Source organism: Thiohalophilus sp., assembly GCF_034521165.1.
Taxonomy (GTDB): domain Bacteria; phylum Pseudomonadota; class Gammaproteobacteria; order UBA6429; family Thiohalophilaceae; genus Thiohalophilus.
The window spans coordinates 57,672-171,531 of the sequence record NZ_JAXHMV010000013.1 but is presented as its reverse complement, the minus strand read 5'-3'; the positions used below and the strand labels follow the sequence as shown (position 1 = coordinate 171,531).

The 113,860-nt window shown below is 57.5% G+C and carries 116 protein-coding genes, 1 tRNA gene and 3 pseudogenes (2 of these 120 only partly in view); 50 read left to right on the top strand and 70 right to left on the bottom strand.

Annotated features, from left to right (window positions below):
• From U5K34_RS12960 to pilG, 5 genes are all read right to left on the bottom strand, one after another.
• Window positions 1-774 carry the 5' portion of a protein-glutamate O-methyltransferase CheR gene (locus U5K34_RS12960; RefSeq protein WP_322568867.1) on the bottom strand. 108 nt of this gene lie to the left of the window's left edge, so 774 of the gene's 882 nt are visible here — the first part of the coding sequence; the start codon lies at window positions 772-774; its stop codon lies beyond the left edge, outside the window.
• A gap of 36 nt (window positions 775-810) precedes the next feature.
• Window positions 811-2,838: a methyl-accepting chemotaxis protein gene (locus tag U5K34_RS12955; protein ID WP_322568816.1), complete on the bottom strand. Its 2,028-nt coding sequence runs from the start codon at window positions 2,836-2,838 to the stop codon at window positions 811-813.
• A gap of 95 nt (window positions 2,839-2,933) precedes the next feature.
• Window positions 2,934-3,485: a chemotaxis protein CheW gene (locus tag U5K34_RS12950; protein ID WP_322568815.1), complete on the bottom strand. Its 552-nt coding sequence runs from the start codon at window positions 3,483-3,485 to the stop codon at window positions 2,934-2,936.
• A gap of 5 nt (window positions 3,486-3,490) precedes the next feature.
• Entirely contained in the window at window positions 3,491-3,856 is a 366-nt protein-coding gene (locus U5K34_RS12945) for a response regulator (RefSeq protein WP_322568814.1), read from the bottom strand.
• Window positions 3,857-3,915: 59 nt separating this feature from the next.
• Window positions 3,916-4,299 carry a twitching motility response regulator PilG gene (gene pilG / locus U5K34_RS12940; protein WP_322568813.1) on the bottom strand — a complete coding sequence of 128 codons (384 nt, stop codon included), beginning with the start codon at window positions 4,297-4,299 and terminating at the stop codon, window positions 3,916-3,918.
• 354 nt (window positions 4,300-4,653) lie between these two features.
• On the opposite strand from pilG, the gene gshA reads away from it, so the two are divergent.
• From gshA to U5K34_RS12880, 12 genes are all read left to right on the top strand, one after another.
• Window positions 4,654-5,949, top strand: a complete 1,296-nt coding sequence (gene gshA / locus U5K34_RS12935) for a glutamate--cysteine ligase (protein WP_322568812.1) — start codon at window positions 4,654-4,656, stop codon at window positions 5,947-5,949.
• Between the two features lie 4 nt (window positions 5,950-5,953).
• On the top strand, window positions 5,954-6,904 hold the full coding sequence (gene gshB / locus U5K34_RS12930; protein WP_322568811.1) for a glutathione synthase: 951 nt from the start codon (window positions 5,954-5,956) through the stop codon (window positions 6,902-6,904).
• A gap of 2 nt (window positions 6,905-6,906) precedes the next feature.
• Complete coding sequence (locus U5K34_RS12925; protein ID WP_322568810.1) at window positions 6,907-7,977, top strand: FAD:protein FMN transferase; 1,071 nt, start codon at window positions 6,907-6,909, stop codon at window positions 7,975-7,977.
• A complete protein-coding gene (locus U5K34_RS12920) occupies window positions 7,974-8,333 on the top strand; it encodes a NusG domain II-containing protein (RefSeq protein WP_322568809.1) in 360 nt (119 codons plus the stop codon). The genes U5K34_RS12925 and U5K34_RS12920 overlap by 4 nt, the downstream gene beginning before the upstream one ends.
• Window positions 8,334-8,545: 212 nt before the next feature.
• Window positions 8,546-9,055: a Gx transporter family protein gene (locus U5K34_RS12915; protein WP_322568808.1), complete on the top strand. Its 510-nt coding sequence runs from the start codon at window positions 8,546-8,548 to the stop codon at window positions 9,053-9,055.
• Window positions 9,048-9,950: an energy transducer TonB gene (locus tag U5K34_RS12910; RefSeq protein WP_322568807.1), complete on the top strand. Its 903-nt coding sequence runs from the start codon at window positions 9,048-9,050 to the stop codon at window positions 9,948-9,950. The genes U5K34_RS12915 and U5K34_RS12910 overlap by 8 nt, the downstream gene beginning before the upstream one ends.
• 42 nt (window positions 9,951-9,992) lie before the next feature.
• Window positions 9,993-10,556 (top strand): YqgE/AlgH family protein, encoded by a 564-nt coding sequence (locus tag U5K34_RS12905; RefSeq protein WP_322568806.1) that lies wholly within the window; start codon window positions 9,993-9,995, stop codon window positions 10,554-10,556.
• 8 nt (window positions 10,557-10,564) lie between these two features.
• Window positions 10,565-11,068: a Holliday junction resolvase RuvX gene (ruvX, locus tag U5K34_RS12900; RefSeq protein ID WP_416224101.1), complete on the top strand. Its 504-nt coding sequence runs from the start codon at window positions 10,565-10,567 to the stop codon at window positions 11,066-11,068.
• A 22-nt stretch (window positions 11,069-11,090) separates the two neighbouring features.
• Window positions 11,091-11,558: a bifunctional pyr operon transcriptional regulator/uracil phosphoribosyltransferase PyrR gene (gene pyrR / locus U5K34_RS12895; protein ID WP_416224100.1), complete on the top strand. Its 468-nt coding sequence runs from the start codon at window positions 11,091-11,093 to the stop codon at window positions 11,556-11,558.
• On the top strand, window positions 11,555-12,535 hold the full coding sequence (locus tag U5K34_RS12890; protein ID WP_322568803.1) for an aspartate carbamoyltransferase catalytic subunit: 981 nt from the start codon (window positions 11,555-11,557) through the stop codon (window positions 12,533-12,535). The genes pyrR and U5K34_RS12890 overlap by 4 nt, the downstream gene beginning before the upstream one ends.
• A complete protein-coding gene (locus U5K34_RS12885; RefSeq protein WP_322568802.1) occupies window positions 12,535-13,818 on the top strand; it encodes a dihydroorotase in 1,284 nt (427 codons plus the stop codon). The genes U5K34_RS12890 and U5K34_RS12885 overlap by 1 nt, the downstream gene beginning before the upstream one ends.
• Window positions 13,815-14,690 carry a dihydroorotate dehydrogenase electron transfer subunit gene (locus U5K34_RS12880; protein ID WP_322568801.1) on the top strand — a complete coding sequence of 292 codons (876 nt, stop codon included), beginning with the start codon at window positions 13,815-13,817 and terminating at the stop codon, window positions 14,688-14,690. The genes U5K34_RS12885 and U5K34_RS12880 overlap by 4 nt, the downstream gene beginning before the upstream one ends.
• A 327-nt stretch (window positions 14,691-15,017) precedes the next feature.
• Here U5K34_RS12880 and U5K34_RS12875 read toward each other — a convergent pair whose 3' ends face one another.
• From U5K34_RS12875 to U5K34_RS12860, 4 genes are read right to left on the bottom strand one after another with little or no spacing between them, the layout of a single operon-like run.
• On the bottom strand, window positions 15,018-15,425 hold the full coding sequence (locus U5K34_RS12875) for a DCC1-like thiol-disulfide oxidoreductase family protein (RefSeq protein WP_322568800.1): 408 nt from the start codon (window positions 15,423-15,425) through the stop codon (window positions 15,018-15,020).
• A gap of 35 nt (window positions 15,426-15,460) precedes the next feature.
• The gene (locus U5K34_RS12870) at window positions 15,461-15,958 is read right to left on the bottom strand and encodes a TspO/MBR family protein (RefSeq protein WP_322568799.1); all 498 of its coding nucleotides are present in this window, start codon (window positions 15,956-15,958) and stop codon (window positions 15,461-15,463) included.
• 3 nt (window positions 15,959-15,961) lie between these two features.
• Window positions 15,962-16,213 carry a GlsB/YeaQ/YmgE family stress response membrane protein gene (locus tag U5K34_RS12865; RefSeq protein ID WP_322568798.1) on the bottom strand — a complete coding sequence of 84 codons (252 nt, stop codon included), beginning with the start codon at window positions 16,211-16,213 and terminating at the stop codon, window positions 15,962-15,964.
• A 14-nt stretch (window positions 16,214-16,227) separates the two neighbouring features.
• Window positions 16,228-16,443: a DUF3185 family protein gene (locus U5K34_RS12860; RefSeq protein WP_322568797.1), complete on the bottom strand. Its 216-nt coding sequence runs from the start codon at window positions 16,441-16,443 to the stop codon at window positions 16,228-16,230.
• A gap of 610 nt (window positions 16,444-17,053) precedes the next feature.
• Here U5K34_RS12860 and U5K34_RS12855 point away from each other — a divergent pair.
• Window positions 17,054-17,725: an OmpA family protein gene (locus U5K34_RS12855; protein ID WP_322568796.1), complete on the top strand. Its 672-nt coding sequence runs from the start codon at window positions 17,054-17,056 to the stop codon at window positions 17,723-17,725.
• A gap of 373 nt (window positions 17,726-18,098) precedes the next feature.
• Here U5K34_RS12855 and U5K34_RS12850 read toward each other — a convergent pair whose 3' ends face one another.
• The 3 genes from U5K34_RS12850 to tsaD all read right to left on the bottom strand — a co-directional run bounded on the left by U5K34_RS12850 (window position 18,099) and on the right by tsaD (window position 21,229).
• Window positions 18,099-18,806, bottom strand: coding sequence for a DUF4197 domain-containing protein (locus U5K34_RS12850; RefSeq protein WP_322568795.1), 708 nt, complete (start codon window positions 18,804-18,806; stop codon window positions 18,099-18,101).
• A 402-nt stretch (window positions 18,807-19,208) separates the two neighbouring features.
• Entirely contained in the window at window positions 19,209-19,898 is a 690-nt protein-coding gene (gene trmB, locus U5K34_RS12845) for a tRNA (guanosine(46)-N7)-methyltransferase TrmB (RefSeq protein WP_322568794.1), read from the bottom strand.
• Between the two features lie 317 nt (window positions 19,899-20,215).
• On the bottom strand, window positions 20,216-21,229 hold the full coding sequence (tsaD, locus tag U5K34_RS12840) for a tRNA (adenosine(37)-N6)-threonylcarbamoyltransferase complex transferase subunit TsaD (protein WP_322568793.1): 1,014 nt from the start codon (window positions 21,227-21,229) through the stop codon (window positions 20,216-20,218).
• A 127-nt stretch (window positions 21,230-21,356) separates the two neighbouring features.
• Here tsaD and rpsU point away from each other — a divergent pair, with 127 nt between their 5' ends.
• From rpsU to U5K34_RS12805, 7 genes are all read left to right on the top strand, one after another.
• Window positions 21,357-21,572 (top strand): 30S ribosomal protein S21, encoded by a 216-nt coding sequence (gene rpsU, locus U5K34_RS12835; RefSeq protein WP_134080617.1) that lies wholly within the window; start codon window positions 21,357-21,359, stop codon window positions 21,570-21,572.
• A 49-nt stretch (window positions 21,573-21,621) separates the two neighbouring features.
• Window positions 21,622-22,074, top strand: a complete 453-nt coding sequence (locus U5K34_RS12830; protein ID WP_322568792.1) for a GatB/YqeY domain-containing protein — start codon at window positions 21,622-21,624, stop codon at window positions 22,072-22,074.
• Window positions 22,075-23,057: 983 nt separating this feature from the next.
• Window positions 23,058-24,875, top strand: a complete 1,818-nt coding sequence (gene dnaG / locus U5K34_RS12825; protein WP_322568791.1) for a DNA primase — start codon at window positions 23,058-23,060, stop codon at window positions 24,873-24,875.
• 151 nt (window positions 24,876-25,026) lie between these two features.
• Window positions 25,027-26,868: an RNA polymerase sigma factor RpoD gene (gene rpoD / locus U5K34_RS12820; protein WP_322568790.1), complete on the top strand. Its 1,842-nt coding sequence runs from the start codon at window positions 25,027-25,029 to the stop codon at window positions 26,866-26,868.
• Window positions 26,869-27,226: 358 nt separating this feature from the next.
• Window positions 27,227-27,303, top strand: a tRNA-Ile gene (locus tag U5K34_RS12815).
• A 74-nt stretch (window positions 27,304-27,377) separates the two neighbouring features.
• Window positions 27,378-27,869 (top strand): TlpA disulfide reductase family protein, encoded by a 492-nt coding sequence (locus tag U5K34_RS12810; RefSeq protein WP_322568789.1) that lies wholly within the window; start codon window positions 27,378-27,380, stop codon window positions 27,867-27,869.
• Window positions 27,870-28,039: 170 nt separating this feature from the next.
• Entirely contained in the window at window positions 28,040-28,645 is a 606-nt protein-coding gene (locus tag U5K34_RS12805) for a DUF4202 domain-containing protein (RefSeq protein ID WP_322568788.1), read from the top strand.
• Window positions 28,646-28,907: 262 nt separating this feature from the next.
• Here U5K34_RS12805 and gorA read toward each other — a convergent pair whose 3' ends face one another.
• The 4 genes from gorA to U5K34_RS12785 all read right to left on the bottom strand — a co-directional run bounded on the left by gorA (window position 28,908) and on the right by U5K34_RS12785 (window position 33,191).
• The gene (gene gorA / locus U5K34_RS12800; RefSeq protein WP_322568787.1) at window positions 28,908-30,326 is read right to left on the bottom strand and encodes a glutathione-disulfide reductase; all 1,419 of its coding nucleotides are present in this window, start codon (window positions 30,324-30,326) and stop codon (window positions 28,908-28,910) included.
• A gap of 146 nt (window positions 30,327-30,472) precedes the next feature.
• Window positions 30,473-31,207, bottom strand: coding sequence for a glutathione peroxidase (locus U5K34_RS12795; protein ID WP_322568786.1), 735 nt, complete (start codon window positions 31,205-31,207; stop codon window positions 30,473-30,475).
• A gap of 49 nt (window positions 31,208-31,256) precedes the next feature.
• A complete protein-coding gene (locus U5K34_RS12790) occupies window positions 31,257-31,466 on the bottom strand; it encodes a DUF2061 domain-containing protein (protein WP_322568785.1) in 210 nt (69 codons plus the stop codon).
• A gap of 402 nt (window positions 31,467-31,868) precedes the next feature.
• Window positions 31,869-33,191, bottom strand: a complete 1,323-nt coding sequence (locus U5K34_RS12785; protein WP_322568784.1) for an MFS transporter — start codon at window positions 33,189-33,191, stop codon at window positions 31,869-31,871.
• 368 nt (window positions 33,192-33,559) lie between these two features.
• Here U5K34_RS12785 and U5K34_RS12780 point away from each other — a divergent pair, with 368 nt between their 5' ends.
• Window positions 33,560-33,955 (top strand): ribulose bisphosphate carboxylase small subunit, encoded by a 396-nt coding sequence (locus U5K34_RS12780; RefSeq protein ID WP_322568783.1) that lies wholly within the window; start codon window positions 33,560-33,562, stop codon window positions 33,953-33,955.
• A 212-nt stretch (window positions 33,956-34,167) separates the two neighbouring features.
• Here the strand turns inward: U5K34_RS12780 and U5K34_RS12775 are convergent, their stop codons facing one another.
• From U5K34_RS12775 to U5K34_RS12610, 35 genes and pseudogenes are all read right to left on the bottom strand, one after another.
• Window positions 34,168-35,226, bottom strand: coding sequence for a LysR family transcriptional regulator (locus tag U5K34_RS12775; RefSeq protein WP_322568782.1), 1,059 nt, complete (start codon window positions 35,224-35,226; stop codon window positions 34,168-34,170).
• Between the two features lie 59 nt (window positions 35,227-35,285).
• A complete protein-coding gene (locus tag U5K34_RS12770; RefSeq protein WP_322568781.1) occupies window positions 35,286-37,433 on the bottom strand; it encodes a SulP family inorganic anion transporter in 2,148 nt (715 codons plus the stop codon).
• Window positions 37,434-37,440: 7 nt separating this feature from the next.
• Window positions 37,441-37,761 carry a P-II family nitrogen regulator gene (locus tag U5K34_RS12765; RefSeq protein WP_322568780.1) on the bottom strand — a complete coding sequence of 107 codons (321 nt, stop codon included), beginning with the start codon at window positions 37,759-37,761 and terminating at the stop codon, window positions 37,441-37,443.
• 17 nt (window positions 37,762-37,778) lie between these two features.
• Window positions 37,779-38,792 carry a sodium-dependent bicarbonate transport family permease gene (locus tag U5K34_RS12760; RefSeq protein ID WP_322568779.1) on the bottom strand — a complete coding sequence of 338 codons (1,014 nt, stop codon included), beginning with the start codon at window positions 38,790-38,792 and terminating at the stop codon, window positions 37,779-37,781.
• A 113-nt stretch (window positions 38,793-38,905) separates the two neighbouring features.
• Entirely contained in the window at window positions 38,906-39,148 is a 243-nt protein-coding gene (locus U5K34_RS12755) for a hypothetical protein (protein WP_322568778.1), read from the bottom strand.
• Window positions 39,145-39,765 carry a ParA family partition ATPase gene (parA, locus tag U5K34_RS12750; protein ID WP_322568777.1) on the bottom strand — a complete coding sequence of 207 codons (621 nt, stop codon included), beginning with the start codon at window positions 39,763-39,765 and terminating at the stop codon, window positions 39,145-39,147. The genes U5K34_RS12755 and parA overlap by 4 nt, the downstream gene beginning before the upstream one ends.
• 11 nt (window positions 39,766-39,776) lie before the next feature.
• Window positions 39,777-40,043 (bottom strand): 4a-hydroxytetrahydrobiopterin dehydratase, encoded by a 267-nt coding sequence (locus tag U5K34_RS12745; RefSeq protein ID WP_322568776.1) that lies wholly within the window; start codon window positions 40,041-40,043, stop codon window positions 39,777-39,779.
• 12 nt (window positions 40,044-40,055) lie between these two features.
• Entirely contained in the window at window positions 40,056-40,532 is a 477-nt protein-coding gene (locus U5K34_RS12740; RefSeq protein ID WP_322568775.1) for a ferritin-like domain-containing protein, read from the bottom strand.
• A 31-nt stretch (window positions 40,533-40,563) separates the two neighbouring features.
• Complete coding sequence (locus U5K34_RS12735; protein ID WP_322564510.1) at window positions 40,564-40,875, bottom strand: BMC domain-containing protein; 312 nt, start codon at window positions 40,873-40,875, stop codon at window positions 40,564-40,566.
• Between the two features lie 41 nt (window positions 40,876-40,916).
• Window positions 40,917-41,228, bottom strand: a complete 312-nt coding sequence (locus U5K34_RS12730) for a BMC domain-containing protein (RefSeq protein ID WP_322568774.1) — start codon at window positions 41,226-41,228, stop codon at window positions 40,917-40,919.
• Between the two features lie 48 nt (window positions 41,229-41,276).
• Window positions 41,277-41,570: a carboxysome peptide B gene (locus tag U5K34_RS12725; protein ID WP_322568773.1), complete on the bottom strand. Its 294-nt coding sequence runs from the start codon at window positions 41,568-41,570 to the stop codon at window positions 41,277-41,279.
• Entirely contained in the window at window positions 41,570-41,827 is a 258-nt protein-coding gene (locus U5K34_RS12720) for a carboxysome peptide A (RefSeq protein WP_322568772.1), read from the bottom strand. The genes U5K34_RS12725 and U5K34_RS12720 overlap by 1 nt, the downstream gene beginning before the upstream one ends.
• Entirely contained in the window at window positions 41,827-43,248 is a 1,422-nt protein-coding gene (locus tag U5K34_RS12715; protein ID WP_322568771.1) for a carboxysome shell carbonic anhydrase, read from the bottom strand. The genes U5K34_RS12720 and U5K34_RS12715 overlap by 1 nt, the downstream gene beginning before the upstream one ends.
• 163 nt (window positions 43,249-43,411) lie before the next feature.
• Window positions 43,412-45,391: a CsoS2 family carboxysome shell protein gene (locus tag U5K34_RS12710; protein ID WP_322568770.1), complete on the bottom strand. Its 1,980-nt coding sequence runs from the start codon at window positions 45,389-45,391 to the stop codon at window positions 43,412-43,414.
• Window positions 45,392-45,499: 108 nt separating this feature from the next.
• Window positions 45,500-45,838: a ribulose bisphosphate carboxylase small subunit gene (locus U5K34_RS12705; protein ID WP_322568769.1), complete on the bottom strand. Its 339-nt coding sequence runs from the start codon at window positions 45,836-45,838 to the stop codon at window positions 45,500-45,502.
• A 56-nt stretch (window positions 45,839-45,894) separates the two neighbouring features.
• Window positions 45,895-47,307: a form I ribulose bisphosphate carboxylase large subunit gene (locus U5K34_RS12700; RefSeq protein WP_322568768.1), complete on the bottom strand. Its 1,413-nt coding sequence runs from the start codon at window positions 47,305-47,307 to the stop codon at window positions 45,895-45,897.
• A 289-nt stretch (window positions 47,308-47,596) separates the two neighbouring features.
• Window positions 47,597-48,163, bottom strand: coding sequence for an NUDIX hydrolase (locus tag U5K34_RS12695; protein WP_416224099.1), 567 nt, complete (start codon window positions 48,161-48,163; stop codon window positions 47,597-47,599).
• Entirely contained in the window at window positions 48,163-48,789 is a 627-nt protein-coding gene (locus tag U5K34_RS12690) for a BMC domain-containing protein (RefSeq protein ID WP_322568766.1), read from the bottom strand. The genes U5K34_RS12695 and U5K34_RS12690 overlap by 1 nt, the downstream gene beginning before the upstream one ends.
• A 400-nt stretch (window positions 48,790-49,189) precedes the next feature.
• A complete protein-coding gene (locus U5K34_RS12685; protein ID WP_322568765.1) occupies window positions 49,190-49,534 on the bottom strand; it encodes a 5-carboxymethyl-2-hydroxymuconate Delta-isomerase in 345 nt (114 codons plus the stop codon).
• Window positions 49,535-49,719: 185 nt separating this feature from the next.
• The gene (gene msrA / locus U5K34_RS12680) at window positions 49,720-50,301 is read right to left on the bottom strand and encodes a peptide-methionine (S)-S-oxide reductase MsrA (protein ID WP_322568764.1); all 582 of its coding nucleotides are present in this window, start codon (window positions 50,299-50,301) and stop codon (window positions 49,720-49,722) included.
• A gap of 202 nt (window positions 50,302-50,503) precedes the next feature.
• On the bottom strand, window positions 50,504-51,958 hold the full coding sequence (gene sbcB / locus U5K34_RS12675) for an exodeoxyribonuclease I (protein ID WP_322568763.1): 1,455 nt from the start codon (window positions 51,956-51,958) through the stop codon (window positions 50,504-50,506).
• A 292-nt stretch (window positions 51,959-52,250) separates the two neighbouring features.
• Window positions 52,251-53,072: a phosphate/phosphite/phosphonate ABC transporter substrate-binding protein gene (locus tag U5K34_RS12670; protein WP_322568762.1), complete on the bottom strand. Its 822-nt coding sequence runs from the start codon at window positions 53,070-53,072 to the stop codon at window positions 52,251-52,253.
• Window positions 53,073-53,626: 554 nt separating this feature from the next.
• Window positions 53,627-54,076, bottom strand: coding sequence for an RDD family protein (locus U5K34_RS12665; RefSeq protein ID WP_322568761.1), 450 nt, complete (start codon window positions 54,074-54,076; stop codon window positions 53,627-53,629).
• Window positions 54,077-54,207: 131 nt separating this feature from the next.
• Window positions 54,208-56,799, bottom strand: coding sequence for an EAL domain-containing protein (locus tag U5K34_RS12660; protein ID WP_322568760.1), 2,592 nt, complete (start codon window positions 56,797-56,799; stop codon window positions 54,208-54,210).
• Entirely contained in the window at window positions 56,796-57,986 is a 1,191-nt protein-coding gene (locus U5K34_RS12655; RefSeq protein WP_322568759.1) for a diguanylate cyclase, read from the bottom strand. The genes U5K34_RS12660 and U5K34_RS12655 overlap by 4 nt, the downstream gene beginning before the upstream one ends.
• Window positions 57,986-58,267 (bottom strand): circadian clock KaiB family protein, encoded by a 282-nt coding sequence (locus tag U5K34_RS12650; RefSeq protein ID WP_322568758.1) that lies wholly within the window; start codon window positions 58,265-58,267, stop codon window positions 57,986-57,988. Before U5K34_RS12650 ends, U5K34_RS12655 begins: the two co-directional genes overlap by 1 nt.
• Window positions 58,264-59,772 carry a circadian clock protein KaiC gene (gene kaiC, locus U5K34_RS12645; RefSeq protein ID WP_322568757.1) on the bottom strand — a complete coding sequence of 503 codons (1,509 nt, stop codon included), beginning with the start codon at window positions 59,770-59,772 and terminating at the stop codon, window positions 58,264-58,266. The genes U5K34_RS12650 and kaiC overlap by 4 nt, the downstream gene beginning before the upstream one ends.
• Window positions 59,773-59,839: 67 nt before the next feature.
• Window positions 59,840-60,124: pseudogene (locus U5K34_RS12640) on the bottom strand (transposase domain-containing protein); the annotation flags it as partial.
• 77 nt (window positions 60,125-60,201) lie between these two features.
• Window positions 60,202-60,417 carry a BrnA antitoxin family protein gene (locus U5K34_RS12635; protein ID WP_322568756.1) on the bottom strand — a complete coding sequence of 72 codons (216 nt, stop codon included), beginning with the start codon at window positions 60,415-60,417 and terminating at the stop codon, window positions 60,202-60,204.
• Window positions 60,407-60,706 (bottom strand): BrnT family toxin, encoded by a 300-nt coding sequence (locus tag U5K34_RS12630; RefSeq protein ID WP_322568755.1) that lies wholly within the window; start codon window positions 60,704-60,706, stop codon window positions 60,407-60,409. Before U5K34_RS12630 ends, U5K34_RS12635 begins: the two co-directional genes overlap by 11 nt.
• 117 nt (window positions 60,707-60,823) lie before the next feature.
• Complete coding sequence (locus tag U5K34_RS12625; protein ID WP_322568754.1) at window positions 60,824-61,021, bottom strand: DUF2283 domain-containing protein; 198 nt, start codon at window positions 61,019-61,021, stop codon at window positions 60,824-60,826.
• Window positions 61,022-61,024: 3 nt separating this feature from the next.
• Window positions 61,025-61,258, bottom strand: coding sequence for a hypothetical protein (locus U5K34_RS16210; RefSeq protein ID WP_416224098.1), 234 nt, complete (start codon window positions 61,256-61,258; stop codon window positions 61,025-61,027).
• Between the two features lie 275 nt (window positions 61,259-61,533).
• Window positions 61,534-62,553: an IS110 family transposase gene (locus U5K34_RS12620; RefSeq protein ID WP_322568504.1), complete on the bottom strand. Its 1,020-nt coding sequence runs from the start codon at window positions 62,551-62,553 to the stop codon at window positions 61,534-61,536.
• A 537-nt stretch (window positions 62,554-63,090) separates the two neighbouring features.
• The gene (locus tag U5K34_RS12615) at window positions 63,091-64,215 is read right to left on the bottom strand and encodes a PilT/PilU family type 4a pilus ATPase (protein ID WP_322568753.1); all 1,125 of its coding nucleotides are present in this window, start codon (window positions 64,213-64,215) and stop codon (window positions 63,091-63,093) included.
• 160 nt (window positions 64,216-64,375) lie between these two features.
• Entirely contained in the window at window positions 64,376-65,413 is a 1,038-nt protein-coding gene (locus U5K34_RS12610) for a type IV pilus twitching motility protein PilT (protein WP_322568752.1), read from the bottom strand.
• A gap of 155 nt (window positions 65,414-65,568) precedes the next feature.
• Here U5K34_RS12610 and U5K34_RS12605 point away from each other — a divergent pair, with 155 nt between their 5' ends.
• The 8 genes from U5K34_RS12605 (at window position 65,569) to U5K34_RS12570 (ending at window position 72,837) form a co-directional block, all read left to right on the top strand.
• Entirely contained in the window at window positions 65,569-66,282 is a 714-nt protein-coding gene (locus U5K34_RS12605) for a YggS family pyridoxal phosphate-dependent enzyme (protein WP_322568751.1), read from the top strand.
• A 266-nt stretch (window positions 66,283-66,548) separates the two neighbouring features.
• Window positions 66,549-67,370, top strand: coding sequence for a pyrroline-5-carboxylate reductase (proC, locus tag U5K34_RS12600; protein WP_322568750.1), 822 nt, complete (start codon window positions 66,549-66,551; stop codon window positions 67,368-67,370).
• Window positions 67,371-67,372: 2 nt separating this feature from the next.
• A complete protein-coding gene (locus U5K34_RS12595; protein WP_322568749.1) occupies window positions 67,373-67,981 on the top strand; it encodes a YggT family protein in 609 nt (202 codons plus the stop codon).
• Window positions 67,965-68,255 carry a DUF167 family protein gene (locus U5K34_RS12590; protein WP_322568748.1) on the top strand — a complete coding sequence of 97 codons (291 nt, stop codon included), beginning with the start codon at window positions 67,965-67,967 and terminating at the stop codon, window positions 68,253-68,255. The genes U5K34_RS12595 and U5K34_RS12590 overlap by 17 nt, the downstream gene beginning before the upstream one ends.
• A 220-nt stretch (window positions 68,256-68,475) precedes the next feature.
• A complete protein-coding gene (locus U5K34_RS12585) occupies window positions 68,476-70,422 on the top strand; it encodes a dynamin family protein (RefSeq protein WP_322568747.1) in 1,947 nt (648 codons plus the stop codon).
• Between the two features lie 92 nt (window positions 70,423-70,514).
• Window positions 70,515-71,663 (top strand): homoserine O-succinyltransferase MetX, encoded by a 1,149-nt coding sequence (metX, locus tag U5K34_RS12580; protein WP_322568746.1) that lies wholly within the window; start codon window positions 70,515-70,517, stop codon window positions 71,661-71,663.
• Window positions 71,660-72,259 (top strand): methionine biosynthesis protein MetW, encoded by a 600-nt coding sequence (gene metW, locus U5K34_RS12575; protein ID WP_322568745.1) that lies wholly within the window; start codon window positions 71,660-71,662, stop codon window positions 72,257-72,259. Before metX ends, metW begins: the two co-directional genes overlap by 4 nt.
• A 134-nt stretch (window positions 72,260-72,393) precedes the next feature.
• The gene (locus tag U5K34_RS12570; RefSeq protein ID WP_322568744.1) at window positions 72,394-72,837 is read left to right on the top strand and encodes a DUF4426 domain-containing protein; all 444 of its coding nucleotides are present in this window, start codon (window positions 72,394-72,396) and stop codon (window positions 72,835-72,837) included.
• A gap of 41 nt (window positions 72,838-72,878) precedes the next feature.
• On the opposite strand, the gene U5K34_RS12565 is transcribed toward U5K34_RS12570, so the two are convergent.
• The 3 genes from U5K34_RS12565 to U5K34_RS12555 are packed head-to-tail and all read right to left on the bottom strand — an operon-like array spanning window position 72,879 to window position 75,364.
• The gene (locus U5K34_RS12565; RefSeq protein ID WP_322568743.1) at window positions 72,879-73,568 is read right to left on the bottom strand and encodes a sulfite exporter TauE/SafE family protein; all 690 of its coding nucleotides are present in this window, start codon (window positions 73,566-73,568) and stop codon (window positions 72,879-72,881) included.
• Between the two features lie 3 nt (window positions 73,569-73,571).
• Window positions 73,572-75,116, bottom strand: a complete 1,545-nt coding sequence (locus tag U5K34_RS12560; protein WP_322568742.1) for an AmpG family muropeptide MFS transporter — start codon at window positions 75,114-75,116, stop codon at window positions 73,572-73,574.
• A gap of 38 nt (window positions 75,117-75,154) precedes the next feature.
• Window positions 75,155-75,364, bottom strand: a complete 210-nt coding sequence (locus U5K34_RS12555) for a hypothetical protein (RefSeq protein ID WP_322568741.1) — start codon at window positions 75,362-75,364, stop codon at window positions 75,155-75,157.
• Here U5K34_RS12555 and U5K34_RS12550 point away from each other — a divergent pair.
• Window positions 75,363-76,043 (top strand): DUF2057 family protein, encoded by a 681-nt coding sequence (locus U5K34_RS12550; RefSeq protein WP_322568740.1) that lies wholly within the window; start codon window positions 75,363-75,365, stop codon window positions 76,041-76,043. The two genes, U5K34_RS12555 and U5K34_RS12550, sit on opposite strands and share 2 nt — an antisense overlap.
• A gap of 115 nt (window positions 76,044-76,158) precedes the next feature.
• On the opposite strand, the gene pyrE is transcribed toward U5K34_RS12550, so the two are convergent.
• Window positions 76,159-76,803: an orotate phosphoribosyltransferase gene (gene pyrE / locus U5K34_RS12545; protein WP_322568739.1), complete on the bottom strand. Its 645-nt coding sequence runs from the start codon at window positions 76,801-76,803 to the stop codon at window positions 76,159-76,161.
• Window positions 76,804-76,888: 85 nt separating this feature from the next.
• On the opposite strand from pyrE, the gene U5K34_RS12540 reads away from it, so the two are divergent.
• From U5K34_RS12540 to U5K34_RS12525, 4 genes are all read left to right on the top strand, one after another.
• On the top strand, window positions 76,889-77,665 hold the full coding sequence (locus tag U5K34_RS12540; RefSeq protein WP_322568738.1) for an exodeoxyribonuclease III: 777 nt from the start codon (window positions 76,889-76,891) through the stop codon (window positions 77,663-77,665).
• Between the two features lie 302 nt (window positions 77,666-77,967).
• Entirely contained in the window at window positions 77,968-79,284 is a 1,317-nt protein-coding gene (gene aceA, locus U5K34_RS12535) for an isocitrate lyase (protein ID WP_322568737.1), read from the top strand.
• 19 nt (window positions 79,285-79,303) lie between these two features.
• Entirely contained in the window at window positions 79,304-81,046 is a 1,743-nt protein-coding gene (aceK, locus tag U5K34_RS12530; protein WP_322568736.1) for a bifunctional isocitrate dehydrogenase kinase/phosphatase, read from the top strand.
• Window positions 81,047-81,156: 110 nt separating this feature from the next.
• A complete protein-coding gene (locus tag U5K34_RS12525) occupies window positions 81,157-81,429 on the top strand; it encodes a hypothetical protein (RefSeq protein ID WP_322568735.1) in 273 nt (90 codons plus the stop codon).
• Between the two features lie 27 nt (window positions 81,430-81,456).
• Here U5K34_RS12525 and U5K34_RS12520 read toward each other — a convergent pair whose 3' ends face one another.
• Window positions 81,457-82,203: a sulfite exporter TauE/SafE family protein gene (locus U5K34_RS12520; RefSeq protein WP_322568734.1), complete on the bottom strand. Its 747-nt coding sequence runs from the start codon at window positions 82,201-82,203 to the stop codon at window positions 81,457-81,459.
• A gap of 48 nt (window positions 82,204-82,251) precedes the next feature.
• Between U5K34_RS12520 and U5K34_RS12515 the strand changes: the two genes are divergently transcribed.
• Entirely contained in the window at window positions 82,252-82,890 is a 639-nt protein-coding gene (locus U5K34_RS12515; RefSeq protein WP_322568733.1) for a hypothetical protein, read from the top strand.
• A 153-nt stretch (window positions 82,891-83,043) separates the two neighbouring features.
• Here the strand turns inward: U5K34_RS12515 and slmA are convergent, their stop codons facing one another.
• From slmA to coaBC, 5 genes and pseudogenes are all read right to left on the bottom strand, one after another.
• Entirely contained in the window at window positions 83,044-83,646 is a 603-nt protein-coding gene (gene slmA, locus U5K34_RS12510; RefSeq protein WP_322568732.1) for a nucleoid occlusion factor SlmA, read from the bottom strand.
• A 70-nt stretch (window positions 83,647-83,716) separates the two neighbouring features.
• Window positions 83,717-84,613: an acetylglutamate kinase gene (gene argB / locus U5K34_RS12505; RefSeq protein ID WP_322568731.1), complete on the bottom strand. Its 897-nt coding sequence runs from the start codon at window positions 84,611-84,613 to the stop codon at window positions 83,717-83,719.
• A 44-nt stretch (window positions 84,614-84,657) separates the two neighbouring features.
• Entirely contained in the window at window positions 84,658-87,258 is a 2,601-nt protein-coding gene (locus U5K34_RS12500; RefSeq protein ID WP_322568730.1) for a phosphomannomutase/phosphoglucomutase, read from the bottom strand.
• 34 nt (window positions 87,259-87,292) lie between these two features.
• Window positions 87,293-87,748 (bottom strand): dUTP diphosphatase, encoded by a 456-nt coding sequence (gene dut / locus U5K34_RS12495; protein WP_322568729.1) that lies wholly within the window; start codon window positions 87,746-87,748, stop codon window positions 87,293-87,295.
• 78 nt (window positions 87,749-87,826) lie between these two features.
• A pseudogene (gene coaBC / locus U5K34_RS12490) lies at window positions 87,827-89,087 on the bottom strand (bifunctional phosphopantothenoylcysteine decarboxylase/phosphopantothenate--cysteine ligase CoaBC).
• A gap of 551 nt (window positions 89,088-89,638) precedes the next feature.
• Between coaBC and radC the strand changes: the two are divergent.
• From radC to U5K34_RS12430, 12 genes are all read left to right on the top strand, one after another.
• Window positions 89,639-90,313, top strand: coding sequence for a RadC family protein (gene radC / locus U5K34_RS12485; protein WP_322568727.1), 675 nt, complete (start codon window positions 89,639-89,641; stop codon window positions 90,311-90,313).
• 169 nt (window positions 90,314-90,482) lie between these two features.
• On the top strand, window positions 90,483-90,719 hold the full coding sequence (gene rpmB / locus U5K34_RS12480; protein ID WP_322568726.1) for a 50S ribosomal protein L28: 237 nt from the start codon (window positions 90,483-90,485) through the stop codon (window positions 90,717-90,719).
• 11 nt (window positions 90,720-90,730) lie between these two features.
• Window positions 90,731-90,886 carry a 50S ribosomal protein L33 gene (gene rpmG, locus U5K34_RS12475; protein WP_134080758.1) on the top strand — a complete coding sequence of 52 codons (156 nt, stop codon included), beginning with the start codon at window positions 90,731-90,733 and terminating at the stop codon, window positions 90,884-90,886.
• A 111-nt stretch (window positions 90,887-90,997) separates the two neighbouring features.
• Window positions 90,998-92,221, top strand: coding sequence for a multifunctional CCA addition/repair protein (locus U5K34_RS12470; RefSeq protein WP_322568725.1), 1,224 nt, complete (start codon window positions 90,998-91,000; stop codon window positions 92,219-92,221).
• Between the two features lie 2 nt (window positions 92,222-92,223).
• Window positions 92,224-92,994 carry a class I SAM-dependent methyltransferase gene (locus tag U5K34_RS12465; protein WP_322568724.1) on the top strand — a complete coding sequence of 257 codons (771 nt, stop codon included), beginning with the start codon at window positions 92,224-92,226 and terminating at the stop codon, window positions 92,992-92,994.
• Between the two features lie 314 nt (window positions 92,995-93,308).
• The gene (rimO, locus tag U5K34_RS12460; RefSeq protein ID WP_322568723.1) at window positions 93,309-94,661 is read left to right on the top strand and encodes a 30S ribosomal protein S12 methylthiotransferase RimO; all 1,353 of its coding nucleotides are present in this window, start codon (window positions 93,309-93,311) and stop codon (window positions 94,659-94,661) included.
• A 280-nt stretch (window positions 94,662-94,941) separates the two neighbouring features.
• Window positions 94,942-95,154 carry a type II toxin-antitoxin system HicB family antitoxin gene (locus U5K34_RS12455; RefSeq protein WP_322568722.1) on the top strand — a complete coding sequence of 71 codons (213 nt, stop codon included), beginning with the start codon at window positions 94,942-94,944 and terminating at the stop codon, window positions 95,152-95,154.
• A gap of 71 nt (window positions 95,155-95,225) precedes the next feature.
• A complete protein-coding gene (locus tag U5K34_RS12450; RefSeq protein WP_322568721.1) occupies window positions 95,226-95,423 on the top strand; it encodes a DUF2283 domain-containing protein in 198 nt (65 codons plus the stop codon).
• 392 nt (window positions 95,424-95,815) lie between these two features.
• Window positions 95,816-97,141 (top strand): serine hydrolase, encoded by a 1,326-nt coding sequence (locus U5K34_RS12445; protein ID WP_322568720.1) that lies wholly within the window; start codon window positions 95,816-95,818, stop codon window positions 97,139-97,141.
• Window positions 97,142-97,253: 112 nt separating this feature from the next.
• Window positions 97,254-97,661 carry a hypothetical protein gene (locus tag U5K34_RS12440; RefSeq protein WP_322568719.1) on the top strand — a complete coding sequence of 136 codons (408 nt, stop codon included), beginning with the start codon at window positions 97,254-97,256 and terminating at the stop codon, window positions 97,659-97,661.
• Window positions 97,662-97,876: 215 nt separating this feature from the next.
• Window positions 97,877-98,617: a hypothetical protein gene (locus tag U5K34_RS12435; RefSeq protein ID WP_322568718.1), complete on the top strand. Its 741-nt coding sequence runs from the start codon at window positions 97,877-97,879 to the stop codon at window positions 98,615-98,617.
• Between the two features lie 421 nt (window positions 98,618-99,038).
• Window positions 99,039-100,004 (top strand): MBL fold metallo-hydrolase, encoded by a 966-nt coding sequence (locus U5K34_RS12430; RefSeq protein ID WP_322568717.1) that lies wholly within the window; start codon window positions 99,039-99,041, stop codon window positions 100,002-100,004.
• Between the two features lie 30 nt (window positions 100,005-100,034).
• Here U5K34_RS12430 and U5K34_RS12425 read toward each other — a convergent pair whose 3' ends face one another.
• Both U5K34_RS12425 and U5K34_RS12420 read right to left on the bottom strand, forming a co-directional pair.
• Entirely contained in the window at window positions 100,035-103,781 is a 3,747-nt protein-coding gene (locus U5K34_RS12425) for a translocation/assembly module TamB domain-containing protein (protein ID WP_322568716.1), read from the bottom strand.
• A complete protein-coding gene (locus U5K34_RS12420) occupies window positions 103,781-105,520 on the bottom strand; it encodes an autotransporter assembly complex family protein (protein ID WP_322568715.1) in 1,740 nt (579 codons plus the stop codon). The genes U5K34_RS12425 and U5K34_RS12420 overlap by 1 nt, the downstream gene beginning before the upstream one ends.
• A 163-nt stretch (window positions 105,521-105,683) precedes the next feature.
• On the opposite strand from U5K34_RS12420, the gene U5K34_RS12415 reads away from it, so the two are divergent.
• Window positions 105,684-106,613, top strand: coding sequence for an MBL fold metallo-hydrolase (locus U5K34_RS12415; protein WP_322568714.1), 930 nt, complete (start codon window positions 105,684-105,686; stop codon window positions 106,611-106,613).
• A 72-nt stretch (window positions 106,614-106,685) separates the two neighbouring features.
• Here U5K34_RS12415 and U5K34_RS12410 read toward each other — a convergent pair whose 3' ends face one another.
• Window positions 106,686-107,423 carry an OmpA/MotB family protein gene (locus U5K34_RS12410; RefSeq protein WP_322568713.1) on the bottom strand — a complete coding sequence of 246 codons (738 nt, stop codon included), beginning with the start codon at window positions 107,421-107,423 and terminating at the stop codon, window positions 106,686-106,688.
• A complete protein-coding gene (locus tag U5K34_RS12405; protein ID WP_322568712.1) occupies window positions 107,420-108,271 on the bottom strand; it encodes a motility protein A in 852 nt (283 codons plus the stop codon). Before U5K34_RS12405 ends, U5K34_RS12410 begins: the two co-directional genes overlap by 4 nt.
• Here U5K34_RS12405 and U5K34_RS12400 point away from each other — a divergent pair.
• A pseudogene (locus U5K34_RS12400) lies at window positions 108,246-108,809 on the top strand (EAL domain-containing protein). The gene U5K34_RS12405 and the pseudogene U5K34_RS12400 sit on opposite strands and share 26 nt — an antisense overlap.
• Before the next feature lie 4 nt (window positions 108,810-108,813).
• On the opposite strand, the gene U5K34_RS12395 reads toward U5K34_RS12400, so the two are convergent.
• The 5 genes from U5K34_RS12395 to U5K34_RS12375 all read right to left on the bottom strand — a co-directional run bounded on the left by U5K34_RS12395 (window position 108,814) and on the right by U5K34_RS12375 (window position 113,541).
• Complete coding sequence (locus U5K34_RS12395) at window positions 108,814-109,404, bottom strand: cell wall hydrolase (protein WP_322568711.1); 591 nt, start codon at window positions 109,402-109,404, stop codon at window positions 108,814-108,816.
• 373 nt (window positions 109,405-109,777) lie between these two features.
• Complete coding sequence (gene cmoB / locus U5K34_RS12390; RefSeq protein WP_322568710.1) at window positions 109,778-110,752, bottom strand: tRNA 5-methoxyuridine(34)/uridine 5-oxyacetic acid(34) synthase CmoB; 975 nt, start codon at window positions 110,750-110,752, stop codon at window positions 109,778-109,780.
• Window positions 110,749-111,483 carry a carboxy-S-adenosyl-L-methionine synthase CmoA gene (gene cmoA / locus U5K34_RS12385; protein ID WP_322568709.1) on the bottom strand — a complete coding sequence of 245 codons (735 nt, stop codon included), beginning with the start codon at window positions 111,481-111,483 and terminating at the stop codon, window positions 110,749-110,751. The genes cmoB and cmoA overlap by 4 nt, the downstream gene beginning before the upstream one ends.
• A gap of 6 nt (window positions 111,484-111,489) precedes the next feature.
• Window positions 111,490-112,284: an undecaprenyl-diphosphate phosphatase gene (locus tag U5K34_RS12380; RefSeq protein ID WP_322568708.1), complete on the bottom strand. Its 795-nt coding sequence runs from the start codon at window positions 112,282-112,284 to the stop codon at window positions 111,490-111,492.
• Window positions 112,285-112,296: 12 nt separating this feature from the next.
• Entirely contained in the window at window positions 112,297-113,541 is a 1,245-nt protein-coding gene (locus U5K34_RS12375) for a class I SAM-dependent methyltransferase (RefSeq protein WP_322568707.1), read from the bottom strand.
• Window positions 113,542-113,595: 54 nt separating this feature from the next.
• Between U5K34_RS12375 and U5K34_RS12370 the strand changes: the two genes are divergently transcribed.
• Window positions 113,596-113,860 carry the 5' end (the start) of a pteridine reductase gene (locus tag U5K34_RS12370; protein WP_322568706.1) on the top strand. It continues 470 nt past the right edge of the window, so 265 of the gene's 735 nt are visible here — the first part of the coding sequence; the start codon lies at window positions 113,596-113,598; its stop codon lies beyond the right edge, outside the window.

The window sequence follows — 113,860 nt, the reverse complement described above, 5'->3', positions numbered from 1 at the left end:
CAGCAGACCACCCGGTTTGAGATGTTCTACCAGGTAATCGAGAATCTGTAGGCGCCGTTCGCGCGGGAAATAGATCAGCACATTCTGACAAAAAATAATATCCATTTGCCCCATGCGCGCCTGTTCCAGCTCCAACAGATTCTGGCGCATAAAACAGACCCGCTGCTGAAGCGCGGGGATAACCTGTACGTGTTGCTCATCGACACTTTCAAAATAGTGCGACTGTAATGCCTCGGGCAGATTCTTGATCCGGTTGCGATGATAGAGGCCCTTGCGCCCCGCGCTCAAAGACGCCGTGCTGACGTCGGTCGCCGTAATGCCCAGATACGCCTGGCTGCCACTGCGGGTGAACAGATCATCGAGCAAAATTGCCAGTGAATAGGCCTCTTCACCGGTGGCACAGCCGACACTCCACAGTTCAAAACGCTCGCGTTCGCCGGCATGTTGTTCCAGCCATTCACGGGCATGGCGACGCACCACGCTGAGCGCCTGATCATCGCGATAGAAACGGGTTTCGTGCACGGTCAGGCGATCGACCAGAATCTCCCATTCCACTGCACCGCGAGTGCCGGTCGTCAGATACTGGAAATAAGCTTCGTAATCATCCAGCCCCAGCTCGCGCATACGAATGTTCAGGCTGGAAATCAGGAAGGAGCGGCGCCGCTCGGACAGATGTATCCCGGTACGCTCTTCCAGCAGGGCAGCCCAGCGGCCGAACTGATCCTCATCCATTTGCATGGATGGGGGCATGTCCGGCAACGGTTTGTTCTGCACAGCCGTCAATCGATCTTCCTCCCGTACGGCGCGCGCTTATTGCTGCGGCAGGCGGAAGCCGGCAACGGAATGGCGCAGTTCGTTCGCCAGTTCGGCCAGGTTCCCGATGGAAGCCGCGGTCTCGTTGGTCCCGGCCGAGGTCTGGGTGGTGATCTCCTGAATGACGTTCATGGTGTCGGAAATGTTGGTGGCCGCTGTCGCCTGCTGTTTCGCCGCATTGGAGATGTGCTCGATCAGTTCCGCCAGATTGCTGGAGACCGATTCGATTTCTTCCAGGGCGGTACCGGCGTCCTGGGCCAGCTTGGCCCCGTGAACTACCCCGGCGGTACTTTCTTCCATCGACGCCACCGCTTCGTTGGTGTCCGACTGGATCGCTTTTACCAGGGCATCGATCTGCCGGGTCGCGTCACCGGAGCGTTCCGCCAGTCGCTGTACCTCGTCCGCAACCACCGCAAAACCGCGGCCCGCTTCACCGGCCATGGCCGCCTGGATGGCGGCGTTCAGAGCCAGGATGTTGGTCTGCTCGGCGATGTCGTTGATCAGTTCCACGATGTCACCGATTTCCTGCGAGGATTCACCCAGACGCTTGATACGTTTGGAGGTTTCCTGAATCTGCTCGCGGATGGTGTCCATCCCGTGGATGGTGCGTTGCACCGCGTCGGAACCCTTGCCCGCAATCTGTACCGCGCGCTGGGCTTCGTCAGCCAGTTCGGTCGCGTTATTGGATACGCCTTCGATGGAGACCGCCATTTCGTTAATCGCGGTACTGGCGCCGGTGATCTGCTGGGCCTGATGGTCCGAGGCCTCGGCCAGATGCATGGCGGTCGCCTGGGTCTGCTGCGCCGCCGAGGAAACCTGCTGGGTGGTATCGTTGATCGCCGATACCAGGCCGCGCAGGGCGTCGATGGCGTAGTTGATGGAGTCGGCAATGGCGCCGGTAATGTCCTCGGTGACCGTTGCGTTCACGGTCAGGTCACCGTCGGCCAGGTCACCCATTTCATCCAGCAGTCGCAGGATCGCTTCCTGGTTCTGCGCGTTGGTCTGGGCGATCTCCGAACGCTGTTGCTCGATCTCCTGCAATCGTTTACGCGAATCGCGCCAGTAGAGAATCCCCATCAGAATCAACAGCACCAGGGTCAACGCCGCGAAGGCATAAACCAGCAGGGTCTCGTAGCGCAGCTTGATTGCACTGGTGTAGGCATCACCCAGTTGCTCGATGTTGGCCAGCACCATATCGGACTGGTTGAGCACCCCTTCGGCCGCATTGGAGACGTCGAACATTTCCGGTGAACGCTCCAGAATCCCGCCGACCTGGCTGCGCAGTGAACGGAACTGTTCCCGCACCTGCTCCAGCTTCTCGCGCGAGGCGGGGTCGGTGATGCGTCGAATGCCCATGTTGCGATTACCGCGCAACATGTCCTCGATAACCCGACCGAACAATGCGGCATCCCGACCGAAACGGTCCGCGGCGGTCACCGCTTCCTCGCCCCCGGCCAGGACCCGGTTAACGTTACTGTGAATACGCTGGGTCAACATCAACTGGCGGGTGGCGATATAGACCTGATCCGCCGGGGCCTGCTGTTCGGTCATGGTCGCGACCACCTCGTCGGACAGCGCCAGCAGGTTCGGAATCTGTTCGTTGATGTTCTGGATATGTTCGCGCATGGTGGTCACCACGTCGCGGTTTTTCAAAATAACATCCACGTTATTGCGATACTGCTGCCAGGACTTGTTCAGCTCGTTCAGCTCGGCACGGGCTTCCGGCGGGGTCCGTTGTGATTGCCAGCGGACAATATCCTCGAACTGGTTACGCACCCGGGAGAGTTTCGGGAAGGCATCCAGTTCACCGCGCGCCGCCTGGCTGGCGAACTTGGCAATCTCCTGCGAGAGAACCCGCTGACCACCGGTACGGTTGATGTATTCCACGTCTTGCGCTTCTTTCTGGGCGTTAAGGAAGAAGCTCCCGCCCATGAGCAATACCGACGCCAGCAGCGCAAATCCCAATAGCGCGATCAGACGGCCTGTCGGTATTTCTCCTTTAAGAGTGAGACCTTTGAATTTCATTGCTTTACTCCTGCCATCGCATTCGTGCCTGCCGGCATTGTTTTCGTTGTCCAGCCCCGTCTCGCCTTGCCGGAACAGGCTGTTGCATGACACCTCTAACCGCGTGAGGCGACTTCCATAAACCGGGGGCTTTTCGCCAGGTTACGCATATCGAAAATACCCCAGAGCTGATTCCCCTGTTTGAACGCCCCGCCGAGATACGGCGCCAGATTCTCGGAAACCCCCGGCAGCTGTTGACTGCGTTCTTCTTCAAAAAAATGACGCATCCCCAGCACTTCTTCCACCAGCAGGCCACTGGTAAAGCCGCCCTGCTGGATCACCAGGACCCGCGACTCGCGGGCCAGTTTGATCGGCTCATCACCGAGAAACGCCTTGAGGTCCATCACCGGTACCAGACTCCCGCGGACATTGGCGATCCCCTTGACCCAGGACAGCGCGCTGGGCACCCGGGTCAACGGCGGATATTTGAGGATTTCCAGTACCTCATCGGTGGGCGAAACCAGATACTGCTCGCCGATACGAAACCCGATGCCCGACCAGGTCCGGCGGACCTCGAGCTTCTGCGGCAGCCCCAGCGCTTTTTGCTGACTGCGGGTTTCGATCTCCTGCAGCAGTGCAAACGACGCCTGGCTCTGAACCGCCGCCATCGCGCTCAACCGCCCAGAACGGCGTTGATCTTGTTATTGAGTTCCGTCTCGTCCACCGGCTTGGTGATGTAATCCCGGGCGCCCTGGCGCATCCCCCAGACGCGATCGGTTTCCTGATCCTTGGTGGTCACGATAATGATCGGAATATTCTGGGTGTCGGGATCCTTGCTCAGCGCGCGGGTCGCCTGAAAACCGTTCATCCCCGGCATCACCACATCCATCAGCACCAGATCAGGGCGCGTCTCCCTGGTGTGGGCGATACCCGCCTCGGCATTATCCACCGCATCGACCTGGTGGCCATTTTTCTCCAACACTCCCTTGAGCACATGGGTCTCGGTCGGGGAGTCATCGACAATCAATATCCGCGCCATCTCGCTTAACCTCCTGAAAAACTTGACTTTATCTTGCTCAACATCCCGTTGCCACCAGCTTATTCCAGGACCAGGGACTTGATCGCCCCGAGCAGCTCTTCCTTGGTAAAAGGCTTGGTCAGGTATTGTTCCGAGCCGACGATGCGCCCGCGCGCCCGATCGAACAGACCGTCCTTGCTGGACAGCATGACCACCGGGGTCTGCCGAAAAACCTTGTTGTTCTTGATCAGGGCCGTGGTCTGATAACCGTCGAGTCGGGGCATCATAATATCGACAAATATAATGTCCGGATGGGTATCCGCTATCTTGGACAGGGCTTCAAAGCCGTCCTCGGCGGTGATGACCTCACACCCCACTTTTTTTAACAGTGTCTCGGCGGTCCGGCGGATTGTCTTGCTGTCATCGATGACCAGGACCTTGAGACCTTCATAACTGTCTGTCATTGCTTGCTCTGCCAACACCTGTATCCACCTGCGTTGTATGGCTGGACGAATTTGGAAATTGTTCTCATTCTCATAAACCCAGTATAGTCCAGCGTTGCAGATATTTAACACAGATTTGAGAAACAATCCATAAGTCCGTATATTTTCTCAATAATTTCATCTGCGCCTAACGGTTACCCGGACTCCGGATCAGGAGAATGCAGTCCTCAGGGACATGTTCCAGCTTATAACGGCAGGTTCTGTCGATACTTTATTTTGTTATTGATTCACCGGGGACGGATGGGCCTGCGCCCGGCGCCAAGTTGGGGTAGTATTTCACTATATTGAGGTTGTGAAAAGCCAGTGAGAAAATCCATGAGTGTTGAACATCTGCATGCCGTTCCCCATCTGACCACCGCCCTGTCGGGTCCACTACACGACATCGAGTCCCATCTGCTGACTCACCAGGCCCATATCGAAGCCTGGTTTCGCAGCGAGTGGCTCAAGACCCCGGCGCCGTTTTACGCCTCGGTGGATCTGCGCAACGCCGGTTTCAAGCTGGCGCCGGTCGACACCAACCTGTTCCCGGCCGGCTTCAACAATCTCAACGAGGCCTTCATGCCGCTCTGTATTCAGGCGGCCCAGGCGGCCGTGGAACGGGTCTGCCCCGATGCCGCCAAGGTCCTGTTGATTCCCGAAAGCCACACCCGCAACACTTATTATATGGAAAGTGTCGCGACGCTGACGGATATCCTGCGCAAGGGCGGTTTCGAGGTCCGTGTTGCCAGTCTCACTGAGGATATGGATCTGCCACAGACCATCAAGCTGCCTTCCGGACGCGAGGTGCTGCTGGAAAAACCCGAGCGCGACGGCGACCGATTGAAGATCGGGGATTTCGATCCCTGTGTCGCCCTGCTCAATAACGATCTGTCCGGCGGCCGGCCGGATCTGCTCGAAGAACTGGAACAGAAAGTGATCCCGCCGCTCAACCTGGGCTGGGCCGATCGCCTCAAGTCCGAACACTTTGCCCATTATCGCAGGGTCGCCAGCGAATTTGCCGCCATGGCCGAGATCGATCCCTGGCTGATCGACCCCCTGTTTCGCAACTGCGGCGAGATCAACTTCATGAAACGCGAGGGCGAAGAGTGCCTGCACAAAAACGTCACGCGCCTGCTGGCCGACATTCAGGCCAAGTACGATGAATACAACATCGACAAACCGCCCTATGTCATCATCAAGGCCGACGCCGGCACCTACGGCATGGGCATTATGGCGGTGCAGTCAGCCGAAGAGGCCCTGGAGCTCAATCGCAAGCAGCGCACCCGCATGTCCAAGAGCAAGGGCGGTCAGGCCGTGACCCAGGTGATCATGCAGGAGGGGGTCTACACCTTCGAAACCTGGGGCGATCAGCAGGCGGTGGCCGAACCGGTGGTCTATATGCTGGATCACTTCGTGGTCGGCGGCTTCTATCGCGTGCACAAGGAACGCGGCGCCAACGAGAACCTCAACGCCCCGGGCATGCATTTCGAACCGCTCGCCTTTGCCGAAACCTGTAACGTCCCGGACGAGAGCAAGGCACCGGACGCCGATCCCAATCGCTTCTATGCCTACGGGGTGATCGCCCGCCTGGCCCTGCTGGCCGCCGCCCGCGAATACGCCGAGCACGCCTGATCCCATGACTATCAAGCTCGGCGTGGTCATGGACCCCATCGGGGCCATTAACTACAAAAAGGATTCCACTCTGGCCATGCTGCTGGCCGCCAGCCGGCTGGGCTGGCAGCTGCATTACATGGAGCAGCCCGATCTCTATCTCGATGGCAATCGCCCCGGTGCCCGCAGCCGGCCTTTGACCGTGCAGGCCGATCCCGATAACTGGTACGAACTGGGCAGCGAACAGGCACTGGCGCTGGACGAGCTGGATGTCATCCTGATGCGCAAGGACCCGCCGTTCGATCTCGATTTTCTGTATGCCACGCACCTGCTCGAACTGGCCGAGGCGCGCGGTGTGCTGGTGGTCAACAAACCGCAGAGCCTGCGCGACGCCAATGAAAAACTGTTCACCGCCTGGTTTGCCGACTGCATGCCGCCGACCCTGGTCAGCAGCCAGCCGGCGCAACTGCGCGAGTTTTTGAACAAGCACGGGGACATTATTGTCAAACCGCTCGACAGCATGGGTGGCAGTTCGGTGTTTCGTCTGCAACAGGCCGGTCTTAATACCGGCGTTATTCTGGAGACCATGACCCGCCACGGACAGCGGTTGATCATGGCGCAGCGCTTTATTCCCGAAATCACCGAGGGTGACAAGCGCATCCTGTTGATCGACGGCGAACCGATCCCCTATGCCCTGGCGCGCATCCCGGCCGCCGGCGAGACCCGCGCCAACCTGGCCGTGGGCGGACGCGGTGCGGGCGTAGCTTTAAGTGACAACGATTACCGTATCTGCCAACAGGTGGCCCCGGTATTACGCGACAAGGGCCTGATCTTCGTCGGACTGGATGTAATCGGCGATTATCTGACCGAGATCAACGTCACCTCGCCGACCTGTATTCGCGAACTGGATGAACTATACGATCTGAATATCGCCGATCAGTTAATGCAAAGTATCGAACAACATTTAAACCGATAGTCATGAGCATGCCACGTCGTACCGTTTTATTGATCACGCTTTTCTTTTCCGTTCTGCTGGCCGGTTGCCAGAGCGAACCGCAGGAACACAAGACCACCATGATGGTGTTCGGCACCCTGGTGACCATCACCCTGTGGGATGTCGAGGAAGAAAAAGCCAATCAGGCCATCGATGCCGTGGCCGAGGATCTGAGTTTCATGCACGAAGCCTGGCATCCCTGGCGTGCCGGACCCATGGGTCGTATGAACCAGTTGCTGGGCATGACCGGCGAATTCACCGGCAACATCTCGGTCATGCCGTTGATCGAAAAATCCCGCAAGCTGGCCGAACAAAGCCAGGGACTGTTCAATCCGGCACTGGGTAAATTGATCGCCTTGTGGGGTTTTCATCAGGAAGATCTGTTCGCCAACTTTCCACCCAGCCAGGACGAGATCGACGAGTTGCTGGCCCAGAATCCGCAGCTGAGCGACATTCAGGTAGATAACGTGCGCATCAGCAACGACAATCCCGCCGTGCGGCTGGACATGGGCGCCATCGCCAAGGGCGAGGCCGTGCAACGTTCCATCGATTATCTGCAATCAAAAGGTATCGACAACGCCATGGTCAACGCCGGCGGCGATCTCATGGCGATCGGCCGCCATGGCGATCGCCCCTGGCGCATCGGCGTTCGTCATCCGCGCAAAGAGTGCGACGACAAAAACCCGGCCGAATGTGTCATCGCCCGGCTGGATGTGCGGCACAACGAGGCCGTGTTCACCTCGGGGGACTATGAACGCTATTTTGAATATGGCGGCAAGCGTTACCATCATATTCTGGATCCGCGCACCGGCTACCCGGCCGATCAGACCACCTCGGTGACCGTGATACATCACGACGGCGCCACAGCCGATGCCGCTTCCACCGCCCTGTTCATCGCCGGGCCGGAAGAATGGCCGCAAATTGCCCGCAACATGGGCGTCGAACAGGTGATGCTGATCGACAAACAGGGCGTGGTGCATCTGTCACCGGCCATGGCCGAGCGGATTGAGCTGTCCGATCTGCAAACCGATCCCGTCATTCAGAAACTGCCATGACCCTCGCCGACAAACTGCTGCTGGGCATGGTTCTGCTCCTCGTCGCCGGCAGCTATTACTTTGCCTGGCAACCGTCCATGGCCGGCACCCACGTGGAAGTTTATCAGGGCAACACGCTGTATAAACAATACGATCTGCACCAGCACACCACCGTGCAGGTACCCGGCAACCTCGGCGACAGCGTGATCGAAATCGACCACGGCCGCGCCCGCTTCAAGTCCTCGCCCTGCAACAGCCAGTTCTGCATACATGCCGGCTGGCAACAACAATCCGGCGATGTCATGGCCTGCCTGCCCAACGGCATCCACATCCAGATCCACGGCGGCGAAAGCCGCTTCGACGCGCTGGCTTTTTGAAAGATAAAGTTTCTCTCGCAGAGACACGAAAAGCAATTTTGAATGTTGAATTTTAAGTTTTGAATTTTTTATGCCAGAAAATGCGGGAACATCAAGCAAATTTATCAAGCCACTGGCGTGGTTAAGAGTTAATTCAAAATTCAGCATTTAAAATTCAACATTACACCTGTCTGCGTTAAGCTCTTTTTTTCAATTACCGCATAATCCCAACATTGAAACTTGAGTTAGAGCCCACTGTCGAAGATCAACGCATCGCCTGGCTGGCGGCGGCGGCGGTGTCGATCCATATTCTGGAGGCGCTGCTGCCCAGTCCGATGCCGGGGCTGAAGCCGGGCTTTGCCAACATTATTACGATCTGCGTGCTGTGCCTGTACGGCTGGTCGACGGCCGCCTGGGTGAGTCTGCTGCGAGTGCTGGTGGGCAGTCTGCTGCTGGGCACGTTTTTATCGCCCACCTTCATGCTGTCCCTGTCCGGAGCGCTGGCCAGTCTGCTCATCCTCTGGCCCATGACCCGTCTGCCCGGGCGCGGCTTCGGCCCGGTCGGTTACAGCGTGGCGGCGGCGCTGGCGCACATCAGCGGCCAGTTCGTGCTGGCCTGGGCGTGGTTCGTCCCGCACGCGGGGATCTGGAAACTGTTTCCGGTTTTGTTGAGCTTTGCCGTGTTGCTGGGCCTGCTCAACGGTATAATCACGCACAAAGTGGTAAAACATCTGCATGGCTGACGTAACTGGCAACAATTCCCTGACGGCAGGCGCCGCCGATCGGCTTGGCATGACGCTGTTCATCGCGCTGGCGGTGCACGCTATCGTGATCCTCGGTGTCGGCTTCAATCTCAGCGATCTGGCTAACAATGACGCCATTACCACCATGGAAATCACCCTGGTGCATAACGAATCCGAGGACGAGCCGGAGGATGCCGAGTACCTGGCCCAGGCCAGTCAGGAAGGCGGCGGCAATGTGCAGGAGAAAGTGCGCGACAGCAGCCCCTTTTCCAACCCCGTCCCCACCGAGGAATCCGGCCTGGCCCCCGACAGCCGCCAGGCCCTGGCCCCGCCGCCGCGCGAACAACAGGACACGCCCCAGGAAGTGATGAGCGCCAACCGGGCGCCGGAAAAGACCGCCAGCGAACGCCAGCCGCAAAAAGAGCCGCCGATCCCCGAAGAGGTCACTGCCGCCCAGCTCTACGAGCGCAGCCAGCAGATCGCCCGGCTCAGCGCCGAGATCGACGACATGAAAAAGGCCTATCAGATTACCCCGCGCGAGACCTATGTGCGCGGCGCCAAGGCTCGCGAACACCGCTTTGCCGCCTATCTCGATGCCTGGCGCGCCAAGGTCGAGCGCATCGGCAATCTCAACTATCCTGAAGAGGCGGTACGCAATAATGTCACCGGCGATCTGCTACTGGATGTGGCGATCAACCCGGACGGCTCGCTCAAATCGGTGCGGGTGCTGCGCTCCTCCGGTCACGAGGTGCTGGATGAGGCAGCGCAAAACATCGTCCGGCTGTCGGCACCGTTCCCGCCGTTGACCGAGGAGATTCTGGAAGATACCGACGTACTGCACATTCCCCGCGTCTGGCAGTTTAAAAGCGGATCAAATCTGGGGCTAAGTCGTTAACCATCACTTGCCTGATCATCGACACTGACTGATACTTATTTTATGAGTTACATCGCCCAACTGAGTAACCACTTTCTCATTGCCATGCCGACCCTGGCGGACCCCAACTTCGAGCACACGGTCACCTATCTGTGCGAGCACAACCCGCAGGGTGCGCTGGGTATCATCATCAACCGGCCCACCGATCTGACGCTCAGCGATCTGGCCGAGCAGCTCGATATCGAGGTGACCGAGCCGGAACTGGCCGACACGCCCATCTATCAGGGCGGCCCGGTCCAGCTGGAGCGCGGCTTTGTCCTGCACACGCCACTGGGCGAATGGGACAGCACCCTGGAGATCACCGACGAGGTAGGACTGACCATGTCCCAGGACATCATCGATGCCATCGCCGGCGGCGTGGGACCCGAGCAGTTTCTGATCGCCCTGGGCTATGCCGGCTGGGGCGAGGGCCAGCTGGAAGAGGAGCTGGCCGCCAACAGCTGGCTCAACGGGCCGGCCGACAGCCGGATCATTTTCGAGTATCCGGTGGAAAAACGCTGGAGCGCCGCCGCGGCGGGACTCGGCGTGGACATCGCCACCCTGTCGACGGACGTGGGCCACGCGTGAGCCGATCCGTGAACCGGCCCCTTAACCGCCCCCCTGATCGATCCCCTGATCGCCCCCCTGATCGACCAAGAACCCTGCTGGGGTTCGATTACGGCCTGCGGCGCATTGGCGTGGCGGTTGGCCAGGAAGTCACCCGCAGCGTGGCCCCGCTGACCACCCTCAGCCGCAAGACCGACAAACCCGACTGGGAGGCCATTACCCGGCTGATCGACGAATGGCAGCCCGATTTGCTCATTGTCGGCCTGCCCCTGACCCTGGAAGGGGAAGACCAGGAGATGACCCGGCGCGCAAGACGCTTTGGTAATCAGCTCAAAGGGCGTTACAATCTGCCCGTCGAGATGGTCGACGAGCGCCTGACCTCCTACGAGGCCGAACAACTGCTCGAAGAACGCTCGCACAACGGAGCCGGCCGCAATGAACCCGAAGATATCGATCAGGTGGCCGCGCAACTGATACTGCAAAGCTGGTTCGACCAGCAACTGACCCCGGAACAACATGAGCGAACGCCGTGACGTCCAGACCCTGCTGAGCCAGATGGCCAGCGATCTGCAATCCCTGCTTAACTCACGGCATATCACCGATCCTGCCATTATCGGCATCCACACCGGGGGCGCCTGGATCGCCGAGCAGATTCATCGGCAACTGCGGCCCGAACAGCCGCTGGGCACGCTCAACATCACCTTCTATCGCGACGATTTCACCCGCATCGGCCTGCATCCGCAGGTAGAACCGTCCAACCTGCCGTTTTCGGTCGATGACCGGCACATCGTCCTGATCGACGATGTCCTGCACACCGGGCGCACCATCCGCGCCGCCATGAACGAAATCTTCGACTACGGCCGGCCCGCCTCGATCATCCTGGCCACCCTGGTGGAACGCAGCGGCCGTGAGCTGCCCATCTGCGCCGACGTGGCCGGCGAGCGCCTGAGCCTCGAGGCCCATCAGCATGTCAAACTGACCGGGCCGGATCCGCTGGAGTTGTTAATACAGGAGAGCAAATGAAGCGGCAGGATATTCAATGCGACAGTCAGGGCCAGTTGCGCCATTTTCTGACCATTGAAGGGCACAAACGCGAGACCCTCACCCAGATCCTCGATACCGCCGAAAACTTTGTCACCGTCGGCAACCAGCCGGTCAAGAAAGTCCCGCTGTTGCGCGGCAAGACCATCGTCAACCTGTTCTTCGAATCCAGCACCCGCACCCGCACCACCTTCGAACTGGCCGCCAAGCGCCTCTCCGCCGACGTGCTCAATATCAACATCAACACTTCCTCCACCAGCAAGGGCGAGAGCCTGCTGGATATGTTGCATAACCTGGAGGCGATGCACTGTGACATGTTCGTAGTGCGCCACGAACAAAGCGGCGCGGCGCACTTCATCGCCCAGCACGTGGCGCCGCATATCAGTATTATCAACGCCGGCGACGGACGCCATGCCCACCCAACCCAGGCAATGCTGGATGTATTCACGATTCGCAAGCACAAGCCCGACTTCACCGCGCTGCGGGTGGCCATCGTCGGCGATCTGATGCACTCGCGGGTGGCCCGCTCGCAAATCCACGCGCTCAACACCCTGGGCGTACCGGAGATCCGCGCCATCGGCCCGTGCACCCTGATTCCGCCCTATCTGCAACAGATGGGCGTGCACATCTATAACGATGTGCGCGAGGGACTGAAGGACGTGGACGTGGTGATCATGCTGCGCCTGCAACGCGAGCGCATGGACGGCGCGCTGCTGCCCAGTGAACTCGAATATTTCCAGACCTACGGCCTGACCCAGGAGAAGCTGGCGCTGGCCAAACCCGATGCCATCGTCATGCACCCCGGTCCCATCAACCGCGGCGTGGAGATCGAATCCAGTGTCGCCGACGGGCCGCAATCGGTGATCCTCGAACAGGTCAGCAACGGCATCGCGGTACGCATGGCCATCATGTCGATGGTCCTGGGACGCAAACCGTCCGGTGAGGAGGGCGAAGCCTGATGCGCATTCATATCAAGGGCGGTCGCCTCATTGACCCGGCCAACGGCATCGACGCACAGCATGATCTGTATATCGCCGACGGCGAAGTGGTAGCCATCGACCAGACGCCCGACGGCTTCGGGGCCGATCAGGTGATCGATGCCAGCGATCAGATCGTCATCCCCGGACTGGTGGATCTCAATGCCCGCCTGCGCGAACCGGGCCAGGAACACAAGGCCACCATTGCCAGCGAGACCCGCGCCGCGGCCGCCGGCGGCATCACCACCTTGTGCGTGCAACCGGACACCGATCCCATTATCGACACCCCCGCGGTTTCCGAGCTGATCCATCACCGCGCCCGCCAGGCCGGCTATGCCCGGGTGGTCACCCTGGGCGCACTGACGCTGCAACTGCAGGGCGAGCACCTGAGCGAGATGGAAGAGCTCATGCGCGAAGGCGGCTGCATCGCGGTCAGCAATGCCCTGAACCCGCTGAACAACACCCTGGTCTATCGCCGTGCGCTGGAGTACGCGGCCAATTTTGATCTGACCGTGTTCATCTACGCCAACGATCCCTGGCTGAGCAACAAAGGCTGCGCCCACGAAGGAGCGATCAGCACCCGCCTCGGCCTGCCCGGTATTCCCGAGTCGGCCGAGACCGTGGCCGTGGCCCGCGATCTGATGCTGATCGAGCAGACCGGCGTGCGCGCCCACTTCATGCATTTGAGCTGCGCCCAGTCAATCCAGAAGATCACCCGCGCCCGGCACGACAACCTGCCGGTCTCCATCGACGTGGCCGCCCACCAGCTCTATCTCACCGAGATGGATCTCGGCGATTTCAACAGCGCCTGTCACGTCATCCCGCCGCTGCGCACCCAGCGGGACAAGGACGGCCTGCGCGCCGGGTTGGGCAGCGGCACGATCAACGCCATCAGCTCCTGCCATCAGCCGCACGACGCCGACGCCAAGCTGGCGCCGTTTTGTGAAACCGATCCGGGCATCTCGGCGCTGGAGACCCTGCTGCCGCTGACCCTGCGCCTGGCCGAGGAAAAGGTCCTGTCCCTGTCCGAGGCCATCGCCCGCATCACCAGTGAGCCGGCCCGGATTCTCGGTATCGACGGCGGACGCCTGGGCGTCGGCGATCGCGCCGATGTCTGCATCTTCGATCCGCAGGAGCGCTGGACCGTGGATTACAACACCCTCGCCAGCTGCGGAAAAAACACGCCGTTTCTCGGCTGGGAAATGCAGGGCCGGGTCAGCCAAACCCTGCTGGCCGGCCAGTCCGTTTATCAGGTGAATCAGTGACCGCTGCCAAAGCCCATCGCGATACCATTTTTGTCGAAGAAGCCGAAATCCTCGCGCACGACAACCACGCCGGCGATCAATACACCCTGCGCCTGCAGGCGCCACAGATTGCCGCCCACGCCCTGCCCGGCAGCTTCGTGCACCTGAGCGTCAACGCCCAGCGCCCCATGCGCCGGCCCATTTCCATCATGCGGGTCGATGCCCAGAAGGGCTATGTCGATCTGCTGTATAAAGTCTTCGGCGAAGGCACCGCGCTGCTGGCACAGAACCCGATCGGCGAGACGCTGAACCTGATGGGCCCGATCGGAAAACCGTTCGAGTTTCATCAAAACAGACCCCGGCCGCTTTTGATCGGCGGCGGGGTCGGCATGCCGCCGATGATCTTCTGCGCCGATGCCCTGCGCAACGATAAAACCTATCAACCGTTCATGATCCTGGGTTCGGAAGTCCCGTTCCCGTTCGAAAGCCGGCCGTCGGAATTTATCGTCCCCGGTATGCCCGAGGGGGTCATCGCGGCCATGCCGCTGATCGAGCAGTGGAACATCCCCTCGCGATTGACCAGCACAAAGGGGTATCCCGGTTGCCATGACGGCTACGTCACCGATCTCGCCCGCCACTGGCTCGATGCCCTGTCAGAGGAAGAACGCCGTGAAGTGGAAATCTTCAGCTGCGGCCCCCATCCCATGCTCGAAGCGGTCGCCAGACTGGCTAAGGAATACGACCTGCCCTGCCAGGTCTCGCTGGAAGAGTTCATGGCCTGTGCCGTCGGCGGCTGCGCCGGCTGCGTGGTACAGGTCAACACCGACACCGGCCCGGCGATGAAACGGGTCTGCGTGGATGGGCCGGTCTTCGACGCCTACACCGTCTTTTAAAACCGTCGTCCTCATAGAAGGGGCCACTTTCTTCTGGTCACTGGAAATAAACGCAAAGAACGCAAAGGCGCGGAGAACGCAGAGTTGAATAATTCTGTACAGGCAGTTGATTATGTGGCGCAGCCTTTCTTTGACAGGGTAACGCCCCATACCGCTACCCTATACCGGGCCTGCAGAGCGCAGCTGGAGTCTGGATTCCGGCATTCGCTGGAATGACGAAATAATTTTTACTTTGCGCCTTTGCGTTAATTCCCAGAGCGCGGAACAAAACCACCCATCAAGGATTTTCGCTTTCCTGCACAGATGTTGCGTTTGTGATACCGCCGCTCAGAACTTCTCGTTACCCGGGATGTCGAGATTGTTAATCTTTGTTTTGCCCAGTATTTTCAGCAGCAGATTACGAAAAAACCGAAACACCGGGTATAACCACGCGGAGACCCGCCGGGATTTGAACAGCCAGTAATTAAACCGGTTGAAGAAACCGGAACGCGAACTGATCAGCGCCAGCGCGTGTATGGCATCAGAGCCGTAGTAAAGCCGGTCCCCCATTTTCAGCACCATGCCCTGATCGATATCGAGTCGGTTGTCAGTGATTTCGCGCAGGATCTCGCTGTTCTCGCGCGCATCGACAATCGTCAGCCGGCCCACATCCCGGCGGATTCTGACCAGACGACAATAGGCATCACACAGTGGACACTGTTTATCATACACCAGCAGAATTTCCGCCTCTGGCATAAGACTACTCCGTCATCATCTGCCGGAAGATCATGTTAACCCAACAGTCGCGGATTAAGCTGCCAGACCGAGTAATTCAGCGCGATGGCAAAACCAACCCAGAGCAGGTAAGGCACCAGTAACAGGCTGGCCAGGCGACGGATGTGCCAGAACGCGATCAGCGTGGCCAGGATCAGGCCCCATAAGAACATCACATCAACAAACGCCCAGCCACCCCGATGCCAGCCAAAGAACAGCCAGCTCCACAACACGTTAAAGACCAGCTGAACAAGATACAACAGCAGCGCGATGCGCGCGCCGGCAAAGCCCCTGACGCGCCATACCAACCAGGCGGCAATGGCCATCAGCAAAAACAGGGTTGTCCAGACGGGAGAGAACACCGACCCGGGCGGCGCCCAGGACGGGCGTTGCAGCTGCAGATAAAATGGCCCGGCCTCAATCGAAGCCATGGCACCCAGCCCGGCGGCCAGCAACGTGACCAGCAGCCAGGCTACCAGGCCGACAATCTGCCGAGGTGCCGAGCCCACCGGCATGGTTCAGGCTCGTTTGACAAGTATGACGATATACAGCAGCACAATTGCGCCAACGATGGCGGTAATGATCTCGCCGATCAACCCGGTTGATGCCAGCCCGATCAACCTGAACAGCAAGCCACCCAATACCGCCCCGATAACACCCACGATAATATTCCCGAGGAAGCCAAACCCACTGCCTTTCATGATCACGCCCGCAATCCAGCCGGCCAGCGCCCCAATCAGCAAAAAAATGATCAAACTTGTTATATCCATAAAGCCCCCGGCAATCAGCCTTTAATCAGAAGGTACGCACCGACAACAAAACTGACCGCCCCGCCAATATAGAACATCATCACTTTGTCGCGTTCCGCGCCGGTCACAGCCTCGGTAATCTGCGAGCCAACCGACTCGGACAACTGAAAGCCCCAGATCGCCAGACCCACACCGATCACCACTAGCGCGATACCCAGTACCTTGCTCGCGGCCATTGAACCCTGTGCCATATTTATCTCCTGATAGATGGTAAGTAGGTATCAGTTAGAATAGCAGCCTGACGGGGAATACAACATAAAAGGACGACAACCCTTTGCCGCCACATTCTGATCACCATGCCAAATCAAAGGGTTTTACCCCCGTTGAACCTGGCGCCTCCCCCTCACCTACCCAGTAATCAGGCCCATAGATAGCATTTAGTATTGGCACGATGATAATCATCACCAGTATCGAATCAATCAGCGCCGTCCCAATCTTTATCCGGAAACCGGATACTCGATCTCACCCATATCCTGTCCTTCACGATGCCAGCATCGTGATTAATTGAAAAGTCAGATACCACTGCAGACCAAATGACCCATTTAACCAACAGTCTAAAAATAAGTCTGTCACCTTTCGCTCTTGTCTCTATTATTAATGCACGGTACCGAACTGACTATGTTGATGCTTTCTGCTAACATATCAACTAACACCCTTCACAGGGGTAAATACGCGAATATTTCAAGGTTTTTCCCGGGCGAACTTTAATTTTGGCGGCAGTAATGCTCCTCCCCTTACGTGGTTTTTGGATGAACAGGACCTTTATGCCCCTTGTATACACAACAAGCAGGAGTTTGAGATATGAATAACCTGATTTTATCTATAGGCCTGTCGGCAACGCTGGCAGTGACTGGATGTACAACCTTTGACCCCTATACCGGCGAAGAGAAAACCAGCAATACCGCCAAGGGCGCGGGCATCGGCGCAGGCACGGCGCTGGTTATCTCTTATCTTGCCAACAAGGACAAATCGAGCAGTGAACGCAAAAAACGCATGCTGCGCGATGCCGGTATTGGCGCCATTGTCGGCGGCGGCGTTGGCTATTATATGGACGCCCAGGAAGCCAAATTGCGCAAGCAACTACGTGGCACCGGAGTCAGTGTTCAGCGTGATGGAGACAACATCAACCTGATCATGCCCGGCAACATCACCTTCCCGACAGACGGCAGCGACCTGCGGGCTGATTTTTATTCGGTCCTTGATTCGGTGGCATTGGTACTCGAAGAATATGAAAAGACAATTATCGTCGTCGCCGGTTATACCGACTCGCGAGGCTCAGAGTCCTATAACCAGACCCTGTCAGAAAAACGCGCCGGATCTGTGGCAGCCTACCTGCAATCGCGAGAAATAAATCCGGCTCGATTTGAAATCGTCGGTTTTGGAGAACGTAGTCCTATCGCCGACAACTCAACTCCGGAAGGTCGCAGCCTGAACCGTCGAGTCGAGCTTTCACTGATCCCGATTACTGAATAACTTCTCTCTGAAATTATTCTTATCAATCAAGGATCGAGCACTTGAAACCATCATAATTAGCAGATCTCAAGTGCTCATCCCTTTGATCGACCAACTCATAACAGACAACCAGCACGACTGAACATCTTTTGCACCGAACTTGTTCGTCGAGCACTAGGGCATCATGAACGCAAAAAGCAAGACCTGATCCTGATTTCTTCGTAAATAATAAAGTTAGTACTCGTCAGATGGCAGTGTTTAAAAACTTGACCACGAAGACACGAAGTCTCGAAACGAATCGATTTTTCTTTTATGTTTTCGTAGTCAAGCTTTTATAAAAACTCTGCCATCTGACGACTGCCAACTTTCTTTTTCGTGTCTTCGTGGTGATATTTCAATTTCTGCCGAAAACACGTTGCAAAATTTCGGTGGTCCGTTTGGCCGGGTCCTGGCGGATGGCGGCTTCTTCTTTGGCCAGGTAATAGAACATCCCGTCGATCCCGTGCTGCATGACATAGCTGCTCAGATCAAAATTCAGTTCTGGCGCCAATGGAATGGCGCGGTATCGGTCCATGACCTTGTCATAGGTTTGCACCACCCCCACCTGTGACAGGGTGTCATCGATCACCGGCCGCATCATGCGTTTGAGCTGTGGTGTCATCCTGTTCTGGAAATAGCGTGTGGCGGCGTCGTTCGGGCCATTGTAGATCTGCTTGACGTCTTGCCAGCTCATTTGCCGGATGGCGTCAATAAACAGGGCCTTCGCTTTCGGAGCGGCCACCTCCGCGGCGCGGTTCATGCGCTGTTCCAGCTCCGCCAGATAATGACCCAGGCCAACTTTCATCAACGTCTCCTGCACCGGCTGCAGTTTGGCCGGCAGGGGAATATGGATCGCCCGGTCCTGGTAATACCCGCCCTGTTGCCCGACCTGATCGACGACCCGTTCGGTGCCGACTTTCAGGGCCTCTTTCAACCCGGCGGCGATCTCCTGCTCGGTCAAAGGCCGGTATTGATTCAGCAGATCCTCGCTCTGTTTGAGCAGGTCGCCACTGCAGGAGACCAGCAAGCCGCTGAATATCAATACGCTTAATAATTTGCCCATCGTTTTCATTTCCTCTCCCCCCAATGATTTTTTACCACGAAGACACGAAGACTCGAAGCAATGAATGGATTTTCCTTCGTGTCTTCGTGCCTTCGTGGTTCAGCTTTTATAATAAAAGCCCGTAGGCCCGATAAAGCAAAGCGGTATCGGGCATTCCTCGTATTACCATCTGTGCCGGACACCACTATCGCTTTGTCCGGCCTACCACTCACCCGGCGTCGGCTTCTATCTGCCTTGCTATTAGACAGATGTCACGCAGGCTATCACCAGCGTAACCTACACCTTGTTACCACGAACTCTCTAAATACATTGGTTGTTTTACTTCGTGTCTTCGTGTCTTCGTGCCTTCGTGGTTCAGCTTTTATAAAAACTGCCATCTGCCATCTGCCATCTGACGACTGCCTACTTTTTTCGATAAATCAGATCCCACACGCCATGCCCCAACCGCTGGCCACGCTGCTCGAATTTAGTCAGCGGCCGGTAGTCGGGGCGCGGACTGAAATTGCCCGCGCCAGCGGTATTTTCAAAGCCCTCGGCCTGTTCCATCGCCGCATGTGCGTGCTCGGCATAATCTTCCCAATCGGTGGCCATATGAAAAATGCCACCATCCTTCAAACGTGCATGCACCATCTCGACAAAGGCCGGTTGCACGATACGCCGCTTGTGATGTTTTTTCTTGTGCCAGGGATCGGGAAAGAACAGATAGACCGCATCCAGACTGTTGTCGGGGATCTGCTGCTCCAGTACCTCCACCGCGTCGTGCTGGCTGACCCGCACGTTGCTCAAGTGGTGTTGTTCGATGTGCAGCAACAGGTTCCCCACACCGGGGCGGTGCACCTCGATACCGAAGTAATCGTTTTCGGGATGACCCTGCGCCAGTTGCGCCAGCGCCCCGCCGTTACCGAAACCGATCTCCAGGATGCGCGGCGCCCGGCGGCCGAACAGCTCGTCCAGATCGAGTAACTGTGGTGTAAACGGCACGCCGTAACGGGGAAACAGTTCGTCCAGTGCCCGTTGCTGGCCTTTGGTCAGGCGACCCTCGCGGCGCACGAAGCTGCGGATGCGGCGGTAAAACGGTTTTTGTTCAGACATCGTTGCTCACTTTGTTCGAGTACCGAGGGACGAGTTACGAGTGGCGAGGTGGGTTTGCCGGTAGCCGGTTTGTTATCCCCTCCCCCTAACCCCCTCCCTGTGGGAGGGGGAACCGACCTTTGCTATTAGTAAGAATTATTCCCTCCCCTTCCAGGGACAAATCCGCCGGGAGCGGATTTGAACAGCCGAAGGCTGGCCCGCAGGGTGGAGGGCAGAACGCCCGGAATAACGGCCAGGGAGGGGTGATATAAAATCAGATCATACAAACTCACCTCGTACCTCGTCACTCGGACCTCGTCCCTGCCGTTTAACTTTGGTTAAACGGCTTCAAGCTCCGCCAGCGGCCAGCGGGCGCGGCCGGTGAATTCGAGACTTTCGTGCTGGCCGGCGGCCAGGCGCTGGCAGCCGGCGAAGGCGATCATGGCGCCGTTGTCGGTGCAAAATTCCAGCCGCGGGTAATAGACCTGGGCACTTTCCTTGTCGGCCAGTTGATCGAGTTTTTCGCGCAGCTTGCGGTTGGCACTCACCCCGCCGGCGATGACCAGCCGGGTGAGACCGCTCGCCTGCAGGGCCCGGCGGCATTTGATGGCCAGAGTGTCGACCACCGCCTCTTCGAAGGCGCGGGCGATGTCGGCTTTAGCCTGCGCGTCGCCCTCATACTTTTTATAAGTTTTGAGGGTAAAGGTCTTGAGGCCGCTGAAGCTGAAATCGAGCCCGGGACGATCGGTCATCGGTCGCGGGAAACGAAAGCGGCTTGGGTCACCCTGCTCGGCCAGTTTGGCCACCGCCGGGCCGCCGGGATAGCCCAGACCCAGCAGCTTGGCGGTCTTGTCGAAGGCCTCGCCGGCGGCGTCGTCCAGCGACTCGCCGAGCAGTTCGTAGCGGCCGATCCCCTCGACCCGCACCAGCATGGTGTGGCCGCCGGAGACCAGCAGGGCGACGAAGGGGAATTCGGGCGGATCGGGCTCCAGCATCGGCGCCAGCAGGTGGCCCTCCATGTGGTGCACCCCGATGGCCGGCACGCCCCAGCCGTAGGCCAGGCTGCGGGCGATGCCCGCCCCGACCAGCAGCGCCCCCATCAGCCCCGGGCCGGCGGTGTAGGCGATCCCGTCGATCTCAGCCGACGTCGTTTTGGAGTGAGTCATCACTTCGCGGATCAGAGGCAGGGTTTTGCGAATATGGTCCCGCGAGGCCAGCTCGGGCACCACGCCGCCGAACTCGGCGTGCAGCGCCACCTGGCTGTACAGAGCGTGGCCCAGCAGCCCGGCGTCGCTGTCGTAGATGGCGATCCCGGTCTCGTCGCAGGAGGTTTCGATGCCCAGTACCCGCATGCCGGTTATTCCTTATTTGCCTTGAAATTCACTGATTTGCCTTACATTTAGACTTTGCAATTGAATGGGGCAGGTATTACACTTGCGCGCCTTAACTTTTTCAACAATTTTATCGAGGTGATCCTTAATGCCTTCTGTACGTGTGAAGGAAAACGAACCCTTTGACGTCGCACTGCGTCGTTTCAAGCGTTCCTGCGAGAAAGCCGGTGTCCTGTCTGAAGTTCGCCGTCGCGAATACTACGAGAAGCCGACCGCCGTGCGTAAGCGCAAGCTGGCCGCCGCGGTCAAGCGCCACCAGAAGAAACTGTCTCGCGAACGCTCCCGTCTGAAACGCCTGTATTGATCCCTCACTTACCATCCGGTTTTCCGGGCGGGTTACCTGACAAACCGGTATGAGCGACACATCTCTCAAGCAGCGCATCAACGATGACGTCAAGACGGCGATGCGCAACAAGGACAGGGAGCGCCTCGGCACCCTGCGCCTGATCACGGCGGCCATCAAGCAAAAAGAAGTCGACGAGCGCATCGAGCTCAATGACGATCAGGTCCTGAGCGTGCTGGAGAAGATGATCAAGCAGCACAAGGACTCCATCGAGCAGTACGAAAACGCCGGTCGCAGCGAACTGGCGGACAAGGAGAAGGCCGAACTGGTCGTCATCCAGGAATACATGCCCGCCCAGCTCTCCGAGGCCGAAATCACCGCCCTGATCGACGACGCCATCACCGAAACTGGCGCCAGCGAAATGAAAGAGATGGGCAAGGTCATGGGCCTGCTCAAACCCAAGCTGGCCGGCCGCGCCGACATGGGCCAGGTTTCCGCGCTGATCAAAGCCAAACTTTCCTGAACGACCGCCTTCCCCTGTAGGAGCGGCTGCGCCGCGATAAGCCGACCCTGGCATATCCGGCCATCGCGCTGGAAGCGCTCCTACAACAAAACCGCCACCCCTTTTTCCCAGTACCCAGGCATTGGTTAGGTTGCGCGCAACGCTACCTGACATTCTCCGTATCGTCAGGGTGTCACGCAGGCTAACGCCAGCGTGAGTGACCTACAGGACTGTACGACCGCTTTCCCTGTAGGAGCGGCTACGCCGCGATAAGCCGACCCGGGCATATCTCGCCATCGCGCTGGAAGGGCTCCTACAACAAAACCGCCACCCCTTTTTCCCGGTACCTGGGTGTAGGTTGCGCGCAACGCTACCTGACATCCTCCGTATCGGCAGGGTGTCACGCAGGCTAACGCGCCAGCGTGACCTACAGGACTGAACGACCGCTTTCCCTGTAGGAGCGGCTACGCCGCGATAAGCCGACCCGGGCATCTCCGGCCATCGCGCTGGAAGGGCTCCTACAACAAAACCGCCACCCCTTTTTCCCGGTACCTGGGTGTAGGTTGCGCGCAGCCCTACCTGACATTCTCCGTATCGGCAGGGTGTCACGCAGGCTAACGCCAGCGTGAGTGACCTACAGGACTGTACGACCGCTTTCCCTGTAGGAGCGGCTGCGCCGCGATAAGCCGACCCGGGCATCTCCGGCCATCGCGCTGGAAGCGCTCCTACAACAAAACCACCACTCCTTTTTCCCGGCACCCGGGCGTAGGTTGCGCGCAGCCCTACCTGACATTCTCCGTATCGGCAGGAGTGTCACGCAGGCTAACGCCAGCGTGACCTACAGGATTGTGGGAGCGCCCCACGGGCGCGATTTTTCGGCCGGGAGGTCGCGGTCGTGGCCCGCTCCCACCTCACGCTTTCCAGCCTGTTCCCGTGATTCCCCGTATTCCTCGTCCCTCGTAACTCGTCCCTCGGCCCTGCGTCTGTGCTGTACAATCAGCAGCATGGCCTTGATCCCCCAATCCTTTATTGATGAGCTGATGAGCCGCATCGACATTGTCGATGTGATCGATGCGCGTGTGCCGCTGAAAAAGGCCGGCCACGAGTACAAGGCGTGCTGTCCGTTTCATAACGAGAAGACCCCCTCATTCACTGTCAGCCAGAACAAGCAGTTCTATCACTGCTTCGGCTGCGGCGCCCACGGCACCGCTATCGGTTTTCTGATGGAATACGAGCATCTGACCTTCCCCGAATCGGTCGAGGAGCTGGCCCGTCAGGCCGGGATGACGGTGCCTTACGAAGGCGGACGGGGCGGTGACACACCGCGCCAGGCCAGCCGCGAGACGGACGATCTTTATGCCCTGATGCAGCAGGCGGATGACTATTACCGCCAGCAGTTGCGCGACCACCCGCAGCGCCAGGCGGCGGTGGACTATCTCAAGGGCCGGGGCCTGAGCGGGCGGATCGCCGCCGAATTCGGCATCGGCTATGCCCCGCCGGGCTGGGACAATCTGCACAAAAAGCTCGGCACCTCCGCCGAACGCCAGAAACAGCTGGTGACCACCGGGATGCTGATCGAAAAAGACGAGGGCAAGCGCTACGACCGCTTTCGCCACCGGATCATGTTCCCCATCCGCGATCGGCGCGGGCGTACCATCGCCTTCGGGGGGCGGGTACTCTCCGATGAGGATTCACCCAAATACCTGAACTCCCCGGAAACCCCGCTGTTTCACAAGGGCCGCGAGCTCTACGGGCTGTACGAGGCGCGCCAGGCGCTGCGCCAGATTCCCCGCCTGCTGGTGGTGGAAGGCTATATGGACGTGGTGTCGCTGGCCCAGTTCGATATCCGCTACGCGGTCGCCACCCTGGGCACCGCCACCACCGCCGATCACCTGCAACAGCTGTTCAAGGTCACGTCCGAGGTGGTGTTCTGCTTCGACGGGGATCGGGCCGGGCGCGAGGCGGCCTGGCGAGCCATGGAAAACGCCCTGCCGGTGATGCGCGAGGGACGCCAGATCCGCTTTTTGTTCCTGCCCGAGGGCGAGGATCCCGACACCCTGGTGCGCCAGGTAGGCCAGGCCGAATTCGAGCAGCAGGTGAGCCGCGCGGCGCCCTTTTCCGATTATCTGTTCAACCGCCTCAGCGCGCAGAACGATACCGCCTCCATCGACGGGCGGGCCAACCTGGTGGAACAGGCCCGGCCGCTGCTGGCCAGACTGCCGCCGGGGGTCTACCGGCAGATGATGATCAGCCAGCTGGCGCAACTGGCGCGGATTGACGAGCATCGGATCGAGACGGCACTCAGCCAGACCAGGCCCCCGCGCCAGCGGGGGGAGGCCGGCGATACGCCCCCGGACATGCCCGGAGGGCCCTCCCGAGCGCCACAGCGCGCCCGTGGCGGGCAGGAACGGCAACCCTTTTCCCCGGTGCGCCGGGCGCTGGCGCGGCTGCTGCACAACCCGGCCCTGGCGCCAGAGGCGGGGGATCCGCAGCGCCTTGCCCAGCTGGAGATTCCGGGGATCGATTTATTGGTCGCCGTGCTTGAAACTTTGCGTCACCACCCCAATCTAACCACCAGTGCTCTGATCGAGCGCTGGCGCGATACAGAGCACGCCCGGCACCTGGAAAAACTGGCCGCCTGGCAACCGGAAATCGATGATGAAGCGAGTCTGAAGCACGAATTTACGGCCGCCATCGAGTCCCTGGACCGGCACCGGCTGGAAGCCCGCTACGATATGCTGATGGCCAAGTCTAACCATGGCAACCTCACGCTGGAGGAGAAGGTCGAAATCCGGCAACTGTCCAGCCAGCTGTTCCACTGACGAAATTTTCAGGAAAAATTAAATAAATCGGGGGTTCGTGCCGTCATATAGAGGGCACCTGCCCCCGCGAGACGCCCCGGTTACCTGGATAATCGGGAAAATTAGTGTAAAATTGGATGGTTTTACGCCGCTATTTTGGAATCTGACTAGAATGAAGCCTGCAAAAGCCGAAGTGATAGATTTAAGCCAACAGCAATCTCAGCTCAAGTCGTTGATTGCCAAGGGTAAAGAACAGGGGTTTTTGACCTATGCCGAGGTCAACGACCACCTGCCCGATGATATTGTCGACCCCGAGCAGATCGAAGATATCGTTGCGATGATCAACGATATGGGCATCGTTGTCTATGAAGCGGCCCCCGACGGCGACACCATCCTGGAAACCACCACCGAGGTGGACGAAGACGCCGCCGAGGAAGCCGCCGCCGCGCTGGCCTCCGTCGACAGCGAGTTTGGCCGCACCACCGATCCCGTGCGCATGTACATGCGTGAAATGGGCGCCGTGGAGCTGCTGACCCGCGCCGGCGAAATCGAGATCGCCAAGCGCATCGAAGACGGCCTCAACCAGATGCTCTCCGCGCTGACCATGTATCCCGAAACCGTCAGCCAGATTCTGCTTCTGTGGGATCAGATCGAGGCCGGTGAGATGAAACTGACCGATCTGCTCACCGACTTTATCGATCCCAATGCGCCGGACGAGATCCCGACCCATACGCCGGTCGACGCCAATGCGGCCGCGACTGAAAGCGACGATGATGACGACGCCGAAGAAGTCGACACCGGTCCTGATCCGGAAGAAGCCCGGCAGCGTTTTGACAACATTCGCAAGACCCACAAGAAACTGGTCACCTCAACCCGCAAGCACGGTCATCGCGACAAGAAAACCGCCAAGCTGCGCGATGAACTGGTCGAACAGGTGATGCAGCTCAAGCTGACCCAGAAGGTCGTGGATAATCTGGTCATGGCCATGCGTGAACTGATCGAACGCATTCGCAGCCATGAAAAAACCATCATGGATATCTGCGTGGATCGCGCCCACATGCCGCGCAAGGAATTCATTACCTCGTTCCCCGAGAATGAAGCCAAGCCCGAATGGCTGGAAGAACAGATCAAGGCGGACACCAGGTACTCGCCGATCCTGCTGGACCACAAGGACGATATCCTGCGTGCCCAGCAGAAGCTGGCGTCCATCGAGGAGATCTGCGGACTGACGATTTCCGAAATCAAGGACATCAATCGCAAGATGTCCATCGGCGAAGCCAAGGCCCGCCGTGCCAAGAAAGAAATGGTCGAGGCCAACCTGCGCCTGGTCATCTCCATCGCCAAGAAGTATACCAACCGTGGACTGCAGTTCCTGGATCTGATTCAGGAAGGCAACATCGGTCTGATGAAGGCGGTCGACAAGTTCGAATACCGTCGCGGTTACAAGTTCTCGACCTATGCCACCTGGTGGATTCGTCAGGCCATCACCCGCTCCATCGCGGACCAGGCCCGCACCATCCGTATTCCGGTGCACATGATCGAAACCATCAACAAGCTCAACCGTATTTCACGGCAGATGCTGCAGGAGATGGGTCGCGAACCGACACCCGAAGAGCTGGCCGAACGCATGGAAATGCCCGAGGACAAGGTCCGCAAGGTGCTGAAGATCGCCAAGGAACCGATCTCCATGGAAACCCCGATCGGCGACGACGAGGATTCCCATCTGGGCGACTTCATCGAGGACCTCAACGTGCTGTCGCCGATGGACCACGCCACCTCTAGCGGCCTGCAGGAAACCGTGCAGGGTGTGCTGGAAGGGCTGACCGCGCGCGAAGCCAAGGTCCTGCGCATGCGCTTCGGGATCGACATGAATACCGACCACACCCTGGAAGAGGTCGGCAAACAGTTCGATGTCACCCGCGAACGGATTCGCCAGATCGAAGCCAAGGCGCTGCGCAAACTGCGTCATCCGACCCGCTCGGATCACCTGCGCAGCTTCCTCGACTACGAATAAACCCGGCGAATGCCGTCACCAGAAAGGCCGCCCGGATACCCCGGGCGGCCTTTTTTCGTTATACTTCCAGTCTTATTGGGCCTGTAGCTCCACCACTCTCGCCCATCCATGGGCTTCGTGGCATAAGTCCATCCATGGACAAGCGCCACTCTCGCCCGTCCATGGGCTTCGTGGCATAAGTCCATCCATGGACAAGCGCCACTCTCGCCCGTCCATGGGCTTCGTGGCATAAGTCCATCCATGGACAAGCGCCACTCTCGCCCGTCCATGGGCTTCGTGGCATAAGTCCATCCATGGACAAAAGTTGGTTTGGGAGAGGTTGAGCCTCATAGCAGGCTTGGTAAGACGTTTTAAATTTGGGCCTGTAGCTCAGTTGGTTAGAGCAGGGGACTCATAATCCCTTGGTCGTAGGTTCAAGTCCTACCAGGCCCACCATAAATACAGTGACGAGGTACGAGGGGCGAGTTACGAGGAAAACAACTTGCCCCCGGATATTCCGGAGTACAAATATGACTTTGTTACCTCGCTCTCTTCTTGCCATTTTTCTTCTTTTTATATCCTGTACTTGGTCATATGCCGAAACGGGGCACCGGGTTGGGCAGACGGCGCCGGGGTTTGAGCTCACCAGTCTGGAAGGTGACAAGGTCTCGCTGGATTCCCTGACACAGCAGGGGCATGTGCTGCTGGTGTTCTGGGCGACCGAATGTGTCTACTGCTATGCGCATATTTCCGACTTCAACGCGCTGCACGATCACTATCACGATCGGGGCCTGACGGTGGCGGCGATCAATATCGCCGGCGAGTATGCGCAGGAAGTGCGTGAATATGCGCGGAGCAACGATCTCAAATATCTCGTGCTGGCCGATCGTCTCGATAACCTCGATGTCGCCGAGGACTATCATGTCGTCGGCACCCCCACCCTGGTCCTGGTCAACCCTGAAAACAGGATACTTTTCTACGGGCATAACCTGCCCGATGTCGGCAAATGGCTGAAAGAGTGATCCGGAAACTGGTATAGTATTCCTTCCAGATTCGCCTAAAGAAGTACTCAGGACTCCACTTTAATAGTGAAGCGCCTGTTTGCAGGACATTGCCTCAAACCCACGGTAACCCTGCTAAACACAATCAGTCCGGATAACCGCTAAATTGATTGACTCAATGGAGCCAACGTATGTCGCAAGCACTGTTTGAACAAGCCGTCGAACTTTTTGATGCCGCCAACCGCGAAGATCCCAACATGGATCATGACGGCGAGAAGGAGTGGCCAAAGGAATTGCTCTACTCGTATCGCATGGGCGACATGATCGATCGCTATGCCCCCGATGCCGATGACGCGGTCAAACTGGCCGTGCGCGCCCAGCATATTCAGCGCTGGAAATCCCCCCGCGACGCCTATCCCATGGATCGCAAGGGCTATCTCAAATGGCGCAGTGACCTGTACAAGTTCCACGCCGAAACCGCGGGCGAACTGTTGGCCCAGGCCGGCTATGATGAGGAATTCATCGAACGGGTCAAAAAAGCCGTCGCCAAACGCGGCCTGAAGAGCAACCCGGATACCCAGTTACTGGAAGATGTCACCGATCTGGTGTTTATCGAGCATTACATGCTGGCGTTTGCCAACAAGCACCCGGAGTACTCCGAAGAGAAGTGGATCGACATCATCCGCAAGACCTGGAACAAGATGTCACCCGAGGCGCAACAGTTTGCTCTGGCCGGGAATATCCAACTGCCCGAGCCGCTGGTGCCCTTGATCCAGAAGGCCGTGGCTGGCGAATAAATAAAGAATAACCACCAAGACGCGAAGACACCAAGATATAGATTTTTTACGCTTCGTGTCCTAGTGACTCACATTTAGGGATAGGGTGCGTTCTACGCACCATTATCCGGCTATCCAGGATGCGGTGCGCAGGACGCACCCTGCCCAACTAAATAACCATTTCACAATCGTGCGCGACGATGCAGGTCAGGTTGCGCATCGCGCTACCTGACATTGGGTTAAAAGAACCAGGGGTGATGTACACCCCTGTAAGACAGGTCAATTAGCTTACGGCCTTCCACTCGTTGCCGGCATCCACGTCATGCGTTTTATCTTCTACGTCATGACTTGACTCCGGCTGCCTGAGCGTCACCAGCTCCTCGCTGCTGGTCGGGTGAATAGCGATGGTGCTGTCGAAGTCGACCTTGGTGGCCTGCATCTTAACCGCCACCGCGAAACCCTGCAGCATCTCGTCCACCCCGTCACCGATCAGGTGGATCCCGACCACCTGTTCGTCCTTGCCGGCGCAGACCAGTTTCATGGCCGTGGCTGTGCCGTGATCATTCAGCGCGTAACGCATTGGCGTGAATTCAGTTTTATACACCGTCACCTCACGACCATAACGCTCGCGCGCCTGGGCCTCGGTGAGCCCGACCGTGCCGATCGGTGGATGGGCAAACACCACGCTGGGGATGTTCGTATAGTCCACCTTGCTGAACGGTTTGTGATTGAACAGCCGTTCTGCCAGCCGCCGCCCGGCGGCGATCGCTACCGGCGTCAGTGGTGTTTTGCCGGTAATGTCGCCGATGGCATAGATCCCCGGCACGCTGGTGTTCTGAAAATTATCCACCGGCACGATGCCGTTGCGCTCCATGTTCACCCCGGCGGCTTCCAGGTTCAGTTCACGGGTATTGGGCGTGCGGCCCACGGCCCAGATCACCGTATCGAACGCCGCCAGGCTGCGGCCGTCCTTGCCGCCGATCACGACCCCTTCGGCACTGTCGGACAGGGCCGAAACCTGAAAGCCGGTCTGCACATCAATACCCTGCTTGTGCATCTCGTTTTCCAGTACCTCGCCGATCATCGGATCGAACAATTCCAGCAAACGATTCTCCATGGCGATCACCGTGACCTCGGAACCGAGCGCGCGCAACACACCACTCAACTCCACGCCGATATAACCGCCACCGATGACCGCAACGTTCTGCGGCTGCTCGGTCAGTTCAAAGAACCCGTCCGAGGTAATCCCCAGCTCGGCACCCGGCACCGGCGGGACGATCGGTTGGCCGCCGGTGGCGATCACTATATGCTCGGCGCGGTACTGTTCCCCGTTGACTTCGACGGTATGGGCATCGACAAACCTGGCGGTCCCGCCAATATGGTCGATACCCAGCTCATCGACGTAGCCGTTCCAGTAGTCATTGATATTGCGAATGTACTGATCGCGTCCGGCCACCAGTTTTTGCCAGTCGGTCCGGCCCCGCTCGGCCGGGATACCGAAACCGCTCGCATCATCCACGGCATGCGCCAGATTGGCCGCATACCACATCACCTTCTTGGGCACGCACCCGTTATTCACACAGGTCCCGCCCATTTTCTTTGATTCGATGACGGCCGCTTTCCTGCCAAACCCGGCAGCCTTCTCGGCCACGGCCAGGCCGCCACTGCCGCCGCCGATTGCAATCAAATCATAATGCTGCATGGTACATCCTTTAAATGTTGTCTTTGAATTAAACGTCGTTCCACGTAGCATGTCTCTGCGAACCGATACTGGGCCGAGGTACAAGTGACGAGGGCCGGAGGGTTTTACCTCGTCACTCGTCCCTCGTAACTCGGCCCTGCGCAGCGTTACGCTGCGCGTAGATACGCTTCCAGCGCTTCCGAGCCGCCGATGCGTTCACCGTTGATGAACACCTGTGGCACGGTCGCTTCACCGGAAACAGCGCGGATGGTGCCTTCGCTGAAGTCGCGGTTGAGGACCAGTTCCTCGAAGTCGATCCCGGCATCGTGCAGCATGCCCTTGGCGCGGACACAGTAGGGACAACCTTCACGGCTGAACACGGTCACATCCAGCGGCTTGCTCGCATTCGGCGCGATGTATTCGAGCATGGTGTCCGCGTCGGAGACTTCAAACGGATCACCCGGCACATCCGGCTCGATGAACATCTTGTCGATTACGCCGTCCTTGACCAGCATGGAATAACGCCAGGAGCGTTCACCGAAACCCAGGTCGCTCTTGGGTACCAGCATGCCCATGCCACGGGTGAAGTCGCCGTTACCGTCGGGCAGGAATGTCACATTGTCGGCATTCTGCTCCTTCTTCCATTCATTCATGACGAAGGCATCGTTAACCGACACGCAGATCACATCGTCCACGCCCTGTTCTTTCAGTGCGGGGGTCAACTGGTTGTAACGCGGCACATGGGTGGAGGAACAGGTCGGGGTAAAGGCGCCCGGCAGTGCGAAAACCACCACGGTCTTGCCCTTGAAGATATCGTCACTGCTGACATCGACCCACTCATGATCCCGACGGGTACGGAAAGTCACCTGCGGAATGGTCTGACCTTCTTTGTTCTCTAACATAGGTATTGCTCCTTCTGTTTCAGTTAATAAAGTGGATTAAAAAATTTGTTTACACTTGTGGCAGCGCATCACGGGGACTGTCAGGCTTTACCGATTTAAACCGCGCCCATACCTGTTCGTGAATGTGATAGGCGACGGTATTGATAGCCGGCTCGACCAGCGCCAGAGCCCCGCCCACCAGCACGCTGCCGGTCATGGCATAACCGACTGTGAACGCCACCGTGACATGCACTGCTGCGAAACTCATTGTCTTGCTCATCGCCTTGTCCTCCTTGGAACAGGGTGTTTGCTGTCTACGGGAACCATTATCGGGGCCGCTCGTTGATATATAAAATCGTTTGTTTGTATTGCATCGATAGTCACCACCTATCATTATTTTCTATTTTTCCAGGTTATTGAAATATCAGGATTTTCTGGCGGGGGAATTTAACAGGGGGCAGGTCAGTCAGAGAAAAACCCGCCTCAATCTGATTCGCGCCCGTGGGGCGCTCCCACATGGGGTTCCCCCGAGGGGAGTTCTGTGGATAAATCAAAAGCGGGTATGTAGGAGCGGGCTTCGACCGCGACAACCCCAATCCAATCCGGGCACCCGGCACTCAGAACTCAGAACTCAGAACTCAGAACTCAGAACTCAGAACTCAGAACTCAGAACTCACAGAGTCTAGTCCCGGGTTACCTCCGGTAACCACCAGGCCCAGAATGCCGCCAGCAGGCTGAGCAGGGCCAGCACCAGGATCACCGCCTGTACGCTGATGATGTCGGCCAGGACGCCAATCGCCCCGCCCGCCAGCATGGCAATACCGATCAGCGTATTGCTGAGAGCCACGTAGATCGCCCGGGTATCGGCCGTGGCCATGTCCACCAGGTAAACCTTGCGCCCCAGTCGCACCCCGCCGTGGAACACGCTCAGGGTCAAAAACAGGCCGGCATACAGCCAGGCGCTGCCGATCCAGGGCGAATCGGTCGCCGCCACCAGTGCATATAACAGGATGCCCTGTATCCCGGCTGCCAGCGCGGCCAGCACCATTACCAGGCGGCTGGAATAGTCGCTCAATCTGCCCCACACCGGCGAGCTGAGGCTGCCGGCGATACCGCTGGCGATAATCAGCATGCCCAGCCCGACCAGTCCTTCGGCGGTATTCTGTTGTGCCAGCAGAACGTAAAACGGGGGTGCCAGGGCCACGCTCAGCAACAGGGCCCGGCAAATCACAAAACGCCTGAACAGAACATCGGTTTTGAGCATGCCGAAACTCTGCAGTGCCACGGACAGGGCATCCCCACCGCCTTCGGTGGCGCCTGGCTGCTCGCGAATCGCCGCAAAAAAGCCCATCGCGATAAACCACAACACGGCCCCGCCCGCCAGCAGCCAGGCCAGCACCGCCAGCGGCGCATCACCGGCGAACCATTCCACATAGACCCCAATCGCCAGTACTGCCAGACCGGAAATCCCGGCACTCCAGCCCATCAGGGTGCCGCGCTTGCCTTTGGAAACCGTCTTGCCCAGCACATCCTTGGCCGAGACCGAACACAGGCCGCGCGCCAGCGAGAAGACAATCAACAGGCCCAGTATCGCCCAGCCGGCCACGGTCCCGGACAAGCCGCCCGTTGCCACCGCCATCAGCGCCAGGGCGACACCGGATAACCCCGCACCCAGCAGCCAGACTGTCTTGCGAATCGCCATGCGCCGGATGATAGCCGCTACCACCAGTTGCGGCAGCAGCACCCCCGCCTCGCGAATCGGCACCAGAAACCCGGTAAATGCCGCCGGCGCACCGACACTGGCCAGTAACCAGGGCAAAATGAGTCTTGCACTGGCAATTTCATCCGCAATTTTCCCCAGCAGATTGGCGATGAGATATGAGAAAAAATTACGCGGCTGATCGTTGCACGCCGACTCGGGAATATCCTTGCAGACGCGGGCATCTTCATCACCGGTAATCAAATCGTGCAGGCTGGTGGTGAGGTCTTTGTTACGTTGAGACATAAGATGGCTTTTGAGTGTTGTTGAATGGTGTTGTTGTTCTGTTTGTCATTTATCAGCGCATGTTTAATGAATCAAGTCAGAAACGAAATCAAAGGCCCGAGTCTGCTCGCTCCGTCAGTCAAGATAATTAACAGGTTATTCAAAGGGGCTTGAGCAACGCAACTATACATAGATATTGATCGATAATTTTATAGAAATTAACAATCCAAAAGACCCTTCCTAATCCCCCGCCACCACGGTACTCTCACTTTACCCAAGTATAACACTCGGGATTAACCCGACTGAATACCGACCAATAGAAGAGTGAATGTCACGCCGAGAGGCAGGTAACCCCGTAACACATACGGTAATTACATGAGGCACTGCTTATGCAACTGGATAGCTACTATATCAAACTGACCTGCCTGGCCCTGTTTAACAAGGTGGAGAATCTCGTACAGCAAAGCCTGCGGGGAGACTGGGTTGTCCGCATCCAGTATGGCGTGCCTTCCTCTGCTAACACGCTTAACTGGCAGCAATGGCAAAGCCCGTTCTTTGCTCTGCAGAACGCCAGATCACTCAACGAGGCGATTCTGGCCTGTCGACTGAATTATCCGTTACATCCGGTAAGATTGTATGCCGAAAAAGTTCGCCCCGAATCTCATTTTATCTACTGGATTCATACCCCCGACCATCAGGCACCGCCTCCCGCCGAATCTCTGCCGGAGCCCCGCTACACACAACCGGCACTGATCCCCGATTATCAACAGGCCAAAGCCTCCTGAACTCTGGGGATCAAGTTACTGATAACGCATTAATGGTTTGATCAATAGCAAGCCGGAGCAGGCGGTTTTTTTCCTGGGTGAGGTGTTTTTTTGGTTGAAGGCGTAGGTCAGGTTGCGCGCAGCGCTACCTGACATTCTGCGTATCGGCTACGTATATAGGCAGGAGTGTCACGCAGGCTAACGCCAGCGTGACCTACAGGATTAGCCAGTATTCAGATGCTTTTAGTCTTGCGTGAGGAGGCTTTTTCGGACATCGCGGTGTCTTGTTTGATCAAATACTGAGTCACCTCCGGCCACATAGTAATGATGCGTTCGCGCATCTGCGGCTCGAGTTCCCTGGCAAAGTCGACAAATGCCCTGGCAACCAGCGACAGCTCCTTGGCTTTGGGATAGACCAGATACCATTGACGCATGATGGGAAAGCCTTCCACATCCAGAATGGCAACCGGCCCGTCGATACCTTCGAGCGTCAAGGTATGTAGCGACAGTACCGACAGACCGAGTCCGCCCACGATGGCATGTTTGATCGCCTCGTTGCTCCCCAGTTCCATTTTTACCCGGGGCCGCAATTTATGTTCGTCGAACTTGCGTAACATGGCATCACGAATGCCCGAGCCGGGCTCACGCAGGATAAAAGGTTCCTCGGCAATCCGCTCCAGGGGAATGTTCTTTTCGCTGACCAGCGGATGATTCCGCGGCGCCATCACCACCAGGGGATTGGGGGCAATAGGGATGGCCACCATCTCCATCTCGTCGGACGGCGCCTGTCCCATTATATAAAGGTCATCCTCGTTGGCGCGCATGCGCTCGATGATCCGGTCCCGGTTGGTCACTTTCAGGGCAACATCAATACCGGGATACAGCACACTGAACTCGCCCAGCACTTCCGGGGCGAAATACTTGGCCGTGGTAATCGCCCCCAGGCGCAGGCGGCCGCGACGCATGCCCTTGAGGTCGGAAATCTTCATCTCCAGGTTTGACATGACCTGAAAAATACCCCGGCAAGCCTCGTACACTTCCATGCCGGCCTCGGTCGGCTCGACATTGCGCCCGACGTGCTCGAACAGCGGCAGGCCGATGACGTCGGTTAACTTCTTGATCTGCATGGAGACCGTGGGCTGGGTCAGAAACAACTCCTCGGCCGCACGGGTAAAACTGCCCAGCCGGACAATCGTTTCAAACACCTGTAACTGGCGCAGGGTCGCGTGACGGATCAGAAAATCCGGTATGGCGCCAGGCGGCGTATAGGTATGGTCGGAGGAATTGGCCATTTCTCCATTCTTATATCGCGCGCGCTTTGACTTGTCTACAGGTCGGGGCATATTTCACCTCATAAAAGATGGTTGGCAACACCACGGTATGGCGCCCTGCCGTCACGCTCCGGAAAATTCACCACACCCCGATTGAAGCGCTCCTCCAGCGTTTCCAGCGCGGTTTGCTTGTCGGCAAAAAACGCGTCCTCTCCCAGCTCATCAACCAGGCCGCTGCTTTGCATGACCTGCATGACCTGATGTTTGAGACTGCTGAACATGAGTTGCACGTCAGTCTCTTTCAGGCGCCGGGCGATCTCACGGACTTTTTCTTCCCCGGAGGCATCGATCTCGTTGATACTGCTGCCGATCACCAGAATGGCTCTCGCCCTGGGGAAATCGCTCAGTGCCTCGAGGATCATATCCTCGAAATAGGCCACATTGATAAAGGTCAGCGATCCATCGAAGCGAACCGGTACGAAGAATTCACTCATCGGTTCGAGATGGTGTGCATCGATCCCGCCCAGTGTTCCGTCGACCTTGCGACTGACGATCTCGGCCCGGGGCCGCATGATCCGGATCAGGTAATGTAAAACAGTCAGCACGACACCCAGTAATATCCCGTTGGCAATCGCCGGTGCCATTAGCAGGGTCGCCACAAAGGTAATCACACCAATGGAGGCACTGACACGATCCACACGCCAGGCCTGTAACAGAGGCCTGATCCGGATCAGACTGAATACCGCCATCATCACGATCACCGCCAGCACGGCCTGTGGCAGGTGATAGAGATACGTCGTGAAAAACAGCAGGACCAGTACCACCGCAATCGCACTGATAATGGCAAACATGCCGGTCCGCGCCCCGGTTCGGGCGGCCACCGCCGAGCGCGAAAACGATCCGCTCACCGTATAGGAACTGAAAAAACTGCCGGCAATATTGGCCAGACCCTGCCCGACCAGCTCCTTGCTGGTATCAACGCGCTCGCCGGTGGTACTGGCGATCGCCTTGGAGATGGAAGTCGCTTCCATAAACCCGATCAGCGCCATCACCAGTGCTGCCGGCAACAATGTAAGAATCAGGTCCCATTTGAGTGTCGGCACATCAAACTCGGGCAACCCTTCGGGGATCGTACCGACCACGGCGCCGCCGGAAGACAGCACTACCTGATTGTCCTCTATACCACTAAATCGCCAGCTTTCGTCGTCGCCACTCACGTTCTGCGGCAGAGACTCTTCTGGATAAAACAGACGCTGTCCATCATCGCGCTCAACCCCTTGCAGGGTCATCTTGTGCAGTTCAACACGCCGTAACGTATTCTCCTTTTTCAGGAGTTTCAGTTCATGATCGCGAACCGATACAGTTGCACGTAATGCTGCCGCCTTCTCGATATTCTCAAGCCCGCCCTGTTGCTCGAGCTTGTTGGCCTGTTGATTGAGCCCGGCTATCTCATCAGTCAGTGTTTCGATACGTCGTTCGGCCTGGCCATATGCCTTCATCGTGGTCACGGTTTCCGCGTCCTGGATCTGCTCCATCGTCGCCGTGGTCTTGTTTTCATACGAGACCAGCGCGCTGACAAGCGTGGTCACCACCACCGCGATGAGCACGCCCGGCAGGGCGGGAAGTTTCTTTTTCAGGGCGAAAATAAGCAAAAAGGCACCCAGGGCGAACAATAGCGTTGCCACGTGCAGGGACGGTAATTGCATAACTACCCGCCACAGATCGACCAGGTAGGACTCGGTGCGGGGAAACGGCACACCGATTACTTTGCTTAATTGTGACAGACCAATGATGAGCGCGGCGGCATTGGTGAAGCCGATGATCACCGGGCTGGAAAGCAGATTGACGATCGCCCCGAGGCGAAACAGTCCCAGCGCCAGGCGCAGGATACCCACCATTAACGCCAGCATCACCGACAGTTCGATAAAATCCGCACTGCCCGGACTGGCCAGAGGAATCAGTGCCGCCGCCGACATCAACGAGAGCATGGCTACCGGCCCGGTGTGCAGCTGACTGGAGGAGCCCCACAAAGAGGCCACAATCACCGGCACGAACGACGCATATAACCCATAAACCACCGGCAGACCGGCCAGCTGCGCATAGGCCATACTCTGCGGTACCAGCACCAGGGCAACCGTAATTCCCGCAATCAGATCCGCGCGGATTGTCTCGCGGTTCATCGGGAACCAGCGCAGGAACGGAAACAATGTAGTCAACCAGGCCTGCATATCGACTTTACTCCATCGCCTCTGAATACTTATCGGGCCCAAGCACTGATACCTCGGAGACGAAAACCGTCAGGTGATAACCCTTGTTAATCAATTGTTCGAGATCATCCAGTAACGCACTCAACCGCTCTGGAGGCATAATCACGTGAAACTTGATATTGGTGTCGATATCCAGCATGCCGGACTGTTCACCACTGGAGCCGGCACCCCGGGCCCGAACAATCGTGTACCCGCTGGCACCCCGGTTACGAACCCGTGCAACCAGGTGATCTTCCAGTACATCGCTGGTAATGACCGTCACCAGTTTTTCAGGAAAAAGCCTGTGCATCTTCAAGCCCTCCTCGATTAGCCCACGATCCGCTCGGCCAGAGCGTGGTAAAGGGGTATGCCAATAATCACGTTAAAAGGAAACGTGATACCCAGCGACAATGTCAGGTAGAACGAGGGGTTGGCCTCCGGCACCGCCAGACGCATTGCCGGCGGCACCGCGATGTACGAGGCACTGGCGCCCAGCACACCGACCAGCAACGTTCCGCCAACACTCATATCCAGCACCTGGCCACCAACAAGCAGCCCGATAACGCCACCGATCAGCGGCATGACGATACCAAACACCAGCAACACCGCGCCGACTTTGCGAAACTCACGAATTCGTCGCGCCGCTTCCATGCCCATTTCAAACAGGAACAGGCACAGCACTCCCATGAAGATGTCATCGATAAACGGCGACAATTTCTCCATGCTGGCAGGACCCGCAACAGCCCCGATGATCATCGAACCGATCAGCAGGATTACACTGCCGTTGGTAAAGGCTTCATGCAGCAAACTACCCAGCTGCCCGTTGCCCATCCCGCCCTGCTGCAGTACCGCGGCACCACCGCCATTTGCCGTTATACCCAGTCGTTGTCGAGACCAGGAAGCCAGCAACAGGCCTACAATAATCGCCGGCGACTCCATCACCGCCAGCATGATGACCGGGTAACTTTCATAACTAATACCCAGGTTATCCAGGTAGGCGATAGCTGTCAGAAAGGTACCGGCACTTACCGAACCATAATGCGCGGCGATTGCCGCCGCATTCATGCGATCGACCTTACGAGTCACGAGCAATAGACCGTAACCGATCAGCGGTAAAGCAAACCCGAGAATGATGGCCCATAAAACGGAATTGAATGCTGTGGCGAGATCAGCTTTGCCAAGGGCGTAACCTCCATGCAGCCCGATTGCCATCAACAGATAAATGGATAATACCTTGGCCAGATCAGGTGGGACGCGCAGATCGGATTTTATGGCCCTGGCAAAAAGACCAAGCGCAAAGAACAGCACAGCCGGGATGAGTAAATTACTGAGAGCTGACATTGCTTAGACCCTCTTTAACCGTCTTTCATACCAGTATGTGCTGCTTTTGGCGTATGAGACTAATCGATATTACCCGGCTGATTGATTGACTAACATCGATACATAAACTGACTTTAATCCGGCCAGACGCGTCTTTTCCTGGACTGATAGGCGTCGACATCAATGCTGTTATCCGTTTTCGGTTTTGACGGTTTCTTTGCCGCCCTGGCAGATTTATTGCCTGATGCGGCAGGCTGGGTTTTGTCCGGCTCAGTTTTTTCAGCTGTCGGTTTGGCCTGCTCTTTGTCCGCAGAACCTGACTTGGTTTTACGCATGGAATCCACCAGCTTTTCCCGCGTTTTGTCACTCTCGCTCATGAGGGCACTACCTCCCGAATCAGTTGATTGAGTTCGCTCACCGCATCGGCACCCCGACGCCCCATCTCATACACGCTTTTACCTTCCAGTACGCTGCTGCGATAAATAGCACGCCGACGAATCGGTGTTTCGGCAACCGGAATGTCGATTTCCGCTACCGCTTCACGAACCAGTCGCGATAAGGTGGTGCGGGGCTCGAGTTGATTGATGATCAGCCAGGCTGACAGCTGTGAGTTGACCTGTTTTGCCAGCTCAACCGCTTGCTCGATATGTACTGTTGCCCACAGATCGACCGGCGAGGGTTGCACCGGTATCAGGGCAACATCGCAAGCCCGCAGAGCTTCGTGCGTCTGTGGCGCCTGAACAGAAGGAGGACAATCCACGACCACATGATGATATTGCCGCGCCATGGTGGCGATCGCCTCGTCCAGTGACTCGCCGGCCACCACCACGGGCAAGCGATTATCACCGATCACCCGCCATTGCACCGAGGAGCCCTGCGGATCGGCATCCATCAATACGGTATCCGCCTGTTCGGCCAATGCCACGGCCAGATTGATGGACAATGTTGTCTTGCCGGCACCGCCTTTGTTTCCCACCAGAGCGATGACGGACATCCTGCCAGCTCCTAGTGTGTCCCTTGCTCTTTTTCAAGCAAGGCATCATATTCAGCGGCCAGGCGGCGTTGTTGTTCGCCCAGCTCATTGCTCTGTTCATCCGCATGGATGGTCACGTTGACGTAGTCGCGACCGAAACCCATGTCGGGATACAGACCTTCACGCTCGGAAACATCCGCAGCGCGATCGAGAAAATCTCGCAGGCTCTGGTAATCGGCAAAATCATAACGCCGTTCCAGGCGAGCGGGTCGGATACGTTCCTGCCATTGTTGACTCATGGTTCGCCTCCGTTAAAAAGTGGCGCGTGTCTTGTTGACGTTCACGCCGGGTTGTTCCAGTTCATTCAGCCATTTCACCAGGTCGGCGGCATGGCCTTGCTCCTCTGCGAGGAGTTGTTCAAAAAACAGCCGGTTATCATGATCACCGCTGCGCGCACAGTGCTGTGTCGCCTCGGTATACAACCGGATCAGTTCGTTTTCAAATGCATGATTGTGCTGCAACAGTTCCTGCAGACTGCGGCCAAGTTTAGGCGGGCGCAGTTGCGAGGCATTGGGTGCCACGCCGAGGGCGAGCATGCGGCCGATAATCCGGTCCGCATGCGCCATTTCCTCACTGGCCTCGTTGCTGAAACGTTTGGATACCTCGGTCAGCCCCCAGGTCGCGACAAGTCGTGCCTGAGTGGTGTACAGCTGGACCGCCGAGAGTTCGAGACTCAGGGCCCTGCCGAGATAACCCAATACGCGTTGATCAGCGTTGGCGTGCAGCATGACGACGGTTCAGTCAGCGTCAACCAATCATTCAACTGCGCGTTGTGCCGTTACCGGCATCGCCGAGAATAGGCTCGACTTCGCGATGCGGCCGGGCAATGATGTGAGCAGCCACCAGGCCATCGCCTACGCGCTCGCAGGCATCCGCACCCGCACGCACGGCTGCATTCACCGCGCCGGTTTCACCGCGCACGAGGACAGTGACATAACCGCCGCCGACAAATTCCCGCCCCAGCAGGCGAACCTCTGCCGCTTTGGTCATGGCATCCGCCGCCTCGATGGCGGGTACCAGTCCACGCGTTTCAATCATGCCCAGTGCTATGCCGTAGTGTTCGTTGGCCATGGTGTATTACTCCTCAAGTCAGTTGAATATAAAGCCTGTTATCAGGCTGCAGCCTTGCTGCTGCCACCTGTCGGCAGAACCGGCTCAACTTCACGGTGCGGACGGGCAATGATGTGTGCCGCTACCAGACCGTCACCTACACGTTCGCATGCATCGGCGCCAGCACGAACCGCTGCGTTAACCGCACCGGTTTCACCGCGAACCAGAACAGTGACATAACCGCCGCCAACGAATTCACGTCCGATCAGACGTACTTCTGCTGCCTTGGTCATAGCATCTGCTGCTTCGATGGCGGGAACCAGCCCGCGTGTCTCGATCATGCCGAGTGCAATGCCGTAGTTATCGTTTGCCATCTTTCTATCTCCTACTCTATTGACATGGTTGTTGAACTGTAAAAATCGCTACAACGCCTGTTCCGTTGTCTCGCCCTTCCCGGTTGACCGCGTCTCGTCAGCCCCCCAGAAATCGATGATCCCGCCAATGGTGAGATCAGTCAGGATCTCAAAGTCACCAGCGGCATAACGTGCGGCCGATCCACTCACCGTGAACACCCAGTTGCCCTCGCGCGCACCGACAGTATCTACCGCCACATGGCGTTGTCCCTGTTCGTCGCGCAAAATCCGCAAACTGCTCTGTTTGAGCCCGTCAACCCGACGGGTACAAACCAGCGGTGCTTCGACCTGCAAAATATCCACTACGCACTCTCTCCCTCGGGTGGCCAGTGGTCGATGATCCCGACAATCGTCAGGTCACTCGGATACTCCTTGCTACCCGCCGCGTCCCGTGCCGCGGAACTGCCGACACAAATCACCCAGTCACCAGGGATACAGCCCACAGCATCCACGGCAACCAGCATTGAACTGCCGTCCCGCACGACCTGCATGTGCTTGTGCTCCAGACCGGGGATACGGTTGGTGGCAACCAGCGGCCGTTCAACCTGGCAGATCTTCATCAGTGAGCCTCCTCAGTAACTTCATCCTTTACCGATGTCCCAATCACCTCGATCCGTTCACCGGCATGACAATCACGTATGACCTGCAGTGTGTGCAGCAAGCCGGTTCTGGCCAGATCCGCATATCGCGCACTCAGGGCCGCATCGACACGCCGACAATGATCAATCGCCCGCTCGCGTGCCCCGGGTACCTGGCCGTGGTAGTCAAAACGCACTACAACCGGTACCGGCAGGCTATGAGAGACATTCAGCTTGCTGAATATTTTGATCCCCACATCCAGATCGGCGGCCGCCTCTTCAACGGTTTGCATATACGCAAAATAGGTCAGGTTGCGTAACTGCACTTCCTCAAATCCGATACCGGCGCCGATAAACCGTTCGGCATGACCAATGTCCTGGTAACGGCCGTTGTGGTACTGGCGCACATACTCGATCTGCGAGAGGTTGTTGATCAGTAAATGGGCCATCAACTTCTGCATGCCCTCACTCATCTCGCCTCCGGCCTGCCGGACCTGACCATCAATATACTCGTCAGCCTGCGCGCGGCTCATCGACAGAGTCGCGTCAAACAATTCCGCCGCATCCAGATAACGCTTGAGATCGATCTCGCCATGGCGATCCGGCATGTGGATGCGAATTGCATCGCTGTCGGTATCCAACCCGATCAGCATCAGATCGATCGAGGCGCCACAGCAAAAACTGTTTTCCACCGCGGTCTGAAACGCTTTGAGCTGTTCCAGCCCGCCCTGCGCCGCGCGCCCCGCATCAGAGCCGTGTGCCGCGCAACCTTCATGCTCGGGATCGCCGGAGCTGAAGTGATAGACCACAGTTTTCAGATAACGCGTGGACATATCAGCGGTCGTCGGCTTGCCTTCCCGAAACCGTTGCAATTCGGTTTCGGTCCATTTCTCGATGCTGTCTTCAATATCAAACATGGCGCCCGCGTAGGACTTGCGACGCACTGCTTTATGCGGCAGACGCAATACATAACTGATTACGTGTGCCAGGCGACCATCCGCACACGGTGAGATGTCCAGTGTGTGAAAGCCGCACTCGATTAAAAAAGTCTGGAATTCCGTTTCCAGACGACTTAGGAAGTCGTTTGCAAAAAAATCATCGCAAAATCGCTGGTACGTCTGGAACACACACCAGGCAAACAGCCGGCGCATGTCCAGTTGGGTTACCCAGGCATCGGCCAGGATATCCCCGGGTAATTCAAAACCGAGTTGTTCCTTCGCCAGCGCCTGGGCGCGTCGTTCAAAATCGGCCTCGTGTTGCAGGCCGGAAATCTGTTTCAACGTCGGCACGACGGCATCAAAAGCCGCTTTGGTGCGCTGCTCGTAATCAAACAACTGCGCGTTCTCGCTGGCATTGGCCAGCGGGTGCTGGCCCGCTTTGACCGGTACCGGGGTCATCCGCATTGTATTGCGTGGTTTTGCCGGCTTCGCGCCATCGTCATTCTTTACGCGCGGGGCTGTTTCGGCCCCACGCGCACCCGGACGCCCCGGCGGTGCGGTCGGCACCCAGCGGTTCGAACGGTTTGACTGACGGCGTGAACTCAACATACTGATTCATCGCGCGGGATTAACCGCGGGCGCCTCCGGAATAGGTAATGAATGAGCCTTTTTCCGTGTTCCCACTGCCGCCGGTTACCGGACTTATCGGCTCGGGAATATCTTCATTGCGTTTCGGCTCCGGTTTCATCTGCATGGCACTGTTAGCACGCCCACCCTGACGGGTCGGATTACGCTTGGTCGCGGTCATGCCTTCGGTCCCGGTGACCCGGTCACCGCGATCCCAGTCGTCGCCGGTGATCTTCAAACCGGCCTCGATCCCTTCACCACTGATCCGCGATTTGACACGGCCCTGGACCTGCTGGGCTGTTTCCGGCATCGGCGCGGGCGCTGGTTCGGCGTTATGCCCCCTGCCGAAGCGGGCCTCCTCGGTGCCGGTCACCTTGCCGCCGGCCATGCCGAACGGGCCGGTGATCTTGCCCTGTTCATAACGGTTGCCGGTCACATCAAAATGCTCGTCGCCCTGACTGGCATGCACCGGGCTCTGCACACTGAACTTGCCCCACGGGGTTTCGCCCAGCTGTTGCGGAAAATCGGGGCTGCCCGGTTCAGCCGGCACCGACGGACAGGCCTCGGCGTACTGGTCCGCACCGACATACGGCGTACCACTCACGGATTCGCACAGCCCCTTGTCGGCGCCGGTCAAATGCCCGTTCAGGCCCGGCTGAATGCCGGTCATTACCGAACCGGGCGTGCTGCGCTGCTGACGATAGCGAGCCGACGCCAGGGTGGTCTCCTCCGGCTTGCAATAGTTGCTGAACTGTTCCAGTCCGGCATACGGGGTGCCGGTCACGGACTTGCAGGTGCCCGGTTCATCGCCGGTCATGCGCGTGGAACGGCCGGTCAGGGTGCCGGAGACGGACCTGCCATGGAATGTCTGGGTAAAACCGACTTTTTGATCCTGCGGTTTCGGCGCCTTGCCGCAAAAACCCTGGTACTGTTCCTTGCCGACATAGTCGTCACCGGTCACCAGCTTGCAGGTCCCCGGCTCATCACCGGTCACCCGTTCCGAACGCCCCACCTGGGTGCCGGTCATACTGCCGCCGCGCAGCGTCTGGCTGGTGCCGACTTTCATCGGTGACTTGCCGTTGCCTTTTTGCATGTACTGGCTGCCGGTCAGTTCCCGTCCGGCACCTCTTTCATCACCGGTGACATGCGAGGAACGCCCCACGTTGTTACCACTGACGGTCTGCCCCTGGCGAGTTTGCGAGCTGGTGATCTTGTTAGGAACACCGCCGCTCGAGGCACTGCAAAACGTCTCGGTCTGATCGGCACCGATGTATTCCACGCCGGTCACATTCTTGCAGGTGCCGGGCTCGTTACCGGTCACGCGGGAACTGCGGCCGACGATACTGCCGGTCAGGGTCTGGCCGTGGCCGGTCTGGCTCTGGCCCACTTTCCAGGGGGCATCGGTTGCCGCGCCGGTTTCGCTGCTGACGTAATCCTTACCCGGCCGCATACGACCGACCGGTTCGGCTTTTTTCCTGCCGGCATTGCCGTTTTTACACCGATCGGCACGCACTTTCTTGGCCAGCTCCCGGCCGCTCAGTTTCGGGTTGGCAGCGCGCGCGGTTTGCGCCTCGCTCATGCCATTGCCATTGAGCCCGGCCTTGCCCCGCGAGGCCATCGCCTGACGTCGCGCCAGCGCCACTGCGCGGCTGCTATTCATATTGATATTCGGCGCCTTGACCCGGGCGCGAATTTTCGCCGACGGCTTGTTTTCACTCCGGGGAGATTGTGTATCGGCGTGCGAGGACGATTCGGCACGGGCGCTATCACCCTTGCAGCTGCAATCGCCCTTGGCCCGCAACTCGGTCGACTGATCGCCTCCGGCCGGATTGGCCGGCGCGGCCTGCGTCGCCGTGGCGTTGGCCGGAGCGCTGCGGGTACGGTCGGTATCCTTGAGCGCGGCCTTGCCCCGGCTCGACATTGCCTCACGTCGTGCTTTGGAAGCTGCGCGTGCTGTGTTGTTCTGTGCAGTCTGTGCCATCGTAAACCCCGTCACATCGATACTGGTTTTTCGTAAGCCTGTTCGTAACCTTGTTCTTAAATGGGGGTCCGATCACATTACCGGATCCCCGTTTCTTGCTGTGTTTGCTCAGCGTCCTTCAAAGACCACAAAAGCGTGTCCCTGGGTCTGGCTGTAGCTGTCGTAACCGATTAGCTTGATGTGATGATCGGGATAGGTCCGGTGGCAGGCTTCCAGTTCATCCAGCACGCTTTGCAGGTTGGTTTCACCGAAGAACGGCAGTTTCCACATGGTCCAGTAATGGTTCATGGCACCGCTGGGATGCTCGTGTTCGATCGCCGGTGCCCAGCCATTGGCCAGAATGTACGCGATCTGTTCCTGGATCTCCTCGGCGGTCAGTTTGGGCAGAAAGCCGAAGGTTTCGAGTGTCTGGGCAGTCTGGAAGTCACCCGCTTCATACATACTCATAATTGTTTTCCTCGTATCGATTCGCTATCAGTTTGTTTCGTCCGGGCTGGACGGGCTTAGCCCACGTCCAGTTTGTCCACGGTTTCGAATTCGAACTTGATCTCTTTCCAGGTTTCCAGCGCAATCGCCAGTTCCGGGCTGGTTTTTGCGGCATCCATAAGAATGTCACGCGCTTCTTTTTCGACTTCACGACCCTGGTTACGCGCCTTGACACAGGCTTCCAGCGCGACACGGTTGGCCGCGGCGCCGGCCGCGTTGCCCCACGGATGCCCCTGGGTACCACCACCGAATTGCAATAATGAATCGTCACCGAAGATGGCGAGCAGTGCCGGCATGTGCCAGACATGGATACCGCCCGAGGCCACGGCGAAGACGCCGGGCAGGGAACCCCAGTCCTGATCGAAAAACACGCCGCGCGAGCGATCTTCGGGAACGAACGATTCACGCAACTGATCCACAAAGCCGAGCGTGGAGGCGCGATCGCCTTCCAGCTTGCCGACCACGGTACCGGTATGCAGCTGATCACCACCGGACAGACGCAGGCACTTGGCCAGCACGCGATAGTGAATACCGTGTTTCGGATGGCGGTCGATAACCGCGTGCATGGCACGATGGACGTGCAACAGCATGCCGTTCTTGCGACACCAGTTGGCCAGACCCGTGTGGGCGGTAAAGCCGCCGGTCAGAAAGTCGTGCATGAGGATCGGGCTGCCGACTTCCTTGGCGAATTCGGCACGCTCGTACATGTCTTCCGGGGTCGGCGCGGTCACGTTCAGGTAATGCCCCTTGCGCTCGCCGGTTTCCTGCTGGGCTTTCTGGATGGCTTCGCCGACAAATTCGTAGCGATCGCGCCAGCGCATGAACGGCTGGGAGTTGACGTTCTCGTCATCCTTGGTCATATCCAGACCGCCGCGCAGGCATTCATAAACCGCGCGACCGTAGTTCTTGGCGGACATCCCCAGTTTGGGCTTGATGGTTGCACCCAGCAACGGACGGCCGTACTTGTTCAGGCGATCACGTTCAACCTGAATGCCGGCCGGCGGACCGCCGCAGGTTTTGATGTAAGCGATCGGAAAACGCAGATCTTCCAGACGCAGATGCTTGAGGGCCTTGAAACCGAAGACGTTACCGACCAGCGAGGTCAGCACGTTGGTCATCGAGTTTTCCTCGAACAGATCGATCGGATAGGCGACAAACGCATAGAAGGATTCCGAGTCACCGGGCACGTCTTCAATCCGGTAAGCACGGCCCTTGTAGTATTCCAGATCGGTCAATAATTCGGACCAGACGGCACTCCAGGTCCCGGTGGAAGACTCGGCGGCCACGGCAGCGGCAACCTCTTCGCGAGGCACGCCGGGCTGGCCGGTGACCTTGAAACAGGCCAACAAGTCCGTATCCAGCGGGACATAATCCGGGGTCCAATAACTATCGCGGTATTCTTTTACACCCGCTTCATAGGCTTTTGACATGATCTACTCCTGCTTCGGTTGCTGATATTTCAGTTCGCTGCAAATTCTGTTTGGGTAGTCAAAGCTTAGGGAGCCGGTTTATTTGATACAAATCGATATTTTCTTCGTTATCGATAGATGATTTGCTATACCATCGACATCGACTTTCAAACCCATCGATCAATATCTATATATACCTGTATCCTGCCCTGACTTCTGATTTCCAACCGCAGTCTTTGCGTGTTTATCTCTCCCGGTATTCCCGGGCCTGTGTGATGATTGTTCACCTGTCATCTTCAGGTGTACTGCTTTACCGGTTGTCAAACCCGTGCCGCATTTGCCGGGTTTTTTCCAGCATGCGATAGGTGGAACGGTTATTGTTAAAGCGCGGCACATCATGCAGCACCACCCAGCCGATCTCATGGGACTCGTCATTGCCCGGAATCGACAGGCTGTCATCGACTTCCACCAGAAACCGGATATCGATATGTTCGTGGGCCGGTGCATCGGCCGTCGCGGGCGTCCAGTGGATATCCACGTCAAAGATCGCCTCGCTCAATAATCTGACCTGCGATGGATCGATACCGCTCTCCTCGGCCGTCTCACGCAACGCGACGCGCAGAATATCGGCATCGCCATCGGCATGGCCGCCGGGCTGGAACCATTGATCCAGCTTGCGATGGTGCAGCATCAGCACATGCGAACGATCCGGGCTGACCACCCAGGCCGACCCGGTCACGTGGGTCGGTAGCAGTTCGCGCTCGAAGCAGTCCGGATGCTGTTCAACGAAGGCGATCGCGCGCCGCACAAAACCCGACTCGTCCATGAAACGGGTCCGATGTTCATCAAGCAGACGCAGCAGTTCCTGGCGATGCATCAGCGCGATCCCCATGAAGTCCACGGATGTTGCACGGCATTGATGGCTGCCGCCGCGGCCTCGTCCACATCCGCCTCGCGCCCGGAGAGGGTCAGACGCCCGAAGGCACCCACCGCGCGCGCATCGATCAGGGTGATATTGGCGGCTTTCTCCGCCTGGTTGGCAGCATAGATGATGTAACCGGCCGGCTCGGCCTCGAGAATGAACATGCTCTGATCGGGCAGAATCATCGAGCCCTTGCGGTCCTGGCGGTTGATCACCACGGTGTGATCGGGTGTCATGCCGCGGATGGTTTCCTGCCAGGCAATCTTGCAGGGTTCGGGATTGGTAGCGGCCTTATCCAGATGGTTGAGTATCACCCGCCCCGATTCTTCCACATCGCTTTGATCGCGATGGTGAATCACCATCGAGCCATAGGCACGCTCCACCACCTGCTGGGCCAGATGCACGCGCGTCGCCTTGAGCGCCATGTCGGTGAGACGATGTACCGCCATCCCCGGTGAGACCTCCACCCACAGGCAGGCATTACCCGGCGAGGGTGGAAAGCCCTGCGACACAGTCGCCATGTATTCCGCCAGTTGTGGCTGCAGGGAGTCGATATAAACGTAGGTTCGTAGTGTAATCATGTACCGCGCGCTCGCCACTGCCCTGCAAAGCCAGAATGAGGCAGAAGCTTAAAAACCCCGGTACTTCAATACAAATCGATAATATCGACGTTTCTGATAGACGATGTTCTATGCATTAAACCCGCGTGATGAGTCTGGACAAATATCCGGAGCCGCTTAACTATATAAATAAGCATGCATTGGAAAATGTTCATTGCGTTGACCAGACGGATTGTTGCGCTTTGCGTGCAATGAGTGCCAACACGGACATGATTGCGAGGAACGGGCGACGAAGGAATCGCCACAAATCTCCGGAGAATATCGGTTCAGATGGAGTGCCGGATCCGCTTCGCTTTATCCGGCCTGCCGGTTTAACCTTGCAGGGTGGAACAGGCCACAGGCGGATCCACCTTACATCGGTTCAGTCGGCGTAATAGCGGGAATAGCTGGCCGGGTCCATGTCGATCACCTCGGCGGTGATAGCCGCCACACCCAACTCCAGCTCACGCAGCGTCGCAACCACGGCCTCGGACAGTTGCTTTTTCTGTGCACCCGTGCGCCCGGCGTGGATCCGGCAACGCACACAGACAAAACCCTTGCCTTCAACCCCCATCCGATATGCCGTGATCGGGATCGCACGGGATTTGATATTCGCCGTCTCGAACAGGCCGGAATCAAGCGCCGCCCCGAACACGGCATCGGCCATGGTCTGCGCCTGGCGTTCGTCCAGACAGTCTGCGCTGTATTCAATGATCAAGTGCGGCATGCGTCTCTCCCGAATAACTGTGACAACGTCATAATCAGACAGTTAAATCTGAATAAGTATTCCAAACCTCAAGGGGTTTGTTTAACAGATTGCCTGATTTACTCGCAATGACTTCCCTGTTTAGCGTCAATGCGAGAGAGAACGAGACAAAGCACTCTCAGTGGGCGAATATTCAAAATACGTACTTAGTTTTTCTTGCCCCAGATATCTTCCAGACGACTGTCACGCCCACAAGTCAGGCGGTAGAACTTGTAACGCAGGGGCGACTTCTTGTAGTAGTCCTGGTGGTGGCTCTCGCTGCCTTTAATGGGCCAGAACGTGCCAGCTTCAAGGATCGGTGTGACTACTTTTTTATCGGGAAACTGTTCGACCACTTTCTGGCGCGAGGCTTCGGCCAGGCGCCGCTGCCGATCATTGGCAACGAAGATGGCACTTAAATAGGAATGTCCCTTGTCGCAGAATTGCCCCTGATCATCGAATGGATCGATATTCACCCAGTAATGATCCAGCAGATCCTGGTAACTGACCACCTCGGGATCGTAGATCACCCGCACCGCTTCATAATGGCCTTCATGATTGCCCCTGTAAGTCGGGTTCTTGATTTCACCACCGGTAAAGCCCGAGATAACTTCGGAAACCCCGTCGAGCTTTTCAAAATCCGCTTCCATGCACCAGAAACAGCCCCCGGCGAAAACAGCTTCATCGGCCAGCGCCGAAGAGAACGGAAAAACTGTAATAAATAAAAATACCAGGATTTTATGATGCATGGTGTTCACCTCTGCATGGACAGGTTCCGGGTCAATAACTCCCGGGTTCTGTGGGAGGGCCTTTCAGGCGCGACTCTCGAACCGGGCAGGTCGCCGCTAAAAGCGCCTCCCACAGCCCTTCGGGCGGGAGCTATAAATCCTCGTACCTCGTACCTCGTAACTCGTCCCTGCCCGAAGGGCCGCGAAGGGCCGCGGAGGGCCATCACTGCTGTTTGATAAAGCTCTCCAGCTCGCGCCCGAAGGATTCCACTTCCTTTAATAGACCGGCTTTACCCGCATCCAGTTCCCCGTCATTTCGCAATGCCTCGATTTCGCTATAAAAATCCTTGAAACTCAGGAACCCGGCTTCCCCTTCGACCAGCCGGGCCCGGCAATGCTCCAGCCACTGGGCCTGCTCATCGGGACTCAGACTCTCGGGATAATTGCGCGCCCGGTAGCGAAACAGCATCTCCGGCAGACGCTTGTCGCCAAAACTCCAGGTCTGCTCGCCCAGTTCCTCGGGCGAGGTATCGTGAATCCGCTGCATCAACGCCTTGTCCTTGTCGTCGAAAAACCCGCCGGCATAAATCATCAGGTCGGGCTCCTCGACCGGTTCAAACTGGCGCGGCTCGAACATCTTGGCCAGTTTCTGCGCGATGCTCTTACGCTGATTAAGCAGGGTCTGGCGATGCTGTTTGCATTTCATGATATCGATATTGAGTCGCTTGGCGGCCGCCCCGTCCAGCGTCGAAGTCGGCGCAATCACCGGACACTTGTTGATCAACAACTGCTTTAATGCCGGACGCTCCACGCCCTCGGGCAGATCGTCATTGGCCGTATACAGTCGTTCGACCAGGGTCCTGGCGCTGTGATCCAGCAGCAGCGACGGATCCTGGCCCAGATCGAACACGATGATGCTGTTCTTGTTGGTGGGGTGCGCGGCGATCGGCACGACCATACGGGTATTGCCGTGGTCACTGCCATACATGCCGGAAGTATGCAGGATCGGCGTCATATCCTTGAGATCGATATACTTGAGTACTTCCTGCTTGCGCCGCAACTGATAGAAAAAATCAAACAGATTCGGCTGATGCTGTTTGAGCAGCCGCGCGATACCCAGCGTGGCATACACATCGGCCAGTGCGTCATGCGCCTGACCATGCTCGATGCCATTGGCCACGCTCAGCTCATCGAGTTTGTAGCTGGGTCGATCGGCATCTTGCCGCTGCGGCCAGTTGATCCCCTCCGGACGCAGGTCATGACAGGCACGCACCACGTCGATCAGATCCCAGCGGGAGTTGCTGTTCTGCCATTCCCGTCCGTAGGGATCGTACAGATTGCGATACAGGGTATTGCGGGTCACCTCATCGTCGAACCGGATCGAGTTATAACCCACACCACAGGTGCCCGGCTGCGACAGCTCCGCCAGGATACGGCTGATAAACTCGGTCTCGGGCAGCCCCTGTTCCAGCGCCTGCTGCGGGGTGATCCCGGTGATCAGGGTCGACATGGGATGCGGCAGACTGTCCGGGCTCGGCCGGGCCATGATATTCAGCGGCTCGCCGATGATATTCAGATCCTCGTCCGTGCGGATACCGGCAAACTGCACCGGGCGATCCCGCTGCGGATCCGTGCCAAAGGTTTCGTAATCGTGCCAGTAGAGGGTATTTTGTGCCATGAAACTACCTCAATAAATTCTGTGAGCACACTACCATATTTTATTGTCAGCGTAAGCAACTGATCCATATTGCTTTTTCTTGGCAGGTCCAAAACTGCAAATAAAGTAAAAGTAACACATACCCTGGAATCGCGATCGGGGAATCAATACCGGGACGAGACCCGATGTCGCCAGCACCGACAATCCGGCTGAGATGCCGCAGGAAATCTGGTGAGACAAAAGGGCAGCGCTTCGACAGACAGCAAAGTACTGCCACAAATCAGTGGTTATCCGGCTCTGTTCGACATTCAGGTCACCAGCCGAAAATCACACCCTCAAGGAGGCGATTATAACCTTTATATTGTGCATTACTGGCAGGCACAAACGCATTGGCATTATCCAGAAAACGCGTCAAGGTCGGCTGAATTGCCATCGTACCGATATCCGACAACAGGGCCTTCTGCAGTTTCTCTCGTTCAGCGCTGTTGATACGTTTACTGACAGAGATTACCTGGTTGGGTAACTCCTCAGTTTGGGAGACGATCTTCAGATCTTGCTGCTCATCTTCTTTAAGACGCTTGTTATAAAATATCCTGCGAACGACAAAGGCCGTACAGTCACCATTTTGAAAAGATTGATAGACATCAACCATACTACCAGTAATAGCCCGAATTACCGGCTGCTGTGCCGGATTTCGGAAATAGGCCAGGATACTCATAGTGGACAGATCGGGTGACGCGATGCCACAGACTTTTTTGCCGATCAGATCATCCGGCGAGTTGATCTTCTCGTTATCCGAAGCCGTCAACAAGTAATATTGCAGATTACCCGGCAGTCTCACCAACATATTGTGGCCAAGGTGCTCCATTCTCCAGGAAGCCAGATGCGGACCATCAAACACAATATCGTAATAATCGTTTCGAATATGTCTCTGGTAGCGCATCCAGTCTCCGGGATGCTCGTACATGACAGTCTTTCCGAGAACACTGCTGATATATTCAGCCGTAATTTTATATTGCTGTTTACCATGCGCCTCGGATTCCTCTGGAGGCGCGGTCATAATCAGAACATTATTCGCAAACAATGTTTGAGCAAAACAAAACCCAAAAACAAAAGTAAAAATACGACCTTTCATTATCATCCCTTTTATAATATATATTTTTCTATTCCGTGATTTTAATTATAACAGCCTGGTATTTAAGTCGATTGATACCCTACATTCTTATCCTCTATTGCCGACAGATTGATGGTTAATAAAATATTTTCGAGCAACTTTGTATTATTTAAACGCTTCACAGTTTCCAGCTAATACAATTCGGCGAAAAATAAAGTATAACGCATCCAACCCATTGTCGTATTACACTACTGTAAATCTCTATAAACTGGACGCCCAGATTGCGAGGCATATAGGCGAAGCCTATATGTTGGATTGGTTATTTGAATAATTGCCTGTTTTCCAACCTTAAACACCCAAATAAGACTCAACATATCTGCCTGGGCGCAACACTACCAAATCAGCACATTTGTTCACAATACAATCTATGCACTGGTATGTAACACTGTTTTTTTTGAATACAGCATCCGGTGTTGCACTGATTCGATAAACAGGCAACGGAAGAATATATACTTATCAATGTAATGCTGCTTTACAAATAAACCACACTATTGACTGCCCGTCGAACTCCGAATCTACCCCTCAAACCTGACCGGCTCCTTCCGGTTATCCCGGATCACCACCGTCCCGGCCAGCTTGTCGTGCCAACCCTGTTTTCTTCTGTCAATTCCCACCCAGATCAATCCGAGCAACAAGGGAATGGTCGAAACGTAATAGCCCAGATAACGCCCGATAAACTGCCCCATCGTCGGCTTCCCACCCGTCCTGGCATCAACAATCTTCAACCGCAAAGCCATCTTACCCGGCGTGGCGGACTTGTAGATCCAGAAAACAATCACGGCGACCGCCGGGAAGATATAATTCAGCAACACATCCCATCCACCATGCACCAGCTCCTCGCTCATCCAGTAACCCGGCCCATAAACAGCGTTTAAAATTGGCACGATGATAATCATCACCAGCACCGAATCAATCAACGCCGCGCCGACCCTGATCCAGAAACCGGCATACTCTATCTCATCCATGTCCTGTCCTTCACGATGCCATCATCGCGATCACGTAAAATTTACATTCCGATGCAGGTTAACCAACTCGCCTGATTATCAGCCGAAAATAAATCTGTCACCTTTTCTCCAATCAGCCGAAAATAAATCTGTCACCTTTTCTCCATGGCGGGAAGCTTTAACGCATAATTCTCCAGCGAGAAGGCTTCCACCCAGCGGCGCAGTTGCACCGCTTCAACCGGCCGGGAGAAATAGTAGCCCTGGATTTCCGTGCAACCCATCTCATGCAGCGCTTCGACCTGTTCACCGGCGTCGACGCCTTCGGCCACGGTTCTGAGGCCGAGGGAATGGGCCAGCAAAATGGTTGCCACCACCACGCTGCGCGTGCGCGGGGATTCCAGCATCCGGATGACGAAGGAGCGGTCGATCTTCAGCGAATGAATGGGCAGGCTCGCCACGTAACTCAGGGACGAATAGCCGGTGCCGAAGTCATCGATGGCGACCACGATGCCGCGTTCCTTGAGCCGGTTTATCAGCTCCTCGACCTTGGCCGGCTCCTTCATCAGAGTGGATTCGGTGATCTCCAGCTGCAATAACGCCGGGTTGACCTTCCAGGCGTCCAGCATCGCGTCGATCCGGTCCAGGAAATCGGGATCGTGGAGACTGTTCACGGAAATATTGACCGCCACCGGCATTTCGAAGCCCTGATCGCTCCACGAGCGGCACTGCTGCACAGCGTCCTCCAGAACCAGGTAGGTCAGCGGGTCGATGAGCCCGGTTTGTTCCGCGATGGCGATGAATTCGGCCGGGGGCATCAAGCCCTGTTCGGGATGCCGCCAGCGGACCAGGGCTTCGACACCGGCGATCCTGCCCGTACCGATATCCACCCGGGGTTGGTAATGCAGCACGAACTGGTTTTCCACGATGGCCGTGTGCAGTTCCGAAATAAGCGTCAGGTAACGCGGGGTCTCCGATTCCGTCGGCCCGCTGTACAGTTCAAATACTGTTCCGTTCGATTTTGCGTGCCGCATCGCCGTAGCGCTGCGCAGCATCAGGGCCTCGGGGTCCAGTCCATGATCGGGTGCCAGCGCCGCGCCGGCACGCATCTGGATGCTGATGGGGATACCCGCCTGCCGGAAGGGTTCGCCCAATAACCGCTCGATACGCCGTACACAATCCCGCGCATTATCGAGGCCACCTTCGCTCAGTAAAACCGCGAATTCGTCGCCGCCGATCCGCGCCAGCATCTCGCCTTCACGCAGGGCGTCACGGAGGCGACTCGCGATCTGCTGCAGCAGTTCGTTCGCCTGCCGCACCCCGATGCCGGCCTGGATTTCGCCGAAGCGGGTCACGTTCAGGGTCAGCAGGGCGCACTGTTGCCCGGCAGGCAATGCGTCGACGGTTCGCTTCAGTGTTTCCATCAGCCGGTTACTGTTGGGCAGATCGGTCAGTTCATCGAAATAGGCGAGATACTCGATGCGTTCCTCGGCGAGTCTGTGTTGTACCTGTGCGCGCAGGGTGACAATGCCGAAGGCAAGATCGTCGGCCAGTTCCGTCAATAAACGAAGTTCTTCGTCATCGAAGGCTTCCGGTTCGTTGGCATAAATCATCAACGCCCCGAATGCAATACCTGCCGAATCCTTGAGCGGCAGCGCGATTGAAGACTGGTAGTCGCGCCGGCACGCCTCGTCGCGCCACGGTGTCATGCTCGGATCAGTGGAAATGTTCTGGCTGATCTGAGGCTCACCGGTACGGATCGCCCGCCCGGTGGGTCCGAGGCCGCGCCCTTCTTCCGACCAGCTGATGCGGACACTTTCCAGATAGCCGGCTTCAAACCCGGCCTGCGCCACCGGCTGCACGCTCTTGGCCTCGTCTTCCTGTTTGAACCCGACCCAGGCCAGGCTGTAGCCGCCCAGGCCCACGCATAACCGGCAGACGACGTCGAGCAGGGCGGGTTCCTCTTTTGCATGGATGAGCTCCGAATCCCCGGCACTTTGCACGCGCAGCGCACGGTTGAGCCTGAGCAATGCCTCTTTTGCCCGTTTCCGTTCAATGGCCTCGCCGACCTTAAGGGCGACCTGCTTCAGGAGCTCCCGTTCTTCCTTGAGAAACGGGCCTTCATCCGCTTCGGGACGTTCATCGAGATAGCAGATTTCGACCGTGCCCGCGTTACGGTCACTCACGATGATATCTTCCCACTGTTGCCAGGCGGATTGGTGAAAGCCCTTGCTGGTATACGCGCGGCCATCAAAGACGATTCTTGCCGCCGCGATTTCCGGATACTGCCAGCTGGGAGGAAGAACATCGGCCACACTCTGCAGCATTTCCTCCAGCGGATCTTCGGCATTAAGCAGTATATCGGCAACATGACGGACGCAGGTCTGTTCCTTGATCCGTTCTCGCAATTTTTGCGACGTTTCCAGCAGAGCCAGTTCATTAAGCTTGCGCTCGGTGACGTCGCGCAGATAAACAATATCGTAGACTTGCTTCGACAAAGTGGTGCGGGAACTGCGGACATCGGCGGTGATCGTGCCCCGCCGGGGATGGATGATCTGGATTTCGGCGGGCTTGTCGGTCGTGATGACGTGTCCGAATGATTGCCCCGGCAATTCAGCAACAGGCCGTCCGAATAATAATTCAGTAGCGGGGTTGGCATAGACGATGATGCCGTCGGCGTCGAGCACGAGCACGGTATCGCTGGCATCTTCCACCAGATGCCGGAAGGTTGCGGCGCCCGGTTTCATCTGGAAGCTTCCCGGGGCCCGGGTTTCCGGGCCATTTCAGAGCGGTTGCGGGTTTCCTTGGCCTTGTAGAGGGCCTGGTCCACGCGCAGGATCATATCCTGCAGGGATTCGCCCGCAGGTATTTCGGCGATGCCCAGGCTGATGGTGATGTATCCCGCCTCCGCAAACGCGGTACGAGCTATTCGCTTTCGAATACGTTCGGCCAGGACCTGCGCCTGGTCACCGTCCGTCGCCGGCAGCAGGATCATGAACTCCTCGCCGCCCCAGCGCGCCGTGATGTCGATGTCGCGCACCTCGTCCAGGGTCAGTTCGGCCACCTGCTGCAGAACCCGGTCCCCCGCGTCATGTCCGTGGCGGTCGTTGATCGCCTTGAAGTGATCGAGATCGAACATGATGAGGGAAAACACGTCGCCGTAGCGCGCTGTGCGGCCCATTTCCTCATCCAGATGCTGTTGCAGGGCGGCACGATTGAAGAGACCGGTGAGATAGTCGTGATGAGCAAGCTGCCGCAACTCGTTGATGGCGGTCATGTCCGAGAAGATAGCGACGTAATAAATCAAATTGCCGTTATCGCGGTGGACGGGGCTGATGCTCAGCCACTCCTGGTATATCTCGCCGTTCTTGCGGCGTCGCCGCAGCGCGCCCGTCCAGTGCCCCTCGCGCTCCAGGATGCGCCTCATTTCCGAAAAGCTCTCTTCATCTTCCTGCCGTCCCGTCCGCTGCAGTTCCGGGGTATGCCCCAGGGCCTCCTCCTCCGTGTAGCCGGTAATCGTGGTGAAGGCCGGGTTGACGGCGACGATGGTGGTATCCGGCCGGGTGATCATCAGGCCCTGATCGATGGCGTCCAGGGCGACGGAAGATTGCCGCAGCCGTTCCTCCGCCTGGACGCGCTCGCTGATATCGCGCAGATAGACGGCGGTATAGGGAATATCATCCAGCCGTATAGTCGTGCTGCGGGCATTGGTCGCCACGTTTCCACGCTGGGGATGCGGGATATAGATATCGGATTGTTCCTCGGCCGTGGAGATACCGCCGAATTCCTCTCCAATCAGATTGGCCAGGGGACGGCCGAAAAGTTGCTCGGCGGCGGGGTTGGCGTAGGCAACAGTACCGGCGGGATCGAGCAGCAGAATCGTGTCGCTGGACTGTTCGACCAGAGACCGGAATGCCGCCTCGTCCGGAAACATCAGTGCTCCTTGAGATCGAGGCCAATGAGCACCTTGTCCAGCTCCGATAGGTCGCCGACAATGCGTCGTAACGGCTCCGGCAGCTTCTTGATGACCACGGGCGTGGCCAGGATGCGCTCGTCTTCGGCCAGTTGCGGCCGTTCCAGGATATCGATCACTTCGACGTCCACTCGTTGTCCGTGTTCCTCAAGATCGGCGGTGATTCTGCGTAAATTATTGATGGCGCGTTCGGCCGTGGCGGTCTTGCCGGCGATGTAGAGACGCAGAACGATGGTGGTCATGATTGTTCCGCTCCCTGCGTGCCGGGCCGGCCCCGGGTGACCACTCCCTGATCGCTCAGGGTGTATTCGTTGACGTAATCCGCGGTGGGCATGCCACGGGATTTGACGACTGTCAGCAGCCGGTGCAGCGTATAGTCGCGTTCCTCGCGGCGCAGTTTGATCCACATGTCGATGGCCGACGAGATGCCGAGCGTGCTCTCACCACCGCTGTTGTCCGTCAGCAGTTCCGTGGCCACCGTCGTCACGCCCTCGACCCTGAGCAGCGACAGCAGGCGCAGCACCATGGCCGTGCTGTTGGCGCCGACCAGCTTGTGGCTCAGGGCGCTGAGCGGGTCCAGAATCACGATGGCGGGCTGGTGCTGATGTACCGCTCGCAGTATCCGCAACAAATGCTCCTCCCAGCCCGTCTCCGCCGCCAGCATGGGTTCCAGCACCAGCCGCCCTCTGCCCCGGGGTGTGTCGAGATGGGCTCTCAGGTCAATGCCGACGCTGCGCTGGTTGCGCATGAGTTCATCGTCCCCTTCCTCGAAGCTCAGGTAGAGTACATCCTCGCCGCGCTCGCAGGCGGCGCGGGCGAAGCAAGCGGCGAATGTAGTCTTGCCGGTGCCGGACTGGCCGGAATACATGGCCGTCACGCCCCGGTAAATGCCTTCCCCGCCGAGCATGCCGTCAAGGCCGGGGATGCCGGTGGATAACCGCTCGCTGGTGGGACTGGCGTGCAGGCGCGTGGCGGTCAGCGGCATTACGAAGATGCCTTCATGGTCGATGAGATAGGGGAACTCATTGGTGCCGTGGCCGCCGCCGCGGCGCTTGACCACCCGCAGCAGGCGGATCATGACGCGTTCGGTGATCTCCTGCTTGAGCGCGATGACGCAGTCGGCGATGTAGTCCTCGATGCCGTAGCACCGGTTGAAGTCACCGTGTTCACTTATGTTAATCAACGTGGTGGTTTGCCGTTCGCGGATCCAGTCGAAGACGCGGCGCAATTCGAACTGCAGGCTTTTCTCGGCGCCGATGAAGGCGCCTTCCAGGCCGTCGATGGCATCGATCACCAGTCTTCGGGCGCCGGTCTCTTCAATGGCATGATCGATGCGGGCCAGGATGGCGCTTAATTCCAGTGTTTCCCCGCTCGTCATTTCATCGCGATCGGGACGCATGTCCAGAATGCGCGCCCGGCCGGCCTCGATATGCCTCCTCAGGTTCAGGCCCAAAGCATCGGTGTGCCGGATCAGGGCCTGCGGCGATTCATCGAAGGTGACCACTACGCCGGGTTCGCCGGTGTCCAGGCCATGACACAGAAAACTCAGGCTGATGACCGTCTTGCCGGTGCCGGGTCCGCCGCGCAGCAGGGTGGGGCGGGCAGCGGGCAGGCCGCCGCGCATGATGAAGTCGAAGCCTTCAATACCGGTCGCGGCGACCGGCGAGTCGATGCGGGGAGTCGCAGTGTGGTCACGGATATCCGGCAGGCCGGTCTTGCCCGATTCAGTGTCTTGCTTTGTTGCCATAGCCATCTCTGTGGGACGGAATACTTAGTTGCAGTGTATATGTAGAATGTTTTCGACGTAAGTGCCGTTAAATCGACGCACTTGCCTTAAGCGTAGCATTCCACGGCAGCAACGCTTCGAGCTTATCGACCGTATCGGCCTCGGCGAGGCGCGCCAACACGTAGTCGATGTAGGCTGCCGGTTCAAGACCGTTGGCCTTGGCCGTCTCGATCAGCGAGTAGCAGGTGGCGCAGGCCTGGGCACCCGCTCTGTTATCGGCGAACAGCCACGCCTTGCGCCCCAGGGCGAACGGGCGGATGGCGTTCTCGCTCAGGGCATTGCTTATCTGCAGGTCGCCGCGCTCGCAGTAACCAGGAGTGGGGTCGGTGACAAATGCTAATGCAAATGCTTCTCGTTTGTCACCACCCCATTTACAGGTGAATTTCCCTGTTATGTGCTATTCCACTTCACATTCGGTTTACAGTGCGTTTCTGCACAATCCCTTAGATAGAAATTTATCAGACTTTGATAAGGAATACCTTTTTCTTCGGCTAATTTTTTAAAGTACTGAATCGTATCTTCATCAATACGAATCGTGATCTGTTTTTTTAAACGTTTTGCATAGGGATTCTGCACTGAATTCGAAAAATCGTAATTATCTTTCATCGCGAAAACCTTCATACATTTTTTGCTCGGATTTGGTGGCCTTTCGGGCTGAAATAATTCGTATGAGTTGCTCTTCTTCCCTGTAGCAGTGGCAAACGACAAGCATTCGAATTTGGTTGCTAAAACCCAGGAGGATAAACCGATCTTGATCTTCCGAATGTTCGGGGTCATGGATTAAGCGGGCAAATTCGTCATAGAACACGGTTTGCGCTTCTCCAAAGGAAACCGAGTGCTTCTCCTGATTGCTGAGATTCTTCCTTTCATCCCATGCAAATTCCAACCCATCCATTGAACAAGTATAACTACAATGTATTTACAGTCAAGTTGGTGAAATTTTACTGATTTTTCATACACATAACGCTGCCCATCACCCGCGTCGTTTTTTTGCGTCGGCTGGATGGGCTGGTTATGCCGCAATACCTTCAACAATCAGATGGCTTACGTCAGTGCGCTGGCTTGCGTGCTCGAACGTGATTGCGCAGACATTGCCCTTGGCATCCACGTCAAGAATGGTGTTTTCATCCAGGTCTTTAGACTCCGCTATGCCACTGTCACGGAACTCAATGTAGAGCGTGTCAGTGTCTTCAAAGTAGCTGACTTTCATGGCTTATATCCATCCTCTATCAAAAAATGCGTTATGCACCGTTTCTCCATCCGACAACAGGATTACCCGCAGATACCGGTTTTTCATTTCTTCAATTCTAGCCCATCGCCTTATTCGACCGTCTGCCTGTATGTGCTCTATTTCAGGGTACTGGCTAACATGCTGAATCCATTCGTCCTTGATTATCTCTCGATCCGGTCTGACCCGGGTCGCTTGGAAGTATTTCGTTGTCTTCACTGCCGTTTTTCCTTTTCGGCATAACAGTGATTATATGGACTCCCCCTGTTTTGCCAGAAAAGAGCCTACAAAAAACATAGAGTAAGACTGCACAAATATATCCGGCCTATTCATTGGCTTAGTCATGCCATGGCCCTGATGGAAATTCGCACGCAAGCTCCTCATTATTAGAGCGGCCTTTGATGGCCAACACTGTTATCAGGTTCTGCTCACGTCGGTCTTACCTGTTCACCATCACTCTCTTTTCCGCGCAAACCTGTGATATTTTAATTTAACTACGCTGCTCGGCGATAGGGTTCATCACGTGACAACATCGCCCACATAATCCGTGCATTTTTTGCAGCAAGCGCCACCGCCGCCACATTCTGATTCCGCCGCTCTTTCAAAGACTCAACCCAACGGCTCTTCGCATCATCTCGCTTGGATGTCTGTAACATGGCAGAACGACTCCCGTGGATGATAAGGGTACGTAGATATGTATCACCCCGTTTACTGATTCGTCCTAAACGGCTCCGTCCGCCCGACGACTTTTGTCGTGGAGTCAGGCCTAACCAGGCCGCAAACTGCCTACCATTCGCAAAGGTTTTGGCTTCACCCACGCTCGCAACCACAGCCGTTGCCGTAATCGGTCCCACCCCTTCTATTTGCATGATCCGCTGTGCCAGGTGATTATCCTTGGCTATTTGTGCAATTCGACAGTCATACTCATTTATCCTCTGATCGAGCTGTCTCAGTCTTGTATAATTATCTGCAAATACTTCACGTGCTATATCCGGCAATCCATTCTCTGCATCTTCGAGCACCCGAGGCATCTCCTGCCGAACTTTCTTTGCTCCCTGCGGCAACACAATCCCAAATTCACCTAACAAGCCACGCAGATGGTTAATTAACGCGGTCCGTTCTCCAATCAATAGAGTGCGAGATCGGTGTACGCTCAATATGGCCTGTTGTTCAACTGTTTTCACTGGTACAAATCGCATCGTCGGGCGCGATACCGCTTCGCAGATCGCCTCGGCATCATTACGATCATTCTTGCCGCTCTTGCGATAGGGCGTGACAAATTGTGCCGCCATGAGGCGCACTTCGTGTCCTAATACCGTCAATTCACGTGCCCAGTGATGCGCGCTACCACAGGCTTCCATGCCAACCAGGCAGGGCTCACACTGCGCAAAAAATTCCAATAGCTTGGCACGTTTTAGGCTTTTGCTAACGATAACTTCACCTGTTGTTGTAACGGCATGAACCTGGAATACATTTTTTGCAAGATCCAATCCAATACGTGCTATCTTTTTCATGACTCCCCCTCTCTATGATTGGCTGACTATCATCTCCAATCTGGCACATGCGATGCCGTTGGAGAAGGGGGAGTCCATACCATTATTAGACAGAATCTGTATTTTTCGGGATTCAGGCGGATTCTGTCTATCAAATTTATTGTTAAATTCAATTCTCTTTAAATATTAGCAACTGATTCCGGGTTTTTCGAGGCAAGCAATGGGGCCGTGGCTGGATATCAGAGTAGTCGGTGCGTAGGACGCACCCTATCGCTGGCTAGTGTGTTTTTAAGTTTCGTGAGACGACGCCGAGCATCGCAGTGAAAGGAGGAACAGCCCGAAGGGTGCGCACAGGGTGCCCTGACCTATCGAAGATAGGTAGGGTTGCCCTGACGCTGGAAGCGTAGGGTACTCGCAATGAATCCGGAGGGTTCTGCGAGACAACATAATGAAACCCGAAGGGGTTCTATGAGACAAGTGCGCACTCGCCAGAGGGCCAGGATGGCCGGGAGTAGATTTGGAACGCCCTCTTCCAGAGGGGGAGGAAAAGGCCTGGTATCAGGTTTCCTGAATGGTAATCCCGTCCAGCGCCCCGGTCATGGAATCCACGTCTTCGCCCTTGGTTTCGCCCAGTTTGATCATCAGGCGCAGTTCGTTGGCGGAGTCGGCGTGGTTGATCGCATCCTCATAAGTGATGCTGCCTTCCTTGTAGAGATAATAGAGCGCCTGGTCGAAGGTCTGCATGCCGGCCTGGTTGGACTTGGTCATCAGTTCCTTCATCTTGGAAATTTCGCCCTTGCGGATATGATCCGACATCAACGGCGTGTTGATCAGGATCTCGGCGGCCAATACCCGTCCGTCACCGTCGGGTGTCGGGATCAATTGCTGGGCGATCATCGCCTTGAGGTTGAGCGACAGATCCAGGTGCAGCTGGTTGAAGCGATCCTCGGGGAAGAAGTTGACAATACGATCCAGTGCCTGGTTGGCATTGTTGGCGTGCAGGGTCGCCAGACACAGATGGCCGGTTTCGGCAAAGGCGATGGCGTGTTCCATGGTCTCGCGCGAACGGATCTCGCCGATCAGAATGACATCCGGTGCCTGACGCAGAGTGTTTTTCAGGGCGACTTCAAAACTTTCGGTATCCAGGCCCACCTCGCGTTGAGTGACGATGCAGCCCTGGTGGTGATGGATAAACTCGATCGGATCCTCGATGGTAATGATATGGCCGGTGCTGTTCTTGTTGCGATAACCGACCATGGCCGCGAGGGAACTGGATTTACCGGAACCGGTCCCGCCGACGAAAATAACCAGGCCGCGCTTGGTCATGGCGATATCGCGCAGAACCGGCGGCAGTTTCAGTTCCTCGAAAGTCGGGATGTTGACTTCGATTTTACGCAGCACCATGCCGGCATGGTTGCGCTGGCGAAAAGAGCTGACACGAAAGCGGCCGATGCCGGAGGCGGAGATAGCGAAGTTGCACTCATTGTGCTCTTTGAACTCCTTTTTCTGCGCCTCACTCATGATCCCCATGACCAGCTCCTCGGCCTGGCCGGGGGTCAGGGTCGCCTGGGTCACGGGCATGATCTTGCCATTGACCTTCATGCTCGGTGCCACGCCTGCGGTGATAAACAGGTCCGAGGCATTTTTGTGCACCATCAGTTTCAGTAACGATTCAAAATCCATGACGCCGACCTCGTGTCAGTCTTCCGGGACTACCGGATGATGTTCAGGGAAGCCCTGAAAAAGTCTCTTTTCGTCACCCCGGCAAAAGCCGGGGTCCAGCTCCATTAGCGAGTTACTGGATTCCGGCGGACGCCGGAATGACTTGCAGATACTCCCCAGTTTAATCGAAAGTGTCCTTGTTGGCCGCCTTGACGCGCGCTTCCTGCTTGCTGACTACGCCGCGCTGGACCAGGTCCTGCAGGTTCTGATCGAGCGTCTGCATGCCGTACTGCTGGCCGGTCTGGATGGCGGAGTACATCTGCGCCACCTTGTCCTCGCGAATCAGGTTGCGAATGGCAGAGGTGCCGACCATGATCTCGTGGGCCGCCACCCGGCCGCCGCCGATCTTCTTTAACAGGGTCTGGGCGATAACCGCGCGCAGCGACTCGGAGAGCATGGAGCGGACCATGCCTTTTTCCGCCGCCGGGAACACGTCGATGATACGATCGATGGTCTTGGCCGCGGAGCTGGTATGCAGGGTGCCGAAGACCAGGTGGCCGGTTTCGGCAGCGGTCAGGGCCAGGCGAATGGTTTCCAGATCGCGCAGCTCGCCCACCAGGATGATGTCGGGATCCTCACGCAGGGCGGAGCGCAGCGCCTCGCTGAAGCCAAGGGTGTCGCGATGCACCTCGCGCTGGTTGACCAGGCATTTTTTGGATTCATGCACGAATTCGATCGGATCCTCGATGGTCAGAATGTGACCATAGTCGTTCTCGTTCTTGTAATCGACCATCCCTGCCAGGGTGGTGGATTTACCGGAACCGGTCGGGCCGGTGACCAGCACGATGCCGCGCGCGTTATCGGAGACCTCCTTGAACACCGCCGGACAGTTGAGTTCCTCCAGAGTCATAATCTTGGAGGGGATGGTCCTGAACACCGCCGCCGCGCCGCGATTATGGTTGAAGGCGTTGACACGAAAACGGGCCAGGCCCTGGATTTCAAAGGAAAAGTCGGTTTCCAGAAATTCCTCGAAATCCTTGCGCTGCTTGTCGTTCATGATGTCGTACACCAGCGAGTGCACGGTCTTGTGTTCCATGGCCGGGATATTAATACGCCGCACGTCCCCGTCGACGCGAATCATGGGCGGCAGTCCGGCGGACAGGTGAAGATCCGAGGCGCCGTTTTTCACGCCAAAGGCCAGCAGTTCGGTTATGTCCATCAGGCAGTCACTCTTTAATAAATCGTTGTTATGATACAGGTCGAACTTTGATAGCAGACATTTCGGTTATCGGTAGTCCGCCCGAATTCTTGATCCTGAATACCCTGAATTCTGTACAGGCAACTAACCTACCGCCGCATCGCCCGCGAGGCAAGATGAACAGCATAGCGCAACGGCTCGAAACGGTTCGGGCACGAATCACACAAGCCGAACAGCAGGCGGGGCGGGCCCCCGGCTCGGTCCGGCTGCTGGCGGTGAGCAAAACCCGACCCATCGACGATCTGCGCGCCGCGCTGGTCGCGGGGCAGACCTGTTTCGGCGAGAATTACCTGCAGGACGCCCTGCCCAAGATCGCCGCCCTGGCCGACGAGCCCATCGAGTGGCACTACATCGGTCCCATCCAGTCCAACAAGACCCGTGAGATCGCCGAGCATTTCGCCTGGGTCCACAGCGTGGACCGGCTCAAGATCGCCCGGCGCCTGGGCGAACAACGCCCGGCCCACCTGCCGCCGCTCAACCTCTGCCTGCAGATCAACACCTCCGGCGAAGCCAGCAAATCCGGCATTGCCCCCGACGAGGCCCTCGAACTGGCCCGGGCCCTCGCCGATCTGCCCCACCTGCAGCTGCGCGGGCTGATGACGATCCCTGCCCCGGCGGAAGATTTTGAACAGCAACGGATGCCGTTTCGCCGCTTGCGCGAGCTGTACGACCAGCTCAACGGACAAGGCCTGGCCCTGGATACCCTGTCGATGGGCATGACCGGCGACATGGAAGCCGCCATCGCCGAAGGCAGCACCATGGTGCGGATCGGCACCGCGATATTTGGCGCTCGCGCGCCCAATAAGGGCCGAGGGACGAGGGACGAGTGACGAGGTTGTTTATATCCCCTCCCCCTCGCCCCCTCCCTGTGGGAGGGGGAACAAATCCTTGCAATTAGCAAACACTGTCCCCTCCCCTTCAAGGGGAGGGCCAGGGAGGGGTGATAAAATGTCAGCCCTGACAATCCCACCTCGTCACTCGTCCCTCGTCCCTCGTCCCTGGGAATCTTGATGTCCGCACGGCACAACGCGAAGGCACAAAACCGATAACAGCAAAACCTTGAGCAAACGGGCCCTTGCGGTTAACGTATGACGCCATGAAAAACGCAAAAATCGGTTTTATCGGTGGCGGCAACATGGCGCGCAGTCTTATCGGCGGGCTCTGCCAGAGCGGTCTGCCGCCGGCCTCTTTGCATGTCTCCGAACCGGATGAGAGCCGGCGTCAGGCGCTGCATGACGACTACGGCATCACGGTGCATGGTGATAATCAGGCCGTGGTCGATGCCTGCGAGGTGGTGGTGCTGGCGGTCAAGCCGCAGGCCCTCAAGCAGGTTATCAGCGAACTGCAGTCCGCCCCGGACGACGGCAAACTCTATCTGACCATCGCCGCCGGCATTCGCACCGACGCGATTGAACAATGGCTGGGTGGCGAGCGGGCCATCGTACGCGCCATGCCCAATACCCCGGCACTGGTTCAGTCCGGGGCTACCGGCCTGTTTGCCAACCGGCATGTCACTCGCCAGCAGAAGGATCTGGCCGAGTCGATTCTGCGCGCCGTCGGCCTGACAGTCTGGGTCGAGGAGGAGGCGCAGATGGATGCGGTCACCGCTGTCTCCGGCAGCGGCCCGGCCTATTTTTTCCTGGTCATGGAGGCCATGGAAAAAGCCGGGGTCAAACTGGGCCTGCCCGAGGAGACGGCCCGGCTGTTGACCCTGCAGACCGCCTTCGGCGCCGCCAAACTGGCACTGGAGATCGAGGAGGATCCGGCCCAATTGCGGCGCAATGTCACCTCCCCCGGGGGCACCACCGAACAGGCGATTCTGGCTCTGCAGGATCGCGAGCTTGAGGCAATCTTTGAACAGGCCCTGCAGGCCGCCCGGGATCGGGCCCGCGAACTGGCCGATGAACTGGGACAATAAGCATGAACTACGTCAGTAACGCCGGGGTTTTCCTGATCCAGACGATTTTCGGGCTGTACGCCATCGTGGTGCTGCTGCGCCTGCTGCTGCAGCTGACGCGGGCCGATTTTTACAATCCCATCTCCCAGTTTCTGGTCAAGGCCACCTCGGCGCCGCTGCGCCCCCTGCGCCGCTTCATCCCCGGTTACGGCGGCATCGACTTCGCCGCCGTGGTGTTGCTGCTGATCCTCAAGCTGGTCGAGATCACCCTGATCAGCCTGTTCCCTGAATTTCCGCCGCTGGACATCGGCGGCACCGTGGCGCTGGCCGTGGTCGAACTGCTCAAGCTGCTGGTGAATGTCTTTATCTTCGGCATCATCATCATGGCGGTGCTCAGCTGGATCTCGCCCGGCACCTATAACCCGGTGGCGGCCCTGTTGCACCAGCTCACCGAGCCGGTGCTGCGGCCCTTCCGCCGCCTGCTGCCGCCGATGGGCGGGCTGGACCTGACCCCGCTGATCGCTCTGGTGGCGCTATGGCTGGTGATGCTGCTGATCATCGCCCCGCTGCAGGACGGCATCTGCGGCCTGAGCCTGTTCAACAGCACCTACTGCCGTGCCCGGCTTCTATAGCTGGCAGGACGACGACCTGTTACTGCGCGTCTATCTGCAGCCACGCGCCAGTCGCGACGAAATCGTCGGCCTGCATGGCGAGGCGCTGAAGATCCGCGTCACCGCTCCGCCGGTGGAGGGCAAGGCCAACCGTAAGCTGCAGGCGTTTCTCGCCGACCAGTTCGGCGTGCCCCCGAGCGCCGTGAGCCTGCAACGCGGCCATGGCAGTCGTATCAAGCTGTGGCGCATACACCGACCGCAACGCCTCCCGGAGCCGATTCCACCGCCGGCCTGAACCGGACAAAGTTCGGCATTTTTCCCCGATTTCGCTATAGTTACAGGGAGTTGTTAAACTTATTCCTCGTCAGGCCGTTAAACCCTGATGCGAGGTTGCCCGACGAGGCAACGAAGTGAGGCACAGGTCACAGTTTATCCATTGTGGCCGCGAAATGTGTCCCGCTATATTGCACAGTAAATGACTTTTTTCTGACAGCAACCTGGTAACCGGACTCACGATGGCGACAGACCGTTTCACCGATCAGATGCAGGCCTACGGCCGCTGGCGCAGCGACCTCAATACCGCGATCGACAAATACCAGCAATGGCTGAACGCCAATAACATGAGTAATCCGGAGACTGAACTGCGGATCTTCGAACTGCTTGAGTCGCTCAAGTCCGACCGGCTGACGATCGCCTTTGTGGCCGAGTTCGCGCGCGGCAAGACCGAACTGATCAACGCGATCTTCTTCTCCGAATACGACCGGCGGCTGCTGCCCTCCGAGGCCGGACGCACCACTATGTGCCCCACCGAGCTGTTCTACGACTCGGATGCGGACATGAGCTATATCCGCCTGCTGCCCATCGAAACCCGCCTGGAAGAGATGAGCATCCAGGAACACAAGAAAAACCCCATCAACTGGACCACCATCGAGCTGGACACCAATTCCTCGGAAAAAATGGCCGAGGCCTTTCGCGAGGTCATCCGCACCAAGCGCGTACCGGCGCCGGTGGCCGAAAAACTGGGGCTGGTGGACCCGGACATGCACGCCGAGACCGACATGGTGGAAATCCCCATGTGGCGCCACGGCCTGATCAGTTTCCCGCATCCGCTGCTCAAGGAAGGCCTGACCATTCTCGATACGCCGGGGCTCAACGCCATCGGCAACGAGCCGGAACTGACCCTTAACATGCTGCCCAACTCCCAGGCGGTGGTCTTCGTGCTGGCCGCCGATACCGGCGTTACCAAGTCCGACATGCAGATGTGGAACCAGCACGTCAAACCGCTGGGCGGCGATGCCCGTCACGGGCGGATTATCGTACTGAACAAGGTCGACACCCTGTGGGATGAGCTCAAAAGCGGCGAGGAAATCGACAACAGCGTTGCCCAGCAGTGCAAAAGCGCCGCCAGAATGCTGGAGATCGAGGCCGCCAACGTCTTTCCGGTCTCGGCGCAAAAAGGCCTGCTGGCCAAGATCCGCACCGACGATGAATTGCTACAACGCAGCAATATCCTGGCCCTGGAATCGATTCTGGCCAAAGACATCCTGCCGCGTAAACAACACCTGGTGCGCGAGAGCATCGTCGGGGAAATCGGTGGCATGGCCCAGCAATCCCGCGATCTGATCGCCTCGCGCCTGGCCGATACCAACAAACAGCTGAACGAACTGAAAAGCCTCAGCGGCAAGAATGAAGATGTCATCATGCATCTGATGAAAAAGACCCGCGAGGAACAGTCCACCTATCACAAGAGCGTGGAAAGCTTTCAGGCCAATCGCAAAACCTTTAACGACAAGCACGCCGAGCTGCTCAACACCCTGAGCCTGACCCGGCTGGACAAGCTGATGTCCAAAACCCGCAAGGAGATGAGTGGCAGCAAGTTCACCATGACCCTTAAGGGATCGATGAAGGAATTTTTCGACCTCATTCAGGAGACCATGGACGCGGCCGGCAAGCAGACCGATCAGATCAACATGCTGCTGCAGACCATCTACCGCCAGTTCAACAAGGATCATGGCCTGACCGACGTCAAGCCGCGCCTGATGACCATGAGCAAGTACAAACGCGAGCTGGACCGGCTGTATCACGAAGCCGAAGCCTATCGCAACAGCGCGAAACTGACCGTCACCGAACAGGCCTTCGTGGTGAAAAAGTTCTTTATTTCCATGGTCAGTCACGCCCGCAATATCCTGTTCCAGGCGCACCAGGATGTGGAAGCCTGGGGCAAAAACGCCATGGCGCCGCTGGTCGTGCGCATCAAGGAACACAAAAACCAGATGGAAAAACGGCTGGAAAGCCTGCGCAAGATCAACGAATCCCGCGACACCCTGCAAAACCGGATTCAGGAGCTGGAAAAAACCGCCGAGGCGCTCAATGTCCAGCTGGCGGATATCAATTTGCTGATGGAGACCCTGAATCGCCCGCTGGAAGCCTTTATGGAGCAGGACACCGCCCAGGTCGCCTGACAGCGGCCCCTCCCGCCGCTTGCACCGATGGCGACCTGTCACTTAGACTTGCTGTCTTGTTGATCAATCAGGTCACGACGACAGTTTAGCCGATGCCCGAAACAATCCCCGCCGATTCCGTCGGTCTGGTCACCCCGCAAAAGCTGGTCTACGACGCCCCCATCGATCTCGATTGCGGTCGTTCGCTGCCCGGTTTTGAAATGGTGTATGAAACCTACGGGCAGCTCAACGCGCAGAAGAATAACGCCATTCTGATCTGTCATGCCCTGAGCGGCGATCACCATGCCGCCGGTTATCACAGCATGGAAGAGCGCAAACCGGGCTGGTGGGACACCTGCATCGGTCCGGGCAAACCCATCGATACCAATCGTTTCTTCGTGGTCGCGCCCAACAACCTGGGCGGCTGCAAGGGCACCACCGGCCCCATGAGCACCAACCCCGACACCGGCAAGGCCTACGGCCCCGACTTCCCGATTGTAACCGTCAGTGACTGGGTCCGCAGCCAGGCGCTGCTGGCCGATCATCTCGGTATCGAACAGTGGGCGGCGGTGGCCGGGGGCAGCCTGGGTGGCATGCAGGCCCTGCAATGGGCTATCGACTATCCCGATCGCCTGCGTCACAGTATTGTGATTGCCGGCGCACCCAAGCTCTCGGCCCAGAATATCGGCTTTAACGAAATTGCCCGCCAGGCCATCATGTCCGACCCCGATTTTCACGAAGGCCGTTATTACGATTACAACACCATACCGCGCCGCGGGCTGATGATTGCCCGGATGCTCGGCCATATTACCTATTTGTCGGATCTCTCCATGCGCGCCAAATTTGGCCGCGAGCTGCGCGAGGGGACCATCAACTTCGGTTTCGATGTCGAGTTCCAGGTGGAAAGCTACCTGCGTTACCAGGGTAAATCGTTCGTCGAGAAGTTCGACGCCAACACCTACCTGTTAATGACCAAGGTGCTCGATTATTTTGATCCGGCCAAGGACTACGACGATGACCTGGCCGCCGCCCTGGCCAACAGCAAGGCCGAGTTTTTTGTCGCCTCCTTTACCGGTGACTGGCGCTTCGCGCCGGAGCGCTCGCGGGAGATCGTCAAGGCACTGGTCAAGGAGCGCAAGAACGTCAGTTATTCAGAGATCAAGGCCCACCACGGTCACGATGCATTCCTGATGCCGATCGATGATTATATGGCTGCGCTGCGTACCTATATGAACCGGGTGGGACAGGAGAGCGATCAATGACGCCACTACGCTCCGAGCTGCGTATGATCGCCGACTGGATCCGCCCCGGTTCCCACGTCCTGGATCTCGGTTGTGGCGACGGAACCCTGTTGCATCACCTGCACGAACAGCGCCAGGCAACCGGTTACGGTCTGGAAATCGATCAGGACAAGATCGTCAAGGCCATCGCCAACAACATCAATGTCATTCAGACCGACCTGGACGCCGGCCTGTCGGAGATCGAATCCGATTCCTTCGATTATGTCATCATGAGCGAAACCCTGCAGGCGGTACGCTATCCGGACAAACTGATCGACGAGATGCTGCGCATCGGTTCCGAGGCCATTATCACGTTCCCCAACTTCGGCCACTGGCGTTGCCGGGTAGAACTGTTCTACGGTCGTATGCCGGTCACGCCCTCGCTGCCGGATACCTGGTACAACACGCCCAACATCCACATGTGTACCATTCACGACTTTGAACAGCTGTGCCAGGATATGAACCTGCGGGTGATGCAGCGCATCGTCGTCGACCGCGATCACAAACCCAGTATCACCGCCCGGATGTTGCCCAACCTCATGGGCGAAGTGGCGCTCTACCGGTTACAGAACCGCTAGTCACAACACTCTTGCCGGGACAACCGCCCCTGCCCCGGTTGTCCCTGCTGAAAATCCTTTGTCAAGACGGTGACAATCCGTTTTCTCGTCTATAGTTAGAGACACAGAACAACACAATAACGAGGAGGCGCAAGATGGGATCTCTGCTTAAATGGTCACTCACATCCCTGCTGCTGGTCTGCAGTTTTCACCCGGCAACGGCCAGTGCTGAACAGGCCAAGCGCTTCGGCGACTATGTCGTTCATTACAACACCCTGACCACCGACATGCTCAATCCCGATGTGGCAAGGGAATACGACATCCAGCGCAGCCGCAGCCGGGCGATGATCAATATTTCGGTCATCCGACAAAGTAATAACCAGGCGGTCCCCGCCGATCTGACGGTCACCAGCGGCATGCTGACCGGCCACAAGCAGGATCTGAAGATGCGCGAGATCCGCGAAGGTGATGCCATCTACTATGTCAGTGACTTTCCGGTCGCCCATCGCGACACGCTCAACTTTGCCGTCCGCGTCAAGCCCGCAGGCAGCCCGCAGAGCCACAGGTTTGAATTCGAAAAACAGTTTTTCACCGAATAGCCCGAACTGTCCGCCCGCTTATCACAGGGAAGTGACAGGCCTCAGGCCGGCAGCGGCTGCCAGGCCAGGTACAGGGTCACCAGGCCAAACGCCATGACCAGTGCGCCGGCCAGATAGCGTACCGGCGGGTAGCGCACAAAACGCTGCAGGCTCGCGGCGAACATGCCCATCAACAACAGGTTGGGCAGGGTACCGAGACCAAAACTCAGCATCAGCAGTCCCCCCTCGATGGCGCTGCCGGTCGAGATGGACCAGATCAGGACACTGTAGACCAGGCCGCAGGGCAACCAGCCCCATAACATCCCCAGCAGGAGGGCCTGGCCGGGCCGAGTCACCGGCATCAGGCGTCGGCCCAGCGGCTCGATATGGCGCCACAGCACCCGTCCGCCGCTTTCGACATAGCGCAGCCCGGTCCACCAGCCGGCGATATACAATCCCATCGCCAGCATGAACAGGCCGGCGATCACCTGCAGGATGGTCTGATACTGGTGAATCACCAGCAGGTTGTCGGCCAGCGCGCTGAGCCCGCCCAGCAGTGCGCCGCCCAGGGTGTAGCTGGCGATGCGCCCGAGGTTGTAACTCAGCTGAAAACCGAACAGCCGGCTACGCGACTGCGGCTGCGGCAGGCCAAAGGTCAGTGCGCCGACGATGCCCCCGCACATGCCGACGCAATGCACGCCGCCCATCAGCCCCACGATGAATGCCGCCAGCAGGGAAAATTCCGCGCTCATAGCCTAACCCTCCACCCGCGTTGCTTCCCGACGCATCAGATACAGAATTAACAGAATCACCGGCACCCCGAGCAAGGCGGTCAGCAGGAAAAACCCGGGATACCCCAGCTGTTCCACCATGCCCCCGGAATAACCGCCCAGCACCTTGGGGAACAGCGTCATCAGTGAGCTGAAGATCGCATACTGAACCGCGGTAAAGGAGATACTGGTCAGACTCGACAGATAAGCGACAAAGGCCGCGCTGGCCAGTCCGGCACACAGATTATCGCTCGAGATGACCAGCGCGAGCATCGGCACATTGGGCTCCATCATCGCCAGCAACATGAACAGCAGGTTGGTCCCGGCCGCCAGGATCGCGCCGGTCAGCAACATACGCATGATACCAAACCGGGTGGTGAGCAGTCCGCCGACAAAGCCGCCCAGCAGCGCCATCATCAAGCCCAGCACCTTGTTGATCGAGGCGATCTGTTCCTTGGAATACCCCATGTCGAAATAAAACACATTGGAGATCACCCCGAGCACAATATCCGAGATGCGATAAAAACCGACCAGCAGCAGAATCCACAACGCCAGTTTGGCGTAGCGTTGGAAAAAATCGATAACCGGTTCCACATAGGTCGTGCGCACCATATCGCGATTCACCGCGTGCACCAGTATCAGTCCCCGGGCCGTGGCGGTAGCCAGCAGCAGCGCCACGCCGATCTGGACCGTCTGGCCGATGAAGGCCGACACTACCCCGTTGAACCCGAGACCTTCGCGCAGCACAACTTTTACCGTTTCCGCAACGCCCAGTTGCAAAAACGCCAGAAGAAAAACGCCGGTGACCGTCACAAACAACACCACGAAACGGAAATAATCGAAACTACTGTGCAGATAGGCTTCCCGTTGCCGGTTCGGGGCCGGTTCCCGGATCAGCAACGTCGTCATCACACCGACCAGCATCAGCATGGACATGCACAGGTAGGTCAGGCGCCAGGCCTGATAATTGTAGGTTTCATCGCTGCCCAGCCAGCTCGCCAGGTACAGCGCACCGGCCCCGGAGGCGAGCATGCCCACCCGGTAACCGGCGATATACATAGCCGCCAGCGCCGCCTGCAGCCGCTCGCCGGCGGACTCGATGCGATAAGCGTCGATCACGATATCCTGGGTGGCCGCCGACAGACCGAGCAGCACCGTGGCCAGTGCCATCATCGGCAGGTTGTCCACAGGATCGGTCATACCCATCAAAATGATGGAGCCCATAATCAGCAGCTGCGCCACCAGCAGCCAGCTGCGTCGCCGGCCCAGCAGCGTATACAGGCCGGGTAGCGGCAACTTGTCGATCAACGGCGCCCAGACAAACTTGAACGAGTAGGCCAGTGCCGCCCAGCTGAAATAGGTGACCGCGCCGCGCTCCACCCCCGCCTCGCGCAGCCACAGCGAGAGTGACGAGAAAATCAGCAGCAGCGGCAAACCGGCGGAGAAGCCGAGAAACAGCATCGCAATCGCCTGAGGTTGGCGATACACCTCAAGCGCCTTGCGCCAGCTCGCCAGGGAAGGTAAAAACAAATCGTATTCCGTCTTGTGATGGCCAGAATCAGACGCGGTTACTCTAGCATGATCAGCGCCTGCAAGGTAAAAGCCGCCCGGGCAGGCGGCAACACTTTTGTGCCGGCGCGGCTGCGTTGGGTGACGAAATCGCCGGCCCGGCCTACCTGCAGTGTCGTAATTCTGTCAGAATTGGCCGTTAACGTATGCTGGGCTTGTGAGCCTATGCGCCACGACACCACCTGGCTCCAACCGATGAGGATATTCATGAACTGGCGAACGCTCTTGTCTCTGGGACTGGTCTCTGTACTACTGACGGCCTGCGCCCCCACCGGCCCGGTCAAATTTTATAACGGTCCCGACAAACCCTTGAGTGAAATTGCGCTGATCAGGGTCCCCGGTCCGATCACCACCCTGGCCATCGACGGACGCGACATCCGCTCCCCGTCCAAAGAAGAAGGCTTTTACGAACTCCACCTGTCACCCGGCCAGCATACACTCACCTTCAAATATGAACTCTACTGGGGCTCGGCCGACACCGGCATGCTGATCAAATCCAGTCCTACCAGGGTGCAGGCCCACTTCCAGGTCGGGCAGGTGTATGAACTGCGCTATGATGAACCGGAGTCGGAAGATGAGGCGTTTACCATGGCCAGTGATTTTCAGGCCACGCTGGTGGAACGGGGCAGCGGCCAGCGTATCGCCGCCACCCCCTCGGATGAATATCCCTCGGGTATCACCAATGCCGAACCGGTCGTCCCGCAGACGTCGACTCCCACAACGGCCCCGGCGCAAGCACAGGCCAATCGGTCGCTCCCCGACGCCGACCAGGCCGTCAACGAAGACGCCGTCAAGCGGCTCAAGTTCTGGTGGCTGATGGCGGATGAGGCCGAACGCGAAACATTCCGCAAGTGGATGCAGCAGGAGATGCCGAACTTCAAGGATTAAGTGCTGAACCACCAAGGCACCAAGACACCAAGAAAAACTCGTTGATTAAAAATAACTCCTTGGTGTCTTGCCGTCTTGGCGTCTTGGCGTCTTGGTGGTTTATCTTTTGACTGTTTTACTCGATGCCGTACTGGGTACGGTAGGCCTTAACCGCTTCGAGTTTGTCTTGCATGCCGGTTTGTTTTGACAGGTATTCGATTAAAAGCTCGAGCCGGATGATGCTGTGCACCGGGATGCTATAATTGTTCTCGACTTCCTGGATAGCGGACAGCTCGCCCTTGCCTTTTTCCTGACGGTCCAGCGCGATGACCACACCCGCCGGGGCGGCACCGTTGGCCTGGATAATTTCCATCGCCTCGCCGATAGCGGTACCGGCGGTGATCACGTCATCGATGATCAGCACCTTGCCCTGCAGTGGCGCGCCGACGATATTGCCGCCCTCGCCGTGGGCCTTGGCTTCCTTGCGGTTGAAGGCGTAGGGCACATCGCGGTCATGCTGCTCGGCCAGGGCCACGGCCGTCGCCGCCGCCAGCGGAATCCCCTTGTAGGCGGGGCCGAACAACACATCGAACTGCACACAGGCGTCAACGATGGTCTGCGCATAATAGCGCCCCAGTCGCGCCAGCGCCTTGCCGCTGTTAAACAGCCCGGCGTTGAAAAAATAGGGGCTGACGCGCCCCGACTTGAGCGTAAATTCACCAAAGCGCAGCACGTCGCGCTGCAGGGCGAACTCGATAAATTCCTGTTGATAATCACGCATGCGATAAATTCCGGATTGTGTGGCTGGGGATTTCGTTGTTCAGGTTGTGTATCATACACCTTTTGGTCGTAACCGGATAAGTGTGATGTTCAGAGTGATTACCGCCAACCTCAACGGCATTCGCGCCGCCCAGCGCAAGGGGTTCTTCGAATGGATGAAGCGTCAGAAGGCCGATGTGATTTGCATCCAGGAGACCAAGGCCCAGGAGCACCAGCTGGATAACGCGATTTTCTACCCGAAGGGTTATCACACCTATTATTTCGACGCGCAGAAAAAAGGCTACAGCGGGGTGGCGATCATGAGCCGCCACCGGCCGGACAAGGTTTCCATCGGGCTGGGCTGGGATCATGTCGACACCGAAGGCCGCTGGATCGAAATCGAGATTGGCAAACTCACCGTCGCCTCGCTCTATCTCCCTTCGGGCGCCTCCAGCGAGGAGCGTCACAACAACAAGCTGATTTTTATGGACCGCTTCGCCGAGGATCTCAAGGCCATGCGTCGCCGACGTCGCGATTACATCATCTGCGGCGACTTCAACACGGTACACAAGGAGATCGATATCAAAAACTGGAAGTCCAACCAGAAGACCTCCGGCGTCACCCCGGTGGAACGGGCCTGGCTGGATAACCTGTTCGATAACATCGGCTTCATCGACGCCTTTCGCGAGGTCAACCAGAAACCGGATCAATACACCTGGTGGTCCAACCGCGGCAATGCCCGCGAGAACAACGTCGGGTGGCGTATCGACTACCAGATCATCACTCCCGGTCTCAAGGGCACGGTCAAAAATGCCTCGGTATATAAAAACAAGTGGTTCTCCGACCACGCGCCCCTGACTATCGATTACGATATCGAGATCTGAGCCCTGCACGGGCAACCCTGGTCAAGATAAGACGAAACATTGATCTCTCGCCGAGGCGCGAAGCCCGCCAGGACAATCATATTAGTGATTTACTCCGCGCCTTGGCGTCTCTGCGAGAGATCGTGTTTTTACTTTTCTCTTTCGGTTGTGGCAGCCTCGCTGCTCATCATCTATCTTTAGTACAGCACAATAAAAACAGTGTCATCTTTGTAAAGGGTGAACATTATTGGGGGTATCGGCCACGCCACGGCCATCCCATCGTGAGCCATACCTGATGCGACAATCCGCAGGAGGAGAGCAGAATGAAGTCACGCGAGGAGCAGATTCGGGAACTCGAACAGGAATGGGCGCAGAACCCCCGCTGGCGCGATGTCAAGCGGGGCTATTCGGCGGCCGACGTGGTTCGCCTGCGAGGCTCGCTGCAGCCGGAGTACACCCTGGCCCGCCAGGGCGCCGAGAAGCTCTGGTCGCTGCTGCACGGCCAGGCCAGCAAGGGCTATATCAATGCCATGGGAGCCATCACCGGTGGCCAGGCCCTGCAACAGGCCAAGGCCGGGATTGAGGCAATCTACCTGTCCGGCTGGCAGGTGGCGGCTGATGGCAATACCTCGGAAACCATGTACCCCGATCAGTCCCTCTATGCCTATGACTCGGTCCCGGCGATGGTGCGGCGCATCAACAACGCCTTCAAGCGCGCCGACGAGATCCAGTGGGCGCGTGGCGACAATCCGGGCGACGAAGGCTATATCGATCACTTTCTGCCGATCGTGGCCGATGCCGAGGCCGGCTTTGGCGGCGTACTCAATGCCTTTGAACTGATGAAGAACATGATTGCCGCCGGCGCGGCCGGGGTACATTACGAGGATCAGCTGGCGGCGGTCAAAAAATGTGGCCACATGGGGGGCAAGGTTCTGGTGCCAACCCAGGAGGCGGTGCACAAACTGATCGCCGCACGTCTGGCCTCCGATGTCTGCAATGTCCCGACCCTGTTGCTGGCCCGTACCGATGCCGAAGCGGCCAACCTGTTGACCTCCGACTTCGATCCGAACGATAAACCGTTTATGACCGGTGAGCGCACGGATGAAGGTTTTTATCGGGTAAAAAATGGCCTGGAACAGGCCATCTCCCGGGGCGTCGCCTATGCCCCGTATGCCGATCTGGTGTGGTGCGAAACCGGCACACCGGATCTCGGCTTCGCTCGCGAATTCGCCGAGGCAGTGCTGGAAAACAACCCGAACAAGCTGCTGGCCTATAACTGCTCGCCATCATTTAACTGGAAGAAAAATCTGGATGACAAAACCATCGCCCGCTTCCAGGATGATCTGGCCGAACTGGGTTACAAATACCAGTTCATTACTCTCGCGGGAATTCACAGCATGTGGTTCAACATGTTCGACCTCTCCTATGATTATGCACGCGGCGAGGGCATGAAACATTATGTGGAAAAAGTGCAGCAACCCGAATTTGCCGCGCGGGAAAAAGGCTATACCTTCGTCTCCCATCAGCAGGAGGTCGGGGCCGGCTATTTTGATGATGTCACCTCCACCATACAGGGCGGTTTCTCATCGGTGACCGCCCTGACCGGTTCCACCGAGGAAGGCCAATTCGACGACACATAAACGACTCGAAGGTGACGGCATGAGTGTCGATCCCGATCACCCGCCATCCAGCCAGGCCACTATCTTACCGGCCCCGTCGAATCAGGGTGTCGTCGGCGAGCTGGCCGAGATGATCGTGGCCGGCTTCGGCCGGCACTTTACGCTGTTTCGCGAGATAACCCGTGAAGCGCATGACAATTTTATCCGGGGTGACTGGGTAGCCAGCCGCCAGGCGGCGATCCGGCGTATCAGCCTGTACGACGATCGGGTTCGCGAGACCATCCAGGAATTGCGCGAACGATTCGACCACGAAACACTGCACGCCGCGCCCTGGCAACAGGTCAAGTTTCAATACATGGGCCTGCTGTATCGCCACCGGCAGCCGGAACTGGCCGAAACCTTTTACAACTCGGTTTTTGTCGGCCTGTTTGAACGCCACTTCTATAACAATGATTTCATTTTCGTGCGACCCTCCATGTCCACCGAACGGCTGGACAGTGACGACCCCGTATATCGAAGCTTTTATCCCCTGCGCGAGGGCTGGCGTGCCACGCTGCAGCGAATTCTCGCCACCGCCAACATCGGGCTGGCTTTTGGCGATCTGCGCCATGATGTACGCTGTATTACACAGGCCATTCGCCGGCATACCAACCTGCCACGTCGACTTGCCCAGCATTTTCAGATCCAGATGCTGCGCCAGCCTTTTTATCGGAATCGCTCGGCCTATCTGGTAGGGCGGGTTATCAACGGCCCGGACCGCTATCCATTTATTCTGCGCATCCGCCGTAATGCGGACGGCAGTGCCTATGTCGATCGGCTGATCAGCGAACGTGACAATGTCGCCAGTCTGTTCACTTCGGCACGCGCCTATTTTCTGGTGGATACCGAGATTCCCTCGGCGGTCATCCGCTTCCTGCTTGATTTTCTGCCGGAGAAAACCGCGGCGGATCTGTATACCCAGATCGGTTTTCACAAGCAGGGCAAGGCGGAATTTTATCGCGATTTTCTCGATCACCTGCAGCGTTCCTCGGATGCCATCGAGACCGCGCCGGGCAGCAAGGGTATGGTCATGGTGGTTTTCACCCTGCCCTCCTATCCCTATGTCTTCAAATTGATCCGCGATCGATTTCCTCCCCCGAAGAACACCACCCGGCAGAAAGTTATCGACCGCTATCATATGGTCAAACAACATGATCGGGTCGGACGGCTATCCGACGCCTGGGAGTTTTCCTACACGGCTTTTCCCGTGGATCGGTTTACCGATGACCTGCTTGAGGAATTGAAAACCGAAGCTACCTCGCAAGTTTCGTTCGAGGGCCATCAGCTGATTATCAAACATTTGTTTATCGAGCGTCGTCTCGAACCGCTGAACCTGTATCTGGAGCGGGCCGATGAGGAGGGCATGCGCCACGCGCTGCAGGATTACGGGGATGCTATCCATGACATTGCCGCCGCCGGAATATTTCCCGGCGATCTGCTGACCAAGAACTTCGGCATCACCAGTTACGGGCGGGTCATTTTTTACGATTATGACGAGATTATGCCGATGGACGAATGTCATTTTCGGCATATTCCACCGCCACGTTATCCCGAGGACGAGCTGGCGGCCGAGCCCTGGTACTCCGTGGGGCCCAATGATATTTTTCCCGAAGAATTCGCCGTATTTCTGTTCACCGATCCCCACCAACGCGAACTTTTCACCCGCCTGCACCCGGAGTTGCTTGACGCGGATTACTGGCAGCAGTTGCAGGCACAGCTGGCCGAGGGGCAGTTGCCGGAGTAAATCTGTCTAATTTTTGCTGTAAAACCGTGAACTTGCCGCTTTGCTGCTCCACCTGCGGCTTTGATGTTACAATGGGATGGTAAAATATCGAGAACCAAAGCGAGTGCCCTGTGTCAGATCCGGATAAATTAACCAAACAGCATGACAAACTCGTGCACAGCGATAATGTCAAAGTCACCTCCCATGTACAGCGGGAGGAAGGTGAATGGTTTATCAACACTGTGATGATCGAGGGCGAGGATGTTCCGTTTCGCTACAAGCGCAAGAAAAAATACAAGGATCTCACCGGCGCCCGCGTCAACCTGACCTATTATCCCGACAAACTCAATGTCGGCGGCATGGAGATGGAAATCATGACGGTCGTCCGCATCCGTGTCGCCTGAAGCAGACTAAATACCGGCATACGCCAATCAGCCGATAATCAGTTTTATTCCCACCAGAATAGTCACGATCTCGAATGCCCGCTTGATGGCCCGGTTACCCTTGATGATCGAATAGTGGGCGCCGATATAGCCGCCCAGCAGGGAACCCAGCAACAATACCGGCAACCAGTCCCAGCGAATCGATCCCAGCAGGCCCAGCGTCAGGGCGCCACTGCCATTCCAGAACAATCCTACCATCACCAGTGTGTGGGCGACGGCACGTCTGTAATCGAGCCCGAACCAGCGAATCAGCCACAGGGTGACAAACAGGCCGGTCCCGGACGTCAGCGACCCGTTGAGAAAACCGATACCGAACAACACGACACCGCCGATGACCAGCCCACTGCGATCCCGGTGACTGCGGGTATCCACCTGGCCAAGATCGGGGTTTCTCCAGGAATAAATCCCCAGCCCCATGGTCAGGACCCCCAACGCCAGTTCAGCCCAGCGGTCAGGCACATTCAGGATGACACTGGCCCCCAGCACCACGCCGGGCACCCCGGCCAGGAGCATAATCAGGGCAAATTGCCCATCCAGGTTCTTTTCCCTAAAGTGGCGGGCGGAGGCGCCGATACCCAGGGCAACACTGGCCAGCTTGTGGGTTGCCAGCGCCACACCGAACGGCAAACCCAGGAAAATCAGGGCCGGCAACTGCAATAAACCGGCCCCGCCGCCGGCAAAAGCGGAAAAGGCGTTGGCCAGCAGGGAAATAATAAATAACAGGATGTATTCCATAGGTGAAAAATTTCCTACAATGGGGCTCCTGAAACCAAGGGCTCTGTAATGATAACCGGATTCCGTTTACCAGTTCGCCTCGGCCTCGCGGCGCTGATTCTCGCGCTTGCCAACCCCGCGCTGGCGGGCCGATACAAATGCTGGACCAATGATGAAGGCGTGCGTGAGTGCGGCCAGAGTGTTCCGCCCGAATACTCCCAACAGCGGATTGAAATACTGAACGACCAGGGTGTCGTCATTGATGTTGAGGAGCCGGCCAAGACCCCCGAACAGCTTGAGGCGGAAAAACGGGCCGCTGAGCAACGTCGCCTGAAAGAACAACAACAGGCGGAACAAAAACGCCGCGACCAGGTACTTTTAAATACATTTACGACCGAGCGCGACCTCAAGCTTTACTACGAGAACAAAACCGCGGCCACTCAAAGCCTGATCGACATTACCCGGGCCAGCAACGAAGCACTGCGGGATAAACTCGGTGATCTGCAGAAACAGGCCGCCAATCAGGAACGCCGTGGCAAGGAGCTTTCCGAAGACCTTCTCGATCGGATGGAGCAGGTCAAGCGCCGGATTGCGAACAACAAGATTTTTATGGCCGAAAAAGCACAGGAACTGGATAGTTTACAGAAGCAGTTTGAGGTGGAGCTGGCACGTTTTCGTAAACTGAAATCAGCCCAAACCCCCCGCTAAATAAAAGTTCTCAATACCCGAGCACCCCACGTCGGGTGGATCAACAAGCGAAGCGGATCCACCTGAACCCAGCAAAACCTGGATCCGTCGCGTTGCTCCTTGATCCAGGCTACTCAGTAAATGGACAAGTATTCGGAACCCGTATTTAGCCCCTCAATCGCGAGCCTGCAGCAAGGCCTCCAGCAGGCTCCACTGATCTTCCCACATCTCCTGCGGTGAATGTCGAAAACCGCTGCGCACGTACTGGTTAATGCGCCCCTCGATGATCGACAGCAACAGGTTCGCACTCGGTCCGACCGGCAACCCCGGTGACAACTCGCCGTTCATCTCGCCTTCACGCAATACCTGCTTGAGCTGGGTTTCCAGTCTGTCATAGAACTGATCGATTCGGCTGCGCAGCCGTTCTGTCTCACCGACCAGCACATCGCCGGCCAGCAGTCGGGTAATGCCGGCGTTTTTGGCCGCGAAACCGAGTACCAGCGTCATGATGTGTTCGCTGCGCCGAATGGCGGATTTCTGATCCTCCAGAATCCGGTTGATCAGACCAAAGATGGATTCCTCGATAAACTCGATCAGTCCCTCGAACATCCGTGCCTTGCTGGGGAAATGGCGATACAGTGCGGCCTCGGAAACTCCGACGGCGCGGGCCAGACCGGCGGTGGTAATCCGCTCGCCGGGACTGTTCTCCAGTTCACTGGCCAGTACCTCGAGTATCTGCTGGCGGCGTGACGGCTTGTCCGATTGCTTCTGGTTCATGGTGCCTGTCTTCAGTTATGGTCCTTCAATTTCGGATCCTTTAATTTCGAATCCCTCAATTACGAATCCCTCAATTACGAATCAAGGTACCGACACCTTCGTCGGTCAATACTTCCAGCAGGACGGCGTGCTCGACCCGTCCATCGATGATCTGCGCGGTACCGACGCCGGAGTGCACGGCATCCAGGGCGCAGCGAATCTTGGGCAACATCCCGCCGTGGATCGTGCCATCCTCGATCAAACCTTCCACTTGCTTTGCCTTGAGACCGGTCAACAGTCCGCCGTCATTATCCATTACACCCGGCGTGTTGGTCAGCAGGATCAGTTTTTCCGCACCCAGGGTGATGGCCAGCTTGCCGGCCACCAGATCGGCATTAATATTATAGGACTGACCATCCTCGCCAACACCGATAGGTGCAATGACCGGAATGAAATCCCCCTGTTTGATCAGCATATTGATTACGGAAGGGTCGATACTCTGTACATCCCCCACATGACCGATATCGATAATCTCGGGCGTATTCATTTGTGGATTCTGACGCTCGAAGAGCATCTTGCGCGCCCGGATCAGACCGCCATCCTTGCCGGTCAGTCCGACAGCATGGCCACCGGCCTGATTGATCAGATTGACGATATCCTTGTTTACCAGGCCCCCGAGAACCATCAATACCACATCCATGGTTTCGGAGTCGGTCACCCGCATACCCTCGATAAACTTGCTCTCCTTACCAATCTGTTCCAGCACGTTACCGATCTGCGGCCCGCCACCGTGCACGACGACCGGGTTCATGCCCACGAGCTTCATCAACACGATGTCACGCGCGAACCCCTGCTTGAGTTTCTCGTCGACCATGGCGTTGCCGCCATATTTGATCACCATCGTCTTGCCTTGAAAGCGCTGGATATAGGGCAGCGCTTCGGTCAGGACCTTGGCGATATTCAGTGCGGATGTGGCGTTAATGCTCATACAAATGTTTTGCTGTCCGGTTGATGCGCGATGAAGTGCCTTGCCTAGAAAGGCAGGCTGAGATCGGGTTTGACCGATTGCAGTAACTCGCGGAACTGTTGCTGAATGCGTTGCAGGGCTTCCTTATCTTTGGCTTCAAACCGCATGATCAGGCTTGGGGTCGTATTGGACGCCCGCACCAATCCCCAGCCATCCTCAAAATCGGCCCGTACGCCATCGATCATGATGACATTGGCATTGTCAAACTCGGCCCGGCTCATCAGCTCGTCCATAAACTGGTGCTGTTCGCCCTCGGCCAGATCGACGCGCAGTTCGGGCGTGTTGACCATATCCGGCAGACTGGCAAAGACTGCCTGCGGCTTGCGTTTGTCCTTGGCCAGGATTTCCAGCAAGCGCGCGGCAGCATACAGAGCGTCATCAAAGCCGAACCAGCGTTCCTGGAAAAAGATATGTCCACTCATCTCACCCGCCAGCAGGGCCCCGGACTGTTTCATCTTGGCTTTAATCAGCGAATGACCGGTCTTCCACATGATCGGCTCGCCGCCTTTCTCCCAGATCACTTTGGTGAGATTACTGGAGCATTTGATATCGTAAATAATCTGCGCGCCATGGTTACGCGTCAGGATATCGGCGGCATACAACATCATCAGCCGATCCGGCCAGATAATATTACCATCGGGACTGACCACGCCAATGCGATCGCCGTCACCATCGAAGGCAATCCCCAGATCGGCATTCTGGGCCCGCACCAGTTCGATCACATCACGCAGGTTCTCGGGCTGACTGGGATCGGGGTGATGATTGGGGAAGTTGCCATCCACTTCGCTGTAAATATCGATCAACTCGACACCCAGTCCGCGGAATAATGCCGGCGCCACCGCCCCGGCGACGCCGTTGCCGCAGTCAACCACCACCTTGAGCGGACGCGCCAGCTTGATATCGGAAACAATCTGTTGGATATAGTCATTGGTAATGCTGTGCGTGCCATAGCTGCCCTTGCCCTGGGCAAAATCCTTGTTCTCGACACGCTGGCGCAAACCCTGTATCGCGTCGCCCGAGAGCGTTTCACCCCCCAGCACCATCTTGAAGCCGTTATAGTCGGGCGGGTTGTGACTGCCGGTGAGCATCACGCCGGAACCGTCGGCCAGCTGGTGCGCCGCGTAGTACAGGACCGGGGTCGGCACCATGCCGACATCGATCACCTGCAGGCCGGCGGCCTGCAGCCCGCGCACCAGCGCACCGCCCAGTTCCGGACCGGATTTGCGTCCATCGCGCCCGAAGGCGATTCTGGTCAGTCCCCGCTGGCGGGCCTCGCTGCCCAATGCCTGCCCGATCAATAGCGCATGCTGGGGAGTCAGAGTCCGCCCGACGATGCCGCGAATATCATAGGCTTTGAAAATCTCCGCCGGCGGTATGGCCGGCGCCGGCGCGTTACTGGCCGTGGCAGTTGGGGCAGCTTCAGGTTTTTTTGGCGACTCGGGCTCCCGGCTTTCGAAGCGGGCCCGATCCTCGTCGCTATCCAGTTCTTCCACCGACATGGCGCTGCTGTCCATAAAGATCCGGTCGGATGAGCCATCCAGGCCGGCCATGTGCAGTGAATTGCCCTCGTCATCGTGCTCGCGCTGCATGATCGGCGCGGCCGGCAAATCCTGCAACCGTTTGGCCATTTCCTTGAATTCTTTCATCTTGAGGAAATACTCATGGCGCTTGTTACCGCGCAGCACGCTGGCCTCGAGCAGCATGAAGTTTTCCAGATCGGCAGAGATGGAGCGGCTCATCGCCTGGTAAAGCAACAAGGTCACGATCCCGGTCAGAACGACACTGATCGCCAGAACGGTCAACAGGTTCACGTTAAAGGCCGAGACGCGTTCCACCTGCGGCATCCAGGCCGACAGTCGCCAGGCCGTGTTGGGGATATCCACATGGGTCGAGTCGGCGAGCGACTGATGCCGCATTTCACCGGCCTTGCCCAGCAAAACACTACTCTGCTCGGTAATTTTCTGGTTAAGCTCGACATAGCCATCGCCGGCCGCCTCGCCCAGCCAGCGATCGAGCAATCCGACATCCAGCGCCAGTTGCACATGGCCGATCACCTTCTCGCCGCTACGATCCAGCACCGGTTCAACGATATCGATATGTTCCTGTGGTGTATCCAGGGCGTGCACTTCCACCGGTGGCCGTGCTTTGAGTTCTTCCGCCTGACGCTGCAGATCCAGGCAGGCAAACCCCAGATGTGGCTCGCGGGTTTTATCGGGGGAATAAATCTTTGGCGGCAGCAAGCGCACACGCAGGGCGTTATCAAATATGGTAAGCAGTTCACCTTCCCGCTCGGCGATCGCCGAGCGGGTGCCGCTTTGCAGCAATTCGCGGGTCTGCGGATCCCGGGCGATGCTGCTCAGAGCATGGGCGTAATCGGCGACCGACTCGCTAATGCCGGCGGCGGTGCGTCGCGCCTCATTCTCAAGAACCGCGTTCTCCTGGGTTTGCAGGGCACTGAGCGGGGTCATCTGGCCGATGAACACCGCGACCGAGAGGATGGCACTGAACAGCAAGAAAGCGATCAGACTGACCGCGAAGAGGCTAATACTGCTGGAACGGATCTGTTGTTCCTGGTTTTTGCTTTTACGTTTGCGACGACGGGCCACTCTGCCTCTCCCCTGTTATTCGGATTATGACGGGTTATGCACGACCGGTATGCCCGAAGCCGCCTTCGGCCCGAGAGCTCGCTGCAAATTCCTCCACGAGATCGAACTGCGCCTGGACCACTGGCACAAACACCAGCTGGGCAATACGCTCACCAATATTGATAGTAAAAGAATCGCTGCCGCGATTCCAACAGGAAACGAACAGCTGACCCTGGTAGTCCGAATCGATCAGCCCGACCAGATTACCAAGCACGATGCCATGCTTATGCCCGAGCCCGGAACGCGGCAGGATCACCGCCGCCAGCGACGGGTCGCCGATATGAATCGACAGGCCGGTCGGAATGAGTTCTGTCTGACCGGGATTCAATACCAGCGCCTCATCCAGGCAGGCGCGCAGATCGAGTCCGGCGGAACCGTCGGTGGCGTAATCGGGCAGGGGGATCTCTTCGCCGAGACGGGGATCGAGCAGCTTCAGTTGAATACGGGCCATAATGAATAAAGCGCCTGTGTTGGGAAAAACGTTATTGTTCTATTGTTATTTTATACGGACCGACGGTCGCGGCCGAAATCAGCTTTTTTTCAATTCTACAACGTTGGCGCCACTTGCGGCAGTCCGGGTTCCCGTTTCATAGCGACTGACAAGCAGCGGAATCAGCTGGCGCGCCAGCTGCGCCTTGCCGGCCAGCGGCAGCTCGGTCTCGCCACCCGGCCAGAATATCTGCAATACATTGGTGTCGCTGCCAAAGGTTCCCCGCGGTCTCGACTGCGGCCGGCCCCACCGGGTTGGCCACCACCATCTCCAGCCGTTTTTCCTGCAACTTGGCGCGGGCATAGCGGGCCAGATCCGTTGTCTCGGCGGCAAAGCCGACACAGAACAGCCGCGGGTGCCGCTGCTTGACGCCCGCAAGAATATCCGGGGTTTTCTCCAGTTCCAGCGACAGTGACACCGGATCTTTTTTGATTTTTTGTTCCAGGATCTGGACAGGCCGGTAATCGGCCACGGCGGCCGTGGCAATAAAGATATCCGCCTGCTCGGCACGCGCCATCACCGACTCGTGCATCTGCCCGGCACTGACCACATCAATGCGCTCCACATGCGCGGGCGTGGCCAGGCTCACCGGCCCACTCACCAGGATCACCCGGGCGCCGGCTTCCGCCGCCGCCTCGGCCAGGGCAAACCCCATCTTGCCGGAGCTGTGGTTGGATAAATAGCGCACCGGATCAATCGCCTCGCGGGTTGGCCCGGCGGTGATCAGCACCGTCTTGCCGGTCAGGCTGCCGGTACTGAACAGTTCTTGCACCTGCATCACGATCGTTGCCGGCTCGCTCATCCGCCCGGCACCCACATCACCGCAGGCCTGCTCGCCCTCCTCCGGGCCGATCAGCAGCACCCCGCGCTTTTGCAGGGTACGGATATTGTCGACCGTCGCCGGATTGGCCCACATATGGGCGTTCATCGCCGGGGCCACCGCCAGCGGGACTTCCGAGGCCAGGCAGACCGTGGAGAGCAGATCGTCGGCCCGGCCCTGGACCAGGCGGGCCAGAAAATCGGCGCTGGCCGGCGCAACGACAATGGCATCGGCCCAGCGTGCCAGCTCGATATGGCCCATCGCCGCCTCGGCGTCGGCATCCAGCAGGTGACGATGCACTGGCTGACCGGAGACCGCCTGGAAGGTCATGGGCGTGACAAACTCGCAGGCGCCGTCGGTCATCACCACCCGCACCTCGGCCCCCGCCTCGCGCAGCCGGCGCACCAGATCCGCCGCCTTGTAGGCGGCGATGCTGCCGGTCACGCCGAGCAGGATATGTTTGTTGGCCAGTTGCGTCATATATAAAGTGTATCAGAGATTCCGGGCCCTTCGGAGTTTACTCCGAAAGGCAGGGCCGAGGGACGAGTTACGAGTGACGAGGAAAATCTTGAACCACGAAGGCACAAAGACACGAAGGGAAGAAAACGACTGTCTTTGCTCGTCATTCCGACGCAGAGCCTGCCCCGAGCAGGCTCCAAACCGGGACCGGAATACATGCCGGATTGGCCTGAAATCTCGAACCCGGTTCGTCGTCTTACTCTGCAAGGAATGACCAATTAAGGGGGTTGGTTGTTGTTCCTCGTCACTCGTAACTCGTCCCTCGGTCCTCTTGCTTGCGACCAGTAAGCAAGCAGGGGTAGGCCGGACATAGCAACGCGGTGTCCGGCAACCCGAAATATGCCCGATACCGCTGCGCCGTATCGGGACTACCCGCTCCCTGGTTCTGGTTTTCCTCGTAACTCGTCCCTCGTCACTCGGCCCTGTTTCTGACTATAATTGAACAGCACTGTCTGGCCGGCTGGAAATGCTGGCCGGTTTACCCAATCTGCTGAAAACGACAAGGAGGTCGTATGTCCATCACCGACTGGCCGCAGGCGGAGCGCCCGCGGGAAAAACTTCTGGCCCGGGGTTCCGAGGCCCTCTCCGACGCCGAGCTGCTGGCGATTTTTCTGCGTACCGGCACCCGCGGCAAGTCCGCCGTGGATCTGGCCCGCGAGGTACTGCAGCGCTTCGGCGGTCTGCGCGGACTGCTCACCGCCGGCGAGGCGGAGTTCTGTGCCGTGGCCGGCCTCGGCCAGGCCAAGTACGTGCAATTGCAGGCGGTCATGGCCCTGGCCCAGCGTCACCTGGGCGAAACGCTGGAACGCGACAGCGGCCTGCACAGCCCCGAGGATACCAAGCGCTATTTGCAAAGCCGGCTGCGGGATCTGCCCCACGAGGTCTTCGCCTGCCTGTTCCTCGACAGCCAGCACCGGGTGATCCGCTACGAGGAGCTGTTTCGCGGCACCCTCAACGGCGCCAGCGTGCACCCGCGCGAGGTGGTCAAAAAGACCCTGGCCCACAACGCCGCCGCGCTGATTTTCGCCCATAACCATCCCTCCGGCATCGCCGAACCCAGCCAGGCCGACCGCCACCTGACCCGGCGGCTGGTAGAGGCGCTGGAGCTGGTGGAAGTGCGGGTGCTGGACCATATCGTGGTCGGCGACGGGGAGTGCGTGGCCTTTTCGGAGCGGGGCTGGCTATAAAAAACAGGGCCGAGGGACGAGTGACGAGGAGAACCGGCACGGCCAACAGCCTGCTTGAAATCCGCGCGATACGGCACTTTAGGAGGAATTGGGCTTGTAAGGCTGGCGGGAAATCCGTAAAATTCGCGCTCTTTGACGCATTGTGCAGCTGATTTTTGGAGAAATAACCATGGCCAGAGTCTGTCAAGTGACTGGCAAACGTCCGATGAGCGGGAACAACGTTTCCCACGCCCATAACAAGACCCGTCGCCGTTTTCTGCCCAACCTGCATACCCACCGCTTCTGGGTCGAGTCGCAGAGCCGCTGGGTGAAACTGCGTGTCAGCAGCAAGGGCATGCGCATTATCGATAAAAAAGGTATCGAGGTCGTCCTCGAGGACCTGCGCCGCCGCGGCGAAAAGGTGTAAGGAGTTTTATCATGCGTGACAAAATCAAACTCGTCTCCAGTGCCGGCACCGGTCACTTCTACACCACGACCAAAAACAAGCGCAACATGCCGGAAAAAATGGAAGTGAAAAAATACGATCCAGTGGTCCGCAAGCATGTGGCCTACAAGGAAGCCAAGATCAAGTAAGCCGATCCTGGCCTCCGGATTAAAAAACCCGCCCCCTCACCGGCGGGTTTTTTTATGCCTGCATCTCGCGCCGGTTCGAATTCGGGGCGCCAAACGATTATTATCAGAGCCATGAAACGTTATCAGGTAGGCGGCTGCGTCCGCGACAAACTGCTCGGCCTGCCGGTCAAGGACCACGACTGGGTGGTGGTCGGCAGCACGCCAGAGGAGATGCTCGAAGCCGGCTATCGCCCGGTGGGCAAGGACTTTCCCGTCTTTTTACATCCCGAGACCCGGGAAGAGCATGCCCTGGCCCGCACCGAGCGCAAGACCGGCCCCGGCTATACCGGCTTCACCTTTCACGCCGCCCCCGATGTCACTCTCGAAGCCGATCTGGCCCGCCGCGATCTGACCATCAATGCCATGGCCGAAACCGATACGGGCGAGATCATCGATCCTTTCGGCGGCCAGCAGGACCTCAAGGATCGCCTGCTGCGCCATGTCTCCTCGGCCTTTGTCGAGGACCCGGTGCGTATCCTGCGGGTGGCGCGCTTCGCCGCCCGGTTTGCCGAATTCGGTTTTCGGGTCGCCGACGACACCCGCGAACTGATGCGGCAGATGGTCGACAATGGCGAGGTCGACGCGCTGGTCCCCGAGCGGGTCTGGCAGGAAACCCTGCGCGCCCTGCAGGAAGACCGCCCCGAAGTCTTTTTTGAAGTGCTGCGCGAATGCGGCGCGCTGGCCAGACTGTTTCCCGAAGTCGATCGCCTCTACGGCATGCCGCAACCGGAACAGCATCACCCGGAGATCGACACCGGCGTGCACACCATGCTGGTGCTACAGCAGGCGGTAAAATTATCAAAGGATCCGGCCGTGCGTTTCGCCGCGCTGGTCCACGATCTGGGCAAGGGCACCACGCCGGCCGAAGAGCTGCCCGCGCACATCGATCACGAAGAACGTGGCGTGCCGCTGGTCGAGGCGCTGTGCGATCGCTATAAAATCCCCAACGAGTTTCGCGAGCTGGCGATCATGGTGACCCGCTATCATCTGCACTACCACCGCGCCGGCGAGCTCAAGGACACGACGTTATTAAAAACCCTCGAAGCACTGGATGCCTTTCGCCGGCCCGAACGCTATGAACAGTTCCTGCTGGCCTGCGAGGCCGACTCGCGCGGGCGTCCCGGTTACGAGGATCGCAGCTTCGATCAGCCGCGTATCATGCGCGAGGCCTTCGCCGCCGCGAGCGCCATCGAGGCCAGACCGTTCGTCGAACAGGGCCTGCAGGGCCAGGAGATCGCCGAGGCAATGCACAAAGCGCGCCTGACCGCGATCAAACAGGTCCGGCACACGGCCTGAGCATGGCCTTCGCCGATCACTTCTCCAAACAGGCCACGGACTACACCCGCTACCGGCCTCACTATCCGCCCGAGCTATTTGATTATCTGGTCTCGCTGTGTCCACAGTATGAACGGGCGCTGGATGTGGCCACCGGCAACGGCCAGGCCGCCGTCGCCCTGGGCGAACACTTTGCGAAGGTCATCGGTTGCGAACCGAGTCTGGCGCAACTGCGCAACGCGCAAAAGCAACACACCCTCGAGTATCTTTGCAGTACCGCCGAGCAACTGCCGTTTCCTGATGAGACCTTTGATCTGATCAGCGTGGCCCAGGCGGTACACTGGTTCGATCACGCCCGCTTCAATGCCGAAGCCGTGCGCCTGCTCAAACCCGGTGGCGTACTGGCGATCTGGGGCTACGGCCTGTTTTCCATCGCCCCGGCGATCGATGCGCTGATTAACGACTATTATGCCCATACACTCAAAGGCTACTGGCCCGAAGAGCGCCACTGGATCGAGCGGAGCTACGCCGACCTGCCCTTCCCCTTCGCCCAACTCGACACCCCGGCCTTTCACATCCAGGCGCAATGGACCCTGCCCGAAGTCATCGGCTACCTCGCCACCTGGTCCGCCACCCAGCGCTACCTCGCCGATTACAATCACAACCCGTTACCCGCACTCGAACAACGACTCGCCGAACACTGGCCCGATCCCTCACAACCCAAACCGATCCAGTGGCCAATCCACTTGCTTGCTGGTCGCAAGCAAGAGGGCCGAGGGACGAGTAACGAGTAACGAGTAACGAGTAAAAAAACTGAACCACGAAGACACAAAGACACGAAGGTTAAAAAGATTAATTCATTGTATTCTGCGCAGACAGGGGTAGGCCGGACATAGCAACGCGGTGTCCGGCATGGATTCCGGCCCCGGCTTAGAGCATGCCGGGGCAGGCTCTGCGCCGGAATGACGACCAGGGCAGAATTATTCCCCGTTCGTGTCTTCGAGCCTTCGTGGTTCAAGATTTTCCTCGTCCCTCGTAACTCGTCCCTCGGCCCTGTGTTGATAAGTGATATACTCCCGCCCCTCGCAACCACAACCCGAATACCCCTATGTCAAACCCCGCACCCAGAGTCGGTTTTATCAGCCTCGGCTGCCCCAAGGCGCTGGTGGACTCGGAACAGATCCTCACCCGGCTGCGCGCCGAGGGCTATGACATCGTCTCCGACTATGACGACGCCCAGCTGGTACTGGTCAACACCTGCGGCTTTATCGACACTGCGGTGGAAGAATCGCTGGAGGCGATCGGCGAGGCGCTGGATGAAAACGGCAGGGTGATCGTCACCGGCTGCCTGGGCGCCAAGGGCGACATCGTGCAGCAGACCCACCCGCAGGTGCTGGCGGTGACCGGCCCGCACGCCCTGCAGGAAGTGATGCAGCACGTCCATCAGCATCTACCCAAACCGCACGATCCCTATACCGATCTGATTCCGGCCGAGGGCCTCAAGCTGACGCCGAAGCATTACGCCTATTTGAAGATCTCCGAGGGCTGCAATCATCGCTGCAGTTTCTGCATTATCCCTTCCATGCGCGGCGATCTGGTCAGCCGGCCGATCGGCGAGGTGATGCAGGAGGCGGAGAACCTGTTCAAAAGCGGCGTCAAAGAGTTACTGGTCATTTCGCAGGACACCAGCGCCTACGGCGTGGATGTCAAATACCGCACCGAGTTCTGGGGCGGACGCCCGCTGAAAACCCGCATGACCGAACTGGCCGCCGCGCTGGGCAAGCTGGCGCGCGAATATGGCGCCTGGGTGCGACTGCATTATGTCTATCCCTATCCGCACGTAGACGAGGTCATCCCGCTGATGGCCGAGGGGTTGATCCTGCCCTATCTGGATGTGCCGTTTCAGCACGCCGCGCCGCGTATCCTCAAGCTAATGAAACGCCCAGGCAACATCGAAAAAACCCTGCGCCGCATCGAAGAGTGGCGCGCGATCTGCCCGGACATCACTCTACGCTCCACCTTCATCGTCGGCTTCCCCGGCGAGACCGAACAGGAATTCGAAGAACTGCTGGAATTTTTAAACGAGGCGCAACTGGATCGGGTCGGTGCCTTCGCCTACTCGCCGGTGGAAGGCGCCAGCGCCAACGAACTGCCCGACCCCGTCCCTGAGGAAGTCCGCCAGGAACGGCTCGAACGCTTCATGCAGTTACAAAGCGAGATCAGCGCAGAAAAATTACAAAAGAAGATCGGCCAGACGATGCAGGTCATCGTCGACGGCTTCAGCGAGGAGAACCTCCTGCTCGGCCGCTCCAGTGCCGACGCCCCCGAGATCGACGGTGCCGTGATCCTGGACCAGGTCGAAGACGAGGTACAGCCGGGGCAGTTCATGGAGGTGAAGATCGTCGCCGCCACCGAGCACGATCTGATCGGTGTGCCGACAGACGCTGCTCTCGAAGACTAAATAACTGTTCGTAATAAAGGGTATAGAGGCGTAGGTCCGGTTGCGCGCAGCGCTACCTGACATTCTGCTATCGGCAGGGTGTCACGCAGGCTAGCGCCAGCATGACCTGCAGCATTAGCCCTCTCGACGACAACCCGTCACACCGGGCTTCCAGTCCATCAGAAGCTGGCCGAGACCCGGAATCACAAGCCTCTGATTATTAACCTTTTCCAAGGCAACCTGTACTCCAAACCGGCCCCATGCGGATGCAAACAGATCATTTGCCTGCTAGGATTACAGAATGTTGATTAAATATGAACTTGTCATCTACTGGAGCGAAGAGGATCAGAGCTTTATCGTAGAAGTACCAGAGCTTCCCGGCTGCATAGCGGACGGCGAAACGTATGAACAAGCTGTCTCTAACGCGCAAAGCGTCATTGAGCAGTGGATCGAAACAGCACGAGAATTGGGCCGCCCAATACCAGAGCCTCGAGGCAGACTGATGTATGCATAATAACAGTTATTTTTACCTGCATATCGGGAGACGCTTTCTTCACATGCACTCTTTTACATAAGAATTCGGCCATGAAAGTCAGCTATTTCGAAGACACAGATACGCTATACATTGAATTCCGCAAGACGGATATCGCTGAATCCAGGGACCTGGACGAGAACACCATTCTTGGTGTTGACAAAAACGGCAACGTTTGCGCGATAACCTTCGAGCACGCAAGCCAGCATACCGACGTCAGGCATCTGATCGTCGAGGGCATAGCAGCTTAATAAAGTTCAAGTATTCTGACCCTTTGATCCCTGACCCTTTGATCCGTGTTGTGAGTTCTGCGGCGCGACGTATCTGCACTCAAATGGCGCGTTCCATCAGGTTATTGACAGTGATTAGCGCTTTTGCGCTCTTACGCCAATCACCGGGTCGAACCAACACAACTCTTTGAAACCTTTCATTTTCCAGCTGCAAGAGGCCGGAATCCGCGCATTAAGCAGATGACAGACTCTCTGCCCACGTCTGCCACCTTGTTATGCTTACATACGGGGTTTTAACGCTATAATCATTTTCATGCTCACTTTCTCGGGAAATTCGCAGAAAAATTATCTATATTCAACCTGTTGCACTGGTCTGATCCGGCTGTTCTCGGCTATTCATGGAGAGAAGCATCATGAAGCGCTCGCCCCGTAATTCACTCGCACTGCTCGTAGCCATCCTGGCCCTCTCAAGCTTTTTTTCCCAAACCGGCGCGCAATCCGGTTCCTACCCGGGCGCCGAGAAATCCGACCCCGGGCGCATGGGCTGGATGATCGGTTTTCCGCCGCCGCCTGAGAAGTTGATCATGCAGCCGGAATCTGATTTTTTCAGCTTCCCGAAATTGCGATGGACGGTATGCCACATTCGGGAACTGATGCCCACCAAGCAAGTGAGTAGAGGTATCAACCCACCGGTCCCGCTGGAGCGCACGATCGATGACGATATTGACGCTGTGACTTTCTCGCCCATGGGTAGCGGAAAAACCATGACGTGGAAGGAATCTCTCTCGGCGAATTATACCGATGGCATTCTCATTCTTCACAAAGGCAGGGTCGTTTATGAGAAGTACTTCGGCTGTCTCGACGAGATGGGCAAGCATACCGCTATGTCGATGACCAAGTCCCTTACGGGACTTCTGGCCGAGATACTGGTGGTGGAGGGGCGGCTCGATGACACAGCCAGGGTCTCCTCAATCATCCCGGAACTCAAGGACAGTGCGTTTGGCAGCGCCAGCGTACGCCAGGTGATGGATATGACTACCGCCCTTGACTACAGTGAGGATTACGCCGATCCCAAGGCGGATATCTGGGTTTATTCAAAGGCGGCGAGCCCGTTACCAAAACCAGAGGGTTATGAAGGCCCAAATGGCTATTTTGAGTACCTGCAAACCGTCAAACAGGACGGCGTTCATGGCGAGGCTTTCGGCTACAGGACAATCAACACGGACGCACTTGGCTGGATTATCTCGCGGGTCACCGGCAAGGACCTTGCGCACCTATTGTCGCAGCGCATCTGGCGCAGAATGGGCGCGGAACAGGATGGATATATGACCGTGGATGCCAGGGGAACACCTTTTGCGGGCGGAGGGCTCAGTGCCGGCCTGCGAGACCTGGGGCGCATTGGCCTGCTAATGCTCAACGGTGGAGAGATAAATAGCCAACGGCTGTTCCCGCAACAGGTTGTGGAGAACATCCGGGCCGGTGGAGACAAGAAAGTCTTTGACAAGGCGGGTTACAAAACCCTAACAGGTGGCAGTTACCATAGTATGTGGTGGATACTCCATAACAAACATGGCGCCTACGCCGCACGAGGCGTTCATGGACAAACTGTCTACGTGGACCCGACCGCCGACATGGTCATTGTGCGTTTCGCGTCTTTTCCCGCGGCCACAAACGCACAGATTGACCCGACCTCGTTGCCCGCCTATCAAGCCGTGGCCGAATATTTAATGAAAAAGTGAAGGGCGCATAAAAATGAGTGGGCAAAACGCTGCACCGGTTCCACGGAGGCAGGTCTTGCCTTTTGCTATCCCGCTATGAACGACTTCAGGCCGGATAAAGCCTGATACTGATTTGGACAGAAAATTGAATCATCCATTCTATCTCCATCTAATACGAAAAAGCCTGGCCCTTATCGCGGTGCTTTTTGGTGTGGTAACGGTTTTTGCGGGCAGTCGTGTCCTGACCGGCTCCGATCCGGGGTATGTGGTCTTTCTGCCCTTGCTCGTCTACAACACGGTAATGGGATTTATTTACATCGGCGTGGGGATTGTCGCGTGGCGTAATGTTCATTCTGGGCGAAACGGGGCTGCAGCTGTCTTTGTGCTGAACCTGCTTGTCCTTGCCGCCATCTGGATGCTTTACAACTCGGGCGGTGCCGTGGCGATTGACAGCCTTCGCGCCATGACATTGCGTACGGCTGTCTGGCTGCTGCTCTTTATTGGTCTGTTCTGGCTGAGCCGCCGCACAGCAGAGACTTGAGACCGGCGCCAGAAAGCCCCGCACAGTTTCTGAACAGCATGCGTGCATGTCAAAATCGCCGGGGCGGAGTCGTTCAGAGCTTGCCGCCAATGTGAACGCGCAGTACCCTGATAAACAGGCCTTGGCCAGAAAAACTATTGGTTATAATGTCATTATGAATTATTACCGTACACAACAGGCTCTTTAATCAGCATACCAACCAGCAGCCGCACACTATGGCAATGAAACTGAAGCAATTTCTCGGGTATGAATGGGATGCTATTGCGGGAATCGTGGCAGCGGTTATCGCTATCGTTCTGCATCTTCTGCATGTAGTGGATGAGGAGGTAATCCTGCCGATACTTCTGGCCCTTCTGGGTTTACTGTTTATCAACTTCATGCGCCATACCCGCAATAATGAACTGACCGCCGAGCAGGTCGAGTCCACCGCACAGGCGGTAGAGCGTATCCAGACCTCACTCAGTATGCCCGACGTGGTGCTCGTCGGCCCGCGCCATTTGCGGACGGTAAATGAACATTTTGTCCGGGATATGAGCGGGGAGACGATCTGGTTTAATGTCTGCCTGTCCATGTATCTCCCGCAGTCCCTGTTCGATGCATTACTCAAACCGGCTATCGATAATCCACTGGTAACATCCATCCAGTTTGTGCTCGACGCGTCACAGAAAGATTTGTGGCAGACTCTGCAGCCCCGAATCGCCGAATGTTCCGGCCAGTTCAAGGTCAAGGAGCCGCGCTGGTGCCACTTGAGCAAGACGACTTCATTTATTCTGGCCGACAGTCAGGCAAGCGGCGGGACCGAGGCGCTGCTCAGTTTCTGGGGAGAGCCGTTCATGGCCCAGAGTACCGAACAGGAGGTGCCACGCTTTATCTTCCACATCCAGAAAAATTCCGAACTGCTGCCGCATCTTGTCGAGCTGCAACGCACACAGTCCCGTTCTGCAGGGGCCGTCTGAAATTTAAACCAGTCCCGCTAAATCCAGGTCAGGACCCGGATTTATTCCGTAAATGATGTTGGTGACAAAACGGTAACTTATGGAGATCCGGGTCAAGTTTTGCTTTTCTAGCTGCGATACACTCGCATATCTAAATACGTAAGGGCAAAAGGCAAGACCTGACCCTAGGAATTCTTTGACCCCAGGAATTCTTGTAAATTATTACCGTGCATTGCAGGCTCTTCAATCAGCATGCAAGCCAGTAAGACCCGCCCTGTAAATCCCCTTTAACTGCTCATTTTTCTTTGGTCGCGGCTAGTACTGCTTCGATAAAAAAGTAGTAAAGTCGTGCCGATGTGCTATAAAGATTGCCTAAGGCTGCAACGCCCGGAATTAGAAAAACCGTTCTGTCCAAATCTCATTCTCACACAGGAAGTGCACAATGAAGCCCATTAAATATCTTGTTTTTGCACTTGTTTTCATGCCGATGACAATATTTGCCCATGAACCACAGCTTCCGCTTGATTTTGAGCAACATACGCTCGAACAGGTAAGCCAGCATATTCATGTTGTTCATGGCACCCAGTCACTCCCCAACCCGCAAACCCGCGGTTTTATGAATAACCCTTCGGCGATTTTGACTCACGGTGGAATCATCATTGTTGATCCAGGAAGCAGCGCTGAAATCGGCCGGCAACTGCTGACAAAGCTTCGCAAGATCACTGATAAACCTGTTATCGCCGTGTTCAATACCCATGTCCATGGCGATCACTGGCTGGGGAATCAGGGCATCCGGGAAACCTATCCTGAAGTTCCGATTTATGCGCATACGCGGATGCTCGAACGCGTTGAAGCCGGTGAAGGTGGGACCTGGGTTCAGCTGTTTATGGGCATGACCGAAGGCGCGGTTGAAGGCACCCGGGTAATTGGGCCGAATATCGGCCTCTCCGGCGGAGAGGTTCTGAGCCTGGATGGCATTACACTGAAAATCCATCATACCGGCCACGCGCATACCGACCATGATCTTATGATAGAAGTTGTTAATGACAAGGGGCTGTTTTTTGGTGACATCGTCTCTTCCCGGCGCGTTCCAAACTCTGACGTCCCGCAAGATGCGAGTTTCAAGGGTTCTATTGCCGCGATCAAAGCCATGCTGGATGAGGATATTGCTGTTTATATCCCCGGTCACGGTCGCAGTGGCGGTCGGGAAGTCCCCGAATCATCTCTTCTTTTTCTTGAAGCGCTGAATGCGTCAGTCACCCACTACTTCAACCAGGGACTGCAAAGCTACGAGATGAAGGACAAAGTGATTGACGATCTTGCTGAATACCAGGACTGGAACAACTTTAACGAGATAGGACGGGTGATCAATTTTGTATTCCAGGAAGTGGAGCAGGATAATTTCTGATCACCTTGCAGCACCTGTCATGCAATCGCCTCAGCGATCGATGGTAAACAGAATATCGGCGCTCTGGTGCTCGCCGCTTTCGCCCTTGATATACCAGCGGTCGGATAACTGATATCGCACGCTCAGCGTGTTGAAGGACTCGACAATCCCCACGCCGTAGCTAACATAGAGTCTGGGTGCCAGGTAGCGGCCCATGACCAGCGAAGCCTGTTCGCCGGTGTCACTGGCTTCGACGCGCATTTCATCCAGCCCGAAACGATCGCCGATCTGCCGTGCCAGACTGTCGCCGCCGCTCAGGCTCAAGGCCAGTGCCGCTTTGGCCATCATGCTGCCTTCCTCGCCGGACGCTGTTTCCAGCGGGCGGCCCAGCATCAGGTAGGCCAGTGCATCGGTCTGGCCCATGGCCGGGATGGAGAATAGTTCCACTTCCGGTTGATTGAGGCTGCCGCGCACGCGGATTCCGGCGGTGACGTTATTCACCTGGCGTATCGCGCGCAGATCCAGGCCGGGGTTGCTGACCGGGCCACCCGTATACAGCAGGCGACCGTGTTCCACCGTGAGACGCTGGCCGTAGGCGGTATAGCGACCTTCGACCACGTTGATCTCGCCGATCGCGGTGGTCAGTTCGCCGGGACTGTCCGTCAACAGCAGATCGCCGCCCAGCCGTCCGTCGAAGCCGAAGCCGTACAGGCTCACCCGATCCCCCAGCGTTACTCGCACCCGGGTGGTGATTTGCCATGGCTCTTCGACATGCTCCTCGCCGCCGACGATCACCACGTCCTCCGAGACCCGTGCCGCGGTGGTAACATCTTTGGGCTGCAGGCGCGCAAAGGGCACGTGGACTTCGCCACTGATATTAATATTGCGCCCCTGCAGCTTGAGTTGCAGATCGGGGGTAATATTAACCCGGGCTTCGGGGATGCGCGCCACCTCGACGTTTTCACCTTTTATAGTGATCGTCGTTGGCCAGCCGGCCTGGTTGTCCAGTCTGGTTTCACCCTGTAATCGCAAATCGCCATCACCGGAGTGGGCTATCAATTCGTAATTCAATTTGTTCAGCACATCGCTATGCGCATTCATGCGAACTTGTTCCAGTTGCAACCCGAGGCGGGGGATGCGCAGCCGGCCCTGATCAAGATTCGCCTTGCCGCTGTAGCGCGGGTTGGCCAGCGTTCCGCCAACATCAAGCTTCATCGCCAGCTTACCGTCGAGATCCTGTACATCGGGTAACAGCGCTTCGATAATACCGAGCTGGTTAATCGTCACACTGGCGCTGCCCTGCATGGGCTGGGTATCACGCACGAGGTTCAGCAATTGCGCATCGGGCAAGACCAGTCTCGCCTGAAATTGATCGCCGTTACCCATGGCCAGGTTTGATGTCGCCCGTATTCCCTTCTCGTCCACACTCAGATCGAGACTGCCCGTGCGATACTCCCAGCGTTCCACTTCTCCTTCGAGGACGGGATAGGTGACACTGCCTGCCGGTAACTCGATGCGAGCCCGGCCGGTCAGTTGCTTCGGGGCATTCAGCTGCCAGGCGGCTGTGGCATTAGCGACACCTTCAATGATCAGATCAGACGGTAACCAGGGTGAGAATACCTGTAACGGAAAGTTAACCAGCTCGAGCTGTGAGCGCCAGCGCTCCCCGGTTTGTTGTACCTCGCCGCAAACACTGGCGTCGCCAGACTGTACACAGAAAGGAGCAAGTTCAAAGTTATTTCTTATCAGGTTCAGGGCGACCGGCTGTTGCAGATGCCAGTTGTCAAATTCCGTGCTCAGAAGATCAATCGCCTCGATCCGCCCGCGCCAACCCTCCGCACTGGCCGCTCCTTTGAGTTCCACGCGTGCCGTGTTCCCGTCATCCATGGCAACCAGCTGTAACTGTGCCGGATCGGCCTTGATTTCTAGCCGGTCAATCTTCTGGTTATGTACGTCAAGCGCCTCGACGACAAGATCGATATTGACCTGTTGCCAGCGAAACAGATCCACATCCAGATTACCGCTGATGTTGCCAATGTGATATTCCGGCAGACTCATCGCCTTGCCGTTAAACGTCGCCTGGATGATCGGCTCGCCCTGCGTGCCACCGAGCTTGCCCGTGGCCTGCAGCTGGCCACCGGCCCGCGGATAAAGCATGGCCAGATCGTCGGCATCAACGGACCAGTCAAGACTCATGTGTTTACCCAGCTGGCCCTGCGCATTCACCGTGGCCGATCCCGATTCGAGGTCAAACTGTTTTACCTGTATCTGGCCCGCCTCCCAGGCCAGTCGGCTGCGCAGATTCACCGGCTGACCGCGTAACTCGCCACTGAGTCGGGTTATGTCGGCCTGTGCTATGACCTGACCCGCCTGTACCTGCCCCGTCGAAGTGAGACCAGCATTTAACCGACCGGGCCATTGTGGCCACTGCACGGCAGGATTGAGATTGTTGCCTGTGACCCGCACATCCCAGGCGAGTCGCGGTGACCAGTCGAGCCGGCCTGTCAGGGTGGTTTCACCATCCAGCGCCACGATCCGCAACGTGTCGAAATCAAGCCCATCGGCATCGCCGATGGCATTGACCTGCCAGGTCGAGGGGGGCGTCTGCGGCAGCGGATGATCCGCGCTGAGGGCGATCCGATACTGATCCGGTTTGCCGTCGATGCGGCCTTCGCCACTGGCACTGTCTATCCAGGCATCACCACTCAGCGGCCAGCGCAGGTTTTCCCAATCCAGTTGCAAGGCCAGTTCGCCGCTTTGAATACCGCCATCGCCGGGCGTCCAGTTACCTTCGGCATTGAGCACGGTTTCCGTGGCTGGCGCTTGCAGACGCAGCTGTTCGAGAACAAGTGATCCATTCTGTGCCAGTTGTAGTTTTACGTTCCCCGAAAAGGGACCCTGCCCTGGATATTCACCATCCATCCGCCCGCTGAGTGAAGCCGTCTGTCGATCGCCTTTGCCCTGTAACTGCAAACTGCCGGTAATCGCGGGCCAATCCGTGTTGAGTTGTGCCGTATTGAACTCGCTGACATTCACGTTCGCCTGCCAGCGTAACGCGTTTAACAGATCGCGGGCCTCGCCGTTGAGCGTCATCTGCAGCGGGCCGCTGATCGTCTGTTGTAATGTAAGCCTGTCCAGATTGCCCCGGCTCTGACCCTGGCCGCTCAATTTCGGTTGCTGCGGCAAACGAAGTTGCCATTGCATATTCAGCTTGTGCTGATAATTACCGACCGGTTTCAACGTCCCGTCGATATGCACATCAAACGCCTTCGCAGCCACATCGAACCGGTCGATAAGAATGCTATTGCCCTGGCTTCTGGCATCAAGCGTGAGCTGTTGCAGGACAACTTGCTGCTCATCCCGCGTGATCCGGATGTTATCGACCCGGATATCCTCGAGTGCCACCGCCACCGGCAAACGAATGTCCGGCAGCTCAACTTCCTGCTCCGCCGTGCTTTGTTGTGCGGCGGGCAGTGTGACAGACACGGACTGGACATGCAGTTGGCTGACAACCAGACTGCCCGTCAGTAACTCAAAGGGCCGCCACTTCAGCCTTGCCTGTTCAAGGACAACCCGGGTATCCGCATGCTGATAAACCAGATCGGTGGCGGTGATGCGACCGAACAGCCGCCCTTCGAGTTTGCCGATGCGTAATTCGCCGGGAATGAAGTCGCTGCTCTGTTGATAGGCCCAGCGCAAACCGCTTTCGGTCGCAACTAGCCAGAATAAGCCGCTGCCCGCAAGCAATAACAGCAGCAGGAGCATGGCGAGCAGGTTTTTTTTCAGCTCCTGGCGCATCACAGATCCGGACCTATGTTGATATGTATTCGCCAGGGATCGCCCGGTCGCGTGATCGCCGAAGCAAAATCGATGCGCACCGGACCGATGGGCGACTTCCAGCGTAGTCCCAGGCCGGCGCCGCGTTCGAGTTTCTCATCGAAATCGTCGATAGCGTTGCCGGCGTCATAGAACACGGCCACGCCCCACTTGCCGCCGAGACTGTGCTCGAACTCGATACTGCCGGTCATCAGGTGCTTGCCACCGACCACCCGGCCACTGTCATCCACCGGTCCCAGGGATTCATAGGCATAACCACGCACGCTTTGTGCGCCACCGGCAAAAAAGCGTACCGACGACGGCAGTTGGTTAAACTCATCGGTCACCGTACTGCCGAACCGGCCGCGGGCGATAAACCGGTTATTGGCACCCAGCGAGATGATGCCCTTCAGTCCACCCTGAACCTGATAAAAGTCGGTATCGGAAACCAGTTGCTCACTGGCGCCGCGCAAACCGATATCAAAACGCACACCATCCAGCACATGCACGAACCCACGACCCCAGGTACGACTCCAGTCGACACTGGGGATGAGCAGGGTTGAATCACCCTGATCCTCGGCGACGACAAAGTCTTCCTGTTGATAGTGCAGTCCGATGGATTCACGCCACTGACCCCGTCCGCGATTCAGGCTGACGCCAACAGTACGCAATGTACTTTCGCTGGTGTCGGTTTCCTCGTTAACCACCCCGGCGCTGTAAATGATCTGATCGGTACGCGGATCGAGTACCGGCACCCGGTAACGAACGCCGAGGCTGTACCCAATCTCCGATACCCGGGCATCGGTGCTGATGCGATGGCCCGATCGGTTCAGGCGCGGCATCTCCCAACCAAATTTTGCGCGAGCGCCGGTATCCGTCCCGTAACCCAGCCCCAGCGTATAACGGTGCGGCTTGCGTGGGGTCAGCCTGACATTGACGGGGACTTCTTGTGATGCCGCCTGTGGCTGGCCGGGGGAGACCTCGACACGGGAGAAGTAATCGCTGTCGTTGAGCGCATATTGCAGTTCGATAACCTGATTGAGGTTATAGGGTTCGCCCTGTTTGAACGGGATATAACGTTGCAGCAATGCCGGGTCGATCACATCCTGCTGCAGTGAAACCTCGCCAAAATTATAACGTGGGCCGCCCTCGTAATGCAGGCGAACACGCGCCTCATAGCTGTCCAGATCGATCTCTACCCGGTGTTTAACAAAGCGCGCCTCAAAATAACCCCGCGTGGCGGCCAGTTCAGCCAGGTTATTCTTGATCGACTCATACTCAAGATGGTTGAATACACCGCCCTGTTGTAATGGCAAATTGGCCGCCAGGTCTGAAAATGCCGGATCCTGCTTCAACTCCTCGCCGAGTATCAGTTCAAATTCCACCACTGGCAAGGCGGGGCCCTTGTCTATCGTATAGATGGCCTGCCACTGACCGGGGCCTGGCTGGTTCAGCTCGCCGTTGATTTCTGGTCGGTAGTAACCATAGGGTTTTAACGCATTGGCGATTTCTTCTGTAGCCTTGTCATGCAGGCGCTTGAGGCGGCCTTCTGTCAGCAGGGGACTGTTTTTTTGCTGCTCAAGGCTCAGATAGAGACGGACATTGTTTTCAAAGTCGGCCTCGACTCCGCGTATCTCCACACTCAGGCTGATTTGTGCAACAAGCGGATTGCAGAAAACACAGGCCACCAGGGTCAACAGCCATTTTTGCATCTTGCACATCAAGCATCCTTATCACACCGGGGTATCCAGACAGTGTATAGTATATAGGGTATACGCACGGCTCAAAACAGCCTTGCCGGATTTGCCGGCCTGACAGGCCAAACCGCTGCTCGTCACCTGTGTGCGGTTAACAGAAAAGACCAACACCAATCAGGAGTTTACAATGCTTCAACATTTCAAGACCGCCCTGATCACCACACTATTTTCCCTGCTGGCTTCAACGGTTTCGGCCGCGGAGACTCTGAAGCTGGAACAACTTGCCGATAATGCCTATGCCATCGTCGGCGAACTGGGCAATCGCAGCGTCGAGAACTTGGCCAACAATGCCACCTTCGGTTTTGTTGTCACCGATGCCGGTGTGGTATTGATCGACCCGGGCGGTGTTTATCAGGGCGCCGGGGCGCTGCAGGCCGTCATCCGTACGGTAACGGACAAACCGGTCACTCATGTGATTAACACCGGCGGGCAGGATCATCGCTGGATGGGTAACGACTATTTCAAGCAACAGGGGGCGGCCATTATCGCCAGCGCCCGTGCAGTGGAAGACCAGAAGACGCGCGCCCGGGACCAGTTCTCCCGCCTGGCCAGCCTGATGGGCAGCGAGGCGATCGAGGCCACCCGGCCGGTACATGCGGACAAGACCTTCGATACCGAGCTGAAACTGAAGGTCGGCGACACGGTTTTTGAAATCCGTCACGCCGGTCAGGCGCACACCCCCGGTGACAGTTTTGTCTGGCTGCCGCAGGAGAAGATTATGTACACCGGCGACATTGTCTATACCGAGCGCATGCTGAGCATCCGCGATTATTCCAGCAGTAAAAACTGGATAGAGAGTTTTCGCGCCATGGCGGCCTATGAACCGGAAGTGGTGGTCCCGGGCCACGGTGCCCCGACCAGCCTCGACAAGGCCCGCGCCGATACCTACGACTACCTGGTGTTCCTGCGCGAGTCGATCGCGGAATTTATGGATAACGGCGGGGATATTTCCGAGATTGGCCGTATCGATCAGTCCCGGTTCGATTATCTGGCCAACTACGAGGATCTGGCCGGGCGCAATGCCCAGCGGGTTTACTCCGAACTCGAGTGGGAATAATCCCGGGGAAAAGATGTCAGGCAGCGCGCTGCGCAGCCTGACCTGCCCTGGATGGCGTTTTCGCCAGCCGTCTTATTCGATCTGCAAGTCCTGTTGGGTCTGCCCGGATTTATGATGAATCACGATTTCCACCCGCCGGTTGGCCGAGCGCCCTTCGGGGTTGTCGTTCTTTGCCACAGGCCGGGTGTCGGCATAACCGACCGCACGCAGGCGATCGGAGGCGATACCCTGGCGTTGCAGATAGCGCACCACGCTGGCGGCACGGGCCGAGGCCAGTTCCCAGTTTGAGGGAAACTGGTCGGTGGTAATCGGGAGGTTGTCGGTATGCCCCTCCACCGTGATCCGGTGTGGTTCGTTTTTCAGAATCGGGATCAGGGGATCGAGGGTTGCCAGTCCTTGTGGCCTCAGCTCGGCCTCGGCCACATCGAACAGGATGCGATCGCTGATCACCAGGTTGACCCGATCTTTTTCCACCTGGACCTGAACCGAATCATCCAGGCCGTCCAGCAGCACACCGCCCAGCGGAGTTACCGCCTCCTCGACCGGCTCCCGCTTCGATTCGATTGGCGGCCGGGGAACGACCTCCGGCTTTGGCACCACCTTGACGGCCTCGGGCGTTTCCTCGTCGGTGAAGTCGGCAAAGGTCAGCAGAACGACGAACATCGTCAGCAGCAGGGTCAGGGTATCGAGGTAGGAGATCAGCCAGCTTTCGCCCTCGGTATCCTGGGCCTCGGGATCATCCAGGCTCTGGATAGCCAGGTTATTGCGTGCCTTGCTGCTTTGCCCCATCGCCGCCTGCCACTGGCTCATGATTTGCTGTCCTGCTGTTTGTCGGCGTAAATATCGACCCCTGTGTCTTTTTGCTCGTCGGGCAGATCTTCGTAGGGTTGATCGCGTATGTCATCCCGGTACTGGGCCATGAACGAGCGCAGGGTTTCGCGAACAAAGGCGGGGTTGCGCTTTTGCGAGATCAGCATGACGCCCTCGAGGATCATGTTCATCACCACCAGGCGCTGTTCGGTACGTCGTTCCAGCTTGAGCGCAATCGGTTTGAAAATCAGGTTGGCCAGCAAAATGCCGTAAAAGGTAGTAATCAGTGCCACACCCATATATTGACCAATCTGGGAAATCTCGCTTTTATCCAGGATCAGCATCATATTGATCAACCCGACCAGGGTTCCGATCATGCCAAAGGCCGGTGCGAACGAAGCCATACTGCGGAAGATTTGCGCCTCGGCCCGTTCCCGTGCCCGCATGCGCGAGATGCGCCACTGCAACATGGAAACGATATCGTCCATTGGCGCAAGATCGATCACCAGCTGCACGCCGGTGCGTAAAAACGGGTTGGTGGAAGTGGTCAGCTTCTGTTCGACGGCCTGCAGCTTGCCCTGAAACCAGAGACGGGCAATTTCCGTCAGCTCTTCCATATCATCGTGCAGGGACGACTTCTCGTGGCGTAATACAATCCCGAACACCCGGAACACGCGCAGCACTTCGCGCAGGGGATAGGCGATAAAAGTCGCCGCCAGGGTGCCCACCAGCACAATCGCCAGGCCCGGCAGATTGATATAGGCCGCCGGATCCTCCGCGCCGATATTCAGCACATAAAACAACAGCCCCACACCGGCCAGCATGCCGATTAACGTCGATGGATTCATTCCTCACTCCCGAGATTGCTATACACCCTTTATCGGATACCCTGCCGCCAACTTGATGTTGCACAAAACAGACGATTGGCCGGCCAGACTGGCGGAATGCATCCGGGGAAACCCTGCAACTGGACTATTCGGAGCCGAAGCGCTGGTGCGCTGGCATCATCCAAACCATGGGCTGCTACGACCGGACAGTTTTATTCCCATACTGGAGAAGTCGGGGGGTAATTTACCGGCTCACGCAAAAATGATCGCTGATGCCGTCCGTTTCACTGCGCATCACCGTCAAAAGGCGTAGCCCTGTCCAGTTTCGGTGAATGTAGCGGCTTCGGATCTGCTCGAACATGATCTGGCCGCGATCATCCGACGCAGCCTGGATGCCCATTGCGGCGATACAGGGGATTTGCGCATGGAAATGACCGAAACCGGCATGGTGAGCGAACCCGCCCGGGTCCGCCGGGTCCTCGAAGATCTGCAGCAAATGGGTATACAGTGCTCGATCGACGATTTTGGTACCGGCTACTCCTCACTTTCCTGCTTTTGACTCTCTATTTGTAAAAAATATGCCGGCCGATCGTGGCCACTTTTTGCTTGCTACGGGCCCAGCTGGGACGGATATAACTGGCATGGTAAAACAGGGCACCTTCTACCCGCGGATCGTGGCGCCGGTAATAGACATCCCCGGCGACCCGACGGGCAGTTTTATAGGCCGGATCGCTCCTGTCGGCGGTGAGTTCAAGTTCGGTCCATGAAAAGGCGCCAACATGCCGTTTGCGTATTCTGTCCCAGCGCTGTTCATGCACCACTTCACACAACGTGTCCGGAAAGCGCTCTGAGGCTACACGGTTCAGGGTCACTTCCGCCACGGCGTACTGGCCGGCAAGCGACTCGCCGCGCGCCTCGTGATAAACATTCAGCGTCAGACAGCGCAAATCACGCGTTGCCTGCCTGTCCTGCTGTATCTGGTTGTTCAATGCCGAAATGCCCAGCGGGATCGCCACTAACAGCGCAAACACGCCGGCTGCAACAGCCAGCCGGGGTTTGTCCCGCGTATACCACCAGGATTGCAGTCCCAACCGCCAGCCATACCAGGTAGACGGCCAGGTTAACTCACGCAATTTTTCCCATATTTTATCCATACGTTAATTATAACGCCCCGATAACATGGACAGGGGAGTAGCGGGACAATTTGTGTCGCAGGGCACACACCGGACGGTTCCGGCTTTCTGGCTGCTGTCACTTTCTCTTTTGGCCGTCTCTCAACAAGTTAGCCACCAAAGACGCTGAGCTCACCAAAGGTTCAAAACTGCTAATATGATGTGATGCACTTCCGTGGCAGAAACGTGCGAGAAGTTAATACTGTCAATTTATCCATCGAAACACCAAAGACACTGAATTCACCGAAAGTTCAACTCAGTGGTTTTCAGCGTATTCGGTGAGTTCACTGTTTCGGTGGTTATATATTTCTCTCTATCTATTCTTCGAACTCTCTATTGGCCTGGCGAGCAATATTCAGGCTTTCTCCGCAATGATTATCGCCCGCCTGGGGGCGGGATAGCCTTCGATCGATTTGCCGTGATCATCCGGGTCAATAAAATCGGCCAGGGACTGGAAAGTCATCCATTCGGTCGCCCGCTGTTCTGCTACTGTCGTCGTGGTGACATCGACGGTGCGGATGTTGGTGAAACGGCAACGTCGCAACCAGCGTTCGAGCATCAACACCGAGGGCAAAAACCAGACGTTACCCATGCGCGCATAGCGGTCTTCCGGGAACAGGCAGGTATGCTCGTCGCCTTCCACCACCAGTGTCTCCAGCACCAGCTCACCACCCGGAGCCAGGCAGTCACGCAGTTGCAGCAGATGATCCAGGGGCGAGCGTCGGTGGTACAACACGCCCATGGAGAAGACGCTATCGAAGGTCTCCGGTTTTTCCGGCACATCGTCGATGCCCAGCGGCAGCACATACACGCCCTGCTCGCCGGCATAACGATGCATGACTTCGTACTGCAGGGTAAATAACGGGGTGGGATCGACACCGATGACCAGCTCGGCACCGGCACCTTTCATGCGCCAGCAGTGATAGCCATTGCCGCAGCCGACATCCAGTACCGTGCGCCCGACCAGTGGTGAGATGTGATCTTTTAATCGATCCCATTTCCAGTCGGAGTGCCATTCGGTATCGATATGGATCCCGAACAGCTCGAACGGGCCCTTGCGCCAGGGGCGTAGTTGTTTTAACTGCCGCGTTAATGTCTCACGTTGTTTGTCGCCCAGTTCGCCGCCGTCGCCGATGCGCACCGCGCCCCGACTGAAATCACAACTGACCGGTTGCGCCTCCGGCATCGCCGCTACCGCGGCCTGCCATTTTGGCAGATCGCCATAGCGTTTGGGATCCAGTCTTTTTTCGATCTGCCCCGGCAACTGTTGCGCCCAGCCGGCCAGCGGAGTATTTACCATGCGTTGATACAGGCCGGAATAGTCGATCATTTCACCGCCAGCAGGGAAGCAAAGTTAAAACATTGAAACCATTGATGGACCTCTTTAAAACCGGCCTGTTGCAGGCGTTCACAATGGGTTTCGAAGCTATCCGGAACCAGTACTTTTTCCAACGCCGTGCGCTTCTGACTGATCTCCAGTTCGCTGTAGCCGTTGGCTTTTTTAAAGGCCAGGTGCATGTCTATCTGAAACTGCTGCTCGCGTTCGTTATCAAAAGCGAGTTTTTCCGATAACACCAGCGCACCACCGGGCAACAATCCGGCATAGATCTGATCCAGCAGAGCCTGGCGCTCTGCCTGTGGAATAAACTGCAAGGTAAAGTTCAGCACCACCAGCGAGGCCTGTTCTACCTTGATATCGCGAATATCGGCGCAGATCACATCCACCTCAACTGGGGAGTCGTCCTGCAACAGGAACTGGCGACAGCGTTCGGTCATGGCTGTAGAATTATCCGCCGCAATGATGCGGCAACTGTCATGCGCAATCCGCTGGCGCATGGCGAGTGTCGCCGCGCCCAGTGAACTGCCAAAATCATAGATCCGGCTGTCGGGCTTTGCATAACGCTCCGCCAGCAGGCCCAGCAGGGAAATGACCGTCTCATAGCCGGGAACCGAGCGACGGATCATATCCGGAAACACGCCCGCCACCTTCTCGTCGAAGGCAAAGTCCACAATCATCGGTTGTGGCGAGGCATAAATCTTGTCGCGGGGTTTGTCGCTCATGGTCGCTTACATAAATACGTATAACAGACCGGCGCCCAGCACCAGTCGATAGATCACAAACGGCAGCATGCCGATGCGATCCAGCAGTTTCAAAAACCAGTGAATGCACAGATAGGCAGTGATACCCGATAATACTGTACCCAGTACGATTGGCGTCCATTCAATCCCGCCCTGTTTAATCAGTTTCAGACTCTCGTAGCCCCCGGCCATCAATATGGCCGGGATGGACAATAAAAAGGAGAACCGGGCTGCGGCCGTGCGGGTCAGCCCCATCAACAGCCCGGCAGTCATGGTGATCCCCGAGCGGGAAGTGCCGGGGATCAATGCTACGGCCTGCGCCAGGCCGATGAAAACGATATCCTTCCAGCCGAGGCGGTGTTCATCGCGCACCTGCCGGCCGATCACATCGGCCAGCCACAGTAATAATCCGAAACCAATCGTCGCCCAGGCAATGACCAGCGGCGAGCGCAACGTGGTATCGACCAGGTCATGCAGCAGCAGGCCGAAGATCGCCACCGGAATACTGCCGAGGATCACCGCCCAGGCCAGGCGACTCTCACCGCTTTGCTGTCGCCGCATGCATGAGACACCCCAGTCTCGCGCCATGGTGATCACCTCGCAGCGAAAATACCAGACCACCGCCGAGAGAGTGCCGACATGCACCGCCACATCGAATGCCAGCCCCTGATCGGGCCAGTCGCTCAACTGCGGCACCAGGATCAAATGGGCGGAACTGGAGATAGGTAAAAACTCGGTCAGTCCCTGCAAAACGGCCAGAATAATAATCTGAATCAGCAACATTTGATGATCTCGTTATAATTGATGGCGCAAATCACGCCCGCTGAATCCTGTCGGCAGAACCTGGCAACCCTTGTTGAGCAGCATCACCTTGAATATCTCGCCCATCTCCTGGGGCAGGGTCAGTTGCCGCACCTGCGAAACCTGGCGCTGATATTCGGCTTCATCGAGCGACTGTTGTTCGAGTTTTTGCAATAGGCCGTTATCGAGCAGAAAGTGTGCCTGGGTCGTATAGCCCGCCACACCAAACCCCGCCGCCAGGGCGTTATCAGCGATGTCGGTAAAATCCACATGCGCGGTAATATCCTGCAGCCCCGGATAAACGAAAGGATCATCATGAGCGCGATGGCGATAATGACACATCAACGTGCCGCGCTGGCGCTGGGGATGATAATACTCGCTGCGCGGGTAACCGTAATCCAGCAGTAACACCACGCTCTGGTGAATGTTTTCACCCAGCGTCCTGATCCATTGCCCGGCGTTGAGATTGATTTCCGTCAGGTAATCATCGGGCAGAGGCTGCTCGGCTTCGATTTGGGCCAGCTGTTGTTGTAACAGCGTATCGGACAGTGGCTGTTCCTGCGTGATGAACGCGTCCTGTTCGAACCCGACCGTCTGTTCGTACCAGCGTCCTTCGCGCTTGTGCACGCGATGCACCGGCATCGCATCCAGCAACTCATTGGCCAGCACGATACCTTCAAAATCTTCCGGCCAGGCATCAAGCCACTGCACATTGGGTAACAAGGATGGGCAATGTATCTCGAACTGCCGGCGCTGGCGCTCGCGCAGGTCCGCGCTCAGTTCGAGTATATAATAGTGTTGTGGCAGGCATTCCTGTTCCTGCCAGCGTTGTAACAAACGTGCCGCCAGTATCCCGCTGCCGGCACCAGCTTCCAGGACCGATTGTTGCGGCAGGGTTTTCAATAACGGCAAAACGGCGTCGGCCAGGCACCAGGCAAACAGCGGCGAGATCTCCGGTGCGGTGACAAAGTCACCGGCAGCGCCGAACTTGCTGCTGCCGGCGGCATAATAACCCAGCCCCGGTGTATACAGCGCCGCCTGCATATAATCATGGAAGCTCAGTGCTCCGCCGGCGGCCGCAATTTGCTCCCTGATCGCCTCAATCAGGGACAGGCTGTGCTGCTGTGCCACGGCATCGGACTCGGGCCAGTCGCTCGCCTGCGACTGGCTCTGACGCAGCCGCCGCGGGAAGGGGGGTTGCGTGGCATTGCGCCCGGTTTTGGGATCCGCTGTATTCATCGGCCAATTGCGTTAAAGTGTGCGACTTGTGGCAAAACCGAAGGATAACACAGCATGTCTGAACACAAGGTGGTTTTGATAACCGGCGCGGCCCATCGAATCGGCGCCACCACCGCACGGCTGCTGCACGGCCAGGGTATGAATATCGTGCTGCATTATCGCCACTCACGCGAGGCGGCCGAAAAACTGCAACTGGAGCTGGAACACGAGCGCGCCGATTCAGTGGTGCTGGTGCAGGCCGATTTGCATCACACCGCCGAACTCGGGCAACTGCTCGATCAGGCTGCTCAGGTCTGGGGACGGCTGGATGTGCTGATCA

Excerpts from the sequence above, each read along its gene's own strand:
- U5K34_RS12955 (WP_322568816.1), bottom strand. The coding sequence starts at position 2,838 with ATGAAATTCAAAGGTCTCACTCTTAAAGGAGAAATACCGACAGGCCGT.
- U5K34_RS12950 (WP_322568815.1), bottom strand. The coding sequence starts at position 3,485 with ATGGCGGCGGTTCAGAGCCAGGCGTCGTTTGCACTGCTGCAGGAGATC.
- U5K34_RS12945 (WP_322568814.1), bottom strand. The coding sequence starts at position 3,856 with ATGGCGCGGATATTGATTGTCGATGACTCCCCGACCGAGACCCATGTG.
- pilG (WP_322568813.1), bottom strand. The coding sequence starts at position 4,299 with ATGACAGACAGTTATGAAGGTCTCAAGGTCCTGGTCATCGATGACAGC.
- gshA (WP_322568812.1), top strand. The coding sequence starts at position 4,654 with ATGAGTGTTGAACATCTGCATGCCGTTCCCCATCTGACCACCGCCCTG.
- gshB (WP_322568811.1), top strand. The coding sequence starts at position 5,954 with ATGACTATCAAGCTCGGCGTGGTCATGGACCCCATCGGGGCCATTAAC.
- U5K34_RS12925 (WP_322568810.1), top strand. The coding sequence starts at position 6,907 with ATGAGCATGCCACGTCGTACCGTTTTATTGATCACGCTTTTCTTTTCC.
- U5K34_RS12920 (WP_322568809.1), top strand. The coding sequence starts at position 7,974 with ATGACCCTCGCCGACAAACTGCTGCTGGGCATGGTTCTGCTCCTCGTC.
- U5K34_RS12910 (WP_322568807.1), top strand. The coding sequence starts at position 9,048 with ATGGCTGACGTAACTGGCAACAATTCCCTGACGGCAGGCGCCGCCGAT.
- U5K34_RS12905 (WP_322568806.1), top strand. The coding sequence starts at position 9,993 with ATGAGTTACATCGCCCAACTGAGTAACCACTTTCTCATTGCCATGCCG.
- pyrR (WP_416224100.1), top strand. The coding sequence starts at position 11,091 with ATGGCCAGCGATCTGCAATCCCTGCTTAACTCACGGCATATCACCGAT.
- U5K34_RS12890 (WP_322568803.1), top strand. The coding sequence starts at position 11,555 with ATGAAGCGGCAGGATATTCAATGCGACAGTCAGGGCCAGTTGCGCCAT.
- U5K34_RS12885 (WP_322568802.1), top strand. The coding sequence starts at position 12,535 with ATGCGCATTCATATCAAGGGCGGTCGCCTCATTGACCCGGCCAACGGC.
- U5K34_RS12875 (WP_322568800.1), bottom strand. The coding sequence starts at position 15,425 with ATGCCAGAGGCGGAAATTCTGCTGGTGTATGATAAACAGTGTCCACTG.
- U5K34_RS12870 (WP_322568799.1), bottom strand. The coding sequence starts at position 15,958 with ATGCCGGTGGGCTCGGCACCTCGGCAGATTGTCGGCCTGGTAGCCTGG.
- U5K34_RS12865 (WP_322568798.1), bottom strand. The coding sequence starts at position 16,213 with ATGGATATAACAAGTTTGATCATTTTTTTGCTGATTGGGGCGCTGGCC.
- U5K34_RS12860 (WP_322568797.1), bottom strand. The coding sequence starts at position 16,443 with ATGGCACAGGGTTCAATGGCCGCGAGCAAGGTACTGGGTATCGCGCTA.
- U5K34_RS12855 (WP_322568796.1), top strand. The coding sequence starts at position 17,054 with ATGAATAACCTGATTTTATCTATAGGCCTGTCGGCAACGCTGGCAGTG.
- U5K34_RS12850 (WP_322568795.1), bottom strand. The coding sequence starts at position 18,806 with ATGGGCAAATTATTAAGCGTATTGATATTCAGCGGCTTGCTGGTCTCC.
- trmB (WP_322568794.1), bottom strand. The coding sequence starts at position 19,898 with ATGTCTGAACAAAAACCGTTTTACCGCCGCATCCGCAGCTTCGTGCGC.
- tsaD (WP_322568793.1), bottom strand. The coding sequence starts at position 21,229 with ATGCGGGTACTGGGCATCGAAACCTCCTGCGACGAGACCGGGATCGCC.
- rpsU (WP_134080617.1), top strand. The coding sequence starts at position 21,357 with ATGCCTTCTGTACGTGTGAAGGAAAACGAACCCTTTGACGTCGCACTG.
- U5K34_RS12830 (WP_322568792.1), top strand. The coding sequence starts at position 21,622 with ATGAGCGACACATCTCTCAAGCAGCGCATCAACGATGACGTCAAGACG.
- dnaG (WP_322568791.1), top strand. The coding sequence starts at position 23,058 with ATGGCCTTGATCCCCCAATCCTTTATTGATGAGCTGATGAGCCGCATC.
- rpoD (WP_322568790.1), top strand. The coding sequence starts at position 25,027 with ATGAAGCCTGCAAAAGCCGAAGTGATAGATTTAAGCCAACAGCAATCT.
- U5K34_RS12810 (WP_322568789.1), top strand. The coding sequence starts at position 27,378 with ATGACTTTGTTACCTCGCTCTCTTCTTGCCATTTTTCTTCTTTTTATA.
- U5K34_RS12805 (WP_322568788.1), top strand. The coding sequence starts at position 28,040 with ATGTCGCAAGCACTGTTTGAACAAGCCGTCGAACTTTTTGATGCCGCC.
- gorA (WP_322568787.1), bottom strand. The coding sequence starts at position 30,326 with ATGCAGCATTATGATTTGATTGCAATCGGCGGCGGCAGTGGCGGCCTG.
- U5K34_RS12795 (WP_322568786.1), bottom strand. The coding sequence starts at position 31,207 with ATGTTAGAGAACAAAGAAGGTCAGACCATTCCGCAGGTGACTTTCCGT.
- U5K34_RS12790 (WP_322568785.1), bottom strand. The coding sequence starts at position 31,466 with ATGAGCAAGACAATGAGTTTCGCAGCAGTGCATGTCACGGTGGCGTTC.
- U5K34_RS12785 (WP_322568784.1), bottom strand. The coding sequence starts at position 33,191 with ATGTCTCAACGTAACAAAGACCTCACCACCAGCCTGCACGATTTGATT.
- U5K34_RS12780 (WP_322568783.1), top strand. The coding sequence starts at position 33,560 with ATGCAACTGGATAGCTACTATATCAAACTGACCTGCCTGGCCCTGTTT.
- U5K34_RS12775 (WP_322568782.1), bottom strand. The coding sequence starts at position 35,226 with ATGGCCAATTCCTCCGACCATACCTATACGCCGCCTGGCGCCATACCG.
- U5K34_RS12770 (WP_322568781.1), bottom strand. The coding sequence starts at position 37,433 with ATGCAGGCCTGGTTGACTACATTGTTTCCGTTCCTGCGCTGGTTCCCG.
- U5K34_RS12765 (WP_322568780.1), bottom strand. The coding sequence starts at position 37,761 with ATGCACAGGCTTTTTCCTGAAAAACTGGTGACGGTCATTACCAGCGAT.
- U5K34_RS12760 (WP_322568779.1), bottom strand. The coding sequence starts at position 38,792 with ATGTCAGCTCTCAGTAATTTACTCATCCCGGCTGTGCTGTTCTTTGCG.
- U5K34_RS12755 (WP_322568778.1), bottom strand. The coding sequence starts at position 39,148 with ATGAGCGAGAGTGACAAAACGCGGGAAAAGCTGGTGGATTCCATGCGT.
- parA (WP_322568777.1), bottom strand. The coding sequence starts at position 39,765 with ATGTCCGTCATCGCTCTGGTGGGAAACAAAGGCGGTGCCGGCAAGACA.
- U5K34_RS12745 (WP_322568776.1), bottom strand. The coding sequence starts at position 40,043 with ATGAGTCAACAATGGCAGGAACGTATCCGACCCGCTCGCCTGGAACGG.
- U5K34_RS12740 (WP_322568775.1), bottom strand. The coding sequence starts at position 40,532 with ATGCTGCACGCCAACGCTGATCAACGCGTATTGGGTTATCTCGGCAGG.
- U5K34_RS12735 (WP_322564510.1), bottom strand. The coding sequence starts at position 40,875 with ATGGCCAACGAACACTACGGCATAGCACTGGGCATGATTGAAACGCGT.
- U5K34_RS12730 (WP_322568774.1), bottom strand. The coding sequence starts at position 41,228 with ATGGCAAACGATAACTACGGCATTGCACTCGGCATGATCGAGACACGC.
- U5K34_RS12720 (WP_322568772.1), bottom strand. The coding sequence starts at position 41,827 with ATGAAGATCTGCCAGGTTGAACGGCCGCTGGTTGCCACCAACCGTATC.
- U5K34_RS12715 (WP_322568771.1), bottom strand. The coding sequence starts at position 43,248 with ATGCGGATGACCCCGGTACCGGTCAAAGCGGGCCAGCACCCGCTGGCC.
- U5K34_RS12710 (WP_322568770.1), bottom strand. The coding sequence starts at position 45,391 with ATGGCACAGACTGCACAGAACAACACAGCACGCGCAGCTTCCAAAGCA.
- U5K34_RS12705 (WP_322568769.1), bottom strand. The coding sequence starts at position 45,838 with ATGAGTATGTATGAAGCGGGTGACTTCCAGACTGCCCAGACACTCGAA.
- U5K34_RS12700 (WP_322568768.1), bottom strand. The coding sequence starts at position 47,307 with ATGTCAAAAGCCTATGAAGCGGGTGTAAAAGAATACCGCGATAGTTAT.
- U5K34_RS12695 (WP_416224099.1), bottom strand. The coding sequence starts at position 48,163 with ATGCATCGCCAGGAACTGCTGCGTCTGCTTGATGAACATCGGACCCGT.
- U5K34_RS12690 (WP_322568766.1), bottom strand. The coding sequence starts at position 48,789 with ATGATTACACTACGAACCTACGTTTATATCGACTCCCTGCAGCCACAA.
- U5K34_RS12685 (WP_322568765.1), bottom strand. The coding sequence starts at position 49,534 with ATGCCGCACTTGATCATTGAATACAGCGCAGACTGTCTGGACGAACGC.
- msrA (WP_322568764.1), bottom strand. The coding sequence starts at position 50,301 with ATGCATCATAAAATCCTGGTATTTTTATTTATTACAGTTTTTCCGTTC.
- sbcB (WP_322568763.1), bottom strand. The coding sequence starts at position 51,958 with ATGGCACAAAATACCCTCTACTGGCACGATTACGAAACCTTTGGCACG.
- U5K34_RS12670 (WP_322568762.1), bottom strand. The coding sequence starts at position 53,072 with ATGAAAGGTCGTATTTTTACTTTTGTTTTTGGGTTTTGTTTTGCTCAA.
- U5K34_RS12665 (WP_322568761.1), bottom strand. The coding sequence starts at position 54,076 with ATGGATGAGATAGAGTATGCCGGTTTCTGGATCAGGGTCGGCGCGGCG.
- U5K34_RS12660 (WP_322568760.1), bottom strand. The coding sequence starts at position 56,799 with ATGAAACCGGGCGCCGCAACCTTCCGGCATCTGGTGGAAGATGCCAGC.
- U5K34_RS12655 (WP_322568759.1), bottom strand. The coding sequence starts at position 57,986 with ATGTTTCCGGACGAGGCGGCATTCCGGTCTCTGGTCGAACAGTCCAGC.
- U5K34_RS12650 (WP_322568758.1), bottom strand. The coding sequence starts at position 58,267 with ATGACCACCATCGTTCTGCGTCTCTACATCGCCGGCAAGACCGCCACG.
- kaiC (WP_322568757.1), bottom strand. The coding sequence starts at position 59,772 with ATGGCAACAAAGCAAGACACTGAATCGGGCAAGACCGGCCTGCCGGAT.
- U5K34_RS12635 (WP_322568756.1), bottom strand. The coding sequence starts at position 60,417 with ATGAAAGATAATTACGATTTTTCGAATTCAGTGCAGAATCCCTATGCA.
- U5K34_RS12630 (WP_322568755.1), bottom strand. The coding sequence starts at position 60,706 with ATGGATGGGTTGGAATTTGCATGGGATGAAAGGAAGAATCTCAGCAAT.
- U5K34_RS12625 (WP_322568754.1), bottom strand. The coding sequence starts at position 61,021 with ATGAAAGTCAGCTACTTTGAAGACACTGACACGCTCTACATTGAGTTC.
- U5K34_RS12620 (WP_322568504.1), bottom strand. The coding sequence starts at position 62,553 with ATGAAAAAGATAGCACGTATTGGATTGGATCTTGCAAAAAATGTATTC.
- U5K34_RS12615 (WP_322568753.1), bottom strand. The coding sequence starts at position 64,215 with ATGGATTTTGAATCGTTACTGAAACTGATGGTGCACAAAAATGCCTCG.
- U5K34_RS12610 (WP_322568752.1), bottom strand. The coding sequence starts at position 65,413 with ATGGACATAACCGAACTGCTGGCCTTTGGCGTGAAAAACGGCGCCTCG.
- U5K34_RS12605 (WP_322568751.1), top strand. The coding sequence starts at position 65,569 with ATGAACAGCATAGCGCAACGGCTCGAAACGGTTCGGGCACGAATCACA.
- proC (WP_322568750.1), top strand. The coding sequence starts at position 66,549 with ATGAAAAACGCAAAAATCGGTTTTATCGGTGGCGGCAACATGGCGCGC.
- U5K34_RS12595 (WP_322568749.1), top strand. The coding sequence starts at position 67,373 with ATGAACTACGTCAGTAACGCCGGGGTTTTCCTGATCCAGACGATTTTC.
- U5K34_RS12585 (WP_322568747.1), top strand. The coding sequence starts at position 68,476 with ATGGCGACAGACCGTTTCACCGATCAGATGCAGGCCTACGGCCGCTGG.
- metX (WP_322568746.1), top strand. The coding sequence starts at position 70,515 with ATGCCCGAAACAATCCCCGCCGATTCCGTCGGTCTGGTCACCCCGCAA.
- metW (WP_322568745.1), top strand. The coding sequence starts at position 71,660 with ATGACGCCACTACGCTCCGAGCTGCGTATGATCGCCGACTGGATCCGC.
- U5K34_RS12570 (WP_322568744.1), top strand. The coding sequence starts at position 72,394 with ATGGGATCTCTGCTTAAATGGTCACTCACATCCCTGCTGCTGGTCTGC.
- U5K34_RS12565 (WP_322568743.1), bottom strand. The coding sequence starts at position 73,568 with ATGAGCGCGGAATTTTCCCTGCTGGCGGCATTCATCGTGGGGCTGATG.
- U5K34_RS12550 (WP_322568740.1), top strand. The coding sequence starts at position 75,363 with ATGAACTGGCGAACGCTCTTGTCTCTGGGACTGGTCTCTGTACTACTG.
- U5K34_RS12555 (WP_322568741.1), bottom strand. The coding sequence starts at position 75,364 with ATGAATATCCTCATCGGTTGGAGCCAGGTGGTGTCGTGGCGCATAGGC.
- pyrE (WP_322568739.1), bottom strand. The coding sequence starts at position 76,803 with ATGCGTGATTATCAACAGGAATTTATCGAGTTCGCCCTGCAGCGCGAC.
- U5K34_RS12540 (WP_322568738.1), top strand. The coding sequence starts at position 76,889 with ATGTTCAGAGTGATTACCGCCAACCTCAACGGCATTCGCGCCGCCCAG.
- aceA (WP_322568737.1), top strand. The coding sequence starts at position 77,968 with ATGAAGTCACGCGAGGAGCAGATTCGGGAACTCGAACAGGAATGGGCG.
- aceK (WP_322568736.1), top strand. The coding sequence starts at position 79,304 with ATGAGTGTCGATCCCGATCACCCGCCATCCAGCCAGGCCACTATCTTA.
- U5K34_RS12520 (WP_322568734.1), bottom strand. The coding sequence starts at position 82,203 with ATGGAATACATCCTGTTATTTATTATTTCCCTGCTGGCCAACGCCTTT.
- U5K34_RS12515 (WP_322568733.1), top strand. The coding sequence starts at position 82,252 with ATGATAACCGGATTCCGTTTACCAGTTCGCCTCGGCCTCGCGGCGCTG.
- slmA (WP_322568732.1), bottom strand. The coding sequence starts at position 83,646 with ATGAACCAGAAGCAATCGGACAAGCCGTCACGCCGCCAGCAGATACTC.
- argB (WP_322568731.1), bottom strand. The coding sequence starts at position 84,613 with ATGAGCATTAACGCCACATCCGCACTGAATATCGCCAAGGTCCTGACC.
- dut (WP_322568729.1), bottom strand. The coding sequence starts at position 87,748 with ATGGCCCGTATTCAACTGAAGCTGCTCGATCCCCGTCTCGGCGAAGAG.
- radC (WP_322568727.1), top strand. The coding sequence starts at position 89,639 with ATGTCCATCACCGACTGGCCGCAGGCGGAGCGCCCGCGGGAAAAACTT.
- rpmB (WP_322568726.1), top strand. The coding sequence starts at position 90,483 with ATGGCCAGAGTCTGTCAAGTGACTGGCAAACGTCCGATGAGCGGGAAC.
- rpmG (WP_134080758.1), top strand. The coding sequence starts at position 90,731 with ATGCGTGACAAAATCAAACTCGTCTCCAGTGCCGGCACCGGTCACTTC.
- U5K34_RS12470 (WP_322568725.1), top strand. The coding sequence starts at position 90,998 with ATGAAACGTTATCAGGTAGGCGGCTGCGTCCGCGACAAACTGCTCGGC.
- U5K34_RS12465 (WP_322568724.1), top strand. The coding sequence starts at position 92,224 with ATGGCCTTCGCCGATCACTTCTCCAAACAGGCCACGGACTACACCCGC.
- rimO (WP_322568723.1), top strand. The coding sequence starts at position 93,309 with ATGTCAAACCCCGCACCCAGAGTCGGTTTTATCAGCCTCGGCTGCCCC.
- U5K34_RS12455 (WP_322568722.1), top strand. The coding sequence starts at position 94,942 with ATGTTGATTAAATATGAACTTGTCATCTACTGGAGCGAAGAGGATCAG.
- U5K34_RS12450 (WP_322568721.1), top strand. The coding sequence starts at position 95,226 with ATGAAAGTCAGCTATTTCGAAGACACAGATACGCTATACATTGAATTC.
- U5K34_RS12445 (WP_322568720.1), top strand. The coding sequence starts at position 95,816 with ATGAAGCGCTCGCCCCGTAATTCACTCGCACTGCTCGTAGCCATCCTG.
- U5K34_RS12435 (WP_322568718.1), top strand. The coding sequence starts at position 97,877 with ATGGCAATGAAACTGAAGCAATTTCTCGGGTATGAATGGGATGCTATT.
- U5K34_RS12430 (WP_322568717.1), top strand. The coding sequence starts at position 99,039 with ATGAAGCCCATTAAATATCTTGTTTTTGCACTTGTTTTCATGCCGATG.
- U5K34_RS12425 (WP_322568716.1), bottom strand. The coding sequence starts at position 103,781 with ATGCGCCAGGAGCTGAAAAAAAACCTGCTCGCCATGCTCCTGCTGCTG.
- U5K34_RS12420 (WP_322568715.1), bottom strand. The coding sequence starts at position 105,520 with ATGTGCAAGATGCAAAAATGGCTGTTGACCCTGGTGGCCTGTGTTTTC.
- U5K34_RS12415 (WP_322568714.1), top strand. The coding sequence starts at position 105,684 with ATGCTTCAACATTTCAAGACCGCCCTGATCACCACACTATTTTCCCTG.
- U5K34_RS12410 (WP_322568713.1), bottom strand. The coding sequence starts at position 107,423 with ATGAGCCAGTGGCAGGCGGCGATGGGGCAAAGCAGCAAGGCACGCAAT.
- U5K34_RS12405 (WP_322568712.1), bottom strand. The coding sequence starts at position 108,271 with ATGAATCCATCGACGTTAATCGGCATGCTGGCCGGTGTGGGGCTGTTG.
- U5K34_RS12395 (WP_322568711.1), bottom strand. The coding sequence starts at position 109,404 with ATGGATAAAATATGGGAAAAATTGCGTGAGTTAACCTGGCCGTCTACC.
- cmoB (WP_322568710.1), bottom strand. The coding sequence starts at position 110,752 with ATGATCGACTATTCCGGCCTGTATCAACGCATGGTAAATACTCCGCTG.
- cmoA (WP_322568709.1), bottom strand. The coding sequence starts at position 111,483 with ATGAGCGACAAACCCCGCGACAAGATTTATGCCTCGCCACAACCGATG.
- U5K34_RS12380 (WP_322568708.1), bottom strand. The coding sequence starts at position 112,284 with ATGTTGCTGATTCAGATTATTATTCTGGCCGTTTTGCAGGGACTGACC.
- U5K34_RS12375 (WP_322568707.1), bottom strand. The coding sequence starts at position 113,541 with ATGAATACAGCGGATCCCAAAACCGGGCGCAATGCCACGCAACCCCCC.